General features: G+C 66.2%; 96 protein-coding genes and 1 pseudogene (2 of these 97 cut by a window edge). 49 read left to right on the plus strand and 48 right to left on the minus strand.

Annotation, left to right across the window (positions count from 1 at the left end; genetic code table 11):
- The 7 genes and pseudogenes from N0B28_RS11265 to N0B28_RS11295 all read left to right on the plus strand — a co-directional run.
- A protein-coding gene (locus N0B28_RS11265) for a 5-guanidino-2-oxopentanoate decarboxylase (RefSeq protein WP_275731828.1) crosses the window boundary here: on the plus strand, positions 1-1549 show its 3' portion. Its footprint begins 53 nt before the window's first position; only the last 1549 of its 1602 coding nucleotides appear in the window; its start codon lies beyond the left edge, outside the window; its stop codon occupies positions 1547-1549.
- Positions 1550-1637: 88 nt separating this feature from the next.
- Positions 1638-2402, plus strand: a pseudogene (locus N0B28_RS11270) (ATP-binding cassette domain-containing protein); the annotation flags it as partial.
- A gap of 80 nt (positions 2403-2482) precedes the next feature.
- On the plus strand, positions 2483-3259 hold the full coding sequence (locus tag N0B28_RS11275) for a transporter substrate-binding domain-containing protein (protein WP_054914377.1): 777 nt from the start codon (positions 2483-2485) through the stop codon (positions 3257-3259).
- Between the two features lie 36 nt (positions 3260-3295).
- Positions 3296-4009 (plus strand): ABC transporter permease subunit, encoded by a 714-nt coding sequence (locus N0B28_RS11280; RefSeq protein WP_043864005.1) that lies wholly within the window; start codon positions 3296-3298, stop codon positions 4007-4009.
- Positions 4010-4019: 10 nt separating this feature from the next.
- Entirely contained in the window at positions 4020-4709 is a 690-nt protein-coding gene (locus N0B28_RS11285) for an ABC transporter permease subunit (RefSeq protein ID WP_043864004.1), read from the plus strand.
- 44 nt (positions 4710-4753) lie between these two features.
- Positions 4754-5935: an aminotransferase class I/II-fold pyridoxal phosphate-dependent enzyme gene (locus N0B28_RS11290; RefSeq protein ID WP_043864003.1), complete on the plus strand. Its 1182-nt coding sequence runs from the start codon at positions 4754-4756 to the stop codon at positions 5933-5935.
- Positions 5936-5956: 21 nt separating this feature from the next.
- Positions 5957-7417 (plus strand): aldehyde dehydrogenase family protein, encoded by a 1461-nt coding sequence (locus N0B28_RS11295; RefSeq protein ID WP_275731832.1) that lies wholly within the window; start codon positions 5957-5959, stop codon positions 7415-7417.
- A gap of 45 nt (positions 7418-7462) precedes the next feature.
- Here the strand turns inward: N0B28_RS11295 and N0B28_RS11300 are convergent, their stop codons facing one another.
- From N0B28_RS11300 to N0B28_RS11335, 8 genes are all read right to left on the minus strand, one after another.
- The gene (locus N0B28_RS11300) at positions 7463-8485 is read right to left on the minus strand and encodes a radical SAM protein (RefSeq protein ID WP_275731834.1); all 1023 of its coding nucleotides are present in this window, start codon (positions 8483-8485) and stop codon (positions 7463-7465) included.
- Entirely contained in the window at positions 8482-9372 is an 891-nt protein-coding gene (locus N0B28_RS11305) for a cupin domain-containing protein (RefSeq protein ID WP_043864000.1), read from the minus strand. The genes N0B28_RS11300 and N0B28_RS11305 overlap by 4 nt, the downstream gene beginning before the upstream one ends.
- An 11-nt stretch (positions 9373-9383) precedes the next feature.
- Positions 9384-10604 (minus strand): hypothetical protein, encoded by a 1221-nt coding sequence (locus N0B28_RS11310; RefSeq protein ID WP_157811394.1) that lies wholly within the window; start codon positions 10602-10604, stop codon positions 9384-9386.
- Between the two features lie 20 nt (positions 10605-10624).
- Positions 10625-10795: a hypothetical protein gene (locus tag N0B28_RS11315; RefSeq protein ID WP_157811395.1), complete on the minus strand. Its 171-nt coding sequence runs from the start codon at positions 10793-10795 to the stop codon at positions 10625-10627.
- A gap of 169 nt (positions 10796-10964) precedes the next feature.
- On the minus strand, positions 10965-15284 hold the full coding sequence (locus N0B28_RS11320) for an AAA family ATPase (protein WP_275731837.1): 4320 nt from the start codon (positions 15282-15284) through the stop codon (positions 10965-10967).
- Between the two features lie 5 nt (positions 15285-15289).
- Positions 15290-16870 carry a hypothetical protein gene (locus N0B28_RS11325; protein ID WP_100632663.1) on the minus strand — a complete coding sequence of 527 codons (1581 nt, stop codon included), beginning with the start codon at positions 16868-16870 and terminating at the stop codon, positions 15290-15292.
- A gap of 17 nt (positions 16871-16887) precedes the next feature.
- Entirely contained in the window at positions 16888-17760 is an 873-nt protein-coding gene (locus tag N0B28_RS11330) for a transcriptional regulator (RefSeq protein WP_043863996.1), read from the minus strand.
- Positions 17761-17927: 167 nt separating this feature from the next.
- Entirely contained in the window at positions 17928-18842 is a 915-nt protein-coding gene (locus N0B28_RS11335) for a LysR family transcriptional regulator (protein ID WP_043863986.1), read from the minus strand.
- Between the two features lie 198 nt (positions 18843-19040).
- On the opposite strand from N0B28_RS11335, the gene N0B28_RS11340 reads away from it, so the two are divergent.
- The 5 genes from N0B28_RS11340 to pgm all read left to right on the plus strand — a co-directional run bounded on the left by N0B28_RS11340 (position 19041) and on the right by pgm (position 27737).
- Complete coding sequence (locus tag N0B28_RS11340; protein ID WP_275731840.1) at positions 19041-20063, plus strand: zinc-dependent alcohol dehydrogenase family protein; 1023 nt, start codon at positions 19041-19043, stop codon at positions 20061-20063.
- A 546-nt stretch (positions 20064-20609) separates the two neighbouring features.
- Positions 20610-22019 carry a hypothetical protein gene (locus tag N0B28_RS11345; protein WP_143516651.1) on the plus strand — a complete coding sequence of 470 codons (1410 nt, stop codon included), beginning with the start codon at positions 20610-20612 and terminating at the stop codon, positions 22017-22019.
- A gap of 71 nt (positions 22020-22090) precedes the next feature.
- Positions 22091-23743, plus strand: coding sequence for a VRR-NUC domain-containing protein (locus tag N0B28_RS11350; RefSeq protein WP_058540292.1), 1653 nt, complete (start codon positions 22091-22093; stop codon positions 23741-23743).
- Positions 23740-26001 carry an ATP-dependent DNA helicase gene (locus N0B28_RS11355; RefSeq protein ID WP_253086942.1) on the plus strand — a complete coding sequence of 754 codons (2262 nt, stop codon included), beginning with the start codon at positions 23740-23742 and terminating at the stop codon, positions 25999-26001. The genes N0B28_RS11350 and N0B28_RS11355 overlap by 4 nt, the downstream gene beginning before the upstream one ends.
- Positions 26002-26096: 95 nt before the next feature.
- Complete coding sequence (pgm, locus tag N0B28_RS11360) at positions 26097-27737, plus strand: phosphoglucomutase (alpha-D-glucose-1,6-bisphosphate-dependent) (protein ID WP_275731843.1); 1641 nt, start codon at positions 26097-26099, stop codon at positions 27735-27737.
- A gap of 89 nt (positions 27738-27826) precedes the next feature.
- Here pgm and N0B28_RS11365 read toward each other — a convergent pair whose 3' ends face one another.
- The gene (locus N0B28_RS11365) at positions 27827-28525 is read right to left on the minus strand and encodes a pirin family protein (RefSeq protein WP_043864092.1); all 699 of its coding nucleotides are present in this window, start codon (positions 28523-28525) and stop codon (positions 27827-27829) included.
- 222 nt (positions 28526-28747) lie between these two features.
- On the opposite strand from N0B28_RS11365, the gene N0B28_RS11370 reads away from it, so the two are divergent.
- Positions 28748-31237 carry a UvrD-helicase domain-containing protein gene (locus tag N0B28_RS11370; protein ID WP_081315098.1) on the plus strand — a complete coding sequence of 830 codons (2490 nt, stop codon included), beginning with the start codon at positions 28748-28750 and terminating at the stop codon, positions 31235-31237.
- On the opposite strand, the gene preA is transcribed toward N0B28_RS11370, so the two are convergent.
- The 3 genes from preA to hydA form a co-directional block, all read right to left on the minus strand.
- Positions 31219-32493 (minus strand): NAD-dependent dihydropyrimidine dehydrogenase subunit PreA, encoded by a 1275-nt coding sequence (gene preA / locus N0B28_RS11375; protein ID WP_043863980.1) that lies wholly within the window; start codon positions 32491-32493, stop codon positions 31219-31221. The genes N0B28_RS11370 and preA overlap by 19 nt on opposite strands.
- The gene (locus tag N0B28_RS11380; protein WP_275731846.1) at positions 32494-33861 is read right to left on the minus strand and encodes an NAD(P)-dependent oxidoreductase; all 1368 of its coding nucleotides are present in this window, start codon (positions 33859-33861) and stop codon (positions 32494-32496) included.
- A gap of 126 nt (positions 33862-33987) precedes the next feature.
- Positions 33988-35427: a dihydropyrimidinase gene (gene hydA, locus N0B28_RS11385; protein ID WP_054914390.1), complete on the minus strand. Its 1440-nt coding sequence runs from the start codon at positions 35425-35427 to the stop codon at positions 33988-33990.
- A gap of 347 nt (positions 35428-35774) precedes the next feature.
- On the opposite strand from hydA, the gene N0B28_RS11390 reads away from it, so the two are divergent.
- From N0B28_RS11390 to N0B28_RS11400, 3 genes are all read left to right on the plus strand, one after another.
- The gene (locus N0B28_RS11390; protein WP_043863977.1) at positions 35775-37262 is read left to right on the plus strand and encodes an NCS1 family nucleobase:cation symporter-1; all 1488 of its coding nucleotides are present in this window, start codon (positions 35775-35777) and stop codon (positions 37260-37262) included.
- Between the two features lie 39 nt (positions 37263-37301).
- Entirely contained in the window at positions 37302-38582 is a 1281-nt protein-coding gene (locus tag N0B28_RS11395; protein ID WP_275731848.1) for a Zn-dependent hydrolase, read from the plus strand.
- 265 nt (positions 38583-38847) lie between these two features.
- On the plus strand, positions 38848-39555 hold the full coding sequence (locus tag N0B28_RS11400) for a YebC/PmpR family DNA-binding transcriptional regulator (protein WP_043863975.1): 708 nt from the start codon (positions 38848-38850) through the stop codon (positions 39553-39555).
- A 28-nt stretch (positions 39556-39583) separates the two neighbouring features.
- Here N0B28_RS11400 and N0B28_RS11405 read toward each other — a convergent pair whose 3' ends face one another.
- Positions 39584-40891 carry a leucine-rich repeat-containing protein kinase family protein gene (locus N0B28_RS11405; RefSeq protein WP_275731851.1) on the minus strand — a complete coding sequence of 436 codons (1308 nt, stop codon included), beginning with the start codon at positions 40889-40891 and terminating at the stop codon, positions 39584-39586.
- 129 nt (positions 40892-41020) lie between these two features.
- Between N0B28_RS11405 and N0B28_RS11410 the strand changes: the two genes are divergently transcribed.
- Complete coding sequence (locus N0B28_RS11410) at positions 41021-42910, plus strand: propionyl-CoA synthetase (protein WP_078481714.1); 1890 nt, start codon at positions 41021-41023, stop codon at positions 42908-42910.
- Between the two features lie 3 nt (positions 42911-42913).
- Here the strand turns inward: N0B28_RS11410 and zapE are convergent, their stop codons facing one another.
- Positions 42914-43987, minus strand: a complete 1074-nt coding sequence (gene zapE, locus N0B28_RS11415) for a cell division protein ZapE (RefSeq protein WP_253086962.1) — start codon at positions 43985-43987, stop codon at positions 42914-42916.
- A 260-nt stretch (positions 43988-44247) separates the two neighbouring features.
- Between zapE and N0B28_RS11420 the strand changes: the two genes are divergently transcribed.
- The 7 genes from N0B28_RS11420 (at position 44248) to N0B28_RS11450 (ending at position 50614) form a co-directional block, all read left to right on the plus strand.
- Positions 44248-44775, plus strand: coding sequence for a spore coat U domain-containing protein (locus N0B28_RS11420; RefSeq protein WP_275731854.1), 528 nt, complete (start codon positions 44248-44250; stop codon positions 44773-44775).
- 28 nt (positions 44776-44803) lie between these two features.
- The gene (locus N0B28_RS11425) at positions 44804-45337 is read left to right on the plus strand and encodes a spore coat U domain-containing protein (protein ID WP_043863971.1); all 534 of its coding nucleotides are present in this window, start codon (positions 44804-44806) and stop codon (positions 45335-45337) included.
- A gap of 16 nt (positions 45338-45353) precedes the next feature.
- On the plus strand, positions 45354-45887 hold the full coding sequence (locus N0B28_RS11430; RefSeq protein WP_043863970.1) for a spore coat U domain-containing protein: 534 nt from the start codon (positions 45354-45356) through the stop codon (positions 45885-45887).
- A gap of 3 nt (positions 45888-45890) precedes the next feature.
- Positions 45891-46388 carry a spore coat U domain-containing protein gene (locus N0B28_RS11435; RefSeq protein WP_043863969.1) on the plus strand — a complete coding sequence of 166 codons (498 nt, stop codon included), beginning with the start codon at positions 45891-45893 and terminating at the stop codon, positions 46386-46388.
- 75 nt (positions 46389-46463) lie between these two features.
- A complete protein-coding gene (locus N0B28_RS11440) occupies positions 46464-47219 on the plus strand; it encodes a molecular chaperone (protein ID WP_043864089.1) in 756 nt (251 codons plus the stop codon).
- A 168-nt stretch (positions 47220-47387) separates the two neighbouring features.
- Positions 47388-49628, plus strand: coding sequence for a fimbria/pilus outer membrane usher protein (locus tag N0B28_RS11445; protein WP_116055334.1), 2241 nt, complete (start codon positions 47388-47390; stop codon positions 49626-49628).
- Positions 49629-49675: 47 nt separating this feature from the next.
- Positions 49676-50614 (plus strand): spore coat U domain-containing protein, encoded by a 939-nt coding sequence (locus N0B28_RS11450; RefSeq protein WP_058540526.1) that lies wholly within the window; start codon positions 49676-49678, stop codon positions 50612-50614.
- Here the strand turns inward: N0B28_RS11450 and N0B28_RS11455 are convergent.
- A complete protein-coding gene (locus tag N0B28_RS11455) occupies positions 50578-51792 on the minus strand; it encodes an MFS transporter (protein ID WP_043863968.1) in 1215 nt (404 codons plus the stop codon). The genes N0B28_RS11450 and N0B28_RS11455 overlap by 37 nt on opposite strands.
- A gap of 96 nt (positions 51793-51888) precedes the next feature.
- Here N0B28_RS11455 and N0B28_RS11460 point away from each other — a divergent pair, with 96 nt between their 5' ends.
- A complete protein-coding gene (locus tag N0B28_RS11460; RefSeq protein ID WP_043863967.1) occupies positions 51889-52344 on the plus strand; it encodes a helix-turn-helix domain-containing protein in 456 nt (151 codons plus the stop codon).
- Positions 52345-52449: 105 nt separating this feature from the next.
- On the opposite strand, the gene N0B28_RS11465 is transcribed toward N0B28_RS11460, so the two are convergent.
- The 3 genes from N0B28_RS11465 to N0B28_RS11475 form a co-directional block, all read right to left on the minus strand.
- On the minus strand, positions 52450-53598 hold the full coding sequence (locus tag N0B28_RS11465) for a M14-type cytosolic carboxypeptidase (RefSeq protein ID WP_043863966.1): 1149 nt from the start codon (positions 53596-53598) through the stop codon (positions 52450-52452).
- A gap of 48 nt (positions 53599-53646) precedes the next feature.
- Positions 53647-54159: a DUF4880 domain-containing protein gene (locus N0B28_RS11470; protein ID WP_043863965.1), complete on the minus strand. Its 513-nt coding sequence runs from the start codon at positions 54157-54159 to the stop codon at positions 53647-53649.
- 435 nt (positions 54160-54594) lie between these two features.
- Positions 54595-54927 carry a DUF3077 domain-containing protein gene (locus N0B28_RS11475; RefSeq protein ID WP_054914395.1) on the minus strand — a complete coding sequence of 111 codons (333 nt, stop codon included), beginning with the start codon at positions 54925-54927 and terminating at the stop codon, positions 54595-54597.
- A gap of 132 nt (positions 54928-55059) precedes the next feature.
- On the opposite strand from N0B28_RS11475, the gene N0B28_RS11480 reads away from it, so the two are divergent.
- The gene (locus tag N0B28_RS11480) at positions 55060-55677 is read left to right on the plus strand and encodes a S24 family peptidase (protein ID WP_078481708.1); all 618 of its coding nucleotides are present in this window, start codon (positions 55060-55062) and stop codon (positions 55675-55677) included.
- Positions 55678-55749: 72 nt separating this feature from the next.
- Here N0B28_RS11480 and N0B28_RS11485 read toward each other — a convergent pair whose 3' ends face one another.
- The 4 genes from N0B28_RS11485 to N0B28_RS11500 all read right to left on the minus strand — a co-directional run bounded on the left by N0B28_RS11485 (position 55750) and on the right by N0B28_RS11500 (position 61378).
- Positions 55750-57708 carry an acetyl/propionyl/methylcrotonyl-CoA carboxylase subunit alpha gene (locus tag N0B28_RS11485; RefSeq protein WP_275731857.1) on the minus strand — a complete coding sequence of 653 codons (1959 nt, stop codon included), beginning with the start codon at positions 57706-57708 and terminating at the stop codon, positions 55750-55752.
- Positions 57705-58523, minus strand: coding sequence for a gamma-carboxygeranoyl-CoA hydratase (locus tag N0B28_RS11490; RefSeq protein ID WP_254999835.1), 819 nt, complete (start codon positions 58521-58523; stop codon positions 57705-57707). Before N0B28_RS11490 ends, N0B28_RS11485 begins: the two co-directional genes overlap by 4 nt.
- 3 nt (positions 58524-58526) lie before the next feature.
- Complete coding sequence (locus N0B28_RS11495) at positions 58527-60131, minus strand: carboxyl transferase domain-containing protein (protein ID WP_043863960.1); 1605 nt, start codon at positions 60129-60131, stop codon at positions 58527-58529.
- 83 nt (positions 60132-60214) lie between these two features.
- A complete protein-coding gene (locus N0B28_RS11500; RefSeq protein ID WP_043863959.1) occupies positions 60215-61378 on the minus strand; it encodes an isovaleryl-CoA dehydrogenase in 1164 nt (387 codons plus the stop codon).
- A gap of 204 nt (positions 61379-61582) precedes the next feature.
- Between N0B28_RS11500 and N0B28_RS11505 the strand changes: the two genes are divergently transcribed.
- Positions 61583-63256 (plus strand): AMP-binding protein, encoded by a 1674-nt coding sequence (locus N0B28_RS11505; RefSeq protein ID WP_043863958.1) that lies wholly within the window; start codon positions 61583-61585, stop codon positions 63254-63256.
- Positions 63257-63351: 95 nt separating this feature from the next.
- Here N0B28_RS11505 and N0B28_RS11510 read toward each other — a convergent pair whose 3' ends face one another.
- Positions 63352-63507 carry a hypothetical protein gene (locus N0B28_RS11510; RefSeq protein WP_178083066.1) on the minus strand — a complete coding sequence of 52 codons (156 nt, stop codon included), beginning with the start codon at positions 63505-63507 and terminating at the stop codon, positions 63352-63354.
- Positions 63508-63649: 142 nt separating this feature from the next.
- Here N0B28_RS11510 and N0B28_RS11515 point away from each other — a divergent pair, with 142 nt between their 5' ends.
- The 3 genes from N0B28_RS11515 to glgB are packed head-to-tail and all read left to right on the plus strand — an operon-like array spanning position 63650 to position 71206.
- Positions 63650-65656, plus strand: coding sequence for an alpha-1,4-glucan--maltose-1-phosphate maltosyltransferase (locus tag N0B28_RS11515; RefSeq protein WP_058540282.1), 2007 nt, complete (start codon positions 63650-63652; stop codon positions 65654-65656).
- A 27-nt stretch (positions 65657-65683) separates the two neighbouring features.
- Positions 65684-68992: a maltose alpha-D-glucosyltransferase gene (gene treS / locus N0B28_RS11520; RefSeq protein ID WP_258662631.1), complete on the plus strand. Its 3309-nt coding sequence runs from the start codon at positions 65684-65686 to the stop codon at positions 68990-68992.
- Complete coding sequence (glgB, locus tag N0B28_RS11525; RefSeq protein WP_100632682.1) at positions 68993-71206, plus strand: 1,4-alpha-glucan branching protein GlgB; 2214 nt, start codon at positions 68993-68995, stop codon at positions 71204-71206. It abuts the gene before it with no gap.
- 114 nt (positions 71207-71320) lie between these two features.
- Here the strand turns inward: glgB and N0B28_RS11530 are convergent, their stop codons facing one another.
- The 5 genes from N0B28_RS11530 to N0B28_RS11550 form a co-directional block, all read right to left on the minus strand.
- Positions 71321-72292 (minus strand): PDR/VanB family oxidoreductase, encoded by a 972-nt coding sequence (locus N0B28_RS11530; protein WP_275731863.1) that lies wholly within the window; start codon positions 72290-72292, stop codon positions 71321-71323.
- Positions 72293-72315: 23 nt separating this feature from the next.
- The gene (locus N0B28_RS11535; RefSeq protein WP_275731864.1) at positions 72316-73764 is read right to left on the minus strand and encodes an NAD-dependent succinate-semialdehyde dehydrogenase; all 1449 of its coding nucleotides are present in this window, start codon (positions 73762-73764) and stop codon (positions 72316-72318) included.
- Positions 73765-73809: 45 nt separating this feature from the next.
- The gene (locus N0B28_RS11540; RefSeq protein WP_043863952.1) at positions 73810-74931 is read right to left on the minus strand and encodes a ring-hydroxylating oxygenase subunit alpha; all 1122 of its coding nucleotides are present in this window, start codon (positions 74929-74931) and stop codon (positions 73810-73812) included.
- Between the two features lie 153 nt (positions 74932-75084).
- The gene (locus tag N0B28_RS11545) at positions 75085-76707 is read right to left on the minus strand and encodes a BCCT family transporter (protein ID WP_043863951.1); all 1623 of its coding nucleotides are present in this window, start codon (positions 76705-76707) and stop codon (positions 75085-75087) included.
- Between the two features lie 195 nt (positions 76708-76902).
- The gene (locus N0B28_RS11550) at positions 76903-77994 is read right to left on the minus strand and encodes a tartrate dehydrogenase (protein ID WP_254999829.1); all 1092 of its coding nucleotides are present in this window, start codon (positions 77992-77994) and stop codon (positions 76903-76905) included.
- Between the two features lie 99 nt (positions 77995-78093).
- Between N0B28_RS11550 and N0B28_RS11555 the strand changes: the two genes are divergently transcribed.
- Positions 78094-79011 carry a LysR substrate-binding domain-containing protein gene (locus tag N0B28_RS11555; RefSeq protein ID WP_054914402.1) on the plus strand — a complete coding sequence of 306 codons (918 nt, stop codon included), beginning with the start codon at positions 78094-78096 and terminating at the stop codon, positions 79009-79011.
- On the opposite strand, the gene N0B28_RS11560 is transcribed toward N0B28_RS11555, so the two are convergent.
- Positions 79008-79307: an RcnB family protein gene (locus N0B28_RS11560; RefSeq protein WP_043863948.1), complete on the minus strand. Its 300-nt coding sequence runs from the start codon at positions 79305-79307 to the stop codon at positions 79008-79010. The two genes, N0B28_RS11555 and N0B28_RS11560, sit on opposite strands and share 4 nt — an antisense overlap.
- A gap of 249 nt (positions 79308-79556) precedes the next feature.
- Between N0B28_RS11560 and N0B28_RS11565 the strand changes: the two genes are divergently transcribed.
- Positions 79557-80309 (plus strand): outer membrane beta-barrel protein, encoded by a 753-nt coding sequence (locus tag N0B28_RS11565; RefSeq protein WP_043863947.1) that lies wholly within the window; start codon positions 79557-79559, stop codon positions 80307-80309.
- A gap of 3 nt (positions 80310-80312) precedes the next feature.
- On the opposite strand, the gene N0B28_RS11570 is transcribed toward N0B28_RS11565, so the two are convergent.
- A complete protein-coding gene (locus N0B28_RS11570) occupies positions 80313-80879 on the minus strand; it encodes an N-acetyltransferase (RefSeq protein WP_043863946.1) in 567 nt (188 codons plus the stop codon).
- Positions 80880-81010: 131 nt separating this feature from the next.
- On the opposite strand from N0B28_RS11570, the gene N0B28_RS11575 reads away from it, so the two are divergent.
- Both N0B28_RS11575 and N0B28_RS11580 read left to right on the plus strand, forming a co-directional pair.
- Positions 81011-81547: a hypothetical protein gene (locus tag N0B28_RS11575; RefSeq protein WP_043860251.1), complete on the plus strand. Its 537-nt coding sequence runs from the start codon at positions 81011-81013 to the stop codon at positions 81545-81547.
- A 58-nt stretch (positions 81548-81605) separates the two neighbouring features.
- On the plus strand, positions 81606-82082 hold the full coding sequence (locus N0B28_RS11580) for a GNAT family N-acetyltransferase (protein WP_043860250.1): 477 nt from the start codon (positions 81606-81608) through the stop codon (positions 82080-82082).
- A gap of 19 nt (positions 82083-82101) precedes the next feature.
- On the opposite strand, the gene N0B28_RS11585 is transcribed toward N0B28_RS11580, so the two are convergent.
- The 3 genes from N0B28_RS11585 to N0B28_RS11595 all read right to left on the minus strand — a co-directional run bounded on the left by N0B28_RS11585 (position 82102) and on the right by N0B28_RS11595 (position 84916).
- Positions 82102-82446 carry a carboxymuconolactone decarboxylase family protein gene (locus N0B28_RS11585; protein ID WP_078481264.1) on the minus strand — a complete coding sequence of 115 codons (345 nt, stop codon included), beginning with the start codon at positions 82444-82446 and terminating at the stop codon, positions 82102-82104.
- A gap of 183 nt (positions 82447-82629) precedes the next feature.
- Positions 82630-83529: a lipid A hydroxylase LpxO gene (gene lpxO / locus N0B28_RS11590; protein ID WP_043860248.1), complete on the minus strand. Its 900-nt coding sequence runs from the start codon at positions 83527-83529 to the stop codon at positions 82630-82632.
- A gap of 136 nt (positions 83530-83665) precedes the next feature.
- On the minus strand, positions 83666-84916 hold the full coding sequence (locus tag N0B28_RS11595; protein ID WP_058540276.1) for a DUF1835 domain-containing protein: 1251 nt from the start codon (positions 84914-84916) through the stop codon (positions 83666-83668).
- A gap of 258 nt (positions 84917-85174) precedes the next feature.
- On the opposite strand from N0B28_RS11595, the gene N0B28_RS11600 reads away from it, so the two are divergent.
- The 6 genes from N0B28_RS11600 to mnmH all read left to right on the plus strand — a co-directional run bounded on the left by N0B28_RS11600 (position 85175) and on the right by mnmH (position 92484).
- Complete coding sequence (locus N0B28_RS11600) at positions 85175-85618, plus strand: bifunctional diaminohydroxyphosphoribosylaminopyrimidine deaminase/5-amino-6-(5-phosphoribosylamino)uracil reductase RibD (RefSeq protein WP_043860246.1); 444 nt, start codon at positions 85175-85177, stop codon at positions 85616-85618.
- A gap of 123 nt (positions 85619-85741) precedes the next feature.
- Complete coding sequence (locus N0B28_RS11605) at positions 85742-86380, plus strand: TetR/AcrR family transcriptional regulator (protein WP_254999813.1); 639 nt, start codon at positions 85742-85744, stop codon at positions 86378-86380.
- A 141-nt stretch (positions 86381-86521) separates the two neighbouring features.
- Complete coding sequence (locus tag N0B28_RS11610) at positions 86522-88462, plus strand: methyl-accepting chemotaxis protein (protein ID WP_100632686.1); 1941 nt, start codon at positions 86522-86524, stop codon at positions 88460-88462.
- 188 nt (positions 88463-88650) lie between these two features.
- Complete coding sequence (locus tag N0B28_RS11615) at positions 88651-90279, plus strand: methyl-accepting chemotaxis protein (RefSeq protein WP_275731870.1); 1629 nt, start codon at positions 88651-88653, stop codon at positions 90277-90279.
- Between the two features lie 73 nt (positions 90280-90352).
- On the plus strand, positions 90353-91387 hold the full coding sequence (gene selD / locus N0B28_RS11620) for a selenide, water dikinase SelD (RefSeq protein ID WP_043860242.1): 1035 nt from the start codon (positions 90353-90355) through the stop codon (positions 91385-91387).
- Positions 91387-92484 (plus strand): tRNA 2-selenouridine(34) synthase MnmH, encoded by a 1098-nt coding sequence (gene mnmH / locus N0B28_RS11625; RefSeq protein ID WP_054914408.1) that lies wholly within the window; start codon positions 91387-91389, stop codon positions 92482-92484. Before selD ends, mnmH begins: the two co-directional genes overlap by 1 nt.
- Before the next feature lie 39 nt (positions 92485-92523).
- Here the strand turns inward: mnmH and N0B28_RS11630 are convergent, their stop codons facing one another.
- From N0B28_RS11630 to N0B28_RS11670, 9 genes are all read right to left on the minus strand, one after another.
- Positions 92524-93576, minus strand: coding sequence for a permease (locus tag N0B28_RS11630; RefSeq protein WP_054914409.1), 1053 nt, complete (start codon positions 93574-93576; stop codon positions 92524-92526).
- A 57-nt stretch (positions 93577-93633) separates the two neighbouring features.
- Positions 93634-94713, minus strand: coding sequence for a lipocalin-like domain-containing protein (locus N0B28_RS11635; RefSeq protein ID WP_275731873.1), 1080 nt, complete (start codon positions 94711-94713; stop codon positions 93634-93636).
- Positions 94703-97159: an FtsX-like permease family protein gene (locus tag N0B28_RS11640; RefSeq protein WP_275731875.1), complete on the minus strand. Its 2457-nt coding sequence runs from the start codon at positions 97157-97159 to the stop codon at positions 94703-94705. Before N0B28_RS11640 ends, N0B28_RS11635 begins: the two co-directional genes overlap by 11 nt.
- On the minus strand, positions 97156-97812 hold the full coding sequence (locus tag N0B28_RS11645) for an ABC transporter ATP-binding protein (protein ID WP_043860253.1): 657 nt from the start codon (positions 97810-97812) through the stop codon (positions 97156-97158). The genes N0B28_RS11640 and N0B28_RS11645 overlap by 4 nt, the downstream gene beginning before the upstream one ends.
- 189 nt (positions 97813-98001) lie before the next feature.
- Positions 98002-99048 (minus strand): class I SAM-dependent methyltransferase, encoded by a 1047-nt coding sequence (locus tag N0B28_RS11650; RefSeq protein WP_275731877.1) that lies wholly within the window; start codon positions 99046-99048, stop codon positions 98002-98004.
- Between the two features lie 143 nt (positions 99049-99191).
- Entirely contained in the window at positions 99192-100526 is a 1335-nt protein-coding gene (locus N0B28_RS11655; RefSeq protein ID WP_043860236.1) for a cation:proton antiporter, read from the minus strand.
- A gap of 87 nt (positions 100527-100613) precedes the next feature.
- On the minus strand, positions 100614-101276 hold the full coding sequence (locus N0B28_RS11660; protein ID WP_275731879.1) for a hypothetical protein: 663 nt from the start codon (positions 101274-101276) through the stop codon (positions 100614-100616).
- Between the two features lie 2 nt (positions 101277-101278).
- Entirely contained in the window at positions 101279-102433 is a 1155-nt protein-coding gene (ampC, locus tag N0B28_RS11665; protein ID WP_063611988.1) for a class C beta-lactamase, read from the minus strand.
- A 2-nt stretch (positions 102434-102435) separates the two neighbouring features.
- Complete coding sequence (locus tag N0B28_RS11670; RefSeq protein ID WP_054914413.1) at positions 102436-103242, minus strand: helix-turn-helix transcriptional regulator; 807 nt, start codon at positions 103240-103242, stop codon at positions 102436-102438.
- Between the two features lie 79 nt (positions 103243-103321).
- On the opposite strand from N0B28_RS11670, the gene N0B28_RS11675 reads away from it, so the two are divergent.
- Positions 103322-104296: a bile acid:sodium symporter family protein gene (locus tag N0B28_RS11675; protein ID WP_043860233.1), complete on the plus strand. Its 975-nt coding sequence runs from the start codon at positions 103322-103324 to the stop codon at positions 104294-104296.
- A gap of 80 nt (positions 104297-104376) precedes the next feature.
- Here the strand turns inward: N0B28_RS11675 and N0B28_RS11680 are convergent, their stop codons facing one another.
- Together N0B28_RS11680 and N0B28_RS11685 are read right to left on the minus strand one after the other, a co-directional pair.
- A complete protein-coding gene (locus N0B28_RS11680; protein ID WP_275731883.1) occupies positions 104377-104751 on the minus strand; it encodes a DUF2784 domain-containing protein in 375 nt (124 codons plus the stop codon).
- A gap of 9 nt (positions 104752-104760) precedes the next feature.
- Positions 104761-105240, minus strand: a complete 480-nt coding sequence (locus tag N0B28_RS11685; RefSeq protein WP_275731885.1) for a GNAT family N-acetyltransferase — start codon at positions 105238-105240, stop codon at positions 104761-104763.
- A gap of 188 nt (positions 105241-105428) precedes the next feature.
- On the opposite strand from N0B28_RS11685, the gene N0B28_RS11690 reads away from it, so the two are divergent.
- The 4 genes from N0B28_RS11690 to N0B28_RS11705 all read left to right on the plus strand — a co-directional run bounded on the left by N0B28_RS11690 (position 105429) and on the right by N0B28_RS11705 (position 109685).
- Entirely contained in the window at positions 105429-106049 is a 621-nt protein-coding gene (locus N0B28_RS11690) for a LysE family translocator (RefSeq protein WP_088515103.1), read from the plus strand.
- 18 nt (positions 106050-106067) lie between these two features.
- The gene (locus N0B28_RS11695; RefSeq protein WP_275731886.1) at positions 106068-106940 is read left to right on the plus strand and encodes an alpha/beta hydrolase; all 873 of its coding nucleotides are present in this window, start codon (positions 106068-106070) and stop codon (positions 106938-106940) included.
- Between the two features lie 164 nt (positions 106941-107104).
- Entirely contained in the window at positions 107105-108181 is a 1077-nt protein-coding gene (locus N0B28_RS11700; RefSeq protein ID WP_229590267.1) for an HlyD family secretion protein, read from the plus strand.
- On the plus strand, positions 108171-109685 hold the full coding sequence (locus N0B28_RS11705) for an MDR family MFS transporter (protein WP_043860227.1): 1515 nt from the start codon (positions 108171-108173) through the stop codon (positions 109683-109685). Before N0B28_RS11700 ends, N0B28_RS11705 begins: the two co-directional genes overlap by 11 nt.
- Here the strand turns inward: N0B28_RS11705 and N0B28_RS11710 are convergent, their stop codons facing one another.
- Both N0B28_RS11710 and N0B28_RS11715 read right to left on the minus strand, forming a co-directional pair.
- Positions 109686-110447, minus strand: coding sequence for a helix-turn-helix transcriptional regulator (locus tag N0B28_RS11710; protein ID WP_054914418.1), 762 nt, complete (start codon positions 110445-110447; stop codon positions 109686-109688).
- 197 nt (positions 110448-110644) lie between these two features.
- Entirely contained in the window at positions 110645-111553 is a 909-nt protein-coding gene (locus N0B28_RS11715; protein WP_173925050.1) for a LysR family transcriptional regulator, read from the minus strand.
- A gap of 96 nt (positions 111554-111649) precedes the next feature.
- Between N0B28_RS11715 and N0B28_RS11720 the strand changes: the two genes are divergently transcribed.
- Positions 111650-112543, plus strand: coding sequence for a pirin family protein (locus N0B28_RS11720; RefSeq protein ID WP_088515100.1), 894 nt, complete (start codon positions 111650-111652; stop codon positions 112541-112543).
- A 73-nt stretch (positions 112544-112616) separates the two neighbouring features.
- A complete protein-coding gene (gene ycaC, locus N0B28_RS11725; protein ID WP_043860055.1) occupies positions 112617-113246 on the plus strand; it encodes an isochorismate family cysteine hydrolase YcaC in 630 nt (209 codons plus the stop codon).
- Between the two features lie 6 nt (positions 113247-113252).
- Here ycaC and N0B28_RS11730 read toward each other — a convergent pair whose 3' ends face one another.
- Positions 113253-113654, minus strand: a complete 402-nt coding sequence (locus N0B28_RS11730; protein WP_043860056.1) for a low affinity iron permease family protein — start codon at positions 113652-113654, stop codon at positions 113253-113255.
- Between the two features lie 79 nt (positions 113655-113733).
- Between N0B28_RS11730 and N0B28_RS11735 the strand changes: the two genes are divergently transcribed.
- Positions 113734-114318 carry a hypothetical protein gene (locus tag N0B28_RS11735; RefSeq protein ID WP_100632695.1) on the plus strand — a complete coding sequence of 195 codons (585 nt, stop codon included), beginning with the start codon at positions 113734-113736 and terminating at the stop codon, positions 114316-114318.
- A 2-nt stretch (positions 114319-114320) separates the two neighbouring features.
- Here N0B28_RS11735 and N0B28_RS11740 read toward each other — a convergent pair whose 3' ends face one another.
- Positions 114321-114833, minus strand: coding sequence for a DUF2938 domain-containing protein (locus N0B28_RS11740; RefSeq protein ID WP_054914421.1), 513 nt, complete (start codon positions 114831-114833; stop codon positions 114321-114323).
- Positions 114834-114900: 67 nt separating this feature from the next.
- Between N0B28_RS11740 and N0B28_RS11745 the strand changes: the two genes are divergently transcribed.
- Positions 114901-115343, plus strand: partial view of a metalloregulator ArsR/SmtB family transcription factor gene (locus N0B28_RS11745; protein ID WP_043860058.1) — the 5' portion only. Its footprint extends 211 nt past the window's final position; the window shows 443 of its 654 coding nt (coding positions 1-443); its start codon is at positions 114901-114903; its stop codon lies beyond the right edge, outside the window.

Raw genomic sequence — 115343 nt, forward strand, 5'->3', positions numbered from 1 at the left:
CACCGTGTTCGGTATTCCGGGCGTGCACACTGTTGAGTTGTATCGCGGATTGCACGGTAGCCGGCTTCGCCATGTCAGCCCTCGCCACGAGCAGGGCGCAGGGTTCATGGCGGACGGCTATGCCCGAGCCAGTGGCAAGCCGGGGGTGTGCTTCATCATCACAGGCCCCGGCATGACCAACATTCTGACCGCCATGGGCCAGGCCTACGCCGACTCGGTGCCGATGCTGGTGATTTCCACCACCAGCCGTCGCGAGCACCAGCGGCTGGGGCACGGTTACCTGCACGAACTGCCTGACCAGCGCGCGATGGTGGCCGGTGTGTGCGCCTTCAGCCATACCCTGCAGCGCCCGCAGGAACTGCCGGAGGTGATTGCCCGTGCCTTCGCGCTGTTCGGTTGCGCCCGGCCGCGCCCGGTTCATATCGAGATCCCGCTGGATGTGCTGGAAATGCCGGCCGATGGCCTGGACCTGAGCCCTCGCGCATTGCCGCTGGCCAGCGCGCCTGCCGAGGCGGCCGTACAGCAGGCCGCCGCCCTGCTGGGCGCGGCACGGCGGCCGCTGATTCTCGCCGGCGGCGGCGCGCGCGGTGCCAGTGATGCACTGCGGGCACTGGCCGAGCGTCTCCAGGCCCCCGTTGCGCTGACCACCAATGCACGCGGCATCCTGCCGCCTGCGCACCCGCTGCTGCTCGATGGCGTGCAATCGTCCGCCCATGGCCGTGCACTCTTTGCCCAGGCGGATGTGGTGCTGGCGGTGGGCACCGAGCTGGGCGAAACCGACTACGACTTCTTCGGCCTCGGGCCACTGGCCCTGCAGGTGCCGGTGATTCGCCTGGACATCGACCCGATGCAGATCCTGGGCGTGCAACGCGCAGCCGTCGGGCTGCTTGGCGACGCACGGTTGGGGCTGCAGGCCCTGATCGCAGCGCTGCCCGGGGCGGCCGCAGACAGTGACTGGGCCGCGTTGAACGTGCCGCGGGTCAATGCCGCCGAGCGCGGCAGCTGGACCGGCAGGCAGCAGGCCATGCAGGCGCTGCTGGATACGCTGCGCGACAGCCTGCCGGCGCCGATCCTGGTTGGCGATTCGACGCAGCCGGTGTACCAGGGCGCGCTGGGCTATCGCGCACCGGCCCCGTGCACCTGGTTCAACGCCGGTACCGGGTACGGAACGCTGGGCTACGGCCTGCCGGCGGCCATCGGTGCCAAGGTTGCCCTGCCTGAACGTGCCGTGGTGGCGCTGGTGGGCGATGGTGGTTTGCAGTTCTCGAGCGCCGAACTGATCGCGGCGCGCGAGCACGGCATCGGGGTCATCCTGGTGCTGTGGAACAACCAGTGCTACGGCGAAATTCGCGACTACATGACGGCGCGCGACATTGCGCCCCTGGGCGTGGACATCCTCACGCCGGACTTCGCGGCCTTCGCACGCTCCTGTCATGTGCAGTGCCACACCGCCGGCAGCCTGGACGGGTTGCGCGATCTGCTGCAAGGCCTGGAGAGCGGCGAGCCGCACGTCATCGAACTGAACGCCTCGGACTTTCTGCCTGCCTGACGGGGCTGTCCGGTCGGGTTGATCAACAACAATGGGACATCGAAGCATGATCCACGAAAAAGGGCTGCCAAGCATGCAGTCGACCCCCGTCGTCGCCATCGATGACCTGCACAAGAGCTACGGCGACCATCACGTCCTCAAAGGGATCTCCCTGCGTGCCCATGAGGGGGACGTGGTGTCCCTGATCGGTTCCAGCGGCTCGGGCAAGAGCACCTTGCTGCGCTGCATCAACCTGCTGGAGATTCCCAACGCCGGCAGCCTGCGCGTGAACGACGAGGAAGTCAGGTTCAGGCAGGGGCGTGGCGGGGTGCGCGAGATCGCCGACCTGCGCCAGGTCGAGCGGCTGCGTGCGACCCTGAGCATGGTGTTCCAGAACTTCAACCTGTGGCCGCATCGCACCGTGCTGGAGAACGTGATCGAGGCCCCGGTGCATGTACTGGGTGAGAAGCGCCAGGACGCGATCGCGCATGCCGAGCAGTTGCTGGAGAAGGTCGGGCTGGCCCACAAGCGCCACGACTACCCCTCGTTTCTGTCCGGTGGCCAGCAGCAACGGGTCGCCATCGCGCGGGCACTGGCGGTACGGCCCAAGGTGATGCTGTTCGACGAACCTACCTCGGCGCTGGACCCGGAGCTGGTGGGCGACGTGTTGAAGGTGATCCGCGACATCGCGCAGGAGGGCCGCACGATGATCCTGGTGACCCACGAGATGGCGTTCGCGCGCGATGTCTCCACCCAGGTCGTGTACCTGCACCAGGGCCAGATCGAAGAGCAGGGCCCACCGCAACAGGTAATGCTCGACCCGCACAGCGAGCGGTGCCGCCAGTTCGTGATGGCGCAGAACAATCGCTCATAACAACACTATTCATCCGCGGGGGCGTGCCCCTGCATTGTCCGCTGCCAAAAACCAAACAATAGCTGCATAAGGACTGTTAAATGAAAAAGACACTCGTTGCTGTCGTGCACTCGCTCCTGCTGGCCGGGGCGATCAATGTCGCTCACGCCCAGGACAAGGTGGTGTTCGCGATTTCCCAGGAACCCTACCCGCCGTTTTCCTTCAGAAACAGCAATGGTGCGTGGAGCGGTTTCGAGCCTGACCTGATCAGCGAAGTGTGCAAGCGCATGCAGGCCGAGTGCTCGCTCAAGGGAATGGCCTGGGACGGCCTGATTCCGGCGCTGCGCTCCAAGCAGGTGGACGTCATCATGAACTCGATGTCCATCACCCCCGAACGCGAGCAGGTGGTGGACTTCAGCGACCCGTACATCGAGACGCCGGCGCTGTGGGTCGGGGATGCCGCCCTGGAACTGACGCCCACCCCGGAAGGGCTCAAGGGCAAGATCATCGGCGTGCAGGGCTCGACCAGCCATTCGGCCTACGTCAAGGAGTACTTCGGCAAAGGCTCGACCATCCGCTACTACAACGACCAGGACGACCTGCTGGCCGACCTGCGCAGCGGCCGCATCGACATCATGCTGGCCGACAAGATCTCGGTGGAGCCGATGCTGGCACTGCCCGACAACGCGATGCTGGCCGGCAAGGGCATTGCGCCGGCCGACCCGCTGTTCGGCAAGGGCATCGGCGCGGCGGTGCGCAAGGGCGACGATGCCCTGCGCGAGAAGCTGAACCAGGCGCTCAAGGCCGTGCGTGAAGACGGCACCTACGACGCCATTGGTGCGCGCTACTTCAAATCCAGTGTCACAGCCGCCCAATGAGGCGGTTGAAACCTGCGCGGGTGATCGGGTGCCTGTATGACCATTTCTGAAATGTCCAATCTGCTGTTCGCCGAGGGCTGGATTCAAACCCTGGCCCAGGGCGCGGTGAAAACCCTGGGTATCTCCCTGGGGGCCTTCGCGCTGGGCCTGTGCATCGGCCTGCTCGTCGCGTTGATCAAGCTCAGGGGGCCACGCTGGATGGTCGCCTGTGCCAACTGCTACACCACGCTGTACCGCGCCGTGCCGGAACTGCTGCTGATCCTGCTGCTGTACTACGCAGGCACCGACCTGCTGAACCTGGCGATGGCCGCGATGGGCCGGCCCAGTGTCGAGATCAACGGTTTTCTGGCTGCGGTCGTGGTGCTGGGGATTGTCCAGGGCGCCTACTCGGGTGAGGTGATTCGCGGCGCCGTCGAGGCCATTCCTGCGGGGCTGGTGGAGGCCGGCAGGGCCTACGGCATGTCGCGGGCAAAGCTGTTGAGCCGGATCATCCTGCCGTGCATGTTGCCGTTCGCCATCGCGGGCCTGTCGAACCTGTGGCTGGTGCTGGTCAAGGAAAGTGCGCTGATCAGCGTGGTGGGCTACAGCGAACTGCTGACCGCCGGGCGTCAGGCGGCGGCCAGCACCAAGCACTACCTGCTGTTCTACCTGGTGGTCGCGGCGTTCTATTACGTCATCACCCTGGTTTCCAGCATGGTGTTCCGCAAGTTCGAGGCCGGCTTCGAACGCTGGATGCCCAGGAACGTATAAGGGGACGATCATGGATTTGACTTGGCTGAATGATTTTTCCAGTGAACTGCTGCGCGGTGCCGGCCTGACCGTGCAGTTGCTGCTCATCTCGGCAGGCTTCGGGTTTGTACTGGCTATCGCGATGGCCCTGGGGCGCCTGTCCAACAGCGTTGTGCTGGCCAACGCCTGCAGGTTTGTCAGCAGCGTGATTCGCGGTACGCCGCTGCTGGTGCAGATCTACATCCTGTATTACGGCGTCGGCAGCGTGCTGGCCAGCTACCCGCTGATCAGGGGCGGGGTGTTGTGGCCCTACCTGCGCGAAGGGTTCTGGTATGTGGCCCTTGCACTGACCTTGAGCGTGGGGGCGTATGTGGGCGAAGTGCTGCGCAGTGGCCTGCGCGCCGTACCCAGGGGCGAGCTTGAAGCGGCACGCGCCTATGGCATGCGCCGCGGGCAGATCCTGCGCAGGGTCTGGTTGCCGCGGGCATTGCAGATGGTCAGGCCGACCCTGGCGGGGGAGAGCGTGATGCTGCTCAAATCCACGGCGCTGGCCTCCACCGTCGCGGTTACCGACCTGCTCGGCGCCGCCAACATCGTGCGTTCGCAGACCCTGCGGGTCTATGAGCCGCTGCTGTTGGTGGCGATCACCTACATCGTCCTGGCCCTGATCATCGAAAAGAGCTTCAAGTTGATGGGCACCACCTCGCAGCGTCGAGTCTAGTGGCTAACGTATTGGCGTCGGTCTGCACGCCACAAGGAATTCAAATGAAGTATTCATCTCTGGTTCAACGCATCAGCGGCGAGAGCGTAGCCGCATGGGACATTCACTATGCTGCCTGCCAGGCGCAGGAGAGGGGCGAGAACGCGATCATCCTCAGCATCGGCGACCCCGATTTCGCGACGGACGATGCGATCTGCGAGGCCGCGATCCAGGCCCTGAAGGCCGGCGATACCCACTACACCCCGGTAGTGGGCCGGGAAAAGCTGCGCGAAGCCATCGCGGCCAAGCAGCGCAAGCTGCTGGGCATACCGGTGGCCGCCGAGAACGTCGCGCTGGTGGCCGGTGCGCAGAACGGCCTGTACGCCGCAGCCATGTGTCTGTTCGAAAGCGGCGATGACGTGCTGGTGCCCGAGCCGATGTACCTGACCTACGCTGCCAGCGTGCAGGCATCCGGTGCGCGGCTGGTGTGCATCGAGCAGCCTGCCGAGAAGGATTTTCGCCTCACGGCCCAGGCGCTTGAAGCCGCACTGACCCCCAACACCCGTGGCATCGCCCTGGCCACGCCGAACAACCCCACCGGCAACGTCTACACCCGCGAGGAGCTGGAGGCGGTGGCGCAGGTGGCCCGGCGTCACGACCTGTGGGTGATCTCGGACGAGGTCTACTGCCAGCTGACCTACGACGCGCCGCACATCAGCATCGCCAGCCTGGAGGGCATGGCCGAGCGCACGGTGGTGCTCAACAGCCTGTCCAAATCCCACGCGATGACCGGCTGGCGGGTCGGCTGGGTGGTGGCGCCCACGAGCCTTGTCCAGCACCTGGACAACCTGCTGCTGTGCATGCTCTACGGTCTGCCGGGCTTTGTTCAGGAAGCCGCGCTCAAGGCCATCGAGCTGGACGATGAGATCGTCGCCTCGGCCCGCGAACTCTACACCCGCCGCCGTGACCTGATCGCCCGGGAGCTGGACGGGGTGCCGCTGATCAAGGGCAAGGTGCCCGAGGCGGGCATGTTCATGCTGCTGGACATTCGTGCCACGGGCCTGTCGGGCGTCGATTTTGCCTGGGCGCTGTTCCGCGAGACCGGCGTCTCGGTGCTCGATGCCCAGGCCTTTGGCGCCAGTTGCGCGGGCTTCGTGCGGGTGTCGTTCACCGTCGCCGACAAGGACCTGCTGGACGCCTGCCAGCGGATCCGCCAGTTCATCGAGAAGCTGCAGGCCGGCCTCTGAGCCGCTTGCGAAGGAATGACGATGCTCCCTCCTGAATGTTCATCCGAAGTGCTCGCCGGCGTGCTGATCGGCGAGCAATGGCTCGCCGACGGCCCGCTGCTCGAGGTCATCAACCCCTCCACCGAGGCGCTGATCGCCACAGTAGGCGGGGGCAACGCTGAAACCGTCGAGCTTGCCGTGCAAAGCGCCGCTGCTGCATTCGCGCAGTGGTCAACCAGCACTGGCGCGTTGCGTGCCCGGGTGTTGCGCCGCATTGCCCGGGGCATACAGCAGAACCGCCAAGCCCTGATGACGCTGCAATCGCGCAACAACGGCAAGCCATTGGCCGAAGCGGGGCTGGACGTGGACGACGTGATAGCCACCTTTGACTATTACGCCGACCTGGCCCAGGGCCTTGACGCTGCACAGGACCGCGATGTGGAGCTGCCTGTCAGCGACTATGCCGCGCGCTTGCGCCGCGAGCCGTGTGGCGTGGTTGCGCTGATCGTGCCGTGGAACTTCCCCATGGTCACCACGGCCTGGAAACTGGCGCCGGCCCTGGCTGCGGGGTGCACGGTGGTGCTCAAGCCATCGGAGGTCACGCCGTTGCCGGAGCTTGCACTGGCGCGGATCATTCTCGAGGCGGGCCTGCCGGCGGGCGTGTTGAACATCGTGTGCGGTACCGGCCTGGCCGTGGGCGCACCCTTGTCGGCGCACTCGCAGGTGGCCAAGATCTCTTTCACCGGCAGCAACGCGGTGGGGGTTCAGGTGATGCAGCGTGCGGCAGAGACGGTGAAGGGTGTCAGCCTGGAGCTGGGCGGCAAGTCCTCGCTCATCGTGCTGGAGGACGCCGACCTGGAACTGGCGGTCGAGCTGACCTGTGGCGGCGGCTTCTACAACGCTGGCCAGATGTGCTCGGCCACCAGCCGGGTGCTGGTCGCCGAGCACCTGGCGGACGCCTTCGTGGCAAAGGTCAGGGCCCGCGCCCAGGCGATCACCGTTGGCGACCCCTTTGTCGACGGGGTGCAGATGGGTGCGCTGGTCAACCGTGCCCAGTACGAGCGTGTGCTGGCGCACATCGCGCGCGGGCTGGCTTCGGGCGCCCGGCTCGAGTGCGGCGGTGGGCGCCCGCAGGGCTTGGCGCAGGGGTTCTACGTTGCGCCGACGGTGTTCACCGACGTGGCGCTGGACAGCAGCTTGTGGAACGAGGAGATCTTCGGCCCGGTGATCTGCATCCGCCGTTTCGGCACCGAAGCCGAGGCCATTGCGCTGGCCAACCAGGGTGATTTTGGCCTGGTGGCCACGGTGGTCGGCCGCGACCGAGTTGCGGCCAACCGGGTAGCGGATGCCTTGCAGGCCGGCATGGTCTGGATCAATGCGCCTCAGGTGATCTTCCCGCAGACCGCCTGGGGTGGGTACAAGCAGAGCAGCATCGGGCGCGAGCTCGGCCCCTGGGGGCTGGCAGCGTTTCAGGAGTTGAAGCATGTGGTGAGTGCTGGTTGATTGGCGCTGGCCGCAACACACCCAGCGCAAGCATCACCTCTGGCATCAGATGTTGAATGCCGGTATTGCACCACGTGCTGCCTGGATCTGCGGACACCGGGGGTCGGGCTCTCCCAGCTCGCCGGTATGCTGGTAGCCGCTACCCAGGCAGCCACCGTTGCATACGGCAAAGTAGCGGCAGCCCTGACAGGTGGGATGCTCCACCTTGATCTGCAGTGGCTGGGCAAGAATGGCCGATAGCGGTTGTTGGTACAGGTTGCCCATGGGGTGGGCCTTGAAGCAGGTGCAGGAGCACACGTCGCCATTGGGGTAGATATAGACCTTCGCCGTCGCAGCACCGCAGTTTTTTGTGGTGATGGTTCGGCCAAGTTCGGCGATGGCGTCGTCACCCAGCGCTTGCAGCCGACTGAAGTCGTACATTGGAAACGCCAGGATGCGCGTTTTGTAGGGCTGCTTGCGCAGCGCATAGACATGCTGGTTCCAGGCCTGGCTGCAGACCTCCATGCCTGATGAGGCGCGCCCTGCGTAAGTTGCCCGCTTGATTGCGATATGGGTCAGTTCAAGGTCATCCAGCGGTTGAATGAACTGTTCGATGCGCGCGAAAAAATCGAGGTCGATGACGGTCGCCGACACACTGCACGAAATGCCTTGTGCCCGCAGCCTGGCGAGTGTGCGCAGCGCGCGCCTGTAGGTGCCGGCCCCACGCACCAGGTCATGTTCGGCTTCTGTGCCATCCAGGGATATCTGTACCGAGAGTGACGGCTGCCCGGCCCATTGCTCCAGGATGTTCTGCTTGTAGAACGACGTCACGCCGTTGCTGTTGATCTTGGTCTGCAGTCCGAGCGCAAGGCTGTGCCGCAGAATGCTGTCGAAATGGCGATGCAGCGTGGGCTCTCCGCCCGTGAGCAGCACCAGGCTATGCGCATGGTCCTGGCGGATCTGCGACAGCGTGTCGAGGATCATCGCCTTCTCGGCGGTTTCGTCGCGATAAGGCGAAGAGTCGCGGATACAGTGGCTGCAGGCCAGGTTGCAGCGTTCGGTCAGTACGAAATAGAACTGTTCCATCATTCAAGCTCGAGATAGGGCCGTGCGTGCAGGTCGAGGTCGAAGTCTGCCTGCGAGGTGGCGCTCAGGTGATCGACCAGGGCCTGCACCGGCACCTGTTGGATGGGCGAGGTCGAAGGTTGGAACGGTTGGCGCACGTAGGTTTCCAGCAGTGTGGCGAAGTTCTCATCCTGCTCCTGGCGCACCAGCCACTCCCTCAAGGTCAGTGGGTACAGCCCCACAGCCAGGTGCGCCGAGTGCCGGGCTTCGGTACGAGTGAAGTGCCAGAGGCCGCGAGGGCAATAGAAGACATCGCCCTGTTCGAGCAGCACCGAAGACCAGCCGGTGGCAGCCGCATCGATTGCAGGAACGCGCTGATGACGGATGGCCTTTGACAACACATGCTGTTCGTCGCGGTAGTACCAGCGTTTGCTGCCGTGGATCTGCAGCACCAGTACATCGTGCCTGTCGAAGTGAGGATTGACGCCTCGCTGGTTGGCGGCGGTGTAGTAGCCGTTCATGCCGATGCGCGTATTGAGTTCCGAGGCGAGCGTATCGGTGAAATTCTCCAGTCGCGCACTGTGTTGCTGGATGTTGTCGAAAACCAGCGTGCCGCCGCGGGCAATCGCGTGCAGCATCTTTTTCTTGTTCAGCGTGTTGTTCTGGTTGTTTGCATAGCGATCCACATCATCGATCAGATCGTATTTGTGAATGGTGTTGTTGTGGTTGGTGATGCGCACCTTCGGGTACAGCAAGGTGTTGCTGTTGAGAATCTGGTTGAAGGCCTGCATATCCAACAGGCTGGAAAATTTCTGCGGGCTGCCCTTGATGTGCAACGCAGCGCGATCGAAGTATTCATCCAGAAACTGCTGCTGGCTGATGTGTTCGAAGATGAAGTTGAATAGGGTCATGGGGCAGGGCTCTACCTGGGCTTGTTTATGAGCGTGATACCTGAATCGATCAACTTGCCAAGTTGCGCGGGCGGCAATTGGTCTTCGATATGACTGATATCGATTTCCACCAGCGCGGGCAGCTCGAACAGCCAGTCCGGCAGGCGGCGTATGTGAGTGCGGGCAATGCCCAGACAGCGCAGATGACGGGCCTGGGCCAACTGCTCGGGCAGTGCCTCGACAGGGTTGGCTCCCAGGTTGAGCCGCTCGATGTCCAGCTGATCGACCGGCCAGTCGATATGTCGAAACCTGTTGCGATAGAGGCTCAGGTGCTTGAGGCGACACCCAGCAGTGGCGGGCCATCGCAGCTCCCGCAGACTGTTCTTGTACACCAGCAGGGTATCGAGCCCGGGGGGTGCAGCGGTGAGGTCCAGAGTCTGCAAGCTGTTCGCCCCCAGGCCGAGCCATTTGCAGCCGGGAAACACCGTGGACGCGCTCTGCAGGCTCATGCAGTTGCTGCCCAGCTCTGCCGCCAGCACGCTGGGGATGGCAGGCAGCCGGGTCATATCGCTGTCGCACAACCGTGCCCGATTGAGCTTGAGTGTGCGGGGGGTCAATGCCCGGATGGCGTGAAAGATATCGTTCAACCGCGCTCGGGGAGTCTCGAGTAGCAGGCTCGACCCATTCTCTTCGTCATCGAAGTCGAGCAGCTTGCGGTCGGGGGCCCACATGGGGGGCCTGCCGGTGAGCTGCGCCAGATGGTCCCACGCTTTGCAGGGGGCTGTGCTGCCTGCTTGCAGTTCTGCGGCGATGAGCGATGCAATGCGTGCCGGCGTGTCGCTGTCCAGCTTGATGGGCAGAATCTTCAACCCACCGAGAAAATAGAACAGCTTGCGCAACTTGATGTGGATGGGGTGGTGTGGGGATACGAATTCATCCGATACATGACGATCGCCCTTGAGGGTGACAAAAATGCGTCGGCCCGCCAAGCTCCGGGTATCGCGCCAGTGCCGCAGGCTCAGCAGGTGTTCGTCCGACAGGTCGTTATCGCCCAGGATGGGAAGCACCAGCACGATGGCTGCAGTAGAGGGTGTGTCCGGGTGCCTTGCACATCCAGCAGCGCCGGTATCGAGTGTATCGATACGCTGGTGCACAGGATGTCCAAGGGCTTCAAGATGCGCCCCGAGGACGCCGGGCAAAGCGGCGGCCGACGACAAGCCTGAAACGATCTGCAAATCAACTGACATTGTCATTGCCGCCACCGCCCTTGGCGTCAGTCGCGCAGTTCCTTGTCGCAGTGATCCGCTTCTTTCCACAGGCCGAACATGGCCTCGAAGTCACTGAGGGTACCAGGATCCAGCTCGCTCAATTTCAGTGCCGGGCGCTTGATTTCGGTCATCGAGTCCAGTGCCGGGGATTGAAGTTCAACTGTTTTCGATTGCATCACGAGTGTCCTTTATCGGATTGGGCGGGGTTTAACCGCACGATGCTAGGGGTAATACTTTCCGTTGGCAACAGAGGGGCCTGTCGAGCGGAAAGTTCGTTTGCGCAGGTTGCAACATAGCGGCAACCTGCGCGAATAGGTTGCTCGGAAGATGCCACTCGGGGAGGGCTCAATCTTCCTCGCAGCTGTCGAGCATCTCTTCCACGGTCTGGCGGGTGTCGTGGTCCAGCCCTTCGATCAACCGCGCCCTGACTGCATCGCTTACGCGGGTGCTGTTGTAGCGCAGGGAAACCAGGATCGCCAGCCTGACCTCTGTGTCCGGGTCGCTGGCCAGGGTCAACTGCACGTCTTCTTCACTGGGCATGGCCAGCAGGCCAAACAGCCTGTTTGCCAGTTCCTGGCGGACCTTGCTGTCCTTGTCCCTGGCCAGGATCCGCTGCGCCTCTGGGGTGAGCTGATTCATGTAGCTGGATGACTCCACCAGTTTGAGCCTCACGCTTGCCAGCGCGTTCTGGGCCAGCAGCGCCTGGGTTGCGGGAGACAGCCGGCGGTTTTCAGCCAGCGCCAGATGCACGCTGCTTTCCTCGTCGCGCAACAGCTGCAGTTGTGCTTCCTCGCACAGGTCACCTCCATTCCAGTCCTTGTTGCCCCTGGCCAGTGCGATGCGCACGCAGATCTCGTCGTCCTTGGCCAACACCAGTTGCGCCGATGGTTTGAGCTTGGGGTAGGTAGCCAGCGATTCGCGGATGTCCTGTTCGACGTCTTGTGCCAGGATCTCCTGGGCCCGCGAATGCAGGGTGAACATGAAGTGGCTGTCACGTTCTATCAGGCGCGCACGCACGGACTCGTCCGGGTCGTTGGCCAGCAGCAGTTGTGCGGCTGTGCCGACGTGTTGATTGGCGGCCACGGCGAAGCGCACGTTGACATTCTTGTCCTGTGCCAGCTCCAGTTCCATGTCGCGATCCATCCACCAGTCGCGCAGCAGTGCGATGCGCACGTCGGGTTCGGGGTCGCGCAGCAACTGACGCAGAATGTCGCTGTCGACGGCCTTGTTGGCGGCCAGTCGAGCTCTGACCTTGGCGCTCTTGTGCGCCGCCAGGGCCTCTTGCACGGGCCTGGTCAGCGTCGAGTTATCGGCCAGCGCTTCGAGCAGGGGTTGCGCCTGTGCGCCTTCGGCCAACAGGTCGGCCTGCAGATGAGCAGGCAGCTTGCCTTGCGCAGCCAGCACCAGCTTTTCCTTGCCTGGAGGCTGCTCCTGCCCGCTCACGGGCGATTGTTGCGCGCCCATGTAACCAGAGAAGATCATGCCGATGGCCCTTCCTACCGAATCACTGGCCTCGGTTGGCGCTGCTGTTTTCGTCTGGCAGATCAGGGTCATCAGGGTTTCACCGATGGCCGTGTTTGCTGCCAGGGTTTGGCGGACGTGCTCGCTGCCGATCTTGTACAGACGCAGACACTGTGCCTCGCTCAGGTGGCGGTTGCCGGCCAGGGCGCGTTGCACCGCTTCCACGTCGCCGATCAGCTTGTCGGCGACCGGCCCGGCCAGCGCCGGGTTGCTTGCCAGGCGGGTTCGTACATCGATGTTGCTGTCATCGGCCAGCCGGGCTTGCAGCGGTGCTGTCACGGCCTGATTGCCCGCCAGCGCACACAGGGTCTGCGCATCGCCTCGTTCCAGCAGGCGCTGCTGGATGTCAGTGCCGAGGGCGGCGTTTTCCGCCAGTTCCTGCTGGATCTCGGGCAGGTCACCGGCCAGTTGCTGCTGCACGTCATCCAGCAGGTCTGCTACGCGTGCCAGGCATCTGCGGACGTCGGTGCTTGGGTCTGCTGCCAGATGGCGCTGCACGCTTGGCTGTACCGTGTCGCGCCAGCGCACCAGACGCTCGCGCACATCGTCCTGCTCATCGTACATCAGTGCCTCGAGGATCTGCTCGGCCAGGTGGTCGTTGCCTGCCAGCGCCTCGCGCACGTTGGGCTCGGGGTCCTTCAGCAGCCGCGCCTGCACCTCGACATTGAGCGCGCTGTTGCCTGCCAGAGCGCGACGCACGTCCTCCGATTCATGCTGGCTCAGGCCCATCTGCAACAAGGCGGACCCCAGGTTGGTGTTGCCAGCCAGGCTGGCCTGTACCTCTTCTACGTCTGTGGTCAGGCATTGCAGGGCGGCGCTGGTGAGGTTCGGGTGGTCGGCAAGAATGCGCCGTACCTGCAGGCTTGGGTCCCGAGCCAGCAGCAACTGGGCAGGGGCACCCAGGTTGTCGTTGCGTGCCAGGGCCTCGCGCACATCAGGGTCGCATTTGACCAGCTCCAGTTGTACCGCGTCGGGGAGGGCGGTCGCGCCTGCGCGGCGGGCCAGCGCTTCGAGTACATCCTGGTCTTCATCGCGGGTCAGCAGCAGCTGCACGGTTTCGCTCAGTTCGTCACGCCGAGCCAGGCGCTCGCGTACCTCGAAGGAAGGATCGCGGGCCAGTTGTTCCTGTACCTCGGGATGCAGGTTGTCGTTGCCGATCAGGTGCTCGCGCACGGTAACGGCTGTGTCCTTGGCCAACTGTTGTTGCACGACCTTGCTCACGGCCTTGTTGGTCGCCAGTGCCCTGCGAACCAGCGGCTCCTGATCCGCCAGCAGACGTTGCTGCAACGATTCGTCGTCGGTTCTTTTCGCCAACTGACGGCGTTGCTCGGCGTCCAGCTCGAGGCGTTCGAACTGCGCCGCTATCAGGTCATGCGGCGCGTGGGCATGCAGGCAGGCGAGGTGCAGCAGGGCGCGATCGAAGCCGGGTTGGCCTTCTTCGATGTTGATCCGCAGCGTCAGCAGCTTTTCCGGGCAGTTGGGGTTGCCGTAGGCCGCGGTGCGAACCTTGGCGTCGGTGTCGCCGACCAGCCTCTCCAGCAGGTCGTCAGGGCAGTCCTCATGCCGGGCGACTTCCTCGCGGCGCAGCGCATTGTGGTTTTCGGCCATCTGAATCATCTGCGCCACGCTCAGGCCGTCGCTGGCTGAAGCTGGCTTGAGCTTGAACTTCTCGAACAGCTCTTCGTACTTGGCCACCTGATCGCGCAGGGTTTCACGCAGCGGCACGGTCAGGTCGATGGCGGCTTCGAGGTCTTCGAATTTCAGCGGGCGACCGTCCAGAAAGGCGGTTTCGCGTGCTTCGTTGATGGCGTTCTGGATGTCCGCCCCGGCGTAGTCGCGGCACTGGGTCACCAGCTTGCTGCGCTGCGCGGGTTCGAGCTGCACCGTCTCACCCTTGAGGTGGATATCGAGAATCGCGCCGCGTTCGACCGCATTCGGAAAGCCCACATAGAACACTTCGTCGAAGCGGCCCTTGCGCAACAGTTCCGGCGGCAGGGTAGCGATGTTGTTGGCGGTGGCGATGACGAACACTGCGCCGGTCTTCTCCTGCATCCAGGTCAGGAAGTAGCCGAACAGCCGCGACGAGACTTCGGAGCCGCTGCCGCTGGTCAGGCCGACGAAGGCTTTCTCCAGCTCGTCGATCCACAGGATGCACGGGCTGACCGACTCGGCCATGCTCAGGGCTCGGCGCATGTTGTGCTCACTTTCCCCGACGTACTTGCCCAGCAGCGAGCCGATGTCCAGGCGCAGCAGCGGCAACTGGAACAGGCCGGCGGCGGCCTTGGCCGTTAGCGACTTGCCGCAGCCGGGCATGCCGGCGATAAGCACGCCCTTGGGCGCCTGCACCCGCGCGTCACGTGCTTCGCCGAGGCGACGGAAGATCTGTGCGCGGCGGCCCAGCCAGGTCTTGAGGTTTTCCAGGCCGCCGATGTCGGTGGCGTTCTCGTTGACCCGCAGCATTTCCAGCACGCCGCTTTTGGCGATGATCTGCTCTTTTTCATGCTGGATCAGTACCAGGGCGGCATCGTTGATCTGCTCGTGGTGCTGGCGGACCATCGCCAGTGCCGAGCGGATCTCTTCCTGGTTCAGGCCGCTGCACGCTGCGTGCAGGCGCTGACGCAGGCCCTCGGGTACCAGCAGGTCAAGCTGCTGGCACACCGCCTCGAGCTGGCTGGTGATTTCCTCGCCCCGGGGCAGCGGCAGGGGCAGCAGGGTGATCTGCGCTTCGATCTGCGACGGAATGTGCAGGGTCTCCGAGACCAGTACCACCGCCGACGTGCCGCGATGATGGCGCTGGATACGGTTGAGCAACTGCTTGAGCCGAGCCACCGCCAGCGGCTGGTTTTCCAGCGCGCTGCGGGCGTCCTTGATGATGAACAGCTTGTGGTCCAGGTCGTCGTCCAGCAGTGATGGCAGGCTTTCGGCCAGGTCTGTCCTAGGCCCCTGGCTGCCCCGTGGCTGCTTGTTGACGAAGTCCACCCAGCCATAACCCAGGTTCCATTCCTTGGGGTGCAGGCCCAACTGGCTCGCGACATCCTGCAGCATGGTATCGACCCTGGCTTCTTCGCCGGAGTGGATGTACAGCCCGGGATAGCCGGCGACCAGATGGGATTTGATCTTGTCCTTGAGTTCGAGCAGGTTCATGGCAGTCACCACAGGGACAAGAGGCTGGAGGCGAGGTTACGCAGACCGCTGCCCACCGATTCGAGTGCACGGCCTGTGCCTTCGAGCACCACGGCCGCGACCCGGGTAGCCGTCCTGGCGACCGACTTGCCGGCTTCGTACACCACTTCGCCGATCTGCCCGCCGGCGATACCACCGGCCACGCCACCGACAAAACCCCCAATGGCGGTACCTGCCGGGCCGAACACCGTACCCAGCGCTGCACCCAGCGCTGCGCCCTTGGTTGCACCAGCGATGGCCATGGTGGTGGTTACCGTGGTGTTGCCGATGGCGTCGATGGCCTCTTCGCCGGTCAGCTCGCCCTTGCCGAACTTGTAGAGGACCTTGGCGTTCTGCAGACCGACGCACGCGATGTTGGTGATCAGCCCGGCCGGGGTGTTGCGCAGCGCCGCGCCGAGCCAGCCGTTTTTCACTGCCACCACCACGGCACCGGAAACCGCCACTTGCGCAGCGGTGTTGGTGCCGGCGCGCAGCGAGCTCTCGAAGAATTCCTTGAGGTCGTCCTGGCTGCTGGGGTTTTCCCGGCCGTTCAACCGGTTCCAGAAGCGCCGCGCCAGAATCCGCGTGCCCTGCATGCCCACTGCGATGCATGCGCCCATGACTGCCTGCTTGCCGATCTGGCGGGCGATGGTGGCGCGGTTGGTGTCGTTCCAGTCGTACTGGCGCGACTCGGCTTCCTGCTGGGCCTTTTCCTGCAGCTTGCGGGCTTCTTCCTTTGACAGCGGGCGGGATTTCACGCCATCGGCTTCGATCACCTCCGCGCTGTCGGGCACGTCCGCACCTTGGCCTTCGGGTACCAGCGGTTTCTGCCCTTCGTAGTCGCCGCGGTTGAGCAGCTCTTTGGTGGCGTCGGCATCGGCGCCGTACTTGGCCTGGTACTTGCCGACCACATTGCCGTTGCCGTCGACGATCTCGATGTCCACCGAGTTCGCTTCCTGGGAGCCCACCACGCGGGCGCGGTAAGGGCTGCCCTTGCTGACGGCGTCGATGTTGAACGTGTCGACGTGGTGCTGCTCGGCAATCAGGCCGTTGAGGTGCGGGCTGCGGTTGATGTCACCCTTGAGCGTGGTGACCATGTCCCGTGCGTTGGTCGTGGCATCGGCCAGCGCCTTGTCGATGTGTCCGGCGTACTGACCCACGTGTACCGAGCCGGAGAGGCCCGCGTTCTTCTCGATTTCGCCGGCCAGCCACGAGGCCTTGCTGCGGCCCTTGTCCATGTGCGCGTGCAGCGATTCGCGGGACTGGTTGAAGGCCACGGTGGAGGCGATCACCTGCTGGCTGGTGCTCAGCAGTTCCTCTTCGTTGCTCCACAGATGCGGGTACTTGCGAAACTCGTCGCTCAGCCATTGGTCCAGCGGCTTTTCACCCCGCGCGTTGCACGAGTCGACGAAGGAGGCGACCACCGCCGTGGTCTTCTCGCCGTTGCTGCTGTCGCCGTCGAACAGCTCGGCCTCGAGGTAGCGGGCCTGATCCTGATTGACCTGCTCGAAGTCGATGCTGTCGTCCCGGTTGTAGTCGTCGCCCAGGGGCTTTTCCATTTCGGTCATGTCAGTCGTCCTGCTGTTCAGTGCAAGTAGTCGGTGAGCTCGTCGCGCAGTTGCTGCTGCAACCAGGCGGGCTCGAGAATGCGTACATGGGGGATCCAGTAGCGGATGATCGGCAGCAGCTGGTTCGGGTGATTGACCCGGCAGCGCAGCAGCAGGCGACCGTCGGCCTGCTGCTCGATCAGTTGCTGGTGCGGCAGCACGTTGCGCCGAAGAAAGTAGTAGGCGTTGCTGGCGGCGACCTGGACGGTGACCTCGAGGCGGTCTTCGCCGAACCAGATGTCATCGTCGCTCTCGATCTGCGCCTGGGTGGCCGGGTCGGCAACAAAGGATTCGTCCAGCACCTGCAAGGCATCGATACGGGCGAAGGCGAAGCTCTTGAGGCGACCGTCTTCGGTGGCGGCCAGGTACCAGATGCCCTTGTTGTGGATCAGCCTGTAGGGCTCGATTCGGCGTTGCTTGCCGGTGTAGTTCAGCTGGCAGCGGCGCTGTTGCTCGATCGCCCGTCCCAGCTCGCGGAAGTCGCAGCTGTCCGGGCGTTGGGCGGCGAAATGCCCGTCGCGTACCAGGAAGCTGGTGGGGCCGGGTTTTAGCAGGTCCAGCCAGGAGCGTCGGTCGTTGGCCGGGAACAGTTGCTCGACACCGCTGATGCGGGCGAAGGTCTGCAGGTCGGCGGGGGACAGGCTGCTGCGGTGATGGCGGGCCAGTTGGTAGACCCCGTTGGCGCCGGGCTCGATCACATCGCCCAGACGGTTGAGGTCACGGTAGATGGTGCGCTCGCTGACCCCGAAGCGCTCGGCCAGTTGCAGGCGGGTAGGGCGCTCGCCGCTTTGCAGCAACCGCAGGGTATCGGCCAGGCGCAGGGCCAGGGTGTCGTGATCGGTGGCCGCCATGGCGGGTCCTTGTCGATGGGCTTGGCGGCGACTCTAGCGAGGACGACTGACAGGCTGTGTCAGTGGCACTGACACGATTAGAGCGCCTCTGCCGGGAAAAATGTCGACAATAACCTGAATGGTGGCTTGGGGCCATGTTTTGCGGGGTGTGCTGGGAGGCTGGTCTGTCAGAGGCTGTCAGGGTCGCCGAAGAACATCTGAATCCGCGACCGCAACCACCGCTCCCCCGGATCATTGTCCTGCGACCCGCGCCACGCCATATGCAGCTCGAAGCTCTGCACCTCCAGCGGCGGGTCTTCGGCGCGCAGGCCGCCGGCGGCGGTCAACTGCTCGGCGGTGTAGTCCGGCACCGTGGCGAGGATGTCGGTGCCAGTCAGCAGGCTGCCCAGGCCGTTGAACTGCGGCACGGCCAGCACCACATGGCGCTTGCGCCCCAGCTTCTCGAGGATCTCGTCCATGAACCCGCTCAGGTCGCCGGCAAACGACACCAGGGCATGCGGGCGTGCGCAGAATTCATCCAGGCTGAGGCTGCCCGGCTTGCTGTCGGCACGCAGCACCTTGGGCCTGCTGCGGCGCAGCACCTTGCGCTTGGCGTTGGCCGGCAGGTCGCTGGTCCAGCTCACGCCCACCGAGATTTCACCCGACGCCAGCAGCGAGGGCATCAGCAGGTAGTTGACCCGGCGCACCACCAGCACGATGCCCGGCGCCTCGGCGCGCACACGTTTGAGCAGTTGCGGCAGCAAGGCGAACTCGGCGTCGTCGGAGAGGCCGATGCGAAACACCGCCGTGCTGGTGGCCGGGTCGAAGTCGGCAGCGCGGCTTACCGCCGTGGAGATGGAGTCCAGCGCGGGGGAGAGCAGGGCGAAGATCTCCACCGCCCGCGCCGAGGGCTCCATGCTGCGCCCGGTACGCACGAACAGCGGGTCGTCGAACAGGCTGCGCAGGCGCGACAGCGCCGCACTGATGGCCGGCTGGCCGAGGAACAGTTTTTCCGCGGCGCGGGTGACGCTGCGCTCGTGCATCAAGGTCTCGAACACGATCAGCAGGTTCAGGTCGACGCGACGCAAGTCGTTACGGTTCATCGGCTTCGCTTCATAGGTCTGGTCGGGGCAGGGGTGAATCTTAAGGGCAAAGACGGTACCCTGCACCGCATAAATTGCGCAGCAGGCGCTATCACCAATCAATGACAGGCATGTTGACTATTAATGGCCACTGATGGTCTAACCGCTATAGCCCCGATAGAGTTGCGGGTATTAGAGGTTCACTAGGCGAGGTTTGCGATGTCCCGCATGATCCGTTTTCACAAATTCGGCCAGGCCGAGGTGCTCAAGTGCGAGGACGTGGCCACGCCGCAACCGGCTGCCGGTGAAGTACAGGTGCGGGTGCAGGCTATCGGCATCAGCTGGTACGACGTGCTGTGGCGGCAGAACCTGGCGCCGTCCCATGCGCGCCTGCCAGCCGGCATCGGCCACGAAATGGCCGGTGTGGTGACCGCCCTCGGCGCCGGCGTCGACGACCTGGCCATCGGCGACAAGGTCGCCAGCTTTCCGGCCACCAGCCCCAACGAGCACCCGGTGTATGGCGAGGTCATCGTGCTGCCGCGCAACGCACTGACCCGCTACCCCGATATCCTCAGCCCGATCGAGGCCAGCGTGCACTACACGCCGCTGCTGATCGCCTATTTCGCCTATGTCGACCTGGCGCGGGCCAAGGCCGGGCAGACCGCCCTGGTCACCGACGCCAGCCACTGTGCCGGGCCGGCCTTCGTGCAGCTGGGCAAGGCCCTGGGCCTGAAGGTGATCGCCGCCACCAAGGACAGCGCCGAGCGCGACAACCTGCTCAAGCTGGGGGCAGAGAAGGTCATCGTGACCGAAGAGCAGGACCTGCTCATGCAGATCAACAAGTACACCGACAACCGCGGCGTGGACATGGTGCTCGATGGCCTGGGTGGCCCGCAGATGTCGTTGCTGGGCGATGTGCTGGCGCCACGCGGCAGCCTGGTGCTGTACGGCCTGCAGGGCGGCAACCAGACGCCGTTCCCGGCCTGTGCGGCGTTCCAGAAGAACATCCAGTTCTTCGTGCACTGCGTGAGCAACTTCACCGGCAAGCCGGAGCTGGGCATCACCCAGGACCAGTTGGCGCTGCAGCGCGCACTGCGCGATATCAACCAGTTCACCGCCGACCGCCAGGTATTGCCACACATCATCAAGGCCTACCCGTTCGACGAGGTCGTCGCCGCACACCGCCACATGGACGAGTGCCCGTGTGGAGGCCGCGTGGTACTGGTGCTGCCTGACGCCTGACAGGCTGCGCGACACGCCAAGCCCGAGCCGAGTCTCGGGCTTTTTTGTGGAAATTTCTTATTAAAGTTTCAGATGTTTCCTATTTAACTTGTGCGGACTAAGTACGGCGCTTGCGTTATGTTGTGGGCGTGGGAATAAAGACTTTCCGGTGTCCGTAAAATTACATCTTCGCGTGGAAGGGCTGCTGTTTCCTATGGGCGTCGGGCACTGTCGTGCCTAAGGCGGCGCTGTTCATCCAACCATCAATCATCTCAAGGAGCGAGATATGGTGTGCCAGCTGTACTGTTCATGGAGGTGGGGCCCTCGCACGCAACGCGCCGGGGGGCGCTGTCCGGGGCAAGGGTGGTCATCGGGCGATGCTGTTTCGACCTGAGTCGGAATAATCGTAGGAAGTTGTAAGAAACATCCTAAGACCATCATTCTTTTTTTAATTCACTTTGCCGTTGTTACGCAACGATGTCCTGTTACCCGCATCGGGTAACTTCCGGCTGACGGCAGTCGTTATCGAATCAGGTATACACCATGAGTACCCTCCACGATCAAGCCATGACTCACATTTACCAGCAGGTCCTGCAGCGACTGCTCGAGTGCCTTACCCAGGGCCAGCGCGCGTCGCTGCAATTGCTTATCCAGCGCATGCTGGTGGCCGCCGGCGGGATCGAGCGCATAGGCGACTTCAAGGTGATGCTGGCCCATGGCGGCGGCAAGGACAGCTCCTTCGCCCTGGCGTTTCTGCGCGCCGCGCAGTTGAGCATTGCGGCGCGTGCGCCGGCCACCTTCGAGCTGCGCGTGGTCACCGCCCGCCATGTGGGCATGTCGACGGCGGTGATCGAGAACATCGAGCGTGGCTATTCGGCGCTGGTGCTGCATGACGACCTGCGGGTCGAGCTGCTGGTGCTGGACGACGGCGGCCTCCAGCACTTCGATGCACTCAAGCCGCTGTCGCCGCGTCAGCAGCAGGTCGAGCGCTTCGACACCCTGGTTGCCGGGCACCTGACCGCCGGCCAGGTGCGGCCGATGTTCTGCAATCGCTTCTACCTGGCGCTGGCCGAACTCTACCGCCAGGGCATGGGCTGGGAGGGCGGGGTGGACGCATTGATCAACGCCGACCCGATGCCCGAGCGCAAACGCTACCTGGCGTGGGGCCGCCGCATGATGCGCGAGGCCGGGTTGAGCAGTGCAAGGCCGGCCCACTCACACCCTGGCGCCCTGTTGCAGGGCCTTGGCCAACTGCGCCGCATCTACCTCAACGAGGTGCTGGGCCTGCCAGCCGAGCCCCTTCGGCAGGTCCCGGGCCCCCGCCGTATCCCGCGCTTCATCGACATCGCCGACCTGCTGCAGGACAGCCAGCAGGGGCAGAGCGTGCTGCTGCTCGAATTTCTCAGGTTTCGCTATGACGAGCTGGCCCTGGGTTTCAGCCAGTCGGCCTGTGCCAACCCGTTGCTGATGGCACACCTTGCCGGGCTGCGCGCGCAGTGGGTGCAGGGGCAGGACTATGCGCTGGGCATTGCCGAGCACCTGCAGCAGGTCAAGGCCCAGCTGCGGCGCAAACCGGTGCCGGCGGCGCTGCAGGCACTGGCCATGGAAACCTGGCAAGACCGCGAGCGCCACGGCCAGCGCCGCCGCCTGGCGGACAACTTCGCCCTGCAGGGCTACAACCTGAACGAAGAACAGCTGGCCTGCCTGCTGTTCGCGCCCTTCGTCGACCGCGGGCGCAACCTGGAGCGCTTCGTACAGGCGCGGCACCCCGGCATGCAGGCGGCGCTGCCCTACCTGCACAAGGCACTCAAGGGCGTACCCTCGCCACAGCCCATGGTGCAATGGCTGGAGGAGATCAGCGGCTTGTCCCTGAGCACGCTGCAGATGCTCTACCAGCGCGAAAGTGAAGCGGCCGCCGGTGGACGTTCGCTGCTGGCGCGGGCCCGGGATAGCGATCCGGGCCGGTTGCGCCATTGATCCGCTGAGGTTGCCAAGCCCGCCTGTCTGTATGTATAACCAGTGGATTCCTTCTGCTGGTTACCCGCTCCGTGATCGCCCATTCCGTCGCCGACCCGTTCTATTACCTGTGCAACTTTCAGCAGGTACTGGCCTGGGTGCAACTGCGCTACGCCGACCTGCTCGATGAACACGAACACGCCTTCATTCAACAGTTCGCGACGCTGGGCCAGGCCTCCCAGGCCCTGCTGGTACGCATGGTGATGCGCAAGGGCGTGATGTTTCGCGCCAGCAAGCTGACCTACCTAGAAATCGGCGCAATCGAGCCTGCCGCCGCGCCGCTGGTGGCGCTGGGCTGGCTCGACGACCAGCCGAGCCTGGGCCTGGACCACCTGTTCCAGTTGCTGCGCAAGGACGAAATCGCCCGCTGTTTCGCCGACGTGCTGGAGCGCCCGCGGGCTGCCAAGGGCGAACTGCTCGAACAGTTGTCGGCGCTGTATGCCGAGGCCAGGCCCCTGCGTCAGTGGTGGCCCGAATTCGACGAACCGGTGTACGTGCTGCACCTGCAGGCGCTGTGCGATCGTCTGCGCCTGCTGTTTTTCGGCAACCTGCACCAGGACTGGTCGGAGTTCGTGCTCGCCGACCTTGGCCTGCTGCGCTACGAGCAGGTCGCGTTCGGCGAGGATTCCCGGGCGCTGCGCGAGCGCGCCGATATCGACCTGTGCCTGGCCCTGCACACCTGTGCCGAGCAGCTCGAGGCCGGGCAGCCGGTCGAGCAGGTGCTGGCACTGCTGGACGGCCTGCAGCCGAGCAACCCGTGGCTGGAACGGCGCCGCGCCAGGTTGCTGTTCCAGCTTGGCCAGCATTGCGAGCGCAGCGGCGACTGGGCCCAGGCCCTGAACATCTACCCCCGCAGCAACCACCCCCAGGCACGTATCCGGCATATCCGCGTGCTGGAGCGCAGCGCCGATCATGCCGCCGCCCTGGAGCTTGCCAGCGTAGTGGGCGCCAAACCGGCCAACGCGCTGGAGGTCCAGGCGCTGGCGCGCATCGTGCCCCGCCTGCAGCGCAAGCTGGGCGGCCCGCCACAGCGTCGGCGCGCCCCGGCAGCGATCAGCCGGCTGGACCTGTGCCTGCCTGTCGATCTGTCGACGCTTGGCGTGGAGCAGGCGGTGCAGGTGCACCTGGCGGCCGATGACGGGCCGGTGCACTACGTCGAGAACACCCTGTTCAACAGCCTGTTCGGGCTGCTGTGCTGGGAAGCCATCTTCGCGCCCGTGCCCGGCGCGTTCTTCCACCCGTTCCAGAGCGGCCCGCTGGACCTGCACGACGCCGGCTTCCAGGCGCGCCGCGCCGAGCATTTTGCCGCCTGCCTGGGGCAGCTGGACGATGAGCGCTACCGCCACACCATCCTGGCCAACTACCAGGCCAAGCACGGCCTGCAATCACCCTTCGTGTACTGGGAGCTGCTGGATGCCACGCTGTTGCAGCAGGCCCTGGACTGCCTGCCGGCGGCGCACCTCAAGCGCTGCTTCGAGCGCCTGCTGGAGGATATCCAGGCCAACCGCGCCGGCATGCCCGACCTGATCCAGTTCTGGCCCGGGCAACGGCGCTACCGCATGATCGAAGTGAAGGGCCCGGGCGATCGCCTGCAGGACAACCAGCTGCGCTGGATCGCCTTCTGCACCGAGCACGGCCTGCCCGTCGAGGTGTGCCACGTGCAGTGGGCACAGCCGGCAGCATGAGCTACAAGGTAGCGGTGCGTGCGCTGTGCGAGTTCACCGCCAAGGTCGGTGACCTGGACCTGCGCTTCACCCCGTCGCCCTCGGCCCAGGAGGGCATCACCGGCCACCGCACGGTGGTTACGCGCCGGGGTCGGGGCTATGAGTCGGAGGTGGCGCTGGAGGGGCAGTTCGAGCAGTTGCAGGTACGCGGGCGCGCCGACGGCTACAACCCGGCGCTCAACCGCCTGGAAGAGATCAAGACCTACCGCGGCGACCTGGCCAGCCAGCCCGACAACCACCGCCAACTGCACTGGGCACAGGCCAGGGTGTATGGCTGGCTGCTGTGCCAGCAGCGAGAACTGGCCGAGGTGAACCTGGCGCTGGTGTACCTGGACGTGGACAGCGACCGCGAAACCCTGGTGGAGGCCCGCCATACCGCCGCCGAACTCGAGCAGTTCTTCATCGCCCAGTGCACGCTGTTCCTGCGCTGGGCCCAGCAGCAGATGCAACGCCAGGCCTTGCGCAACAGCGGCCTGCAGGCGCTCGCGTTCCCCCACGCCAGCTTTCGTACCGGGCAGCGCGAGCTGGCCGAGACCGTGTACAAGGCGGTAAGCACCGGCCGCTGCCTGATGGCCCAGGCCACCACCGGCATCGGCAAGACGCTGGGCACGCTGTTCCCGTTGCTCAAGGCGATGGTGCCGCAGCAACTGGACAAGGTGCTGTTCCTGACCGCCAAGACGCCGGGGCGGGCGCTGGCGCTGGAGGCCGTGCAGCGGGTCATGCACGCCAGCCCCGAGCTGGCCCTGCGTAGCCTGGAACTGGTGGCACGGGAAAAGGCCTGCGAGTTTCCCGGCACCGCCTGCCACGGCGAAGCCTGCCCTTTGGCCAAGGGCTTCTACGATCGCTTGCCCGCCGCCCGCCAGGCCGCCGCGCAGCAGCCGGTGCTGGACCAGGCCCGCCTGCGCGAGGTAGCCCTGGCGCACCAGGTGTGCCCGTACTACCTGGGGCAGGAGATGGCGCGCTGGGTGGATGTGCTGGTGGGCGACTACAACTACTACTTCGACCAGAGCGCCTTGCTGTTCGGCCTGGCCCAGCTCGACCAGTGGCGGGTGGCGGTGCTGGTGGACGAGGCGCACAACCTGGTGGAGCGTGCACGCCAGATGTACAGCGTGAGCCTCGATCAATGGCAATTGAAGGCCCTGCGGCGTGATCCCCCGGCAGGCATGGCCAACGCCTTGCAGCGCCTTGACCGGGCCTGGAACGCCGTGCACAAGGACCAGGACGTTCCCTACCGCGCCACCGGCCAGTTGCCCGAGGCCTTTCTCAAGGCGCTGCAGCGTTTTGTCAGCCATGTGCAGGACAGCATGAACCAGCAGCCTGCCGGCGTCGAAGGGCCGCTGTTGCAGCTCTTCTTTCAGGCTTCGCAGTTCCTGCGCCTGTGTGAGGTGTTCGACGAGCATTTCGTGTTCGATATCAGCAAGCGCGACGGCCCGGGCCGGCGCAGCCTGTCCACCCTGTGCCTGCGCAACGTGGTGCCCGCGCCGCTGATCGGCCCGCGCATGGCCGCTGCGCGCAGCGTCACGCTGTTTTCCGCCACCCTCAGCCCACGCCACTACTACGCCGACCTGCTCGGCCTGCCGGCCGACACCGCGTGGCTGGATGTGGCCTCGCCGTTTGCCGCCGAGCAGTTGCAGGTGCGCGTGATCAGCAGCGTGTCGACGCGTTTCCAGCACCGGCAGGCGTCACTGGCGCCGATCGTGGAACTGATCGCCGAGCAGTACCGCCTCCAGCCGGGCAACTACCTGGCGTTCTTCAGCAGCTTCGACTACCAGCAGCAGGTGGCGCGGCTGCTGGCCGAGCGCTACCCGCACATCGTGCAATGGTCGCAGTCGCCCGGCATGGACGAGGCGCAGCGCAAGGGCTTTCTCGAACGCTTTGTCGAAGACGGGCAGGGCGTGGGCTTCGCCGTGCTGGGCGGGGCGTTCGGCGAAGGGGTCGACCTGCCGGGCACCCGGCTGATCGGCGCCTTCGTTGCCACCCTGGGGCTGCCCCAGGTCAACCCGGTGAACGAACAGCTCAAGCTGCGCATGGGCGCTCTGTTCGACGCGGGCTTCGACTACACCTACCTGTACCCCGGCGTGCAGAAGGTGATCCAGGCGGCCGGGCGGGTGATACGTGGCACTGAAGATCGCGGTGTGGTCATGCTGATCGACGACCGTTTTGCCGAGCCCCGGGTGCAGCGGATGTTTCCCGGCTGGTGGGCACCGCAGTACAAATAGTCGCGGCGGGCGGGATCGCCGCCGTCGCGTTGTGGTCGAAGTGCCAGTAAACTGCGTATTTTCATCACCCTGTACATCTTTACTTGAGGTTTTGCATGAAGCTCAGTCCCTTGGCGGGTAAACCGGCGCCAGCCTCCGTGCTGGTCGATATCCCCCAGCTGCTGACCGCGTACTACACCGGCCAGCCCGATGCAGGCGTCGCCACCCAGCGCGTTGCCTTTGGCACGTCGGGGCACCGCGGCAGCTCCGTGGACCTGGGCTTCAACGAAGCGCACGTGCTCGCCATCAGCCAGGCCATCTGCCTGTACCGCAAGGCGCAGGGCATCGACGGGCCGCTGTTCATCGGCATCGACACCCATGCGCTGTCGACCCCGGCGGCAGCTACCGCACTGGAGGTGCTGGCAGCCAACGGCGTCGAGGTGATGCTGGCCAAGGATGACGAGTACACCCCGACCCCGGCCATCTCCCACGCCATCATCTGCTACAACCGTGGCCGCAGCCGTGGCCTGGCCGACGGCATCGTGATCACCCCGTCGCACAACCCGCCGCAAAGTGGCGGCTTCAAGTACAACCCGCCCAATGGCGGCCCGGCCGACAGCGACGTGACCAAGTGGATCGAGGCCAAGGCCAACGAGCTGCTGGCCGACGGCCTCAAGGGCGTACAGCGCATGGGCCATGCACAGGCCCTCAAGGCCAGCACCACGCACCGTCACGACTACCTGGGCAGTTACGTCAGCGACCTGGTCGATGTGATTGATTTCGATGTGATTCGTGGTGCGGGCCTGCGCCTGGGTGTCGACCCGCTGGGCGGCGCCGGGGTGCGTTACTGGTCGGCGATTGCCGAGCACTACAAGCTCGACCTGGACGTGGTCAACACCGAGGTCGACCCCACGTTCCGCTTCATGTGCGTGGACTGGGACGGCCAGATCCGCATGGACCCGTCCTCGCCTTACGCCATGCAGGGCCTGATCGGCCTGCGCGATCGGTTCGACGTGGCGTTCGGCTGCGACCCCGACCATGACCGCCACGGCATCGTCACCCCGTCAGGCGGCCTGCTGGCGCCGAACAACTACCTGGCGGTGTCCATCGACTACCTGTTCCAGAACCGCCCGCAATGGCGCGCCGATGCGGCCGTGGGCAAGACCGTGGTCAGCAGCGGCATGATCGACCGCGTGGCGGCACGCCTGGGGCGTCGCCTGTACGAAGTGCCGGTGGGCTTCAAGTATTTCGCCGATGGCCTGTTCGACGGTTCGCTGGGCTTTGGTGGGGAGGAGAGCGCCGGCGCCTCGTTCCTGCGCAAGGACGGCACGGTGTGGAGCACCGACAAGGACGGCCTGATCCCGTCGCTGCTGGCGGCAGAGATGACCGCCCGTACCGGGCGCGACCCAAGCCAGGCATACGAGGCGCTGACCGAGGCGCTGGGCAGGCCGTTCTCCACCCGGGTGGATGCCAAGGCCACGCCGCAGCAGAAGGCCCAGTTGGGCAAGCTGTCGCCGCAGCAGGTCAAGTCGACCACGCTGGCAGGCGAGCCGATCGAGCAGATCCTCAGCCATGCGCCGGGCAACGACCAGGCGATTGGCGGGTTGAAGGTGATGACGGCCAACGGCTGGTTCGCGGCGCGGCCGTCGGGCACCGAAGACATCTACAAGATCTATGCGGAGAGCTTCGTCGACGACGCGCACCTGCAGCGCCTGGTGGGTGAGGCGCAGGAGCTGGTGGACGCTGCCATCGCCTAAAAGCATCGCGGGTCAAGCCCGCTCCCACAAGGTTTTGCGGCGTTCGCAAACCCTGTGGGAGCGGGCTTGACCCGCGATGACGTCGGTACCTACGCCACATCCACCAGCACAATCTCGCTGTCTTGCAGCGCCACCACCCTGAGCACCTGCTCATCCTCCACCGCCACCCCGTCGCGGGCCTCGGCGCGCAGGCCATTGACCTCGATCACGCCCTTGGCCGGCACCAGGTAGGCCCGGCGACCCGCATCGATGCGGTACTCGGCGCTTTCCCCGGCCTTCAGCGTCGCCGCCACCAGCCGCGCATCGGCGCGGATCCCCAGGCTGCCTTCATCCCCCTCGCGCCCGCTGGCCAGGGTCACGAACCCTTCGCCGCGCTCGCCCTTGGGAAACGGCCGCACGCCCCACGACGGTGCCTGGCCCACACGCTGGGGCACAATCCAGATCTGGAAGATCCGCGTGTCCACGGCCTCCACGTTGTACTCGCTGTGGGTGATGCCGGTACCGGCGCTCATCACCTGCACGTCACCGGCTTCGGTACGGCCCTTGTTGCCCAGGCTGTCCTGGTGGGTGATCGCGCCTTCACGCACATAGGTGATGATCTCCATGTCGCGGTGCGGGTGCGGCGGGAACCCGCTGCCGGCGGCGATCAGGTCGTCGTTCCATACCCGCAGCGTGCCCCAGTTCATGCGGCGCGGATCGTGGTATTCGGCAAAGGAGAAGTGATGGTGGGCATCCAGCCAGCCATGGTTGGCGTGGCCAAGGGTGTCGAAGGGGCGCAGTTGCAGCATGCTCGTGTCCTCGGTAATCAGGTGGATGGCGCTGATGATCCTCTCGATAAACATCGAAAAAAAGCGTAAATATCGGCTAAATATGATCGTTATATTCGATGTATAACCTGCGGTAGTTTCGCCGCTTCGTCGCCTAATCCACTGATCTGAAAGCATTCGGCTGGTGATTTGGTCGTGATAAAGCGAACATGGCCGCTGATTGAATTGATTGCCGGAGTCGGTGTGTCACACGAGCGTCCCAAGCTACCCACGGATCTAACCCCACCCGCGCAACTGCCCTGGGTCAGACGTCTGGCCGCACGCCTGCTGGGCCGTGGCCTGAGCCGGTTGCAGGCACAGCACCGCGATTCGTGGTTCCAGGGCCATGCCAACGGCCAGCGCACCGGGCATGCCGACGGGCTGCGTGAAGGCTATGAAGAAGGGCGCGTGGACGGTTTCGAGGCCGGGCGCCAGGTGCTGGTGATCCGCGATACGCGCCCGGATGCCCACGGCGTGCCGGGGCTGGACGATGCCCTGTTCGACGACTGGCGCCTGCCGCTGACCCCCGAGCTGAAGAAGCGCTTCAAGGCCGACGTCGCCGCGCGCCTGCCGGCCCACGCCCAACCCAGCGCAGCGCAGTGGAAGATGATCTTCAGCGACACGCCGTCCACCTGCGTGATCGCCGGCGCCGGCGCTGGCAAGTCCACCTCGCTGGTGCTGCGTATCCTGTTGCTGCGCCATTACCTGGGCTTCGAGCTGGAGGCCATGACCGTGGTCACCTTCACCCGCGAGTCGCGCAAGGACTTCATTGCCCGCCTGGTGCAGGTGTTCGGCCTGTGGCAACTGGCCCTGAGCCCGGTGCAGGCGCGTGAGCTGGTGCGCACCTTCCATTCGCGCATCCTGCCGCTGGTGCGCAGCCTGCCGGGCTTCAGCCAGGTGCGGGCGTTCGAGACCCTGGGCAGCGAGCAGCCCGGGGGCAGCGAGGCGGGCGTGGACAGCAACCCGTTCGACCTGCGCATCAACGATGCCCAGCGCCAGCAACTCAACCTGTGCTACCGCGACCTGCTGCACACCAGCCCGCGGTTCGCCGAGCTGATTGCCGGGCTGCGCCGCGAAGCCTTGCAGCTCAAGGCCCTGGACCGCGACCACCCCGACGTGCAGAAGCGCGTGGCGGTGACCCAGCTGTCGTCCGGGCGCGACGAAGAGCTGTGCGACGTGATCGAAGACCTGTGGTTCCAGGCGGGTGCCTGGCCGATCAAGGGCATCGAGCCCAGCCGCGAAACCGTCGAAATCAACGGCAGCCGCTTTCATTTCCACGGCCATATCGCCGAGCTGGACGCCTGGGTGGTGCTGGGTTTCGACCCCAAGGAGAATCAGCAGTACAAGCGCCCCGGCGCCAAGCTGCCGGTGTGGGCCGAATGGGTGATCAAGCGCACGCTGTTCCAGGCGTTCTGCGACAAGCCGGTGATCTGGCTGGAAAACTACGCGGCGGCCAAACGCCTCACCGCCTCGCTGGCCGGCGATGCGGTGGCCGGGCCGGGCTTTGACTACAAGGTAAAGGGCGAGCTGGGCGCGGCGCCCTTGCTGGATGCGTTCGTCGGCGCTGCCGGGTTCATCGAGAACCTGGGGTTGGATGTGAGCGTGGCGGTGGGCGGCATGAGCTTCCCGCAGGGCGACACCGACGCGCTGTTCTTCGAGGCCCTGAGCCTGTACTGGAAGGCGCTGGAGGCGCACCTGCTGGCACAGTCGCCGCCGATCATGAGCTACAACCGCATGTTCGCCCTGTTCGGCGAGAACAACCCGGAAAACCTGCGCCTGCTGCCCGACCCGATGCTGCGCCCGTTGTCGCACCTGATGATCGACGAGTTCCAGGACGTGTCGCCGCAGATCGTCTCGTGGCTGCGCGCCTGCCTGCGCGAGATCCGCCGGCGCGGCCCGGCCATGCACGTGGGGCAGGTGGCGCAGCATTCCTCGCTGCTGTGCGTGGGGGACGACTGGCAGTCGATCTATGGCTGGCGCGGCAGCTCGCCCAAGTACTTCATGGAGTTCGCCAAGCAGTTCGTCGCCCCCAGCACCACCCGCGTGATGCTGGCCGACAACTACCGCAGCCACCAGCACATCATCGATGCAGCCGAGCATATCGTTAAGTCGGCCCCGGCAATTGCCGGCAAGAAGGCCCGTGCCTGCGGCCCGGCGGCCGAGCAGCCGGTGCCGGTGATGGTGATGGAGCGCGACGAAGCCACACTGGCCCGGCAGTTGATGGACCACTACCGCGATGGCGAGTCGGTGATGCTGCTGTACCGCAAGAGCGTCGACAAGTCGGTGATTGCCGAGCACCTGCAGCCCTTGCTCAACCACGAGGCCAGCCTGCCGGCGGCGCAGCGGCGGTTCCGCCAGCTCACCTACCACAGCGCCAAGGGCCTGCAGGCCGATGCGGTGTTCATGCTCGGTGACTGCCAGCACCTGACGCGCTCGCCGTACAAGAACCAGGTGTACCGCCAGGCCGGGCTGGGCCGGGCGGGCGACCCCGAAGGCTACGACAACGCCCAGAAGGACGAGATCCTGCGCCTGGCCTACGTGGCCATCACCCGCGCGATCAAGCACTGCTACTGGCATGTGGAGACGCCGACCGGGGAGGCGGCGAACCTGCCCCGGGCGTCTGTTCAGGTGGACGGGAACAAGGCCTGCTTCGAAGACCTGCGCGGGGCGCAGCCTCAGGACGCCTCGCGGTAGGGGTTGCGTGGGTCGTGCAGCCAGTCCAGGAACGGCTTGCCGGTGTCCTGGGGCACCATCTCGATGCAGCCCTCCACCGGGCAGGTGATCTGGCACAGGTTGCACCCCACGCACTCGGCGTCGATCACCTCGTAGCGGTGCCCGCCCTCGGCCTTGACCAGGCTGGCGATGGCCTGGTGCGAGGTGTCTTCGCAGGCAATGTGGCAGCGCCCGCAGCCGATGCAGGCCTGCTGGTCGATCCTGGCGATCACCTGGTAGTTGATGTCCAGGTATTTCCAGTCGGTGGTGTGGCCCACCGCGCGCCCGCGAAAGTCCTGCAGGCTGTGGTAGCCCTGACTGTCCATCCAGCGCGAGAGGCCGTCCTTCATTTCATCGACGATGCGAAAGCCATGCAGCATCGCCGCGGTGCACACCTGCACCGAGCCGCAACCCAATGCAATGAACTCGGCGGCATCCCGCCAGCTGCCGATGCCGCCGATGCCACTGATGGGCAGCCCGTGGGTGGCCGGGTCGCGGGCGATCTCGGCCACCATGTTCAGCGCGATCGGCTTCACTGCCGAACCGCAGTAGCCACCGTGGGTACTGGCCTCGCCGACGATCGGCAGGGCGATCATGCGCTCAAGGTCGACGCTGGTGATCGAGTTGATGGTGTTGATCAGCGACACTGCGTCGGCGCCGCCGCGGTGCGCGGCGCGGGCCGACTGGCGGATGTCGGTGATGTTGGGGGTGAGCTTGACGATCACCGGCAGCGAGCAGTAGGTCTTGCACCAGCGTGTCACCTGCTCGACGTACTCCGGCACCTGGCCCACCGCCGCGCCCATGCCGCGCTCGGGCATGCCGTGGGGGCAGCCGAAGTTCAGCTCGATGCCGTCCGCCCCGGTGGCCTCCACCAGCGGCAGGATGGTTTTCCACGCGTCCTCCACGCACGGCACCATCAGCGATACGATCAGCGCGCGGTCGGGCCAGGCCTTTTTCACCTGGGTGATCTCGCGCAGGTTGATCTCCAGCGAGCGGTCGGTAATCAGCTCGATGTTGTTGATGCCCAGCACCTCGCGGTTGGGCCCGAAGTGCGCCGAGTAGCGTGACGACACGTTGACGGCGGCGGGGTCTTCGCCCAGGGTTTTCCAGACCACGCCACCCCAGCCGGCCTCGAACGCACGTATCACGTTGTAGGCCTTGTCGGTGGGCGGTGCGGAGGCCAGCCAGAACGGGTTGGGCGCCTTGATGCCAGCGAATTCGATCGACAGGTCTGCCATTTATGCGGCCTCCACGTTGTGGGTCAGTTGGGCATGGATGGCCTCGGCGGCCCGCTTGCCGTGCTGCACGGCCTGTACGGTGAGGTCCTGGCCCAGGTGCGTGCAGTCGCCGCCGGCGTACACGCCCGGCAGGCTGGTGCGCAGGTTGTCGTCCACGCGGATACGCTCGCCATCACGCTCCAGTTGCAGGGCCTGCGGGTCGCTCAGGGCCTGGCCGTCGAAGGCCTGGCCGATGGCCTTGAAGATCGCATCCGCCGCCAGTTCGAAGGTTTGCCCAGTGGTTTGCAGACGCCCGTCCACCAGGTGCGTGCGGGCAAAGCGCATGCCGCGCACCCGGCCCTGGTCGTCGAGCAGCACCTGCTCGGGCTGGGCCCAGGTCAGCAGCCGTACCTGGTTGGCCTTGGCGATGTCCTGTTCATGCTGGGTGGCGCCCATGTCCTGCAGGCCACGGCGGTACACCAGGTTGACGTCATGGGCGCCCAGGCGGGCCATCTGTACTGCCATGTCGATGGCGGTGTTGCCGGCGCCGAGCACGATGCAGCGTTCGGCCAGGGGCAGGGTGCTCAGGTCGTCGGCCTGGCGCAGCTCGCGGATGTACTCGGTGGCGCTGAGCAGGCCGGGGGCGCCTTCGTCGGGCAGGCCCAACTGGCGGCTGGCGGCCAGGCCCAGGCCGAGGAACACCGCGTCGAACTGCTGTTGCAGCTCGCCCAGGCTGAGGTTGTCGCCCAGCACCTGGCCGTGGCGGATCTCGATACCGCCCACCTGCAGCACGAAGTCCAGCTCGCGCTGGGCGAAGTCGTCCACCAGCTTGTACTTGGCGATGCCGTATTCGTTGAGGCCGCCGGCCTTTTCCCGTGCTTCGAAAATCACCACCTCATGCCCGTGCCAGGCCAGCCGGTGGGCGCAGGCCAGGCCTGCGGGGCCGGCGCCGACCACGGCGATGCGCTTGCCGGTGCTGGGCGCACGCTGGAACGGGTGCTCGGCGAACTCGGCATGATCGACCGCGTAGCGTTGCAGCAGGCCGATCAGCACCGGGGCGCATTCCTGGGCGTTGTTGCGCACGCAGGCCTGCTGGCAGAGGATCTCGGTGGGGCACACCCGGGCGCAGCTGCCACCGAGGATGTTGGCCGAGAGAATCTTGATGGCCGCGCCCTGCACGTTGTCCTGCTGGATGTTGCGGATGAAGGAGGGGATGTCGATGTCGCTGGGGCAGGCGTCGACGCAGGGGGCGTCGTAGCAGTACAGGCAGCGCGCGCTTTCCACGGCGGCCTGGCGCGGGGTGAGGGGTGGAGCCAGGTCGCTGAAATGCGTGGCGAGGGTGGCGTTGTCGTCTTGCGGGTGCGGGAGATGGTTCAAGGCGTTGATCACGGTAGTGGCCTCTTTGTTTTTTTATAGAAACCGGGGCGCTGGCGCGCCCATCGCGGATCAAGCCCGCTCCCACCGGGATCGCACGACACCTGTGGGAGCGGGCTTGACCCGCGATGCTTTAAAGGCTCAGCGCTTGACCGCGCCGGGCCTGCACTGCTGCGCACGCTTGCTCAGCAGGTCGAACACCGCCGGGTATGCCGGCCGTTCGACATAGCGCCCGGCGCCGCGCTCGGCGCGCAGGTCGCCGTCGGCCCACACCAGCTTGCCCTGGCTGATGGTATGGCTGGGCACCCCGCGCACCGTCTTGCCTTCGAAGATGTTGAAGTCGACATTCTGGTGGTGGGTCTTGGCCGAGATGGTGCGCGTGCCATGCGGGTCCCACAGCACCAGGTCGGCATCGGCGCCGACCCGCAGCGCACCCTTGCGTGGGTACAGGTTGAAGATCTTGGCGGTGTTGGTGGAGGTGAGGGCGACGAAGTCCTGCATCGACAGCCGGCCGGTGTTCACGCCTTCGTCCCACAGCACCGCCATGCGGTCCTCGATGCCCGCCGTGCCGTTGGGGATACGGCTGAAATCGTCACGCCCCGCGGCCTTCTGCTCGGCGCAGAAGCAGCAATGGTCGGTGGCGGTGGTATGCAGGTTGCCCGATTGCAGCCCGTGCCACAGGGCCTCCTGGTGCCCGCGCGGGCGAAACGGCGGGCTCATCACATAGCCGGCCGCCGTCTGCCAGTCGGGGTGCTGGTACACGCTGTCGTCCAGCAACAGGTGCCCGGCCAGCACTTCGCCGTACACCGGCTGGCCCTTGGCGCGGGCATAGGTGATCTCGTCCAGCGCCTCGCGGGTGGACACGTGCACCAGGTACAGCGGGGTGCCGAGGGTTTCGGCAATGCGGATGGCACGGCTGGCCGCTTCGCCTTCCACCTGCGAAGGGCGCGACAGCGGGTGCGCTTCGGGGCCGGTGATGCCCTGGGCCAGCAGCTTGCGCTGCAGGTGGTACACCAGCTCGCCGTTCTCGGCATGTACCGTGGGCACCGCGCCCAGCTCCAGGCAGCGCTCGAAGCTGCCGACCAGGGTGTCGTCGGCGGCCATGATCGCGTTCTTGTAGGCCATGAAGTGCTTGAAGCTGTTCACCCCGTGGTGGTTGACCAGTTCGGCCATTTCCTCGCGCACCTGCTCGCTCCACCAGGTGATGGCCACGTGAAAGCCGTAGTCGGCCGCCGATTTCTCGGCCCAGCCGCGCCACTGGTGAAAGGCTTCGAGCAGCGATTGCTGCGGGTTGGGGATCACAAAGTCGATAATCGAAGTGGTGCCGCCGGCCAGGCCGGCGGCCGTGCCGGTGTAGAAGTCCTCGCTGGCCACCGTGCCCATGAAGGGCAGCTGCATGTGGGTGTGGGGGTCGATGCCGCCGGGCATCAGGTACTGCCCGCTGCCATCGAGCACGGTACAGCCGGCGGGGACGTCGAGGTTGTGGCCGATGGCCTGGATCAGGCCGTCTGCGCAGTACACGTCGGCCGGGTAACTCTCGTCATGGGTAATCAGGGTGGCGCCACGAATCAAAAGCGTCATCACGAAGCTCCTCGCAGGCTTGACCGGTTGCTACCGGCTCTAGATTTTTGTCGTGATCGGCGCCGGAGTAATCCTGTCATCGCCGTCAAGAATTGAATCTAGTTGGCGATCCGGGATTGGGCAAGATTATTTTTTATATGCTTATTCTGTTTTCAACTTATTGAAAAATAAGAATAAAACTTCTTTTTACGGGTTAGGAGAGGTTTCTGGCGAGTCCTGTCTTGCTTGACAGGATGCGTAAATGGTCAAGATTTCTCAGATCACCTGACCGTGATTGCCTTACCTGCACGCGCAAGACTCCGGCGCCTCATCGCGAGGTGCACATAACCAGAAAAGTGGAGCGGCCAATGCACCAGACCCGATCGCAAGTGAGCGAGCGTGACGGCTTGTTCGAGCTCGACGCCGGCACCGACGTCCTCGACAGCCCTCGCTACAACCATGACATCGCCCCGACCAAGGTGGGGCAGCGCACCTGGAACAAATGGCACATCACCGCACTGTGGGTCGGCATGTCGATCTGCGTGCCCACCTACACCCTGGGCGGGGTGCTCACGGCGTACTTCGGCCTTACGGTGGGCGAGGCGCTGCTGGCGATCCTGCTGGCCAACACCATCGTGCTCATCCCGCTGACGCTCAATGCCTTCCCCGGCACCAAGTACGGCATCCCGTTCCCGGTGCTGCTGCGCTCCTCGTTCGGCATCATCGGCTCCAACGTGCCGTGCCTGATCCGCGCGCTGGTGGCGTGCGGCTGGTTCGGTATCCAGACGATGTTCGGCGGGCTGGCCATCCACCTCTTCCTGGGCTCGTTCTGGCCGGAATGGAAGGCGCTGGGCGGCACCGGCGAGGTCATCGGCTTCATGCTGTTCTGGTGCCTTAACCTGTGGGTGGTGCTGCGCGGCGCCGAGTCGATCAAGTGGCTCGAAACCCTGTCGGCACCGCTGCTGGTGCTGGTGGGTGCCGGGCTGCTGGTGTGGGCGCTGCCCAACGTGTCGTTCAGCGAACTGCTGGCGCAGCCGCCCAAACGCCCCGAAGGCGCCAGCGTGACCGGCTACTTCTTCGCCGGGCTGACCGCCATGGTGGGTTTCTGGGCCACGCTGTCGCTGAACATCCCGGACTTCAGCCGCTACGCCCGAAGCCAGAAGGACCAGATCCTGGGGCAGATCTTCGGCCTGCCGCTGACCATGTTCCTGTTTGCCGCGCTGGGGGTGGTGCTGACCGCTGCCTCGGCCTCGCTGGTGGGCGAGACGGTGTCCGACCCGGTGAGCCTGATCGGGCATATCCAGAGCCCGCTGTGGGTGGCGCTGGCCATGGCGCTGATCATCATCGCCACACTGTCGACCAACACCGCGGCCAACATCGTTTCGCCCACCAACGACTTCCAGAACCTGGCGCCCAAGTGGATCGGGCGTACCACCGCCGTGCTGCTGACCGGGCTGGTGGGCCTGCTGCTGATGGCCCATGAGCTGCTCAAGAAACTCGGCCTGATCGTCTCGGACGTGAGCCTGGAGTCGGTGTATTCCAACTGGCTGCTGGGCTATTCCAGCCTGCTGGGGCCGATTGCCGGGATCATGGTGGTGGACTACTTCCTGCTGCGCAAGCAGACCCTCGACCTTGCCGGGCTGTACCGCGACGACGTGTACCCGGCCTGGAACGCGACCGGCTTCATCGCCTTCGGCGTGCCGGTGGTGCTGACCCTGTTGTCGCTGCACAGCCCGGCGTTCAGCTGGTTCTACGACTTCGGCTGGTTCACCGGCTCGGCGCTGGGCGGGGTTATCTACTACGCCCTGGGCAGCCTGAAGGGCGCGCGTGCCACCAGCCTCAAACCCACCGTGTAACCCCACGGCCCGCAGAGGCCGGCCAAGCAGGAGATGCTCATGCAAACCGCTAAGGACGTTCTGCAAAGTACCCAGGCCCACATCGATGGCCAGCGCCTGTGGCAGTCGCTGATGGAGCTGGCGCAACTGGGTGCCACCGCCAAAGGCGGCGTATGCCGCCTGGCCCTGACCGACCTGGACCGCCAGGCCCGCGACCTGTTCGTGCAATGGACCGAGGCTGCCGGCTGCACCGTCAGCGTGGACGGGGTGGGCAACATCTTTGCCCGCCGGCCCGGGCGCAACCCGCAACTGCCGCCGGTGATGACCGGCAGCCATATCGACACCCAGCCCACCGGCGGCAAGTTCGATGGCTGCTTCGGGGTGCTGGCCGGGCTGGAAGTTCTTCGTACACTCAATGACTTGCAAATAGAAACTGAGGCGCCACTTGAGGTTGTGGTGTGGACCAACGAGGAGGGCTCGCGGTTCGCGCCGTGCATGATGGGCTCGGGCGTGTTCGCCGAGAAGTTCACCCTTCAGGAGACGCTGGCCAAGCGCGATGCCCAGGGCGTGAGCGTGGGCGAGGCGCTGAATGCGATCGGCTACGCCGGCACCCGCGCGGTCAGTGGGCACCCGGTGGGCGCCTATTTCGAGGCGCATATCGAGCAGGGGCCGATCCTGGAGGACCAGCGCAAGACCATCGGCGTGGTGCTCGGCGCGCTGGGGCAGAAATGGTTCGACCTCGCCCTGCGCGGTGTCGAGGCCCACGCCGGGCCGACCCCGATGCACCTGCGCAAGGACGCCCTGGTAGGCGCCAGTGCGGTGGTGGCGGCGGTCAACCGCGTGGCTCTGGAGCATCAGCCCCATGCGTGCGGCACGGTGGGCTGCCTGCAGGCGTACCCGGGCTCGCGCAACGTGATCCCCGGCGAGGTGCGCATGACCCTGGATTTTCGTCACCTGGAGCCGGCGCGGCTGGACTCGATGATCGCCCAGGTGCAGGAGGTGATCGCCGCGACCGCGCAGCAGCATGGGCTGACCTACACGCTGACGCCCACCGCGGACTTCCCGCCGCTGTACTTCGACAAGGGCTGCGTGGAGGCGGTGCGCAGCGCGGCGCAGGGGCTGGGCATGTCGCACATGGACATCGTCAGCGGGGCCGGGCACGACGCGATCTTCCTGGCCGAACTGGGCCCGGCCGGGATGATCTTCGTGCCGTGCGAGGGCGGCATCAGCCATAACGAAATCGAGAATGCCGACCCCAAGGACCTGGCGGCCGGGTGCGCAGTGCTGCTCAGGGCGATGCTGGCGGCGGCGCAGGCAGTGGCGCAGCGTGAAGCTGCTTAACTACATGAGGTTGTTGGATTATCTGATTGATATATATGAAATAAAAATCACAACTTAAAGTGGTTTCTAGGTTGTGGATGCTGGTCTCTTCGCCGGCAAGGCCGGCTCCTGCAACGCCAGTAGGAGCCGGCGTTGCCGGCGAAGGGTTCACCAGGCCCGGCAACAGCCCAGCGTTTTTTTGTCGATTGCCCGGCGCAGCCTGTATAAACTGCACGCCACCTTGCTGGTCGCTACCTGAACCGGCAGCTGAAACAAGAGAGTCGAGATGGGCGCACAGTGGAAAGCCAAGCATAGAGAAGTAGCAGCCAACGCCAAGGGCAAGATCATGGGCAAGCTGTCCAAGGAGATCCAGATCGCGGCCAAGGCCGGTGCCGACCCGGACATGAACCCGCGCCTGCGCCTGGCCGTGGAACAGGCCAAGAAGGCCTCGATGACCAAAGAGACCCTGGAACGCGCCATCCGCAAGGGCGCGGGCCTGGATGGCGACGCGGTGCAGTACCACCACGTTACCTACGAAGGCTTCGCCCCGCATCAGGTGCCGCTGATCGTCGAATGCCTGACCGACAACGTCAACCGCACCGTGGCGCAGATTCGCGTGCTGTTCCGCAAGGGCCAGCTGGGCGCTTCGGGTTCGGTGGCCTGGGACTTCAACCATGTCGGCCTGATCGAAGCCAGCCCTGAAACCCCTGATGCCGACCCGGAAATGGCCGCCATCGAAGCCGGTGCACAGGACTTCGCGGAAGGTGAAGAAGAGGGCTCGACCCTGTTCATCACCGACACCACCGACCTGGACGCGGTACAGAAGGCCTTGCCGCAACAGGGCTTCAAGGTGATCTCGGCCAAGATCGGCTACACCCCCAAGAACCCGGTCAGCGGGCTCAGCGACGAGCACATGGCTGAAGTCGAGGCATTCCTGGAAGCCATCGACGACAACGACGACGTGCAGAACGTGTACGTCGGCCTGGCGGGCTGATAACCCACTTCGCCGACAAGGCCTGCTCCTACGCCTCTTGCAGGAGCCGGCCTTGCCGGCGAAGCACCCGTTCAACCTGCGCAAAATCCGGCCTTGCCAGCACCTGCGGCTGAACACAGCTCGCCTGCAGGTCCGCCAGTTCCTCTGACGCCTCCTCGCAACACGCCAGCAGTTCCCCCAGCAACACCCCGAACGCCCGCACCTCGATACGCTGCAATGCGTCTGCTGCAACACTGCCATCCTGCGCAAAGAACGATGCCGCGCCAAAGTCCCCGAGCACCGCGTTGCCCTGTGCATCGCACAGGATGTTGTGCGCGTACAGGTCGCCGTGGGTGATGCCGCGCTGGTGCAGGTGCGCTGCGACCGACGCGATGGCCGTCGCCAGCCGGGTTGCGGCTTGCAGGCCAAGGCACAGGTCAGGCGGGTAGACGTCTCGGGTGCAGGTTTGCAGGCTGGGCGGCCCGGCCAGGGCAGACAGGTGGGTGCCCACCAGCGCCATCAGCAACCCCGGCACCTGGTGCGGGTGGTTGGCTACCTGCCCCAGCAGCGGGATCAGGTTCGGGTGGGCGCCAGCTGCCACGCACGCCTGCATTTCGTTGAGCGGCGAGCCATCGCTGGTCATCTGGCCCTTGTACAGCTTGAGCGCCGCCTTTCGGCCCGCCACCTGCACGCGGTGAATCACCCCGGAGGCGCCCTGGCCCAGCACCTCGCCCAGCTCTAGGGCGTGCCAGTCGATGGCGTCGCACCGGCCCGGCGCCTGCGGCGCCGCAAGGCCCTGGGGCAAGGGGTTGCCGGCATACGCCAGCCACGCCAGGCGGGGCATCGTCAGCAGCCACTGGGGCAGTTCGCTCAACCGGTTGGCCGACACCCGCAGCAGTTCGAGCCGCTGGCACCGCGCAAGGCTGGCCGGCAGGGCGCGCAGGCGGTTGCCCGCCAGCATCAGCTTTTGCAGCTGCTGGCAGTCGCCCAGTGCGTCGGGCAACTGTTCAAGGCAATTCTCGGTCAGCACCAGTGCCCGCAGGTTGGGGCCCAATGCGGCGGCCGGCAGGTGCGTGATGCGGTTGTTGCGCAACCCGACCATTTCCAGGCGCAGGCACTGGCCTACGCTGGCCGGCACCTCGGTGAACCGGTTGTGGGAGCAGAACAGCACCTTGAGCTGGTGCAGCCGGCCCAGGTCATGGGGCAGGCTGCTCAACGCATTGCCGCTCAGGTTGAGCACTTCGAGGCTGTCGGCCAGTTCGAAGATCTCATCCGGGAACTGCGTGAGCCCGCAGCTCAGGTCGAGGCGGGTGGCACCTGCCAGGCGGCCGCGCCTGAGGTCGTCGAGGGTGTGCATGAAGGGGCTGCAAGGGCAATGAAGACGGCGGCGATGATACCCGACTTAAGTACCATGGCAGGCGCGCAATTGGCGTCCATACTCGATATTCGCCCTTTTAATAACAACAAAGTTCAGGGTTACCGATCGATGACTTACCAGCACAGCTACGACCGCTCCATTGCCGACCCCGCCGCGTTCTGGGCCGAACAGGCTGACCACCTGGCCTGGTACCGCAAGCCTGCGCAGACCCTTGTGGCCAACCCCGACGGCACCCACCAGTGGTTTGCCGACGGGCAACTCAACAGCTGCTACCTGGCCCTCGACCACCAGATCGAGCAGGGCCGTGGCGAGCAGACCGCGCTGATCTACGACTCGCCCGTCACCGACACCCGCCAGACCTTCACCTTCGTGCAACTGCGCGACGAGGTGGCGCGCCTGGCCGGCCTGCTGCGCGAGCTGGGGGTGAAGCAGGGCGATGGGGTGATCATCTACATGCCGATGGTGCCGCAGGCGGCCATGGCAATGCTGGCCTGCGCCCGTATCGGCGCGGTGCATTCGGTGGTGTTCGGTGGCTTTGCCGCCAACGAACTGGCCCTGCGCATCGACGATGCGCGGCCTGCGCTGCTGCTCACCGCCTCCTGCGGGCTGGAGTTCGACCGCGTCATCGAATACAAGCCGTTGGTGGACAAGGCCTTGCAACTGGCCACCCACCAGCCCCGCCAGGTGCTGGTGCTGCAGCGCCCGCAGGCCCGCGCCGAGCTGCGCGAAGGCCGCGACCTGGACTGGCAGGCGGCAGTGGCTGCGGCCAGCCCGGTGCCACCGGTGGCCTTGGCCGCAGGCGACCCGCTGTACATCATGTACACCTCCGGCACCACCGGCAAACCCAAGGGCATCGTGCGTGAGAACGGCGGCAACGCCGTGGCACTGCGCTTTGCCCTGCGCCATATCTACGGCATGCAGCCGGGGGATGTGTGGTGGGGCATCTCTGACGTGGGCTGGGTGGTGGGGCACTCGCTGATCGTCTACGGGCCGCTGATGAACGGCTGCACCACGGTGTTCTACGAGGGCAAGCCGATCCGCACCCCGGACGCTGCCGCCTACTGGCGCGTGGTGGAGCAGTACCGGGTCAACGGGCTGTTCTGCGCACCCACGGCCATGCGCGCAATCCGCAAGGAAGACCCGCAGGGCGAGCTGTTCAAGCGCCATGACCTGAGCTCGCTGCGCCAGATCTTCCTGGCCGGGGAAAAACTCGACTCCAGCACCCATCAATGGCTGGAGGCGGCCAGCGGCAAGGCCGTGCACGACCACTGGTGGCAGACCGAAACCGGCTGGCCGGTGACCGCGCCCTGCGTCGGGCTGGAGGGTTGCGGAGTGCGTCCGGGTTCGAGCAACCGCGCCGTGCCGGGTTACCACGTGCGCGTGCTGGACGACGACGGGCACCTTCTGGGCCCCAACGAGCAGGGTGCCATCGTGATCGCACTGCCGCTGCCGCCCGGCTGCAGCCAGACGCTGTGGGGCGACCATGCGCGCTACCTGCAGGCCTACCTGCACAGCCACCCCGGCTATTACCACACCGGCGATGGCGGCTACCTCGACGAGGACGGTTTCGTCTACATCATGGGGCGCACCGATGACGTGATCAACGTGTCCGGGCACCGGCTGTCCACCGGCGAGATGGAGGACCTGGTGGCGCGCCACCCGGCGATTGCCGAGTGCGCGGTAGTGGGGGTGCGCGACGAAATCAAGGGCCAGGTGCCGTTGGGCCTGGTGGTGCTCAAGGACGGGGTCAGCCTGAGCGAGCAGCAGTTGCAGGCCGAACTGGTGGCCAGCGTGCGCGAGCAGATCGGCGCGCTGGCCTGCTTCAACCAGGTGCGGGTGGTCAAGCGCCTGCCCAAGACCCGCTCGGGCAAGATTTTGCGGGCGGTGCTGCGCAAGATCGCCGACCACCAGCCCTACACCCCGCCCTCGACCCTGGACGACCCGGCCGTGCTGGCCGAGATCGAAGGGGTGCTGGCCAGCCTGGCGCGGGCCAGCTGAGGGTCAACCCGGGCAGGCCACCGGGCCCAGCACATTGAGCTGGCCCAGCCGGCTGCGGGTGCGGGCCAGGTCGATGGCGCTGCCGCCCAGGCTTTCGCACAGCGAGGCCTGGCCGACCAGCACCAGATGCTTGTCCTGGTCATACAGCACGTCCACCAGGTTGATGAAGCGCTGCTGCGCCGCCATCGAGCACTGCGCCAGGTCCGGCAGGTGCTCGATCACCCAGTGGTCGTAGCGGCGCGCCAGCTCCAGGTAGTCCATCACCGCCGTGGGTTGCTCGCAGATCGCCTCGAAGCTGAAGCCTACCGCGCGCTCCTGGCTGAACAGGGCGTGCAGCGAGCGCTTGCCCACCTGCAGCCTTACCGGCGCGCCGGCGTGATCCAGGCCGGCGGCATGGCGCTGCGCCGGGCTGCCGGGCCAGAGGTAGTGACCCTGGGTGAAGCGCTGCTGGCTGCCGGAGGCCGGGTGGCTGCGGTAGTCCTGCTCGCCGCCCACTTCAAGCACCTGCATGTGCGCCTCGATCAGGCGGATCACCGGTTCGAAGCGCTGGTGGTAGAGCGGGTTGGGCAGCAGCCCGGCAGGCGGGTAGTTGGAGGTCAGCAGCACGAACACGCGGCGCTCGAACAGCGCCTTGAACAGGCCGGTGATGAGCATCGCGTCGCCGATGTCGTGCACGTGGAACTCGTCGAAGCACAGCACCTGGCAGCCTTGCAGCAGCTCGTCCAGGGTCGCGCCCAGCGCATCGTCCTGCTGGCGATGGCGGAACATGCCCTCGTGCAACTGGGCGAAGAAATCGTGAAAGTGCAGGCGGCGCTTGTGCGGATGCTCCAGCGACTGGAAGAAGCCGTCCAGCAGCCAGCTCTTGCCCCGTCCCACCGCCCCGTACAGGTACAGGCTGCGCGCCGTGCCGTCAGCCAGGTGCGCGGCCTGCTCGGCCATGCAGGCGATCACCCGCTGCTGGCCGTGGCTCAAGGTATAGCCCTGCTCATCGGCCTTTCGTCGGAAGAATTCATCGACTTCAACAGCCGCCAGGCGCTTGGCCGGCGGGTGTGCACGGGCAGCCAGGCGCTGGCGCAGGGCGCGCAGCGGCGAACGGATCCAGGACGGCGGTAAGGCGGTCAATCTCAGGCTCCTTGGGGGTACCGGGCACAGGGGCCGGCTGAGTGGGCGGCGCTAATGTACCGAATAGGGGGTTGGGCTGCCAGTCATGTCGTGCCTGGCAGGTCATGTAGGAAGGTTCTTGTACGCGGCCTATACATTTCCGAGCTTGCTGGCAGGTTTTTCTTCGGCTGCTACCCTCTGGAACAGATGGATCCTGTATTGCAAGGAGGGTAACGGTGAAGGGACGCTCTCTGGCTGCGCTGCTCGGGCTGGTTGTTGCAGACGCTGCCGCCGCCGCAGATTTTCTGGTGGAAGTTCGCGTGGATGTACAGCGTGGTTGCCAGCTGGTGCACCAGACCCGCGATGCCGGCGCCCAGGCCCAGGGCCTGCTCGACTTCGGCCGTACCGCGCGCCTGGACGATCCGCAAGGCCCGCTGACCGGCGCCTTGCTGCAACAACGCCCCCCACGTCTGGAATGCAACCCCGACACGCTGTACCAGGTAAAGGTCGATGGCGGCCAGCATGGCGGCGTCGGCGAGGTGCGCTACCTGGCCAGCGACACGCCAAAGGCCCGTCCCATCCCGTACCGCCTCTACCAGGACCCGGCCTGGCGCACTCCGCTGGCGGTGAACATCGCCCAGCACGCACGCGTACCCGACTCAGGGTCGGTGGAACTGCCGCTGTACGCCCGCATCGACACCCTGGCCCAGGTGCCCCGTGTCGGCCATTACTCGGACTTGCTCAAGGTGACCGTCACCTGGTGACCCTGTGCGTGCTAAAGGAACTGGCAGCATGAAGACATCGCAGATTCTGTTGATCAGCCTCGGGCCCTTGCTGTTGTGTCCGATGGCCAATGCCGCCCTCAGCGGGCATATCCAGGCACGCCTGGTAATCAGCGCAGCCTGCCAGATCAGCAATGTGCCGGACGACAGCCCGGCCGGTGGCGGCCTGGGCCTGCTGGACTTCGGCACCCAGGGGCCAAGCTGGGCCCGCCCGCTGAGCGCCAACCTCGACCAGACCGGCGGCAGCGGCACCCTGCAGGTCAGCTGCAACCCCTCGGTGCGGGCCTTCACGGTGAGCATCAATGGCGGCAGCAACGATGCCAACGGCGTGCGCCGCCTGCGCAACGGCAGCGAGCTCATCCCCTACCAGCTGGCGGCCGATCCAAGCGGTGCAGTGCGCTACGGCATCGGCCAGCAGCGCAACTTCTCGATCAGCAGCGCTGCGCAAATCCCCATACCGATCTACGGCGCCGTGGTGGCACACCCCAGGGCGCTGCCAGCCGGCATCTACCGTGACACCCTGATGGTGACCCTGGACTGGTAACAACAAGGAGTGACTCATGCATCCCAACGTCTCACGCATACTCTTCGCCGGGCTTGGCCTGGCCCTTGCCAGCCAGGCCCAGGCGGCCACGGTCACGGGCAATATCAACGCCACCCTGACCCTGACCGCGGCCTGTCAGGTGAACGGTTCGACCGCCACCACCGGGGTCAACTTCGGTAACCTGGATTTCGGCTCGCAGATTGCCCTGTTCACCGAGGCCAGCGCCCAGGTGATCGGCACCGGTGGTGGCGGCGCCATCAGCGTGCTGTGTTCGCCCGGCGCCACGCCGGTGGTGAAGGTGGGCGCAGGCGCGCATGACGCGGCCACCACCGGTGGCAGCCGCGCGCTGGCCATGGGCACCAACTACGTGCCCTATGACTTCTATACCGATGCCGGGCACACCAATCTGCTGGCAATCAACGGCACCATCACCCTCGCCACCAGCACCGGGGTGGCGCAGACCGTCAACCTGTACGGCCGCGCCGTGGGCAAGCCGTCGCTGCCGCCAGGGGTGTACACCGACACGGTGGCGGTCGAGCTGAGCTTCTAGGTCATGCGCCGGTTGCTCGGTGGCCTTGCGGTGCTGGCCTGGGCAGTGCCCATGCCGCTGGATGCCGCGCTCACCAGCACGCTTCAGGTCAGCGCAACGATTGCGGCAGGTTGCCTGGTGGTGGGCGGCGCCAGCAACTACGGCACCCTGGACTTCGGCACCCGTCCGGCGCTCGGCGCTGCCAGCGTGAACACCCAGCTGGCCGGCACCACGGTGACCCTGCAATGCACGCCCGGGGTGGCCCTGAAGATGAGCGTCGACGGTGGCCTGAACAACAACGGGGTACGCAACCTCAAGCGCACCAGCGGTACCTCGCTGGTGGCCTATCAGTTGTACCGCGACGCGGCCTTGTCCCAGGTGCTGGGCATCGGTCAGCTCGTGGCGGTCAGTTACAGCGATCCGACGGCGATCAAGCTGCCGGTGTATGCGCAAGCCCAGTTACCCGGCGTGTTGCCGGCGGGCACCTACACCGACGTGGTGCAAGTGGTGTTGTCCTGGTGAGTGCGCTCCCGGGGTTGTATCGGAACAAGCCAAAGGAGAGGGTGCATGGCGCTGTACGCACGTGGATGGCAAGGGATGGGCAAGTGGCTGCTGGTGGGCGCCTTGCTCGGCGCAGGGGGCGCCCAGGCGGCCACATCGGTGTTGATCTGGCCGATCGACCCGGTGCTGGAGGCCGACCAGAAGGCCGGGGCGTTGTGGTTGGAAAACCGTGGCACCACCCCGGCTAACCTGCAGGTCAGGGTGTTCGCCTGGCGCCAGGACGGGTATGACGACCAGTTCCAGCCCCAGCGCGAGATCATCGGCAGCCCGCCGGTGGCGACCATCAAGCCGGGCGAGAAACAGCTGATTCGCCTGACCCGCACCGGCCAGTCGCCGGCCGGCCAGGAACAGGCCTACCGCATCATCATCGACGAAATCCCACCCGCCCTGCCGGCCAGCGATGCGCAGACGTCCCAGGCACAGATCCGCTTCCAGATGCGCTACTCGGTGCCATTGTTCGTCTACGGCCAGGGGCTGTGGAGCAAGCCGGACGCCGAGGGCAAGCGTGATGCAGCGGGCGTGGGCACGCCGTTGCTGAGCTGGCGACAGGTATCGCAGCAGGGCAAGCCCTTCGTCGAGATCCGCAACGTGGGGCCGGTGCATGCGCGCCTCACCGATGTGGTGATGCAGCAGGGCGCCCAGAGCAAGCCGCTGGTCGACGGCTTGCTGGGTTATGTACTGCCCGGCGCGAGCATGCGCTGGCCGGCACCTGCAGCAGCCTCGGCGGCCAGTGTGCTCAAAGGGCGCGTCAACGGGGCCGAGCCGCCCCAGACCATCAACCAGGGCCACTGAGCCCGGCGCCTCAAGGGCGCATGAAGATGGAGCAGGGGCCAGGGAGGACCCGGACATGGTGGGACGGCGTGCGTGAGTACTTCTCTGGCCTGCACCCGCAGTGTGACGCTGGCGGTGCTGCTGGCGGGCAGCGCGGTCGCAGGCGAACTGCCGCCACCCCCTGCGAGTATGGAGGCTGTCGCCGATGCGCCGTTGTACCTGGAACTGGTGGTCAACCAGATGAGCAGCGCTAGCGTGGTGCTGGTGCACCAGCGGGCCGGGCGCCTGTACATGGCCACCGCCGACCTGCAGGCGGCGGGCGTGCAACTGCCTGGGCAGCCCGGCCCGGAACTTGCGCTGGACGCCATCGATGGCTTGCACAGCGAGTACGACAGCCAGAACCAGCGGCTGCTGGTGCAGGTGCCGGCGGCGTGGCTGCCCAACCAGCGTATCGGCGAGCGCTCGCTGGGGCCGGCCGGCGAGGCGTTGAGCAGTTTCGGCGCCTTGCTCAACTACGACGCCTACTTCAACGACACCGATGAGGGGGGCACCTACCTGGCAGCCTGGAACGAACTGCGGGTGTTCGACAGCTGGGGCACCTTCTCCACCACCGGGCAGTGGCGCCAGCGCCTCGGCGGGGCAGGCTACGAAGGCGCCCAGGAAGGTTTTCGGCGGTACGACACCACCTGGCGCTACACCGACGAGGCGCGCCTGCTGACCTTCGAGGCCGGCGATGTGCTGACCGGCGCCTTGCCCTGGACCAGCTCGGTGCGGGTGGGCGGGGTGCAGCTGTCGCGGGACTTTGCCGTGCGCCCGGACCTGGTGACCTACCCCTTGCCGGCCTTCGCCGGTGAAGCCGCGGTGCCCTCGTCGGTGGACCTGTTCATCAATGGCTACAAGAGCGCCAGTGCCGACCTGCAGCCAGGCCCCTATACCCTGACCAACGTGCCGTTCATCAACGGTGCCGGCGAGGCGGTGGTGGTGACCACCGACGCCCTTGGCCGGCAGGTCTCGACCACGTTGCCGTTCTACGTCACCAGCAGCCTGCTGCAACAGGGGCTGGCGGACTTCTCGGTGGCGGCCGGCGCCCTGCGCCGCGACTATGCCGTGCGCGACTTTGCCTACGGCCCCGGTGTTGCGGCGGGCAGCCTGCGCTATGGCCTGACCGACTACTTCACGCTGGAAAGCCATGCCGAGGCGGCCGGGTCCCTGGGCCTGGGCGGGCTGGGCGGCAACCTGCGGGTGGGCAACTTCGGCGTGCTCAACACGGCGCTGAGCCAGAGCCGCTTCGAAGGCCGCAGTGGCCAGCAGTTGAGCCTGGGCTACCAGTACAACAACCGCTGGCTGGGCTTCAACTACCAGCGCCTGGAGCGTCATGGCGACTACGCCGACCTGTCGCTGGTCGACAGCCCGTATATCCGCCTCAGCCAGCGCAGCGAGCAGGTCACCCTGAGCCTCAACCTGCAACGCTATGGCAGCCTGGGGGCGGGCTACTTCGATGTGCGCGCCGCCGACAACTCGCGCACGCGCCTGCTCAACCTCAGCTGGAGCAAGCCGCTGTGGGGCAACAGCAGCCTGTACCTGTCGGCCAACCGCGACCTGGACGACAGCCAGTGGGCGGTGCAGGCGCAGGTGGTGGTGCCCTTCGACCTGCACGGCACGCTGGCCCTGAGCCTGGAGCGCAACCAGCAGGGCGAGAACCTGCAGCGGGTCAACTACAGCCGCGCCGTACCCGCCCAGGGCGGCGTGGGGTTCAACCTGGGCTATGCCGGCGGCGACCGTGAAACCTACCGTCAGGCCGACCTGACCTGGCGCCTGCAATCGGTGCAGTTGCAGGCCGGGGTGTACGGCAGCAGCGACAACATGACCCGCTGGGCCGACGCCAGCGGCTCGGTGGTGCTGATGGACGCCGGGGTGTTCGCGGCCAATCGCATCGACGACGCCTTCGTGCTGGTCAGCACCGAAGGCTTTGCCGATGTGCCGGTGCGCTACGAGAACCAGGTGGTGGGGCACACCGACAGCCAGGGGCACCTGCTGGTGCCCTACGGCAGCGGCTACTACCGCGGCAAGTACGAGATCGACCCGCTGGAACTGCCCCCCGATGTGCGCTCGCCGAATGTGGAGCAGCGCGTGGCGGTAAGGCGCGGCGCCGGCTACCTGCTGGAATTTCCGTTGCGCCGGGTACTGGCCGCCAGCGTGGTGCTGGTGGATGCCGGCAACAACGAACTGGCCGTGGGCAGCCAGGTACGCCACGAGCAGAGCGGCGCGCTGGCGGTGGTGGGCTGGGATGGCCTGGTGTACCTGGAGGACCTGAGCGAACACAACAGCCTGGTGGTGCAACTGGCCGGAGGCGGCAGTTGCCGGGTGCAGTTCGAGCTCAAGGCGCAGGCCGACCAGGTGCCGCTGATCGGCCCGCTGGTGTGCCAGTGAAGCGCCGGCTGACGGGGCTGCTTGCGCTGCTGGCACTGCTGGCCGGCATGCGCGCCCACGCGCTGTGCCAGGTGCTGGCAACCACGCCGGCCACTTTCGGCCTGGTCAACTCCACCCTGATACGCACCACGGTGCAGACCACCACGGCGCCCAGTGCCGGCTTGAGCTGCACCGGTTCGCTGCTGACCCTGCTGCGTTCGGATGACTCCTTCAAGGCCACCTTCACCGCCAACAACGGCACCACCGGGCTGGTGGGCCCCACCGGCGACGTCATCCTCTACACGCTGTACGCCAACAACAGCACCAGCTACCCGATCACCCGGGGCCAGCCCTACGATTTTGCGCGCAACGGCATCATCGATGCCCTGGGCCTGCTCGGCGGCACCTCGCCCAAGACCGTGCCCATCTACCTGCGCACGCAAATGACCAGCAACGTGGCGGCCGGCCTGTACCAGGAGACGTTCACCGTGGCCTGGAGCATCGACTATTGCTGGGGGCTGGGTCTGGGCAGCGCCTGTCTGGGGCGGCAGGTGTTCAACGCCACTACCACCCTGACCATCAACCTGACCGTCACCAACGACTGCCAGATCAGCTCACCCAACATCGTGTTCGGCAGCGCGCCGGTGGTCAGCGGGTTCGCCACGGTGAGCCAGAACGTCAACCTGGCCTGTACCAAGGGCAGTGCCTACACGGTGGGGCTGGATGACGGGCAGAACGTGGCAGGCGGGCGTCGGCGCATGAAGTCCAGCGCCGGCAACTACCTGGCCTATGACATCTTCAAGAGTGGCGGGGGCGTGCGCTGGGGCAGCCTGAGCAGTGCGCGGCGCGCCAGCAGCGACGCCGACATCAACCCGGGCAACGGCAATGGCAGTGGCAGCGCGGCCGGCAGCCAGGTGTTCAACTACAACGCCAGGGTCTACACCGACCAGGCCACGCCGCCGGCCGGCGACTACCTGGACAGCGTGATACTCGACGTGCAGTTCTGAGCCGGCTGGCGCACGGTGCGCCACCAGTACCCCAGTGCCAGCACATTCAACCCCGCGCCCAGCGCGCATACCAGCAGCCAGCCGCCCCAGGCGTAGGCCAGCGTCGAGGCCAGCGAGCCCAGTGCACTGCCGATGGAGTAGAACAGCATGTAGGCGGCGGTGAGCCGGCTGTGGGTATCGGCCGGCAGGCGGTAGATCAGGCTCTGGCTGGCCACGTGCAGCGCCTGCAGGCCCAGGTCGAACACCACCACCCCCAGCAGCAGTGCCCACAGCGATTGCTGGGTGAGGGCGATGGCGCCCCATGAACCGATCATCAGCAGCAGCGAGAGGCCGCTGACCCGTTGCCCCAGGCCACGGTCGGCCAGCCCGCCGGCACGCGCGGCGGCCAGCGCCCCGGCTGCGCCGGCCAGGCCGAACAGGCCCACCTCGGTTGCCGACAACGACAGCGGCGGGGCGCTCAGGGGCAGTACCAGCGGGGTCCACAGCACCATGGCCGAAGCGAAGCTGAGCATCGCCAGCAGGGCCCGCTGGCGCAGCACCGGCTGCTCGCGCACCAGTTGCCACAACGACACCAGCAGCGCGCCGTAGCCAGTGTTGGGGCGCGCAGCCGTGTGTGCGGGCAGCACGCGCCACAGCAGCAAGGTCATCAGCAGGGTCAGCGCTGCCGACAGGGCGTAGATCGAGCGCCAGCCGGCCAGATCGGCCATCGCCCCGGACAGGGTGCGGGCCAGCAGGATGCCGATCACGATACCGCTGGTGACCATGCCCACCACATGCCCGCGTTCGGTGTCGGCCGATACGCTGGCGGCATGCGCCACCAGCAGTTGCGCCACCACCGCCAACAGGCCGGTCAGGGCCATGCCGACAAACAGCCAGGCGCTGCTGGTGGCCAGCGCGATCATCAGCAGGGCCAGCACCGACAGCAGCGACTGCAGCACGATCAGCCGGCGCCGCTCGAACAGGTCGCCCAGAGGCACCAGCAGTATCAGGCCCAGGCCGTAGCCCACCTGGGTCAGGGTCACCACCAGCCCCACCAGCGCCGGGTCGATGGCGAAGTCGCGGGCCATCGCGTCCAGCAGTGGCTGGGCGTAATACACGTTGGCCACCGCCAGTGCGCAGGCGACGGAGAACAGCAGGGCGAGCCACGGCGAAAGCCGGGGCGCAGGGGAGGCGGGCATGGCGATATCCTATGTGGTTGCATAATGAAACTGGTTGTATGCTGAGAGGACCGGTTTTATATTGCAACTACTTTTTTCAGCCTGCCGAGAGCGATCATGGTTCAACGTACCCGCCTGCAAGATGCCGAATGCCCGGTGGCCCGGTCACTGGACGCGATCGGTGACTGGTGGTCGCTGTTGATCGTGCGTGATGCGTTTGATGGCTTGCGCCGCTTTGGCGAGTTCCAGCGCAACCTGGGCATGGCCAAGAACATTTTGGCCTCGCGCTTGCGCCAGTTGGTGGAGCACCGGATTCTGGAGCTGGTGCCGGCGTCGGATGGCAGCGCGTACCAGGAGTACGTGCTGACCGAGAAGGGGCGCGGGTTGTTTCCCTTGATCGTGGGGCTGCGCCAGTGGGGCGAGGCGTTTTTCTACCAGCCTGGCGAGGCGCATTCGGTGCTGGTGGACCGCCAGAGCGGGGCGCCGGTGGGCCCGCTGCAGCTGCGAGCGGCGGATGGGCGGGTGCTGGGGCCGGATGATTGCGTGCGGGTGGCGGGGCCGCCGCCGGCCTGACCTGCCTCATCGCGGGTCAGGCCGCTCCCACAGGGCACTGCAAGCCTTGTGGGAGCGGGCTTGAACCGCGATGGGGAGCGCTGCGGGGTGACGGTGCGCCAGCCCCTAGCGCAGCGCTGCGACCAGCTTCGCCAAGGTGTCGATCACCGCGCTGCCCAGCGCCTTGGAGCGTTCACCCGACCAGCCGGTCACCGCATCGGGCGCGTCGTCGTGGTCCTTGAACGGCATCTCCAGGGTCAGCGACAGGCAGTCATGCGCCTGGCCCACCGCATTGCACGCCAGGGTCATGTTGGCCTGCCCAGGCTTGCTGCGCGGGTAGCCGTGGGTGGTCTGGAAGTCCCGGGTCACGCTGCACAGGGTGCTGCGAAAACGCTCCTCCAGCGCCGCGATCCGATCCGTGTAGCCCGGGTTGCCTTCGCACCCGGCCGTGAACACATGGGGTATTTCCTCATCGCCATGGGCATCCAGGAACAGGTCCACGCCATACAGCTTCATCTGCTGCTGGGCGAACAGCACCTCAGGGGTGTGTTCGATGTTCGCATCCTGCCAGGCGCGGTTGAGGTCCTTGCCCCTGGCATTGGTGCGCAGGTGCCCGGCAGCGGCACCGTCCGGGTTCATGTTGGGGATCAGGTACAGGTCGGCGACCGCCAGCAGGGCCTGCACGGTGGCATCGTTACCCTGTATGCGGTCGATCACGCCCTCCATGAACCACTCGGCCATGTGCTCGCCGGGGTGCTGCTGGGCGATGATCCACAGCTTGCGCTTGCCCGCGCCCCCGTCGCCCGCCCGCAGCAACGGGATATCGCGCCCTTCGACGCTGCGCCCGGTGGCCAGCAGTTCGACGCCCGGCAAGGCGCTGGCGCGTTCGATCAGCTGATTGTGCCGCGCGCGCGGGTAGGGCTCGAAATAGGCGAACCAGGCCTGTGTTTCGCGGGGCTCAAGGCTGAAGTGCAGGGCCTTGCCGTCGTAGCGGGTCGGCACGCGAAACCAGTTCTGCTGGTCGTAGGACGCTACCGCCTGGTAGCCCTCCCATGCGGCGCTATAGGACGACTGGCTGGCGTTGTCCAGGCTGAAGGCGTGGGTATGCCCGGGCGTCAGCCCGCTGGCCTTGAAGTGAAACCACTGGAAATGCCCGCTGTGGGTGTCGGGGCGGATGTTCAGGTGAATCCGGGACGGGTTGCCGGCATCGACGAGCAGGATGTTGCCGGCATCGAATGCGCAATCGATGCTAACGGGGGACAGCGTCACGGTCATGGCCAGGCTCCGGTAGAGTTGTTGTGCCAACCACTCTACACCCCTGGATCACGACCAGAAACCGATCGCCAGCGCCGCTGCCAACCCCAGGCCGAGCGCCACCGAGCAGCCTCCCAGCGAAACACCGGCCCAGGCCTGGCGATACCAGTGCCCATCGCCCAGTTGCCGGGCCGGTGCCAGCAGGTTGCGCCAGCGCAGTTCGGTGGCATGGAACGCATGCAGGTGTTCGGGGGCGGCATCCAGCCAGCGGCGAAAGTCGATGCGCTCGCTGGCGGTGATGTCCGGGCTCTGCAGGCGCACATACCATTGCGCCGCCGCAGTGCTGGAGGCGCTGCGCACCGGCAGGGCGGCCTGCAGTACCTGGCCCATGTGCCGTTCCACGGTAGGTGCGCCGATGTCCAGGCGCTGGGCGATGGCGGCGAACGACAGTTGATCGAGGCGATTGAGCAGGAACACCTGCTGTACCCGGCGTGGCAGCTTTTTCAGGCGCACGAGCAGGGCATCTTCGCCGAGGTCGGCGCTATCGTGATGGTGTTCAAGGGGCAGCAACAGACGGGTCATGTACGAGCTCCTTGCAGAAAGAAACGACTGAAGAGAAGGGGGCGTCTTCCCTGACGCTGCGACAGCTTAATCTACATGAGATTGATTCTCAAGTGCTGAATCAGCAAAGGCTTGTCTCGGGGTTACATATCGAGACATACATTTGCTATCATCGCTGCCATTCAAGCACCACCCGCCTTCATTAGCCTGAAGAGCCAAAAAAAAAGACCCGGCAAAAAGCCGGGTCAAAAACCGTGATTAGCCTGATGAGGAGATAATCTGAGAGTCCGACCTAAGGGCTTTCAGTTATCCAACCAGTCTCGCGACCAGTTGTTTGCAATAATAATCGTTCTCATTTTCAAGTCAAATGAATTTTCTGTTATCCAGCAAAAAATTCCGCATCGCTGTGCCTGGTCGTTGAACCACGGCCTGCCCCACCGCCGTTCCCGTTGCCCATCATCCCTCCCTTGATTGAAGCTCCTGCCGCCTGGCCTGTTCCGCGAGGCTGCGGTCCAGCAGCGCCCTGGCCATGTTGATCATGTGCATCACCGAGAAGGCCATGTCCCGTGAGTTGCCCTTGAGGTTGTCGGCCGACTCATAGGCGCTGGCTGCGGCGCAGCGCAGCATGCTCGAGGCGTGTTCGGTGGCCGCTTCGGCCGAGAGGTCCTGGCGGGCGATGAACAGCTGGTCGTCCGTGTGGCTGACCGTAGATGGGGTAGGGTTGAGGTAATAGTCCAGTGCGCGGCGTGCCGCTTCGCTGTCGAGGTCGTTGAAAGGGGGTGGGGTCATGGGGCTGCCTTCCTTGTGGTGAGTAGGAAAAGATTACCCTTCAATCCTAAGTACATGTTGTATTGTATTCCATCGCTTAAATACTACAGATTATGTATTGAGTCGCTGCTGTCAGTCCGTATCGTGCCAGCGATGAAAAAATGGAATGAACTGGCGAAAGCCAGAATGCGCGAGCTGGGCCTCACGCAGGAGAAACTGGCCGAACGCCTCGGGGTGACCCAAGGTGGCGTTGGCCATTGGATTCGGGGAAGGAACAACCCACCGCTGGCCACCATCGACGAGATCCTGCGCATACTGGGCATGGGGCGCATGGGCGTGGTCTGCGACGACGCCGTCGCGGAGCCGTCCGGGGTCTATGCCACACCGGCGCTGGGTGCATTCCGCTACCCGCTGTCGGACTGGGAGCACCTGGCCGAGCCTGTCGAAGGCGCGCCGACCGTGCTCAGCGACCACCTGGCCGATGGCCCGTGCTACTGGCTGACGGTGGAAGGTGACGCGATGAATTCGCCCATGGGCCTGAGCGTGCCGGCGGGCATGATGGTGCTGGTGGACAGCGGTCGAACCGCCGAGATCGGCGCGCTGGTGATCGCGCGCCTGCCCGGCAATCCTGTCGCGGTGTTTCGCCAGCTGGTCGAGGAGGGTGGTCAGCGGTACTTGCAGCCGCTCAATCCCACCTGGCCCAAACTGACGTGGGAGGAGGGCACCGAGGTGCTCGGTGTGGTGGTGCAGGCGTCTATCCGGCTGGGCTGAAAAGCGTCGCTGGCAAGCCGGCCCACGCAGGGTTTCGTGGCGCCCACAAAACCCTGTGCAGGTGCAGCGCCGTCAGCCTTCCTGAACCTCCAGCTCCACCAGCGCGGCCCCTTCGCTGACCATCTCACCTTCCTGGCAATACAGCGCCTTGACCGTCCCGGCCTGGGGTGCGCGGATGCTGTGCTCCATCTTCATGGCCTCCAGCACCACCAGTTGCGTGCCGGCCTCGACCACCTGACCGACCTCCACCAGTACCCGCACGATGCTGCCGTTCATGGGCGCACTCATGCCGCCCTGGTGCGCATGGCCGGCGTCCGCCTCGGCAATCGGGTCGAAAGCGCTTACCCCGTGCAGCTCGCCATCCCACTCCAGATACAGCGTTTGCCCACGGCGCACGGCCAGGTGCCTGCGCCGCACGCCTTCGTGCTCGATCACCAGGTGCTCGCCGTCCATGCGCGCGGACACCGACCCGGGGTTCAGGCTCAGTGCCCGGTCTTCGCCATTGCAGCGCAGGTGCAGGGCGGTCTGCGCCGGTACGCCCGGCCTGAAACCGGTGGCGGCTGCCCACGGCGAGTGCCGGTCATCAGCGCGCACGCAGGCGGGGCGCGATTGCTGGAAGGCCTGCCCGGCGGCCTGCCAGAACGCTGTCGGCAACGCGACGGGGGCGGGCAGCAGTTGATCCTGATAGCGCGGGATGAACCCGGTATCCAGTTCGGCCTCGGCAAAGGCGCGGTGGGCCAGGATGCGGCGCAGGAAGGCGATGTTGGTCTTAAGGCCGCCAATGGCGAAGCTGTCGAGCATCGCCAGCAGGCGCAGGCGTGCCTGTTCCCGGTTCTCGCCCCAGGCAATCAGCTTGCCCAGCATCGGGTCGTAGAACGGCGAGATGCTGTCACCTTCGCACACGCCGCTGTCGACCCGGCGCCCTTCGCCCGGCGCCGACTCGCGGTACAGCGCCAGGTGCCCGGTGGCCGGCAGAAAGTCGTTGGCCGGGTCCTCGGCGTACAGGCGTACCTCGATGGCATGTCCGTGCAGCGGCACCTGATCCTGCGTCAGCGGCAGCGCCTCGCCGCATGCCACGCGGATCTGCCAGGCCACCAGGTCCAGGCCGGTGATCGCCTCGGTCACCGGGTGCTCCACCTGCAGGCGGGTGTTCATTTCCATGAAGAAGAATTCGCCGCGGGCATCGAGCAGGAACTCGACCGTGCCTGCGCCCACATAGCCGATGGCCTTGGCCGCACGTACCGCCGCCTCGCCCATGGCCTGGCGCTGCGCCGGGCTCAGGCCGGGGGCCGGGGCTTCCTCGACCACCTTCTGGTGACGACGCTGGATCGAGCAGTCGCGCTCGTTCAGGTACAGGCAGTTGCCATGCTGGTCGGCGAACACCTGGATCTCGACGTGACGCGGCTTGAGCACGTACTTTTCGACCAGCATGCGTGCGTCGCCGAACGACGACAGCGCTTCACGCTGGGCCGAGGCCAGGGCTTCACCCAGCTGGCTTTCCTGCTCGACCACCTTCATGCCCTTGCCACCGCCACCGGCGGTGGCCTTGAGCAGTACGGGGTAGCCGATGCGCTGGGCGGCCGCGCGGAAGGTCTCCAGGTCCTGGGCTTCGCCGTGGTAGCCAGGCACCAGCGGTACCCCGGCCACTTCCATCAGCGCCTTGGCCGCCGACTTGCTGCCCATTGCGTCGATGGCACTGGCCGGCGGGCCGAGGAAGATCAGCCCGGCCTCTTCGATGGCCCGGGCAAAGCCTGCGTTCTCAGACAGAAAGCCGTAGCCCGGGTGTATCGCCTGGGCGCCGCTGGCCTTGGCCGCGGCAATCAGCCTGGGGATGTCCAGGTAGCTCTCGGCCGCCTTGGCGCCACCCAGGTCAACCCGGATATCCGCTTCGCGGCTGTGCCGCGCATCGCGGTCGATGGCGCTGTGCACGGCCACGGTGGTCAGGCCCATGGCCTTGGCGGTGCGCATCACGCGGCAGGCGATCTCGCCACGGTTGGCGACCAGCAGGGTGGTCAGCAGAGGGCGGCTCATGGGCGTGGCTCCTTGTCCGAAGCGGGGGTTTGCCAGGCTGGCGTGCGTTTTTCGAGGAAGGCGCGCAGGCCCTCCTGGCCTTCGGCGCTCACGCGGATACGCGCAATGGCGCCTTCACAGTAGCGGCGCAGGGCAGGGGTGAGCTCACCATTGCCCACTTCGCGCAGCAGCTCCTTGCTGGCGCACATGGCCTGCGGGCTGTTGAGCAGCAGGTTGTCGACCCAGCGCTCGACCTCGGCATCCAGGTGCGCGGCCGGGCAGGTTTCGGCCAGCAGGCCCAGTTCGCGGGCCCGCTCGCCGCTGAAGCGTTCGGCGGTCAGGGCATAGCGGCGGGTGGCGCGCTCGCCCATGGCCTGCACCACGAACGGGCTGATCACCGCCGGCGCCAGGCCGATGCGCACTTCAGACAGGCACAGCTGCGCGTCGTCGGCACCGATGGCCATGTCGCAGCAACTGATCAGCCCCACGGCACCGCCGAAGGCTGCGCCCTGGACCACCGCCAGGGTCGGCACCTTGAGCCGCGCCAGGTTGTACATCAGCTCGGCCAGCTCGCGGGCGTCGTCCAGGTTGGTGTTGTAGTCCAACTGCGCCGACTGCTGCATCCAGGCAAGGTCGGCGCCGGCACTGAAGTGCCGGCCGCGCCCGCGCAGCACCATGAAGCGCAGGCTGGCGTCGTTGCCGATCTGGTCGATGGCGATGATCAGTTCGCGGATCATCTGCGCGTTGAAGGCGTTGTTCTTGGCCTCGCGGCTCAGCCACAGGGTGGCGAAGCCGCGCGGGTCGCGAATCAGTTCAAGGGTAGAGAAGTCGCTCATCGGTCACATCCGGAAAATGCCGAAACGGCTCGGTTCGATCGGGGCATTGAGGGCTGCCGAGAGGGCCAGGCCGAGAATCTCGCGGGTTTGCGCAGGGTCGATGACGCCGTCGTCCCACAGCCTTGCGCTGGAATAGTAGGGGTGGCCCTGGTGTTCGTACTGGTCCAGGATCGGCTGCTTGAGCTGCGCCTCGTCCTGCGGGCTGAAAACCTGGCCGCTGCGCTCGCTCTGTTCGCGCTTGACCTGGGCCAGCACGCCTGCGGCCTGTTCGGCGCCCATCACGCCGATGCGCGCGTTGGGCCACATCCACAGAAAGCGCGGGTCGTAGGCACGCCCGCACATGCCATAGTTGCCGGCACCGAAGCTGCCGCCGATGATCACGGTGAACTTGGGCACCTGGGCGCAGGCCACTGCGGTCACCAGCTTGGCGCCATGCTTGGCGATGCCGCCGGCCTCGTACTTCTGGCCCACCATGAAGCCGGTGATGTTCTGCAGGAACAGCAGCGGGATGCCGCGCTGGCAGGCCAGCTCGATGAAGTGCGCGCCTTTCTGCGCGGCCTCGGCGAACAGGATGCCGTTGTTGGCCAGAATCGCCACCGGGTAGCCGTGCAGGTGGGCAAAGCCGCACACCAGCGTGGTACCGAACAGCGCCTTGAACTCGTCGAACAGCGAGCCGTCCACCAGGCGCGCGATCACCTCGCGCACATCGAACGGCTGCTTGGCATCGGCCGGCACCACGCCGTACAGCTCGTCGGCTGCGTACAGCGGGGCGATCGGGGTGCGCACCTGCAGCTGGCCCAGCTTGCGCCAGTTGAGGTTGGCCACGCAGCGCCGGGCGATGGCCAGGGCGTGTTCGTCGTTGTCGGCATAGTGGTCGGCCACGCCGCTGACCTTGCAGTGCACGTCGGCACCGCCCAGGTCTTCGGCGCTGACCACCTCGCCGGTGGCGGCTTTGACCAGCGGCGGGCCGGCCAGGAAGATGGTGGCCTGCTGGCGCACCATGATCGCCTCGTCGGCCATGGCCGGCACGTAGGCACCGCCGGCGGTGCACGAGCCCATCACCACGGCGATCTGCGGGATGCCCTGGGCGCTCATGGTGGCCTGGTTGAAGAAGATGCGGCCGAAGTGCTCGCGGTCGGGGAACACCTCGTCCTGGCGCGGCAGGTTGGCGCCGCCGGAGTCCACCAGGTACACGCAGGGCAGGCGGTTCTGCTGGGCGATGGTCTGGGCGCGCAGGTGCTTCTTGACGGTCAGCGGGTAGTACGAGCCGCCTTTGACGGTGGCGTCGTTGGCCACGATCATGCACTCCACGCCCTCGATGCGGCCGATGCCGGCGATCACGCCGGCGGCAGGCACGTCTTCGCCGTACACCTCGTGGGCGGCCAGCTGGCCGATCTCCAGAAACGGCGAACCGGGGTCGAGCAGGCGGTCGATGCGGTCGCGCGGCAGCAACTTGCCGCGTGAGGTGTGGCGCTCCTGGGCCTTGGGCCCGCCGCCCTGGTGCACGCTGGCGAGCAGGTCACGCAGGCCTTGCACCTGTTCGAGCATGGCCGCGCTGTTGAGCGCGAATTCGGGCGCGCGGGGGTTCAACTGAGACTTCAGAATCATCGTGGCTCCTGGCGCAGCTTCAAGCGGCAAGCTCCAAGCTGCAAGAGTGGGTCTGCGTTATGGCGGCGTTGCCGCTGAGCGCCTCAGCGCGTCTCGTTGAACAGCTCGCGACCGATCAGCATGCGCCGGATCTCGCTGGTGCCGGCGCCGATCTCGTACAGCTTGGCGTCGCGCAGCAGGCGGCCTGCGGGGAATTCGTTGATGTAGCCGTTGCCGCCCAGAATCTGGATTGCCTCGAGGGCCATCTGGGTGGCGCGCTCGGCGGTATAGAGGATCACCCCGGCGGCGTCCTTGCGGGTGGTCTCGGCGCGATCACAGGCCTGGGCCACGGCATACAGGTAGGCGCGGCTGGCATTGAGCTGGGTGTACATGTCGGCGATCTTGCCCTGGATCAGCTGGAACTCGCCGATGCTCTGGCCGAACTGCTTGCGGTCGTGGATGTAGGGCACCACCAGGTCCATGCACGCCTGCATGATCCCGGTAGGGCCGCCGGAGAGCACCACACGCTCGTAGTCCAGGCCGCTCATCAGCACCTTCACGCCACCGTTGAGCTGGCCGAGGATGTTCTCCTGGGGCACCTCGACGTTGTCGAAGAACAGCTCGCAGGTGTTGGAACCGCGCATGCCCAGCTTGTCGAACTTGTTGCTGCGGCTGAAGCCGGCCCAGTCGCGCTCGACGATGAACGCGGTGATGCCATGGGGGCCCTTTTCCAAGTCGGTCTTGGCGTAGATCACGTAGGTGTTGGCGTCGGGGCCGTTGGTGATCCAGGTCTTGCTGCCGTTGAGCACGAAGCGGTCGCCGCGCTGTTCGGCACGCAGTTTCATCGACACCACGTCGGAGCCGGCGTTGGGCTCGCTCATGGCCAGGGCGCCGATGTGCTCGCCGCTGATCAGCTTGGGCAGGTATTTGGCTTTCTGTTCGGCGGTGCCGTTGCGGTTGATCTGGTTGACGCAGAGGTTGGAGTGGGCGCCGTAGGAGAGCGCGACCGAGGCCGAGCCGCGGCTGATTTCTTCCATGGCCACCACGTGGGCCAGGTAGCCCAGGCCCGCGCCGCCGTATTCTTCGCTGACGGTGATGCCCAGCAGGCCCATGTCGCCGAACTTGCGCCACATGTCGGCGGGGAACAGGTTGTCCTGGTCGATCTGCGCCGCACGCGGGGCCAGCTCGGCTGCGACGAACGCCTGCACCTGGTCGCGGAGCATGTCGATGGTTTCGCCCAGGGCGAAGTTCAGGGTCGGATAACGCATGCTGGCACCTTTCTTGTCGATTGTTCTTTGAGTGGCGTGGTGGTTGACCCGCGATCAAGGCGCTGCGATCTGTCACCTTTACGTTAACGTAAACCCCGCACCGAACACTGTCAATCTCCCCATGACCTTTACGTTAACGTTAATTTGCGCCACATTAGGTCTCGCGTGAATCAGCACCCACAACAATCACAATACGGGGTCGTCATGAATCAACCGAGCTACACCCAGGGTCGCCAGGACAAACCGCTGCTGGCCATGACCATCGGCCAGGCCCTGGACAACACCGTGGCGCGCTTTGCCGAGCGCGAGGCACTGGTGGTACGCCACCAGCAACTGCGCTACAGCTGGCGCGAACTGGCCGACAGCATCGACCTGCATGCCCGCGCCCTGATGGCGCTGGGCCTGAAGACCGGCGACCGCCTGGGTATCTGGGCGCCCAACTGCGCGCAGTGGTGCATCGCCCAGTTCGCCACCGCCAAAATCGGCGTGATCCTGGTCAACATCAACCCGGCCTACCGCACCAGCGAACTGGAATACGTGCTGCGCCAGTCTGCCTGCCAGTGGCTGATCTGCGCCGGCACCTTCAAGACCTCCGACTACCATGCCATGCTCGGCGAACTGCTGCCGGAGCTGGCGCACCAGGCGCCAGGCCAGCTCAATGGCGAGCGCCTGCCCGACCTGCGCGGGCTGATCAGCCTCGACGACGCGCCGCCGGGCGGCTTCCTGCCGTGGGCGGCGCTGGCCGGCATGGCCGAGCAGGTCGCCCCGGCCGAGTACCAGCAGCGCCAGCAGAGCCTGCAGTTCGACCAGCCGGTGAACATCCAGTACACCTCCGGCACCACGGGCTTCCCCAAGGGCGCGACCCTGAGCCACTACAACATCCTCAACAACGGCTACATGGTCGGCGAGAGCCTGGGCCTGACCGAGCATGACCGCATGGTGATTCCGGTGCCGCTGTACCACTGCTTCGGCATGGTCATGGGCAACCTGGGCTGCATCACCCACGGCACCACCATGATCTACCCCAACGACGCCTTCGACCCGCTGCTGACCCTCGAAGGCGTGGCCCGCGAGCGCGCCACCGTGCTGTACGGGGTGCCGACCATGTTCATCGCGCTGCTCGACCAGCCGCGGCGCGGCGACTACGACCTGAGCAGCCTGCGCACCGGCATCATGGCCGGTGCTACCTGCCCGATCGAAGTGATGCGTCGGGTGATCGACCAGTTGCACATGGGCGAGGTGCAGATCGCCTACGGCATGACCGAGACCAGCCCGGTGTCGCTGCAGACCGGCCCGGACGACGAGCTGGAGTTGCGCGTGACCACGGTAGGGCGCACCCAGCCGCAGCTGGAGAGCAAGATCGTCGACGAACACGGCTGCATCGTGCCGCGTGGCACCATCGGCGAGCTGTGTACGCGTGGCTACAGCGTGATGCTGGGCTACTGGGGTAACCCGGCGGCCACCAGCGAGGCGATCGACCCGGCGGGCTGGATGCACACCGGCGACCTGGCGAGCATGGACGAGCAGGGCTACGTGTGCATTGCCGGGCGCAACAAGGACATGATCATTCGCGGTGGCGAGAACATCTACCCGCGCGAGCTGGAGGAGTTCTTCTTCACCCACCCGTCGGTGGCGGACGTGCAGGTGATCGGCATTCCGGATGAGCGTTACGGCGAGGAGATCGTGGCGTGGATCAAGCTGCACCCTGGGCACAGCGCCACCGATGGGGAGCTGCAGGCCTGGTGCAAGAGCCGCATCGCGCACTTCAAGACGCCGCGACATTTTCGTTTCGTCGAGGAGTTTCCGATGACGGTGACCGGCAAGATCCAGAAGTTTCGCATGCGCGAGATCAGCATCGAGGAGTTGTGCAACCGCTGACATCGCATCGCCGGCAACGCCGGCTCCTACAGGTCGGCGCGTTTACTGTAGGAGCCGGCGTTGCCGGCGAAAGCAGCACCACCGTGCAACCCCGTCTACGCTTGCACCTTCACCGGCGGCTCTTCACTGGGCGGGTCGCCCACGGGCTCCTGCTCCTTGGGCGGCTCAGGCTCCTTCTCCGGCGCCGGTGGTGGCAGATTGGGGTCATCGATATTCGGATCGGGCGTTTCAGCAGGAATAGGAATATTCATGGGCCGAACCTCACATAAAGGGCTGTTCAAAGGCTGACCCATTCTTCGACCGTGGCCGCGCCGCATCGCTCATTTTTTATTGAACCCCCACGCCTGCCATTGCTCTGAACCTTACCGTCACAGCGTAACGGAGCGATGTTCGATGACCCGCGATGAGCCTTTCAGCACCGATGAAACCAGCGAGCACACCCTGACTCTGGCCAGGGCGCTGCTGCTGCCGCGCATAGTGATCGAGAACACCGAACCTGTGCTCGACGCCGGCCAGCACGCGGTCAAGGGTACCGTGGGCGAACAGGTCACCGTTACCAGCAAGGTCTTCGCCGACGGCCACGACGTGCTGGCCGTGCGCCTGAGCTGGCGCCGCCTGCAGCACCCCAACTGGCACGAAGTGCCCATGACGCTGCTGGGCAACGACAGCTGGGAGGGGCGCTTCACGGTCAGCGAGGTGGGCCGCCACCTGTTCATGATCGAGGCCTGGATCGACCAGTACGCCAGCTACTGCTACGAGCTGGAGAAGAAATTCGCCGCCGGCGTCGACGTAGGCCTGGAGCTGGAGGAGGGCCGCCGCCACCTGATGCAGAGCGCCGAGCGCAGCAGCGAGCCGCTGCGTGCGCAACTGGAGGCGGTGGCCCTGCAACTGGCCAGCCTGCCTGCCCAGGCCGGCGTCGAGCTGCTGCTGCACGGCGACACCCGCGCCCTGATGGGCCGCGCCGACCACCGTGCCTACCTCAGCCGCAGCGCCGAGTTCCCCCTTGAGGTGGAGCGCGAGCGCGCACGCTTTGCCAGCTGGTACGAGCTGTTCCCGCGTTCGGTCACCGACGACCCGGCCCGCCACGGCACCTTCAACGACGTGCATCAGCGCCTGCCGATGATCCGCGACATGGGCTTTGACGTGCTGTACTTCCCGCCCATCCACCCCATCGGCACCCAGCACCGCAAGGGCCGCAACAATGCCTTGCAGGCCGGCCCCGACGACCCCGGCAGCCCCTACGCCATCGGCAGCGCCGACGGCGGGCACGAGGCCATCCACCCGCAGCTGGGCAGCCGCGAAGACTTCCGCCGGCTGGTGGCCGCCGCCGCCGAGCATGGCCTGGAAATCGCCCTGGACTTCGCCATCCAGTGCTCCCAGGACCACCCCTGGCTCACCGAGCACCCGGGCTGGTTCAGTTGGCGCCCCGACGGCACCATCCGCTATGCCGAGAACCCGCCGAAAAAATACCAGGACATCGTCAACGTCGACTTCTATGCCGCCGACGCGGTGCCCGCCCTGTGGCTGGCCCTGCGCGACGTGGTGCTGGGCTGGGTGCAGGAGGGCGTGACCCAGTTTCGCGTGGACAACCCGCACACCAAGCCGCTGCCGTTCTGGGAGTGGCTGATCGCCAACGTGCGCAGCCAGCACCCGCAGGTGATCTTCCTCGCCGAGGCCTTCACCAAGCCGGCGATGATGGCGCGCCTGGGCAAGGTAGGCTATTCGCAGAGCTATACCTACTTCACCTGGCGCAACACCAAGGCCGAGCTGCAACAGTACTTCAGCGAACTCAACCAGCCGCCGTGGTCGTACTGCTACCGCCCCAACTTCTTCGTCAACACGCCGGACATCAACCCGTTCTTCCTGCACGACTCCGGCCGCCCGGGCTTTCTGATTCGCGCAGCGCTGGCCACCATGGGCTCGGGCCTGTGGGGCATGTATTCGGGGTTCGAGCTGTGCGAGGCGGCGGCGATACCGGGCAAGGAGGAATACCTGGACTCGGAGAAGTACGAGATCCGCCCGCGCGACTACACCCAGCCCGGCAACATCATTGCCGAGATCGCCCAGCTCAACCGCATCCGCCGCCAGCACCCGGCCCTGCAGACCCACCTGGGCATCCGCTTCTACAACGCCTGGAACGACAACATCCTGTACTTCGCCAAGGGCGATCCGGCCAGCGGCAGCCTGATCCTGGTGGCCGTCAGCCTCGACCCGCACAACGCCCAGGAGGCGCACTTCGAGTTGCCGCTGTGGGAGCTGGGCCTGGAGGACGACGCCGAAACCTTCGGCGAAGACCTGATGAGCGGCCATCGCTGGAGCTGGTACGGCAAGACCCAGTGGATGCGCATCGAACCCTGGCACCAGCCGTTCGGCATCTGGCGCATCACCCCGGCCCGCTAGCCCCCCGCCAACCAGAAGGAGTCGTACATGGCGAAGAAAGCCCGCCCAGCCACGTTCATCAACGACCCGCTGTGGTACAAGGACGCGATCATCTACCAGGTGCACGTCAAGTCGTTCTTCGACTCCAACGGCGACGGCATCGGTGATTTTCCCGGCCTGATCGCCAAGCTCGACTACATCGCCGAGCTTGGGGTCAACACCCTGTGGCTGCTGCCGTTCTACCCCTCGCCACGGCGCGACGACGGCTACGACATCGCCGCCTACAAGGCCGTGCACAGCGACTACGGCACCCTGGCCGACGTGCGACGCTTCATCGCCGAGGCGCACAAGCGCAACCTGCGGGTGATAACCGAGCTTGTCATCAACCACACCTCCGACCAGCACCCGTGGTTCCAGAAGGCCCGGCGCGCCAAGCCCGGCTCCAGGGCGCGGGACTTTTATGTGTGGTCCGACACCGATACCAGGTACGACGGCACGCGCATCATCTTCCTCGACACCGAGCACTCCAACTGGACCTGGGACCCGGTTGCCGGCCAGTACTTCTGGCACCGCTTCTATTCGCACCAGCCCGACCTCAACTTCGACAACCCGCAGGTGCTCAAGGCGGTGATCGGGGTGATGCGCTACTGGCTCGACCTGGGCGTGGATGGCCTGCGCCTGGATGCCATCCCGTACCTGATCGAGCGCGATGGCACCAACAACGAGAACCTGCCCGAAACCCACCAGGTGCTGAAGAAGATCCGCGCCGAAATCGACGCCAACTACCCCGACCGCATGCTGCTGGCCGAGGCCAACCAGTGGCCCGAGGACACCCAGCTGTACTTCGGCGAAGGGCAGGGCGACGAGTGCCACATGGCCTTTCACTTTCCGCTGATGCCGCGCATGTACATGGCGCTGGCCCAGGAAGACCGCTTTCCGGTCACCGACATCCTGCGCCAGACCCCGGAGATCCCGGCCAACTGCCAATGGGCGATCTTCCTGCGCAACCACGACGAGCTGACCCTGGAGATGGTCACCGACCGCGAGCGCGACTACCTGTGGAACTACTACGCCCAGGATCGTCGCGCGCGCATCAACCTGGGCATCCGCCGGCGCCTGGCACCGTTGCTGCAACGCGACCGGCGCCGGGTCGAGCTGCTGACCAGCCTGCTGCTGTCGATGCCGGGCACCCCGACCCTGTATTACGGTGACGAGATCGGCATGGGCGACAACATCTACCTGGGCGACCGCGACGGCGTGCGCACGCCGATGCAATGGTCCATCGACCGCAACGGCGGCTTCTCCCGCGCCGACCCGGCACGCTTGGTGCTGCCGCCGATCATGGACCCGCTGTACGGCTACCAGTCGGTGAACGTCGAGGCCCAGGCCAGCGACCCGCATTCGCTGCTCAACTTCAACCGTCGCCTGCTGGCGGTGCGCAAGCAGCAAAAGGCCTTTGGCCGCGGCAGCCTGACCATGCTCTCGCCCAGCAACCGCCGCATCCTGGCGTATGTCCGCGAATTCACCGGCAGCGACGGCAAGGGCGAAACCATTCTGTGCGTGGCCAACGTGTCCCGCGCCGCCCAGGCGGCAGAGCTGGACCTCTCGGCCTATGTCGACCAGGTGCCGGTGGAGATGCTCGGCGGCAGCGCGTTCCCGCCGATCGGCCAACTGCCGTTTCTGCTGACCTTGCCGCCCTATGGCTTCTACTGGTTCCTGCTCGCGCCCAGGGACCAGATGCCCAGCTGGCATGTGCAGCCCGCGCAGCCGCTACCGGAGTTCACCACCGTGGTGCTCAAGAAACGCATGGAAGAGCTGCTCGAATCGCCGTCGCGCGACACCCTGCAAGACGCCATCCTGCCGCAGTACCTGCCCAAGCGCCGCTGGTTCGCGGGCAAGGGCGCCGCGCTGGAAAAGGTGCGCATCGCCTATGGCGTGCGCTTCGGTGCGGCCACCAGCCCCGTGCTGCTCAGTGAAATCGAGGTCGACAGCGGCGGGCAGACCAGCCGCTATCAGTTGCCGTTCGGCCTGATCGGCGAAGACCAACTGACCAGCGCATTGCCCCAGCAACTGGCCCTGTCACGGGTACGCCGGGGGCGCCAGGTGGGCCTGATCACCGATGGTTTCGTGCTCGAAAGCTTCATTCGCGCGGTGCTGGCCGGCTTTGCCGATGGCACGCGCCTGAGCTGCAGCGACGGCGAGTTGCAGTTCCAGGCCACCGAACAGCTGGCCGCCCTGGAGCTGGGCGACGAGCCGGCGGTGCGCTACCTGTCGGCCGAGCAGTCCAACAGCTCGGTGGTAGTAGGGGGCAGCCTGGTGCTCAAGCTGATCCGCCGGGTCAATGGCGGCATCCACCCCGAGCTCGAGATGAGCGCCTACCTCACTGCCGCCCGCTACCCGAACATATCACCGCTACTGGGCTGGCTGAGCCGGGTGGACGCCACCGGGCAGCCGCACCTGCTGATGATCGCCCAGGGCTACCTGAGCAACCAGGGCGACGCCTGGGACTGGACCCAGAACACCCTGGAACGCGCGATTCGCGACGAAATGGAACCCGGCACGCAGGCCCCGCAGGCCCATGCCGATGCCTTGCAGGAGCTGCAGGCCTTTGCCGCGCAGCTGGGCCAGCGCCTGGGCCAGATGCACCAGGTGCTGGCCGCGCCCACCCAGGACCCGGCGTTCAAGCCGCGGGTGAGTAGCGCGCGCGATGGCAAGGCCTGGGGCAAGCAGGTCAGCGCCCAGCTCAACCAGGCGTTCGACCTGCTGGAGCAGCACCGCGATGAGCTGGATGCCGACAGCCAGGCGCTGGTCGACGACCTGGGCAAGCAGCGCAAGGGCCTGCTCGAACAGGTCAGCGAACTGGCCATGCAGGCGGTCGGTGGCGTGCTGATACGGGTACACGGCGACCTGCACCTGGGCCAGGTGCTGGTGGTGCAGGGCGATGCCTATCTGATCGACTTCGAAGGCGAGCCGGCGCGCCCGCTGGAGGAGCGACGCGGCAAGCACAGCCCGTACAAGGACGTCAGCGGCGTGCTGCGTTCGTTCGACTATGCTGCTGCGATGGTGTTGCGCAGCGCGTCGGGGGTGGACGTCTCGCCGCCGGCCCGCCAGGCCCGTCAGCGCGTGGCGCGGCGCTACCTGCACCAGGCCCGGCATGCCTTTGTTCAGGCCTACGATCTGGCCACCGCCGACCTGCCGCACGCCTGGGAACAGCCCGGCGGGGCACGCGCGGCGCTGGATCTGTTCAGCCTGGAAAAGGCTGCCTACGAAATTATGTATGAAGCCGAGAATCGCCCGAGCTGGTTGGCCGTGCCCTTGCATGGCCTCCATGGGCTTGTCAGTACGTGGGGAGAATGAATGAGCGCGCACAAGCGGGAACAGGCTGGGTTGGGCACAAGGGATATCGATGACCTGGTCAATGCCAGGCACGGCGACCCGTTCGCGGTGCTCGGGCCGCACCCGGATGGCGCGGGCGGGCAGTGGATACGCGCCTACCTGCCCGATGCCCTGAGTGCCCGGGCGGTGGCCCGCGACAGCGGGCAGGTGCTGCTGGAGTTGGAGCAGGGCAGTGTGCCCGGGCTGTTCAGCGGGCGGTTGCAGCAACCGCAGGCGTACGACCTGCACATCAACTGGGCAGGGGGCGAGCAGGTCACCGAAGACCCCTACAGTTTTACCCAGTTGCTGCTGGGCGAGATGGACCTGTACCTGTTCGCCGAAGGCAATCATCGCGACCTGGCCAAGGTATTCGGCGCGCAGCCCGCGCAGGTGGACGGCATCGACGGGGTGCGCTTTGCGGTGTGGGCGCCGAATGCGCGGCGGGTGTCGGTGGTCGGTCACTTCAACAACTGGGACGGGCGCCGCCACCCGATGCGCAAGCGCGTGCCCAGCGGTGTGTGGGAGCTGTTCATCCCGCGCCTGCAGGCCGGCGAGACGTACAAGTACGAACTGCTCGGGCCCGACGGCATCCTGCCGCTCAAGGCCGACCCGCTGGCACTGGCCACCGAGCTGCCGCCCAGCACCGCCTCGAAGGTGGCCGCCGCGCTGGGCCATGTGTGGCAGGACCAGGGCTGGATGCGCGTGCGTGCGGCGCACCAGGCCACCAACGCGCCGCTGTCGATCTACGAACTGCACGCCGGTTCCTGGCAATGCGAGCTGGATGAAAGCGGTGAAGTGGCCCGCTACTACAACTGGCGCGAACTGGCCGAGCGGCTGGTGCCCTACATCCAGGAGCTGGGCTTCACCCATATCGAGCTGATGCCGATCATGGAGCATCCGTTTGGCGGCTCGTGGGGCTACCAGCCGTTGTCGATGTTCGCGCCCACCGCGCGCTATGGCACGGCCGAGGATTTCGCCGCGTTCATCGACGCCTGCCACCAGGCCCACATCGGCGTGATCCTCGACTGGGTGCCGGCGCATTTTCCCACCGACGAACATGGGCTGGCGCAGTTCGACGGCACCGCACTGTATGAGTACGCCAACCCGCTGGAGGGCTTCCACCAGGACTGGGACACGCTGATCTACAACCTGGGGCGCAACGAGGTGCACGGCTTCATGCTGGCTTCGGCATTGCACTGGCTCAAGCATTTTCACATCGACGGGCTGCGGGTGGATGCGGTGGCCTCGATGCTGTACCGCGACTACTCGCGCAAGGCCGGCGAATGGGTGCCCAACCGCCACGGCGGGCGCGAGAACCTGGAGGCCATCGATTTTCTGCGCCACCTCAACGACGTGGTGGCCCAGGAGGCGCCGGGGGCGCTGGTGATCGCCGAGGAATCCACTGCCTGGCCGGGTGTCAGCCAGCCGACCCAGCAGGGCGGCCTGGGTTTCAACTACAAGTGGAACATGGGCTGGATGCACGACACCCTGCATTACATCCAGAACGACCCGATCCACCGTGCGCATCATCACAACGAGATGAGCTTCGGCCTGATCTACGCGTATTCCGAGCATTTCATCCTGCCGATTTCCCATGACGAGGTGGTGCACGGCAAGCACTCGCTGATCGACAAGATGCCGGGCGACCGCTGGCAGAAGTTCGCCAACCTGCGCGCGTACCTGGCCTTCATGTGGTGCCATCCGGGCAAGAAGCTGCTGTTCATGGGCTGCGAATTCGGCCAGTGGCGCGAGTGGAACCATGACGCGGAACTGGACTGGTACCTGTTGCAGTACCCCGAGCACAAGGGTGTGCAGTCGCTGGTGGCCGACCTGAACCGGCTGTACCGCGACGAGAAGGCGCTGCATCAGCAGGACTGCGTGCCGCAAGGGTTCCAGTGGCTGATCGGCGACGATGCGCGCAACAGCGTGTATGCGTGGCTGCGCTGGAGCGCCGAGGGCGAGCCGTTGCTGGTGGTGGCCAACTTCACGCCGGTGCCGAGGGAGGGTTATCGCATCGGGGTGCCGTTTGGCGAACAGTGGGTGGAGGTGCTCAACAGCGATGCCCAGGTGTATGCCGGGTCCAACTACGGCAACCTCGGGGCGGTGAACAGCGAGGCGTTGCCCAGCCATGGGCAGCCGCTGTCGCTGGCGGTGAACCTGCCGCCACTGGCGGTGTTGGTGCTGCGCCCGGCTTGAGACCTTGGGCCTGCTGCGCAGGCCATTCGCGGGTCAAGCCCGCTCCCACAGGGATTGCAGTGTTTTCAGGAACTGCACTGCACCTGTGGGAGCGGGCTTGACCCGCGATTCGATCTACAGGTCCAGCACCAGCCGGGCCGTGCGCGCCCGCGACACGCACAGCATCATGCTCTGCTGCGAAGCCTTCTCTTCATCGCTCAGGTACTGGTCGAAATGCTCGGCCTCACCCTCCAGAATCATGGTCTCGCAGGTGCCGCACACACCCTCGCGGCACAGGCATTCCACCTTGGCCGCCTTGGATTTCTCGATGGCCTGCAAGATGGTCATGCCTTCCTCCACCTGCAACTCCTGCCCCGAGCGCGCCAGCACCACGGTAAACGCCGCACCGGTCACCGGCGCCGCGGCAAACTGCTCCCAGTGCACGCGCTGCTCGGCAATGCCCAGCGATGCTGCGGTAGCGATCACCGCATCGATCAGCGGCTTGGGCCCGCACACATACACATGCGCCGCGTCATCCAGGCCCGCAAACAGCGTGGCCAGGTCCAGCTTGCGCTCCAGGCTGTCGATGTAGAACTGCGTGTTGGCCGCATGCGGCCCGCTGCTCAGTTCGGCCTGGAACGCGCCATGCTCGGGGCTGCGAAAGGCATAGTGCAGCTCGTAGGCGGTGCTGCCGGCCTCCAGTTCATGCAACTGCGCCAGAAACGGCGTGATGCCGATGCCGCCGGCGATCAGTACGTGCCGGCCCGCGCTCGGGTCCAGCGCGAACAGGTTGTTGGGGCTGGAGATGGTCAGCACGCTGCCCACCTCGACCTGCTGGTGCATGAACGCCGAGCCACCCTTGGACTGCTCTTCAAGGCGCACGCCGATCTGGTAGCTGCGGGTGTCGCGCGGGTCGCTCATCAGCGAGTAGGCGTTGCTGAACTGGCGCCCGTCGGCGCCCTGCATCTGCACGATCACGTGGCTGCCACCGGTAAATGCCGGCATCTGCGCGCCGTCCTCACGGGCCAGGGTGAAGCGCTTGATCAGCGGCGTCGCCTGCTCGACGGCGGTTACCTGCACACTGAACATCTCGTATTTGTTGGCCATGATTCACCTCGACTGCCACTGGCTCACACGGCCAGGCACAGGTACTTGATTTGCAGATAGTCTTCGATGCCGTAGCGCGAGCCTTCGCGGCCCAGGCCCGACTGCTTGACGCCGCCAAACGGCGCCACTTCATTGGAGATCAGCCCGGTATTGATACCGACCATGCCGTACTCCAGTGCCTCGGCCACCTTGAACACCCGGGCGATGTCGCGGCTGTAGAAGTACGCCGCCAGGCCGTACAGGGTGTCGTTGGCCTGGGCGATCACCTCTTCGTCGCTGCGAAAGCGCACGATGGCCGCCACCGGGCCGAAGATCTCGTCCTGCAGCAGCTGGGTGCCCGGCGCAATGTTGGCCAGCACCGTGGGTGCGAAGAAGTTGCCGCCCAGCGCATGGGGTTCGCCGCCCAGCAGCAGGTCGGCGCCCTTGGCCACGGCGTCGTCGATCAGGCTGCGTACCTTGGCCACGGCCTTGTCGCTGATCAGCGGGCCGACCTGGCTCGCGGCGCTGGTGCCGTGGCCCACGCCCAGGGCGCGCACACGCTCCACGAAGAGTTCGGTGAACTGCGCATACACGCTGTCATGCACGTAGAAACGGTTGACGCATACGCAGGTCTGGCCGGCGTTGCGGTACTTGGCTGCCAGCGCGCCTTCGACGGCGGCGTCGATGTCGGCATCGTCGAACACGATGAACGGCGCGTTGCCGCCCAGTTCCAGCGACACCTTCTTGATGCTCTGGGCACACTGGCCCATCAGCAGCCGGCCGATCGGGGTGGAGCCGGTAAAGCTCAGCTTGCGCACGGCCGGGTGCCCGGTGAACTGGGCGCCAATGGCCACCGCATCACCGGTGACCACGCTGAACACCCCGGCCGGGATGCCTGCACGTTCGGCCAGCTCCACCAGCGCCAGGGCGCAGAAGGGGGTTTCGTTGGCCGGCTTGACCACGATGGTGCAGCCGGCGGCCAGGGCCGGGGCCACCTTGCGCGTGATCATCGCCGCCGGGAAGTTCCACGGGGTGATGGCGGTGCACACGCCGATGCCCTGCTTGATCACCAGCAGGCGCTTGTCGTTGGAAGGGCTGGGGATGACATCGCCGTAGACGCGCTTGCCTTCCTCGGCAAACCATTCGATGAACGAGGCCGCGTAGCGGATCTCGCCCAGTGCCTCGTGCAGCGGCTTGCCCTGCTCGAAGGTCATCAGCCGGGCCAGGTCGTCTTCGTGTTGCAGCAGCAGTTCGAACCAGCGGCGCAGCACCTGCGCGCGGTCCTTGGCGGTGCGCTCGCGCCAGCCTTGCAGCGCGGCCTCGGCGGCTTCGATGGCGCGTACCGTCTCGGCGCCGCCCATCAGCGGCACGCTGCCCAGGCGCTCGCCGTTGGCCGGGTCGCAGACCTCGACCTGACGACCGTCGTCGGCATCGCACCAGTGGCCGTTGATGTACGCCTGTTGGCGCAGCAGTGTGGGATCGTTGAGTTTCACGCAAGGCACTCCATGCCGCCCCCGGCGTACCGGGGGCGGGCGTTGTCAGTCGTTGAGGTGGGCGACGGCGATCAGGTTGTGGAAGTGGGCGATGCCGTGCTCGCTCATGCCGCTGCGCTCACGGTCGGCCATGATCCGGCCCTGGCCACGGTAGCCGCGGGACTTGAGGCCCTTCTGCACGCTTTCGACCAGGCGCAGGTCCTCGGGGCGGAACACCTCGCGGTACCAGTCGATGAGTTTCTGCTGCTCTTCGGTGATGTCCTTGTTCAGGAAGTACACGTCGTAGTGCTGCAGGGTGGTTTCGGCGTCGACCGGGAACTCGTAGATCACGGTCATGAAGTTCGCGCCTGGCGGCACGTTGAACATGGTGCACGGCCATGCCCAGAAGCCGGCGAAGGAGGGGTCCTTGACGCTTTCGTCGAACTTGAACGACTGCTCCGACGGCTTGGCCAGGCCATATTGCAGGGTCCAGTTGCCGTAGGTGGTGTGGCTGTACTGGCCGACGTCCACCGAGTCGGAGAAGCCCGGGTGCGCCGGGGCGCAGTGGTAGCACTCCAGGTAGTTGTCGACGATGGACTTCCAGTTGGCCGGGGTATCGCTGACGAAACGTGCTGCCAGGTGCAGGTCGTCGATCACCGCGCAGGCCTGGCGCATGCGTGCCTGCAGGCCGGGCAGCTGGTCTTCGACGCTGCCGGCGTCCATGTCCATGTTGATGAAGATGAAGCCTGCGTACTCTTCCACGCGCAGCTGCACCAGGGTGGAGTTCTGCTTGTCGAAGTTGACCACGTTCTCGCAGTTGCGTGCGTGGGCCAGTTCGCCGTCGAGCTTGAAGGTCCAGGCGTGGTACGGGCAGGTGATCACGTTCTTGGCCTTGCCGCTGCCGCTGAGCAACTGGTGGCCACGGTGCGGGCACACGTTGTAGAAGGCGCGCAGCACGCTGTCGCGACCACGCACCACGATGATGCTCTCGCCGATGATCTCGCGGGTGATGTAGGCGTTGTTCTCGGCCACTTCGCTGCGATGACCCACGCAGATCCAGCTGCGCGCGAAGATGTTCTCTTTCTCGTGCTCGAACACCGCAGGCTGGGTGTAGAACTTGGCCGGAATGGTGAAGGCCTCGTCTGCGCTGGCGCAGAAATCGGCGGGCAGGCGTTTGAAGTCGTTCATTGCTATCTCCTCACGGGGGCGTCCAGCCAGGCCGGCGCACCGTTGTTCAATTGGCTTTTACTTATTGGTTTACGTGTATCTATTGGTTAACAGAGCAGGCAAAAAAAAGGACCGTCAGGCCTGCATCCGTGCAGGTGGGTCGGGGTCAGCGACTCAGCGGGCCGTCGCGGTTACCGGGGCCGCTGCGGGTTGTTCAACGGGTTCAGGCTGTTCGGGCTGCTCGCCGGCCAGGCGCGCGGCCTCTTCCTCGATGCGGTGGGCCGGCACGTGGCCGTAGTCCTGCAGCATCCACTTGAAGAAGCCGTAGATCTTGATCAGCAGAATCACCATGAACGGGATCGCGGTCAGCACCACGGCGGTCTTCATGGTCGACAGCGAGGCCTTGGCGAACAGCATGGCCAGCGGTACCAGGGTCAGCACCACGCACCAGAACAGACGGTGGGTGGGGGTGGGGTCGTCGCCTTCGCGCAGGTTGCGGGTACTGGTGGCCGCCACGGCATAGGCGGCAGCGTCCATGTGCGAGGCGCAGAACACCGCCATGATGAACAGGTACACGCCCAGGAACACCTTGCCCATCGGCAGTGCTGTCAGCAGGGCACTGACCGCCGATTCGCCGCCTTGCTCGCTGAGGATCTTCGGTACGTCGATGGCGCCGTTGATGAACTGGTGCATGCTGTAGCTTTCCAGCGCGCCAAAGAAGAACCAGCAGCCCACGCTGCCACCGGCGAGCAGGGCGAACACCACTTCCTTGAGCTGGCGCCCACGGGACACACGGGTCACGAACATGGCCACGCCCGGGGCATAGGACACCCACCACAGCCAGTAGAACACCGTCCAGTTGCGGGTGAACGCGCCGTCGCCGGCCGGGTCGGTGAACAGGCTCATGCGCACATAGTTCTGCACCATCAGGCCGATGGAGTTGGCGGTGTTGTTGATGGTGAACTGGGTCGGGCCCACCAGCAGCACCACGCCGGCGAACACCAGCGCGCCGATGCACACCATCTTGCTCAGGCGCTGCAGGCCGCCATCGATGCCGATGTAGGAACTGAGCGAGAACAGGATGGCCACTGCACCGATCACCATCAGTTGCACGGTGAAGGTGTCGGGGGTGCCGGCCAGGTCATGCAGGCCGCGGGTCAGGGTCGAGGCGGTGAGCGCCAGCGACACGGTCAGCGCGCCCATCATGGTCAGCAGGAAGATCAGGTCCACGGTGCGACCGATCGGGCCGGTGGCCTTGAAGCCGGTCACCGCCTCGACGATCGAGGCCAGGTTCAGGCCGCTCTTCTTGCGCACGTGGAAGTGATAGGCCATGGCCAGCGAGGCCAGGGCATAGATCGACCAGGCGCTGATGCCCCAGTGGAAGAACGAGTAGCTGACGCTGTATTCCAGCGCCTGGCTCGATTGCGCGGCAATGTTCAGACCAGGGGTCTGGTAGTAGTAGGCCCATTCCATCACGCCCCAGTACAAGGTCGAGGACCCCATGCCGGCACAGATGAACATGAACACCCAGGTGGGGGTGGAGTACTCGGGCTTGCCGCTGCCGAAGCGGATGTTGCCGTACTTGCTGAACGCCAGATACAGCACGGCCAGCGAACTGCCGAATACCAGCACCTGGACACTGGTGCCGAAGGTACGGGTGGCAATCTCGAACAACTGGTTGGCGGCCTGTTCGGCCTGGGAGGGAAACACGGCGAGGCCGATCACGGTGAGCAGCACGGCAATCAGGCTCACGGTAATCAGGAACACATCTATCTGTTTTTTATTCTTGTGCGACATCATCGTCTCCTGGACGTTGGCGTTCTTATCTGTACCCGGCAGGCAATCCGGGGGGTAGTGCGGTAAAGCGTCCTCCTTCTGTTAACTATAAGTTAACGACTATCTTTTGGTTAACAGATTCTGCCTAGAATCTTGTGGGCTCGCAAGAGGTGACGGGCCGGATTGTCTGGCAATTCAGACAACCGGCCCGTTGTTTCACCCTTCGATCAGCGCGGTGATGGCCTGGCCGACCTGTTGGGTGGACTTCTGCCCGCCCATGTCGCGGGTGGTGTCGCCGGCGGCGATCACGTGCTCGATGGCGCCGAGGATGTCGTCGTGGGCGGCGCGGTAGCGCGGGTCGGCGCCGTCATTGCCGAGGAACTCCAGCATCAGCGCCCCGGACCAGATCATCGCGATCGGGTTGGCGATGTTCTGGCCGAAGATATCCGGCGCCGAGCCGTGGACCGGTTCGAACAGCGACGGGAACCTGCGCTCGGGGTTGAGGTTGGCCGACGGTGCGATGCCGATGGTGCCGGCGCAGGCCGGGCCCAGGTCGGAGAGGATGTCGCCGAACAGGTTGGAAGCCACCACCACGTCGAAGCGGTCCGGCTGCAGCACGAAGCGTGCGCAGAGGATGTCGATGTGCTGCTTGTCCCAGCTGATCTCGGGGTAGTTGGCGGCCATCGCGGCGGTGCGCTCGTCCCAGTACGGCATGCTCACGGCCATGCCGTTGGACTTGGTGGCCGAGGTCACGTGCTTGCGCTCGCGGGTCTGCGCCACGTCGAAGGCATACTTGAGAATGCGGTCGACGCCGCGGCGGGTGAACACCGACTCCTGCAGCACGAACTCGTTTTCGGTGCCTTCGAACATGCGACCGCCCAGCGAGGAGTACTCGCCCTCGGTGTTCTCGCGGATCACCACGAAGTCGATGTCGCCCGGCTCGCGACCGGCCAGCGGGCAGGGTACGCCGGGGAACAGGCGCACCGGACGGATGTTCACGTACTGGTCGAAGTCGCGGCGGAACTTGAGCAGCGAGCCCCACAGCGAGATGTGGTCCGGCACCTTGTCGGGCCAGCCGACCGCACCGAAGTACAGCGCATCGAAGCCCTTGAGCTGCTCGAACCAGTCATCGGGCATCATCTTGCCGTGGGCCAGGTAATAGTCGCAGCTGGCCCACTCGAAGAATTCGAACTGGATGTCCAGGCCGTGCTTGCGCGCGGCGGCTTCGACCACGCGGATGCCCTCGGGCAGCACTTCGTTTCCGATACCGTCGCCGGGAATGGCGGCAATCTTGAAGGTCTTGGTCATGGCGGCTCACTCGTTGTTGTTTGGGAACAGGTGAGCGCATGCTATAAGCCTTTGGGTCAGAGATAATCTCGCCCAACATGAATTCTTTGTGCACATATCGTGAATAGTCTGCCCAACCTCGAAGACCTCAACATTTTTGTCCAGGTGGCCAAGCGCGCCAGCTTTGCCGCGGTGGCCGAGCAACTGGGCATGTCGGCCGCGTTCATCAGCAAGCGTGTGCGCCTGCTCGAGCAGCAGATGGGCGTGCGCCTGCTGCACCGCACCACGCGGCGGGTGTCGCTGAGCGAGGAGGGCGAGCGGGTCTACCAGTGGGCCTTGCAGATCTTCGAGACGGTGCAGCGCATGGGCGACGACATCAGCACCCAGCACCGCGTGCCGGTGGGCCAGTTGCGTATCGCCAGCAGCCTGGGCCTGGGCCGGCGCTTCGTGGCGCCGGCGCTGTCGGAGCTGGCCGAGCGCTACCCGCAGCTGGATATCCGCCTGGACGTGCACGACCGCCTGGTGGACCTGATCGAGGAGGGGGTAGACCTGGATATCCGCGTGGGCAACGTGATTGCCCCGCACCTGATCGCCAAGCCGCTGGCCCACAACCGGCGCGTGCTGTGCGCCGCACCGGGCTACCTGCAACGGCGCGGCACGCCGCGCCAACTGGCCGAGTTGAGCAGCCATGACTGTTTGGTGATCAAGGAGCGTGACCACCCGTTCGGCGTCTGGCAACTACAGGGGCCGCAGGGCGAGCAGAGCGTGCGGGTGACCGGCGGGCTGTCGACCAACCACGGCGAGGTGGCGCACCAATGGTGCCTGGACGGGCGGGGGATACTGCTGCGTTCGTACTGGGATGTGCACGACAGCCTGGCCGATGGCCGGCTGGTGCCGGTGCTGGAGGACTATCACCAGGCGGCGGACATCTGGGCGGTATACACCTCGCCCCTGGCCAGCTCGGCGAAAGTACGCGTGGCGGTCGAGTTCCTGCGCCAGTACTTCGCCGAGCGCTACAGCCTGCCGGTGCTGGGCTAGCCCTTGGCGGGCACGATCTTCTTGATGGTGCCGTTGGTGATTTCGATCAACACGTAGTTGTCCTGGATCTTGACCCACTGGCTGTCTTCGTCGGGCTGGCTCAAGCCCTTTTCCTTCCAGCCGCGCAGGGCCATGTCGTCGCGCTTGTAGAGGTCGGGGGCCTTGTCGTGCACCTTCAGCTCGCGGGTCGGGGACTCGGGGGCGACCACGCTGGGCTCGGCGGCCTGGGCCGGGAGCTGGACCAGGGCGACACTGCCGAGCAGGGCAAGGGTGGTGAACAGTTTGCGTGCAGTCATGCGGTACTCCTGATGGCTGGGGCTTGAAGAATCGGACTGCGCGCTGCTGCAAACATTCAATCGGCTGTACATCTGCGGCGTTGCCTTCGCTGGCAATGCCAGCTCCCACAGGGTTTTGTGAACGCCTGACACGGTTTCTGTGACACAACCCGCACCCCAGAGCCTTCGTCTGAACTTTTTGAAACGCCCGGGGTTCGAAAGGTCGCATTCGACCCCGAGTGCCTTTCACATAAATGGAGACTGAAAGTGATGTCCAAGCGATTCGGCAACCTGCTGCTCAAGACCTCGGCCCTGGCGGTACTGGCCGCCCCCCTGAGTGCACTGGCCGCAGCCCCCACCGACCCGATTGCAACCTTTGGTGTTCTCGGCGCCTACAACAAGTTCAAGCTCGAAGGCGGCAGCGAGTCCGATACCGACCGCATGGGTGAAGGCGGCCTGTTCTTCAACTTCGGCAACAAGCTCACCGCTGAATCCGGCTTCATCTACCAGGCCGGTGTCGACCTCAAGTACGGCGACCACAACGACACCAAGCTCAAGGAAGGCCAGGCCGACGTGGACCTGGGCTGGCGCGCCGCGATCGATGCGCGCAACTCGGTCGACCTGATCGTGGGCGGCGGCTACAACTGGTCGCGCTACGAGCTGGAATCCAACGGCTACGACATGAAGCTGACCGGTCGCACCCCCTTCGCCAAGGCCGCGCTGGGCTACAACCACCAGTTCGACGACATGACCCTGCGCCTGGAAGCCGGTGCACGCCGTTCGCTGGACAGCAAGGCCAAGCTGCATGTCGAAGACGTGGGCAACGACACCGTCGACCTCAAGGACCGTACCAACCCCTATGCCGAAGTCAGCCTGCTGATGAACCAGAAGGGCTCGATGCCGGTGATGGCCGGCCTGTACTACACCCGCACCGAGTACAAGCTGGACGAAGACTCGGAAGTGGCCGACAACATCAAGCTCAAGCGTGACGAGTTCGGCATCAAGGTCGGCCTTGCGTTCTAAGGGCTAGCGCCCGCGCTTGCGCGACACCACCGCCTCGATGTTCTTGCGCCCGATCAGCCTTGGCTGTTCGGGCGCAGTCATTTCACCCAGCCACTTGTACATCACCAGGCAGTCGACCAGGCCCAGGCGGGCATGCTGGTAGGCCCTGGGCAGGCGCCCGACGGTCTCGAAGCCCAGCGCGTGCCACAGCGCCACGGCCACCTCGTTGCTGGCCACCACCGAGTTGAACTGCATGGCCAGAAAGCCCTCGTTGCGTGCCAGGCGCTGGGAGTGCTCGCACATCAGCCGCGCCACGCCGCGCCCGCGGGCGGCCTCGGCGACCATGTAGCCGCAGTTGCTCACATGGCTGCCGGGGCCTGCGGCATTGGCCTTGAGGTAGTACGCGCCCAGCAACTGGCCCTCGTCCTCGACCACCAGCGTGTGCAGCGGCACCTCAAGCCACAGGTGCCGGGCCTGCTCCAGGCTCAGGTTCGGGTCGTAGGCGTAGGTCTCCCGCGCTGCGATCACGGCCTGGAAGGTGGGCCAGAAACGGTCGAAATCGGCGGCGGTCATCGGGCGGATCTGCAGCATGGGAATCCTTGGCGGGCGAAGGGGGCGGGTGGGGCGCCATTCTAAGGGATTGCGCCCCGACCGGCGCAATCAACTGAACGCTGGCGCCGGGGCGGGCTCCAAATTCGACCACTGGTTGCGGATACCCACACATGTCGAAAATCATCACCCAGCCCTTGCCCGTGCAATCGAGCGACGAAGACGACCCGTTGCTGTTCGGCTCGCCCAAGGAGCGCCTGGACTTCTACCGGCGCGAGATCCAGTACGAAACCAGCCTGCTGTCCAACCGGACCAACGCCTACCTCACGGCGCAGTCGTTCCTGGTGATCGCCTTTGCCTCGTCGATGGCCAACCTCAACCCCGAATGGGGCAAGCTGTTCACCCTGGTGGTGCCGTGCCTGATGGCGCTGCTTGGCATCGTCAGCTCGCTCAACGCCTGGCCGGGCATACGCGCGGCCTACCTGATCATCGATCACTGGCACTTCAAGCAGAGCAACCTGCTGCACAGCAAGCCGGCCATGGGCCTGGCCTACGACGAATCGCCGCTGTTCAACGAGCTGGAATCGAGCCACAAGGGCTTTTGCAAGTCGCTGCTGTTCTCCATGCGCACGCCCTGGCTGTTCATCGGCTTCTGGCTGCTGCTGGGCAGCTTCTGCCTGTACATCCAGTTCACCAACCCGGGTGGTTGAGGCCACCGTACAGGCCGGCTAGAGTGGCGGCTCATGCATTCACAGGGGAAGGGAACCCATGGAGTCGATCACCTTGCGCGCGGCCCGGGCCGGCGATGGGGCAGCGGTATTTGCGGTGACGCACCAGTCGATCACGCAATTGGCGGGTGGGCGCTATTCGGATGAGCAGTTGCGCGGCTGGATGGGCCAGCGAACCCATGAGGATTACGAGCGTTCCATTGCCAAGGGCTCGATGGTGGTGGCATGTCAGGGTGAGACGGTGGTCGGTTTTGTCGATGCTGAACCTGGCGAAGTCACGCGCCTGTTCGTGCTGCAGCAGGCGGCCGGCCAGCAACTGGGCAGCCGCCTGCTGGAGGCGGGCCTGGCCAAGGCCCGGGCGCCGGGTGTGGAGGTGATCAAGGTCGAGTCCACGCTCAATGCCGAGGGCTTCTATCAGCGTCACGGGTTTGTCGCCAAGGGGCGCGACTTCTTCTCCCACGGGGTGGGCGGCGACCCGATCGAGGTGGTGCTGATGGAGCGGCCTGCGCAGCCCTGAGCGCAGGCCCCGGGCCGGGTTACTCCCCGGCCTTGCCCACCGCATCCAGTGCGCGCGCCGAGTACACCAGGGCGGCGCCGGCGTTCATCGCCACGGCCACGCCCAGGGCCTCGGCGATTTCCTCACGGGTGGCGCCTTGCTTGACCGCCTGCGCCGAGTGCACGGCAATGCAGCCGTCGCAGCGGGTGGTCACCGCCACGGCCAGGGAGATCAGCTCGCGGGTTTTTGCGTCCAGGTGGTTGGTCTTGGCCCCGGCGCCGCTGGCGGTCATGTAGCCGTCGACCGTGCCGGGCGAGAGTTGCTTGAGGTCGCCGATACCGGCCATCAGCTGTTTGCGGTAGCCATCCCAGTCCATCATGCTCATCGTCTTCACCTTTTTGTGTTGCGACAAAATGAACAGTGAAGCTAGTTTTTTCGGCACTGGGGCGCCGTTGGTCGATGGTCGGGGTGGGGGCGTACTTTGGTAGGGGCCGTTTTGCCGCAAGGCCGGCCCCCACAGGCTCACGCGCCGCCTGCAGGAGCCGGCCTTGCCGGCGAAAGGGCCACCTCAGATATAGATGAACACCAGCAGCAACAGCGCCACCACTGCCCACTTCTCCAGGTAGTAGCGCAGCCGGTTGCGCTTCTTCAGCGCCTTGCCGCGCTCGCGGATCTTGTAGATGCGCGTGAACAGCCGGTTGATCCCGCCGGTCTTGTCGCCCGCATCGTTCGGCGCCGCAGCGGCGGCCATCACCTTGCGGCTGAACCAGCGGTTGAACGCCGTCGCCCAGCGGTACTTCAGCGGTCGCTCCACATCACAGAACAGGATGATGCGGTTGTGCTCGGTGTGGTTGGCCGCGTAGTGGATGTAGGTTTCGTCGAACATCACCGCCTCGCCGTCGCGCCAGTGGTAGTTCTCGCCGTCGACGCAGATATAGCAGGCCTCGTCGTTGGGCGTGTCCAGCCCCAGGTGGTAGCGGTAGGAGCCGGCATACGGGTCACGATGGCGCACAAGTTTGGAGCCCGGCGGCAGGGTGGCGAACATCGCCGCCTTGACCGTGCCGATGCCCTGCAGCAGTTCGGTGGTGCGTGGGCACAGCTTCATGGCCGACGGGTGGCTTTCGCCGTACCACTTCAGGTAGAAGCGCTTCCAGCCGCTCTTGAAGAACGAGTTGAAGCCGACGTCGTCATGGCTCTGCGAACTCTTGATTTCGCCCACGTGCAGCAGTTGCTGGGCTTCGGCACGAATTTCCTGCCAGTTGTCCTGCAACGGCTTGAGCTCGGGGAAGGCCTCCACCGGCAGGTAAGGCTTGGCCGGCAGCCGGGAGAACAGGTAGAGGAACACGTTGATCGGGGCCAGGAAGCTGGAGTGATCGCCCAGCTGGCGGGTGAGCTTGTGCCGCACGCGCCCGCGCAGGTGCACGTAGGCGATGGAGAAGACAAACAGTAGAACGAGAAAGATTTTCATGGTCGATTAACAGGTCGATGTGGCTATGCGCCATGGCATGAGCAGGCCAGCATAAACAATCAACCGCGTGCTTTGTACATATTGTTACGTTTTGGGGTGCCGACCTTTGGCTAGGTCGGCGGTCGTTCGGCAGGCATCAGGACGGTTGGTGGCGCCACACCGGCTGGCCATGGGCATCCAGTGCCCAGTGCGCCAGCCCGGCCTGCAGGCGTACACCGCCTACCCAGCGTTCGGGGGCCGCCTGGTCCAGCCAGTAGGCGTCGCCTGCCAGTACCCGCTGGCCCAGGGCCGTGAGGGTCAGGCTGCGTTGCGGCCAGGGCAGGTGAACGTCCGCTTCGATCAGCAACGGCGTGGGCGCATCGATCAGCGGGCGCATCAGCGCATGGAACATCTGGTCGCCCAGGTACGGCAGTGGCTCGCGCCTGCCCATGAGCTCTGCGAACACCCGGCCGAACGCCAGGCTGCCGGCCTCGGCGACGATGCCCAGGGCCAGGCGCTCGGTCAGCGACAGGCCGTCGGCCAGCCCCGGCAGTTCCTGCAACTGGCGCAGCAATGCCGGCGCCAGCAAGGGCAGTGCCGGGCTTGGCGCATGGGCCAGCTGCGCCCAGGCCAGTGGCGAGGGCGCGCAGTACGCCGCCCAGGCACGCCGGGCCAGCGCCAGCGCTGCCTCGTCCAGCCGCCGACGCTGGGGCCACAGCCAGGCCAGCAGGTCCGGCGCGAGCTGGCCGATGCCGATGAAACGCTGCACCCCCGGCACCTGGCTGATCTCGATCAGTTCCAGGCACTCGGGCAACTGCTCGATGCCCGCCAGCACGCGGATCAGGAACAGCTGGTCATAGGCATCCGCCTCGCACCACAGCACGGCATGCGGGCACCCGTCGAGCTGCGCCAGGGCGGCGTACTCCTCGGCACTGCGCCGCGCCACGTCGGCTTCTGGCATGCCGAACACGCGGCTGATGTAGTCGTTGCGCAGGGCGAGCAACGGTTGCGCCGGCAGTGCCGGTACCGGGCCCATGCACAGCGGGTCGATGAAGGTATGGAAGGCTCCCTTGAAACCGGCCAGGCGCAGGGTATGGGCGATGTCGTTGCCGCACCGCCAATGCACGCTGCGGGCTTCGTCGTCGGCTTCGAAGCCGGGGTTGCGTGCGGCAAAGTCGATGGCGTCGACATGCGCCTTGAGCCTTGGCCAGCTGGCAAAGCCCAGCTCCTGCGCGATCAGCCACTGCGCATCGGCCAGGCGTGGGGCGCGGCTGTGGGGCAGGGGCTTGAAGTGCGCCGGCGCAGTGCCGGCCAGCAGGTGCCTGAGCAGGGTCTTGGCGCGTTTGCGCTGGTGTTCGAGGTTGATTCTGCCGTCATGGCAGATGTGCGGGGGCAGGGCGGCGAGCATACGATCTCCTGGGTCGGGCCTTGTCCGCTTGCAGGCCGGGAGTCGTATCGACGAATGAGGCTGTTCTGTACCGGGGCGTGGCCCTTTGCGCGGACGGCAGGCGCGGAGAACGCCAGGGCGTGACTATAGCGAAGCCCGCCGGCAGCGACAACGGGCAACCGGCGTGAGCGCACGATGCGGGAGAAATCGTGCCCTCGCCGTGCAGCAGGAGTACCCTGTCGCCTTCGCTCATTCTGGAACCCACTGGGCAAGGACCTTATGCCGATACTCCCTTCCAACAGCGATTTCATGCAACTGGCCCTGATCGAGGGGCGCCGTGCCTTGCCGGCGTGCCGGCCCAACCCGCCGGTGGGCTGCGTGATGGTCCGCGATCACCAGGTGATCAGCCAGGGCCACACCCAACCGCCGGGGCAGCCCCATGCCGAGGCCATGGCGTTGGCGAAATTGCCGGAAGGGGGCCGGGGTGTGACAGCGTATGTGACCCTGGAGCCCTGTTCGTTCCAGGGGCGCACCCCGTCGTGTGCCCTGGCGTTGATCGACAAGGGGGTGGAGCGGGTGTTCGTCGGCATGCTCGACCCGGACCCGCGCAATGCCGGGGCCGGGGTTCGCCTGTTGCGCCAGGCCGGTGTCGAGGTGATCGTCGGGCTGCTGGCCGAAGAGGTCTCCAGGGACCTGCGCACCTACCTGCTGGCCGAGGCCTGAGGCGCCCCACCCACTCCAGCCGCCGGCCTTGCCGGCGAAGGCGCGCCCGCAACCTGGCATGCATAGCCTCATCGCTATGTATTTTTGTATATTGCGAGGGTCTTTCCCCGAAGTGCCATCGCCATGTCCAGCATTCGTCAACGCAACCAGCAGATGATTCTCGAGGCCGCCAGCGAGGAATTCGCCAGCAAGGGCTACAACGCCGCCCAGACCCGCGACATCGCGGCCCGCGCCGGCGTGCCCAAGGCCAACCTGTACTACTACTTCCAGACCAAGGAAAACCTCTACACCCGGGTGCTGATGGCCTTTCTGGAACCCTTGCTCGCGGCCTCCGCCGTGTTGCGCGCCAGCGATGACCCGCAGGTGGCGCTGCCGGCCTACATCCAGGCGCGCATCCGCATCGTGCGTGACCACCCGTACACCTCCAACGTGTTCAGCAGCGAGCTGCTGCATGGGGCCAAGCAACTGCCCGGGGTGTGCCGCGACCTGCTGCGCGCCGAGGCGCAGCTCAACGTGCACTGCCTGAACAGCTGGATCAAACGCGGCCTGATCGCCCCGGTCGACCCGCAACACCTGATGCTGTTCATCTGGTCGGCCACCCGCACCTACACCAATTTCGGCTGGCGCATGGCCCAGCTCACGGGCGTGCATGCGCCCCAGGGCGACGACTACGCGCTGGCGGCCGCCACCATCACCCGCCTGGTGCTGCAGGGCGCCACGCCTGGCATGCCGGCGCCGCGCCCCATGCGGCCGACCAACTAGAAACAATCCTGCATTTTTTTGTACACGAAACTGTATTAAAGATTTTCACCTCCCCAGCCGAAACAGCGGTGATAGCAAATTGCCAGAACTCACGCTGCACGGGTGACTGGCGCCTCATGCCCGGGGAGGGTGAAGCGCGCGATGAATATAAAAAACAAGCTGGTCCTTGCGTTTGTACTGGTGGCTTTCATCCCGGTGACGGTGGTCGCGGTGGTCAGCGTGATGAACATCCGCACCCAGGCGGTTGAACAGTTCATCGATGGCAGTACCCGGGAAATACGCCAGATCGACGGCAACATGCGCCAGTTCTTCGACGGGATGCAGCAGAACGTCGATCAGATGTCGGCCGATCCTGTATACAGCGCTGTGCAGACGCTCAAGGACTACCGCGCTGCCGACGCCGCCAGCCAGCCCCTGCCAGCGCCGGCCCAGGGGGTGATCGATGCCTTTGCACGCTTTGGCGCCACCCACCCGGCGGCGGCCATCCTGTCCATCGGCCTGGAAGACGGCACCTACGCCAAGTGGCCGGATGACCCGCAACTGGCCAACTACGACCCGCGCCAGCGCCCCTGGTACAAGGCCGCAATGGCCAGCCCCGGCAAGACCGTGCGCACCCCGGCCTATTACTACGACAAGGACGACGTGGCCCTGGTGGGCACCGCCCGGGCCATGCTCGACAGCGCCGGCAAGCCCCGCGGCGTGTTCGTGGTCAGCGTCTCGCTGAAGAACCTCACCGAACTGGTCAAGAGCATCAAGCTGGGTCAAAGCGGCTACGTGATGCTGATCGAGGACGGTGTGGTGCTGGTCGACCCGCGCGACGACGGGCACAGCTTCAAGCCGCTCAAGGACCTGGGCGAGCCCTACGCCAGGCTCGCGGCCACCGAACAGGGGGCTGCCGACGTCGAGATCGACGGGGTTCGCTACATGGCCAACGTATGGACCTCCCCAGGCCTGGGCTGGCGCTTCGTGGGCCTGATCGAGCAGCGCGAAGTGATGGGCGCCGCCACGCGCATGACCTACCTGGCCGGGATCATCGTGGTGGTGCTGGCGATCTTCTTCGCGCTGATCGGCGCCGCGTTCGCCCGGGTGATCGTCAAGCCCATCGGCCAGGTCAGCACGGGCCTGCAGTCGATCGCCGAGGGCGAGGGCGACCTGCGCCGCGACCTGGTTGTGCAGGGCAAGGACGAAACCGCCGAGCTGGCCGGCTGGTTCAACCGGTTTCTGGCGGCCATCCGCCAGTTGATCCAGCGCATCGGCGCAGCCTCCACCAACCTGCACGACGCCTCGCAGGTCAACAGCGAAGTGGCCACCAACATGAACCAGGCGGCCGGGCGCCAGCGTGAAGCGGTGGAGCTGGTTTCCACCGCATTCAACGAAATGGTCGCCACCGCCAACGAGGTGGCCCGCTCGTGCAGCAACGCCGCCGATTCCGCCGAAAGCGGGCATCGCCGGGTGGCCGAAGGCAAGCAGCAGATCGAGCTGACCACCGAGAACGTCAACCGCCTGGGCAACCGCCTGAGCGAGTCGTCCCAGGCCATGGTCGAGCTGGAGGAGGGCAGCCGCAGCATCAACCAGATCCTGGGCACCATTCGCGCCATCGCCGAGCAGACCAACCTGCTGGCGCTCAATGCCGCCATCGAGGCCGCCCGCGCCGGCGACCAGGGCCGCGGCTTTGCCGTGGTGGCGGACGAGGTGCGCGCGCTGGCCAAGCGCACCGCCGACTCCACCGGCGAAATCGACCAGTTGCTCGGTACCCTCGCCAGCAAGACCCAGGAGGTATCGCAGAAGATGCAAAGCTGCCAGGACCTGTCCCGGGCCAGTGTCACCTCCATCGAAAGCGCGCGCGACAGCTTCGAGGGCATCCAGCTGTCGGTCAACGAGATCCGCGACCAGAACCTGCAGATCTCGGCCGCCGCCGAGGAGCAGCACAGCGTGGCCGAGGAGATCAACCGGCATATCCAGCAGATCTACGACGAAGCGCGCCTGGTCGAAAGCCTGGCCAGCTCGGCGCAGGAGGACTCCGGACGGCTGTCCACGCTGTCGGCCGAATTGAACGCACTGGTGGGCCGCTTCAAGTCCTGACCACCGACAACGTTACAATTAATGTCAATGTGATATCATGGCTTCACTGCCGCCGAGTGATCCCGCCGGCAGTGGAGCAAGCACTCATAAAGAACACTGCCCTCCCGCTTCACCGCCTTGCCTGCAGAACCTGACCGCGCCGCCTGTCCCGGCGCGGGTTGTACTTTTGCAGCCACAAGGAACACCCCATGCTTCTGCGCTCCCTCAACATTTCCCTGCGCGCCGGCCTCAGCTTCGCGCTGATTGCCCTGCTGGCGATGGCCCTTGGCGGCCTGTCGCTGCTGGAAATGCGTCGAATGAACGAACAGTCCAACCAGGTCGACCAGAACTGGCGGCCCTCGATTGTCGCGGCCAATGGCGTAGCGCTGACCAGCACCCAGATCCGCACCCTGACCCTGCGCCTGCTGGTACTGCGCGACGGCGACGACCTGCAGGACCTGATCACGCGTCTGCACCAGCTCGAAGCGCAGCTGGACACCCAGGAGGCGACCTATGCCGGGCTGATCACCCTGGCGCAGGAACAGGCCGCGTTCGCCCGCTACCAGCAGGCCAAGACGCGCTACCTTGCCGATCAGCACAAGGTCGTCCAATTACTGCAGCAGGGGCGCAAGGACGACGCCATCGCGCTGGTGGACGCCGGCCCGTACCTGACCAATGCCGACGGCATGCTCACCGACCTGCTCGAAATCATTGCGCTCAACGACAAGGGCGGGGAGCAGGCGGCCCGACGCAGCACCGAGGTATTCCATGGCGCCATCAGCCTGGTGCTGGCGATTCTGGCCGTGGTGCTGGCTTTGACCGTGGCGCTTGCAGTGCTGCTCACGCGCAGCATCGTGCGCCCGCTGGGCGAAGCCGTGGGCATTGCCCAGACCATCGCCGGTGGCGACCTGTGCGACGAGATCAGCATCAGCGGCAAGGATGAGCCGGCGCGTCTGCTGCTGGCGCTGCGCGACATGCAGGGCAGCCTGCGCGGCACGCTGCAGAAAATTGCCAGTTCCTCCAGCCAGCTGGCCTCGGCCGCCGAAGAGCTGCAGGCTGCCACCGACGACTCCAATCGCGCGCTGCAGCAGCAGAACGACGAAGTGGAGCAGGCGGCCACGGCGGTGAACGAGATGACGGCGGCCGTGGAGGAGGTGGCCCGCAACGCCGTGAGCACCTCCGAGGCTTCGCGCCAGACCGACGAGACCGCCCACCACGGCCGCGAGCAGGTGCAGCGCACCGTCGACTCCATCGGCCAGCTCACAGACGACGTGACCCACACCTGCGAGCAGGTCGAGCACCTGGCGGGCGATGTACGCAACATCGGCCAGGTGCTGGAAGTGATCCGCGCGATTGCCGAACAGACCAACCTGCTGGCCCTCAACGCCGCCATCGAGGCGGCCCGGGCCGGGGATGCCGGGCGCGGCTTCGCCGTGGTGGCCGACGAGGTTCGGGCGCTGGCGCACCGCACCCAGCAGTCCACCCAGGAGATCGAGACCATGATCGGGACCATCGAGCAGGGCACCGGCACGGCGGTCACGGCAATGCGCAACAGCAACCAGCGCGCCCACGCCACCCTGGAAGTGGCGCAGCTGTGCGGTCACGCCCTGGACGAGATCACCCAGGCCATTACCGGCATCAACGAGCGCAACCTGGTGATCGCCAGCGCCAGTGAGGAGCAGGCCCAGGTGGCCCGCGAGGTGGACCGCAACCTGGTCAACATCCGTGACCTGTCGATCCAGACCGCGGCCGGTGCACGCCAGAGCAATGCCGCCAGCCAGGCGCTGGCAGGCCTTGCGGTCGACCTCAACCTGCTGGTGACCCAGTTCAAGGTCTAGCAGTAGCCACCATCACGTAGCGCCCCCGGGTCCCCTGCCTTAGACTCAGGGGCTTGAACCCGGGGGACAACCGATGAACGAACCAGTACGCCTTACCCAGTACAGCCACGGCGCCGGCTGTGGCTGCAAGATTTCACCCAAGGTGCTCGAGGTGATCCTCGCCGGCAGCGGCGCGCAGAACCTCGACCCGCGCCTGTGGGTGGGCAACGCCTCGCGCGACGATGCGGCGGTGTATGCCATCGATGACGAGCGCGGCGTGGTCTCGACCACCGACTTCTTCATGCCCATCGTCGACGACCCCTTCGATTTCGGCCGCATTGCGGCCACCAACGCCATCAGCGACATCTACGCCATGGGCGGCGACCCGCTGATGGCCATCGCCATCCTGGGCTGGCCGGTCAACGTACTGGCCCCGGAGATCGCCCGCGAGGTGATCCGCGGCGGGCGCGCGGTGTGCGATGCGGCCGGCATTCCCCTGGCCGGCGGGCATTCGATCGACGCCCCCGAGCCGATCTTCGGCCTGGCGGTCACCGGCATCGTCGACAAGCGCCACATCAAGCGCAACGACACCGCCACCGTCGGCTGCCAGCTGTACCTGACCAAGCCGCTGGGCATCGGCGTGCTCACCACGGCGGAGAAGAAGGGCCTGCTGCGCGCCGAAGACGTGGGCCTGGCACGTGACCAGATGTGCACCCTCAACCGTATCGGCAGCCAGATCGCGCGCCTGGAGGGGGTCAAGGCCATGACCGACGTCACCGGCTTCGGCCTGCTCGGGCACCTGGTGGAAATGGCCGATGGCAGCGGCGTGACCGCGCGCCTGGAAGCGGCGCAGGTACCGCGCCTGGCCAGTGTCGAGCACTACATCGAGCAGGGTTGCGTACCCGGTGGCACGCTGCGCAACTTCGACAGCTATGGCGAGCGCATCGGCCCGTTGAGCGAGGCGCACAAGCTGTTGTTGTGCGACCCGCAGACCAGTGGCGGGCTGCTGGTGGCGGTGGCGCCCGAAGGGCAGGCGGCGTTTCTCGAGCTGACGCAGGCACAGGGCCTGGCGCTGACGCCGATCGGCACGCTGGTGGCGCGCGGCACCCATGCGGTCGAGGTGTGTTGATGCACGACGACTGCACCGACTACCGTTCGATCTTTCTCGACGATGTGCCCCTGATGGATGTGCGCGCACCGGTCGAGTTCGACAAGGGCGCGTTCACCCACGCCAGCAATCTGCCGTTGATGAACGACGACGAGCGCCAGCAGGTGGGCACCTGCTACAAGCAGCATGGCCAGCAGGCGGCAATGGTGCTCGGGCACCAGCTGGTGTCCGGGGCGCTGCGCCAGGCCCGTATCCAGGCCTGGGCGCAGTTCGCCCGGGCCAACCCCGATGGCCTGCTGTACTGCTTTCGCGGTGGCCTGCGTTCGCAGATCACCCAGCAGTGGCTGCGCGATGAGGCCGGTATCCGCTACCGGCGCGTAGGCGGGGGCTACAAGGCCTTGCGCACGTTTCTGCTGGAGGTTGGCGACCAGGCCGTGGCGCAGTGCGATTTCGTGCTGCTGGGCGGCATGACCGGCACCGGCAAGACCGAGGCGCTGGCGCAACTGGACAATGCGCTGGACCTGGAGCGGCACGCCAACCACCGTGGCTCCAGCTTCGGCCGGCATGCCACTGCGCAGCCGGCGCAGATCGGTTTTGAAAACACCCTTGCGGTGGACCTGCTGAAAAAGCGCAACGCCGGCATCGAGCAGTTCGTGCTCGAGGACGAGGGGCGCATGATCGGCAGCCGCGCGGTGCCGCTGGGCCTGTACCGGCGCATGCAGCAGGCGCCGCTGGTGTGGCTCGAAGACAGCCTGGAATGCCGCGTGCAGCGAATCCTGCAGGACTATGTGATCGACCTGTGCGCCGAGTTCGTGCTGGCCCACGGGCCGGAGCAGGGCTTCGAACACTTTGCCGGGCGGTTGCGCGAGAGCCTGTCGGGCATTGTCCGGCGTCTGGGTGGCGAGCGTTACCAGCGCCTGGCGGCGGCGATGGACGCGGCATTGCAGGTGCAGCGTGCGAGCGGCGCGGTGGAGCTGCACCGTGCGTGGATCGAGGGCCTGCTGAGCGAGTACTACGACCCGATGTACGCCTACCAGCGCGATGCCAAGGCGGCGCGCATCGAGTTCGCCGGCGATCGGGCCGCGGTGCTGGCCTACCTGCGCGAAAGGCGGCTGTAGGCACCTGTGCCGGTGCTGTGGGGGCGGTGCACGCCGGCCCTAGAGCACCAGCAGCGCAACCAGCCCGCTGAGCACCCCCACCAGCATCGTCAGCAGCGCAACCCACACCAGTACCCGCGTATCGAAGGAGGTGCGCAGCATCAGCAGTGACGGCAGGCTCACGCTGGGCAAGGTCATCAGCAATGCCACCGCCGGCGCGGTGCCCAGCCCCAGGGCCATCAGCGTCTGCACGATCGGGATTTCCGCCGCCGTCGGGATCACGAACAGCGTGCCGACCACCGCCAGCGGTACCAGCCACACCAGCCCTGAACCCATGCCGCCCTCGACATGCGGAAACAGCCATACCCGCGCCGCGCCCAGTACCAGCACGGCCAGCACATAGATCGGGATGGTGGTCCAGAACAGCTGCCACAGGGTTTTCATCCAGCGTGCCAGCAGGCTGCCGGGCACCGGGGTACTGGCCACATTGGCCGCGTCCACCGCGGGTTCGGGCAGTACGTCCGGGCGTGAGATGCGCTGGGCGAACAGCGACACCCCCACCACCAGCACCACACCCGCCACCAGGCGCAGGGCACTGAACTCCCAGCCCAGCACGAAGCCCATGAACACCAGCGTGGCCGGGTTGAGCACCGGGTTGGCGATCCAGAACGCCAGCGCCGCGCCTACCGACACATTCTGCCGACGCAGCCCGGCAGCCACCGGTGCCGCGCAGCAACTGCACATCATGCCCGGCAGGGCGAACAGGCCGCCACGCAGGGTCGAGCCCAGCCCGGCCTTGCCGAACAGGCGCAGCAGCCAGTCGCGCGGTATCAGCACCTGAACCAGCGAGCCGAGGATCACCGCCAGCAGCGCCGCCTTCCAGATGGCCAGGAAGTACACCTGGGCATACGCCAGCGCTGCCGTCAGCGGTGCGTACTGGTGATCGTCCAGGATCGAGGCGCCGATGCTGTGGCTGTCGGCGGCAACAAACGACTTGGCGTAGTAGGGCGACCATTTCACGTAGTACAGGCCGATGGCGGCCACCAGCAGGAACGCCAGCGGTTTGCACCACTGCGTCCAGCCACGGGGGGCGGAAGTAGACAGGCCAGGCATGGTGCAACTCCAGGCAAGGGGGCGTTCAGGCAAGAATAGCCGCTGCGTCGGTGGCGCTCAGCGCGAATAGCCGGTCATTTCCAGGTAGCCACGCCCGGCCGTGCTGCCCTGTACCTTCACCGGGCCTTCCCAGTAGGGAAAGCGGGTGCCCATCCAGGCCTGCGGCACCAGGGCGTCGACCTCGATGTCCAGCTGCCGGTCGGGCACCTGCACCCGCCAGCGCGTGGGCACCTGCGGGCCGTCGACCAGTTGGGTGCGGGCCAGCGGCTCAAGCACGATCTGCGCACCGTTGAGCGCGGTGCTGCTGCCGTCGGCGGCAATCCAGGTGCCTGCCCGGTACGGTTGTGCATCGGCCTGACGGACCTGGAACAGCATCAGCCGCGTGCCGTTGTCCAGGTGCAGCGAAAACCAGTCCCAACCATGCTGGTCGGGGGCCAGCGGCTGGCTGCTCCATTCGCGGTCGAGCCAGGCGTTGCCGGTCACCTCGACGCGCCGGCCCTCGTGCTGTACTTCACCGCGCACTGTATAGAACGGCTGGCTGTAGTAATACGACGCCTGGCCCTGGCCGGACTTCTCGCTGTAGCCCTGATCGCCCTGCAGCACCAGGGGCTGCTGGCTGCTCAGTTGCAGGTCGTAGCTGAAGCCCTTGCCGCCTGCGCGCATCTGCAACTGCTCGATGCCTTGGCCGCCCACCGCCTGCAGCGACCAGTCGTCGATCCAGGCCTTGAACGGTTGCGCCTGCACGTCCGCCTGGCCGACACCGCCACGCGCCAGCGTTTCACTGAACTGATGGCCAAACGGCCCGCTCAACGCCGCGTGCCCCAGCCATACGGCGGGGCTGGCCCAGCCCGGCTGTTCGGCGCCGGGGCGCAGCGCCGAACGGAACAGCGTCCATTGCGCACCCCAGTCGCGGCCCTGTGCATCGCGCAGGTTGGCGGTCACGTACCACCATTCGATGCGATACCCCGCATGGGCGCCGTGGTCACGCGGGAACTGCAACGGTTGGCCGCGCACCACGGTGGCAAAGGCTGCGGCGTCCTGGCCCAGGCCGGCAAAACCGGCGGGTGGCGGTGGCGAGGGGTCGCAGGCGCCCAGCAGCAGGCACAGCAGCAGGACGCCCCACTGTCTAGGTTCCATCGGCATAGTGCCTCAGCAGTTCGGCGGGCTGGCGGCGGGCCAGTTGCCACAGGGGGCCGGCGGCGGCGAGCAGGGCGGTGAACAGGCCCAGCAGCGCCAGTTGCAGCAGCTGGCCAGGGAACACCTGCAACGGCAGGCGCCAGCCGAACGCCTGCACGTTGACCACCGCCACCAGGCACCAGGCCAGCAGCAGGCCCAGGGGAATTGCCAGCAGCACGGTCAGGCTGGCCAGCAGCAGCGTCTGCCCCAGCGACAGCCAGGCCAGGTGCTGGCGCCTGACGCCCAGTGCCCATAGCGGCGCCAACTGGCCGAGCCGGCTCTGGCCCAGGGTCAAAAGGCTGATCAACAGGGCCACGCCGGCCACGCCCAGGGTCAGGCTGTTGAGTGCGGCGGTGGCGGCGAAGGTGCGCTCGAACACCTCCACTGACCAGCGCCTTAGGGTGCGCTGGTCCACCAGCCGGGTGCCGTCCAGCGCATAGCGTTGCTGCAGCGCGGCCTTGAGCGTCGCCACCTGCTCGCCCGCCACGCGCAGGTTGAGGGTGTTGAGCGTGGCCTCGGGCCAGGTGCGCCGCAGCCAGTCGGCGTTCACCAGCACCTGCCCGCGCGGGTTGCCGTAGTCGGCGTATACGGCCACCACGTCAAGGGGTGCAGCGCCGGGCAAGCTCAGGCGATCGCCCAGGCCCAGCGCCAGGCGCCGCGCCAACTGTTCGCTGAGCATCGCCCCGGCGCCGCTGGCCAACTGGTGCCACGCTTCGCTGCGCTGTTCGAGCAACGGCCAGTGCTGCGCGTAGGCCGGGTGGTCGATCACCCCCTGCACCTGCACCGGGGCGCCGCCTACGCGCACTTCGGTGCGCCACTGCGCGAGCACGGCGCGCACCCCTGGCTGGGTGGGTAGCCAGGCCGCGATGGCCAGGCCCTGGGCGGTGTCATGCGGGGTCACGTACAGCTCGGCCGACAGCCGTTGATCGAGCCAGCCCAGAAAGGTCTGGCGGAACCCGGACGTCATGCTGCCCACCCCGACGCTGGCGGCCAGCGCCAGCAGCAACGCCATCAGCGCCAGTGCCAGGGCCGGCAGTTGCTGGCGGCTGTCGGCCACGAACCACTGCGCCAGCGGCCGGTGGCACAGCCGCTGCAACAGCGCCAGGGCGCCATCGAGCAGCAGCGGCAGCATCAGCGCGGCGCCCAGCAGCAAGGCGGCCAGCAGGGTGAAGGCCGCCGGCAGGCTCGCCCCCCAGCGCCAGCACCCCAGGGCCACGGCCAGCAGCAGTAGCGCCAGCAGTGCCTGGCGCCGCAGCCAGCGCACCTGCGCCTGGCGCCAGGCCTGGGGCTGTGCCAGCGCCAGCAGCGGCAGGCGCGCGGCGCGCAGCAGGCTGCCGGCACCGGCCAGTGCTGCCCCGAGCAGGCTGATGGCCAGCCCGCTCAGCCACCAGTGCAGCGGCAGGCTCAGGTGCCCGGCCACCTGGGCGCCATACAGGCCGCGCAGGCTGGCGGCCACGTCACCCAGCAGCAGGCTGGCCAGCAGGTAACCGCAGGCCACCCCGGCCAGCCCGGCCAGCAGCGCGAACAGCCCCAGTTCGATGGCCAGGGCAGTCACCAGCGCACGCACACTCACGCCGCAGGCACGCAGGGTGCGCAACAGGCTGCGGCGCTGCTCCAGGGCCAGGCCGATGGCCGCATGCACGATGAACAGCCCTACCAGGAAGGCTAGCAGGCCCAGCGCAGTGAGGTTGAGGTGAAAGCTTTCGGTCAGCCGTTGCAGGTCGTCGGTGTCGCTGGCGGCCTGCACCACCAGTAGCTCGTTCAGGCCCTCGGGCAGCGCGGGCGGGGTGTAGCCGGCGGGTATCAGCAGTCGCGAGAGCTGTTGCGGTGCCTGCAGCAGGCGTTGGGCCTGGCCGATGTCGACCACCATCACCCCCGGGGCCAGCTGCGCCTGTACCTGCAACGGCGGCAGACGCTGGCCGTCGCCGCTCAGCGGTTCGGCACCGGGCGTCAGGCCAAGGCGCTGCAGGGTGTCGGGTGCGATCCATGCCTGGCCCGGGGGGCCGATGAAGGCGGCGGGGTCGATGCGTTGGGCGGCCTGGCCGGCGATGGCGCTGCCGGGTGGCAGGCTCAGCGGCTCGATGCCCAGCAGTTTCACGCTGACCGGTTCGGCGCCGGCAAAGCGCAGGCGGCCTTCGAGCACCGGCGACACCGGCCAGCCGGCCCGGCGCAGTTGAATGTAGGCGTGCTGGTCGAAGCGTTCGCCGTGGCGCGGGCTCACCTGCGCCTGCGCTGCGCCGGTCAGCAGCGCGTTGGCCCGCGCGTAGTCGGCGCGGGCCTGCTGGTTGAGCGCCTGGACCCCGGCCCACAGGGTGGTGGCCAGCCACAGCCCGGTGAGGATGCTGGCGCATTGCAGGGGGTGGCGCCGCCAGTGGCTGAGCAGCGCCTGCAGGCACAGGCCGATCATGCGCGTACCCGGCCCAGGTGCAGGGTCAGGCGCTGGTGCAGGCGGGTGGCCAGGTGGGCGCTGTGGGTGACCATCAGCAGGCTGCTGTTGCTTGCCCCGACCAGCTCCAGCAGCAGGTCGAGCACGTTTTCGCTGCTGGCTTCGTCGAGGCTGCCGGTGGGTTCGTCGGCCAGCACCAGCGCGGGGCGCGAGGCCAGTGCGCGGCCGATTGCCAGGCGTTGCTGCTGCCCGCCGGAGAGTTGCTCGGGGTAGCGTTGCAGCAGCGGCGCCAGGCCCAGGCGCTCGGCCAGGTGGGTGACCCAGGCCGGGTCATGGCGGCCGGCCAGGCGCGCCTGGAAGGCCAGGTTGGCGGCCACGTCCAGGCTGCTGATCAGGTTGTATTGCTGGAATACCAGGCCGATGCCTTGTCGGCGCCAGTGGGCGAGCCCGGCTTCGGTGCGGGTGTGTAGCGGTTGGCCGTCGAACAGAATGCGCCCGCTGTCGGGGCGTTCGAGGCCGGCTATCAGGTGCAGCAGCGTGCTCTTGCCGCTGCCGGACTCGCCCATCAGCGCCAGGCTGGTGGCGGCGGGCAGGTGCAGATCGACACCGCGCAGCACCGGCAGGGTGCCTTGGGCGGTGGTGAAGGTCTTGTGCAGGTTTTCGACGATGAGCATGGGTGAAGGGTAGGCCAGGTTGGGGCAGGTGGGTACATCGGGTTGTGCCATGGCGATTCTGCGGGCCAGGGTGGTTTTAAAAATGCAGGAGCCGGCCTTGCCGGCTCCCACATTGGTTGCAACGCACCCTGGCCTGCAGGATCGCAGTTGTCAGCCCTGGTGGCTCGACACCCGATTGCCGCGTCGCCTCTACTTGCGCGCCTCCAGTATCAGGTTGAACGGCGTCTCGCACGCCCGGCGCATGTGGCTGAACCCCGCCTCTTCAAGCACACCCCGAATGCGCGCCTCACCCGCCTGCGCGCCAAGCCCCAAACCCACCTCCTGCGACAGTGAATTGGGCGTGCACAGAAACGTCGAGACCGCATAGAACAAACGCCCCACCGGGTTGAGGTTGTCGTCCAGCCGATCATTCGAAAACGGCTCCACCAGCAACAGCGTGCCCCCCGGCTTGAGTGCCTGCCAGGCATGTCGGGCCGCACCCACCGGGTCGCCCAGGTCATGCAGGCAGTCGAAGAAGCACACCAGGTCATAATCGCGGCCAGGGTAGTCCTTGGCGCTGGCCTGGGTGAAGCGCACCCGTTCGGTCAGGCCGCTGTCCCTGTCCCGTTGACCGGCAGTGGCCACCGAGGGCGCGTGGTAGTCGATGCCGTCGAAATGCGAAGCCGCAAAGGCCTCGGCCATGAGCAGCGTCGAGGTGCCAAGACCACACCCGATGTCTGCCACCAGGGCCCCGGCGTGCAACTTGTCCACCACACCCTCCAGTGCCGGCAGCCAGCTGCCGACCAGATGGTTGCGGTAGCCAGGCCGGAACAGGCGCTCGACGCCACCGAACATGCACGCATGATGGTCGCCCCATGCCAGGCCACCGTCGCCGCGCATCGCCGCCACCAGCTTGTCCTTGTCGAGCACCATCGAGGCGATGGCCTGGGTGCCGCCAGCAATGTAGGTGGCGGAGTCCTCATGGGCCAGGGCCTGGGCCTGCTGCTCGTCAAGGCTGAAATGTTCGTCGTTGTGCTGCATGTAGCCAGAGGCGGCATGGGCGTTGAGCCATTCGCGAAGCAGGCGGGCATTGCAGCCAGTGCGTGTGGCCAGGGTCTGGGCGGTCACCGGCTGGCCGTCGGCCATGGCCCGGTACAGGCCCAGTTCTTCGCCGAGCATGATGTTGGGCAACATCGCGGCAGCGCCGAGGTCGTTGATAAGGGTATGGATGAAAGGGGTCGATGCGGGTTTGCTCATTGCCACCACTCCATTAGTTGGCATCCTTGAACGCGCAGATAACGTCGCCTATCTGCAGCCATCTGTCCTTGATGGGCAGCCTTTGACTCTAGTTCAGGTGGGCAGCAGGTCAAGTGCGAAGCGTACGTCGCCAGCAGGGGCGGTCAGCCGCGCCGCCCGTAGTAGTTCAGCATCGGTTGCGTGCTCAGGCCATGCACCACGATGCTCAACGCCACCACCGACAGCGTGATGTTCAGGCACTGCGCCGAAAGCGTGCCGCCAAGGCCGTGGCTCAGGGCGTAGAACAGGTAGAACAGGCTGCCGATGCCACGAATGCCGAACCAGCCGACCATCAGCCGCTGGCGCAGGTCGAGCAGGCTGCCCCAAGGCATCAGCAACACACTCAACGGGCGCACCACGCAGAACAACGCCAGGCCAAAGCCCAGTGCGCGCCAGTCCCAGTGGCTGGCCAGCGCCACGCCGAGCACGGTCACCAGGAACACTTCCATCACCCGCTCCACCAGGCTGCCGAAGGCAAGCATGTCGCCCATCATTACCCCGGCCGCCACCTGGGTGTCTTCGAGGTTGTCCAGGTCGCCATGCACCGCATTCTCCGGCGCGGCTTCCAGGTGCCCGGCCACCGGTTGCGCCAGGTGCTCGGACGGGGTCTGCGAACCGCCGGTGAAGCTCACCTCGGCCTGGCGCAGCCCCAGCCCGGCGGCAAACACCGCCAGAAACCCATAGGCGTGCAGGGTGTCGGCCACCACATACGCCAGTGCAATCAGCGCCAGTGCCAGGTAGTCGTTGGGGGTGAGCGTGCTGTCGGCATGGCTGATGCGCAGGGTCAGGGTCAGGCGCCCCAGCAACTTGCCCATCCAGTAGCCCACCAGCAACCCCACCGGCATCGCCCACAGCAGGTCGCGCCACAACCAGGTGAACAGCGCCGAGCCGTCGACGGCCTGGCCCTGCACCAGCAGCAAGCCCAGCAGCACGAAGGGAAAGGCCACGCCGTCGTTGAGCCCGGCCTCGCCCGACAGGCCGAAGCGCAGCGGGTCGTGGTCCTGCGCATCGTTGACCTGCACCAGCGCTGCCAGCACCGGGTCGGTGGGCGCAAGGATGGCGCCGATCAGCAGGGCCGGCGCCCACGCCATGTCACCCAGGTAGTGCAGCACCACGCTGAAGCCACCGATGCTCAGCAGCATCACCGGGCCGGCCAGGCCGAATGCCACCCGCCAGACACGGCTGCGCAGCGGCAGGCGCAACTTCAGGCCACTGATGAACAGCGAGAACAGCAACGCGACTTCGGTCAGGTGCTTGAGCCAGCCGGCGGCGTGGTCCAGGTCCAGGTGCAACAGGCCCAGCCCCAGCGGGCCGATGCCGATGCCCAGCAGCAGGCACACCGCCGAGGTGGTCACCGGCATCCAGCGCAGGTACGACGAGGTCAGGGCCAGGATCAGCAACACGGCGCCGAACACGGCGATCCACAGGGTAAAACTCATCGAAGGCACCGTCGCATGGGGTCGGGCCAACGCTGGCCCCTGAGCATTCGAGGGGCGGGGTGCGGCAGAGGTTCACTGCACGCAGCATCAGGGCGCCGGGCTGTCGACCTGCTGCAGGCTGAAGGTGCCGGTGAACGGGTTGCCCTGCAGCCTGTAGCACTGGCTGTGGTTCTTGCGCAGCCATGCAGTGCCCGCATCGACCGGGCCGCAGTTGGAGGCGGGCATGGCATCTACGATCAGGGCGTACTCCAGGCCCTCGTCAAGCTGCTGCAGGGCAAACCCCGCACAACAGACCAGGGCCGCGGCAAAGAAGGGTTCGAACGTCGGCACTTTCTGCGCCGGGGCCGGGGCGGCGCCGGGGCGTAGTCTGCCAGCCGCCCTGCGCAGCCACTGGGGCAACAGCAGGTAGACCCCCAGCAGCATCAGCGAGAACGGGATGGAATAGAGCGCCCCATATACCACCGCCGCGTTGTCCAGGTAGTCCACCTCGATGCCAAAGCGCGCATTGAGCGCCCGTTGCGCAGACAGCTTGCACAGGTACACCACGACCACGCTGTACAGCAACGACCCTGGCCAGTAGCTGAGAAAGGCGAAGAGGCGCGACAGGTTCAGCAGCGCATAGATGCCGCCGGCCGCCAGCCCGCCGACCAGTATCAGGTTCGCGCCGAGGCTCGGCGGCAGGCGCGCGAAGCCCCACAGCCCGGCCAGCAGCAACAGCAGCTTGAGGGTGTCGCGTACCGGTTTGCTCACGGTCAGTGGCTACCTTCGTTCAAGGCGCCGAGGATCTGGTAGGCCAGCTTCACCCGCGCTTCGTTGGGGTAGTTCTTGTTGGCCAGGATCACGATGCCGATCCGCTGCGAGGGCACGAACGCTACGTAGCTGCCAAAGCCGTTGGTGGAGCCGGTCTTGTTGATCCACACCGCCTGCTGCGGGGCCAGCGGGGGTTGCAGCGGCGTGACGTCGAGGGTTTCAAGGGCCATGCGGCTGGCATTGCCGTCGAGCAGGGTCTGCAATGCGACCGGGTAGGGGTACTGTTCCCAGATCAGGTCCTGGGTCATGGGGCCCACCTGGTAGTAGCCGGTATGGGTGGCGGCAATGGCCTGCTTGAGGGGCGTATCGAGTTTCTCCAGGCCCATGTTCGCCTCGACAAAGCGCAGCATGTCGTCACTGCTGGACTTCACCCCGTAGGCTTCGTCGGCCAGCACCGCAGGGCTCAGCCGGGCGGGGACGTTGTCGCGGGTATAGCCCTGGGCGTACATACGCTGCCAGTTGGCAGGTACCTGCAGATGGGTGTTGTTCAGGCCCAGCGCCGGAAACAGCAGGTCCTGCAGGGCGGACCGGTAGCTCATGTCCAGTTGGCGGGCGCTGATCACCCCGAGCAGGCCGATGCTCGGGTTGGCATAGGTACGCCGGGTGCCTGCCGGGTAGCTCGGGGTCCAGTGCTTGAAGTAGCGCATCAGTTGCCCGTTGTCGTGCACGCTGTCTGGCAACTGCAGCGGGAAGCCGCCGGCGGTGTGGGTCGCCAGGTTCAGCAGGCTGGTGTTTTCCAGGGCACGGCCGCGCAGTTCGGGCAGGTAGCTGGCCGGGCTGTCGGTCAGCTTCAGCTTGCCGGTGGCCTGTGCATAGGCCGCCAGGGTGACGTTGAAGGTCTTGCTGATCGAGCCCAGTTCGAACAGGGTGTCGCGGTCGACGGCCTGGCCGCTGTCGCGCGAGGCCACACCGAAGTCGTAGTAGTGGTGCTGGCCATTGACTGTCAGGGCCACGGCCATGCCGGGTATCGCGTGCTCCTGCATCACGGCCTGGCTGGCGGCCTCTACCAGGTTGTCGAGGTTGTCAGGCACGGTGGCGGCCCAGGCGGCAGGGCTGGCCAGCAGCAGGCCGCTCAGCAGGTGGTGCGGTTTGAACAGGTTCACGTAATGGGTTTCCGGTGGGTCTGGAGGAATTCGCCCGGTGACAGGCCGAACTGTTTGCCAAAGGCGGCGATAAAGGCCGACAGCGATTCGTAGCCGCAGGCCAGGGCCACGTCGGTGACGCGCTCGCCGCGGCTGAGTGCTGGCAGCGCACTGAGCAGGCGCATGCGCTGGCGCCAGGTGCGAAAGGTCATGCCGGTGTCACGCAGAAACAACCGGCTCAGGGTCTTTTCCGAAACGCCGTACTTCAGGCTCCAGGCTGCCAGCCCGGTGCTGTCCTCGGGGTGTGCCTGCAGGCGCCGGCACAGTGCACGCAGGCGGGTGTCCTGGGGCAGCGGCAGAATCAGGTCTTCCTGCGGGGCGCTGGCCAGCTGGTCGAGCAGCACGGCGACCAGGCGCCCGTCTGCGCCCTCGGTGTCGTAGGCCACCGGCAGGCCGCTGAAGGTGCGGATCAGCTCGCGCAGCAAGGCATTCACGCCGATCACCCGGCACTGGGTGCCCGGCCACACGCTGTGCTCGATGTACAGGCTGCGGATGCAGGTGTCGTCGGCGCAGCTGACCTGGTGGGGGGTATGCGCCGGGATCCACACCGCGCGCTGCGGCGGCACCACGTAGCGTCCGGCGCCGGTGTGCACATGCAGCACGCCCTGGGCCGCATACGACAGTTGCCCCCAGGCATGCTTGTGACGAAAGCCCAGGGCGATGTTGGCCAGCGACTGCGCCTGCCCGTACAGCGGGCGCGGCAGTACCTTGAGCTCGCTCAGGGGCGGGATGCGCGGGGCGTGGGGTTGTCCTTTGGGCGACACTCTTGGGGTTCTGTCGTTAGTCGGAAAAGAAAAGAAACCTTACCGTCTGCGCCATCCCAATAACAAGACAGGACGTGACATGAAACACCTGCGGTTGCTGTTCGACAATTTCACCCTGGCCCTGCTCGGCGTGATTGCACTGGCCACCCTGCTGCCCTGCGAGGGCCAGGGCGCGGTGGTGTTTGGCTGGCTGACCAACCTGGCCATCGGGCTGCTGTTCTTTCTGCACGGCGCCAAGCTGTCGCGCGAGGCGGTGGCGGCCGGGGCAGGGCACTGGCGCCTGCACCTGCTGGTTTTTGGCTGCACCTTCGTGATGTTTCCGCTGCTGGGCATGCTGTTCAAGCCGCTGTTCCTGCCGCTGGTGGGCGACGAGCTGTACCTGGGCGTGCTGTACCTGTGCGCGTTGCCGGCCACCGTGCAGTCGGCGATTGCCTTCACCTCGCTGGCGCGGGGCAACATCCCGGCGGCGATCTGCAGCGCGGCGGCCTCCAGCCTGCTGGGCATCGTGCTGACGCCGTTGCTGGTGATGGTGCTGATGGGCGTGCAGGGCGATACCGGGTCCAACCTCGATGCTGTGTTGAAGATCGTGCTGCAACTGCTGGTGCCGTTCGTGGCCGGGCAACTGGCGCGGCGCTGGATCGGCGCCTGGGTGGCGCGCAATGCACGCTGGCTGAAGACCGTCGACCAGGGCTCGATCCTGCTGGTGGTGTATACCGCGTTCAGCGACGCGGTGATCAGCGGGTTGTGGCAGTCGGTGCCGCTGGTGCGGCTGCTGGGGCTGGCGCTGGTGTGCTGCGTGTTGCTGGCGGTGGTGCTGTGGTGCACGCAGTTGCTGGGCAAGCGGCTGGGGTTCAACGTGGAAGACCGCATCACCATCCTGTTTGCCGGCTCCAAGAAAAGCATGGCCACCGGTGTGCCGATGGCCCAGGTGCTGTTTGCCGGGGGGGCGATTGGCGCGATGATTTTGCCGCTGATGCTGTTCCACCAGATCCAGCTGATGGTGTGTGCGGTGCTGGCGCAGCGCTATGCGGCGCGGGAGGAGGTGAGCGCCTGATTCAGGTGCTGTGGTGACCGCTTCGCCGGCAAGGCAGGCTCCCGTAGGAGCCGGCCTTGCCGGCGAAGCGGCCTGAGCACTCACCGCAAGGCACGGCGCCTGCGCGAGTAGCACAACCACGCATAGACCCCCGCATTCACCGCGAACACCAACGCCCCCAGCCACAGCTGGATGCCTGCCGTCAGCTTGGCCGGGTAGATCAGCGGTATCAGGTAATGCTCCACAAAGCTGTCGGGGTAGCCGGTGTCACCCGCCGCTGCACGCAGGCGGTTTTCCCACTCGGTCAGCGGGCAGGGCAGGTGCAGCACCTCCACCAGCACGCCCCAGGTCACGGCCGGCAGGTGCAGCCAGCACAGCCGCGGCCACCTGAGCACCAGCAACCCGCCCAGCATCACGAACACGATGAACGTCAGATGAAACAGTACCAGCCCGTCGGCAGCCAATCGAAAGAACATGGCGTGGTCTCAACCCTGGGCGAAGCTGCGCAGCGTTTCACCTTCCATGCGATAACGCACCCACTCGTCCTGCGGCTGCGCGCCGATGGACTTGTAGAACTGGATGGCCGGTTCGTTCCAGTCCAGCACGCTCCACTCCAGGCGCCCGCAGCCCTTGGCGCAGGCCTCTTGCGCCAGGTGGCGCAGCAACGCCTTGCCCGCACCCGTGCCGCGGGCCTGGGGCGTGACGTACAGGTCTTCGAGGTAGATGCCCTGGGTGCCGAGCCAGGTCGAATAACTGAGGAAGTAAACCGCAAAGCCGATGGCCTGGCTGTCACGCTCGCAGATCAGCGCCTGGGTGCTGCTGCCTTCGCCGAACAGCGTGCGCTCGATATCGGCGACCGTGGCGATCACCTCGTGGCGGGCACGCTCGTACTCGGCAAGCTCGGTGATGAAGGTGAGGATCTGGCTGGCGTCTTCGACGCGCGCGGGGCGGATATGTACGGGCATGGCGGGGCTTCTGTTCCGGAAATCGAGGAGGGTTATCCTAAGGCAATTGCCCCTCGAGGGCACGGGAAGCCTGGAGGGTAGTGAAGGCTCGCCAAGTGTAGTGCCACAATTGCCCCCAACTGTATCGCAGCGCTGCGCACCGACTTGGTTAGTGTCACTTCACAACAACACACCGCCGGACACCCGCCATGCTCACCTCGCTCAACCTGCTGATGGCCTTCGTGCTGTTCGCCTTCGTCTCCTCAATCACCCCCGGCCCCAACAACACCATGTTGCTGGCCTCCGGCGTGAACTTCGGTGTGCGTCGCACCATTCCCCACGCGCTGGGCATCAGTATCGGCTTCATGGTGCTGGTACTGGCGGTGGGCCTTGGCCTGGGCGAGGTGTTCAAGGCCTATCCGCTGGCCTACGGCGTGCTGCGCTACGTGGGCGCCAGCTACCTGCTGTACCTGGCCTGGAAGATCGCCAATTCAGGCCCGCTGACCAGCGCCGAGCCCGGCACGCGCAAGCCCCTGGGTTTCTGGGGCGCGGCAGCCTTCCAGTGGGTCAACCCCAAGGCCTGGGTCATGGCCGTGGGCGCCATCACCACCTATGCACCCAGCCAGGGCTACCTGACCAACGTGATCGTGATCGCCGCGGTGTTCGCCGTGGTCAACCTGCCCAGCGTGTGCGTGTGGGTGATGTTCGGCAGCGCGCTGCGCACCGTGCTGCAGGACCCACGCTGGCTCAAGCTGTTCAATTGGCTGATGGCCGCACTGCTGGTGCTATCGCTGTATCCACTGCTGTTTGTAGAATCCGGTTTTGTGTAACCCCCACAGCGAGTCCCGATGGAACTGATCCCCTGGTCGCATGACTGCGCCGAACATTTCACCCTGCGCGGCTGGCGCTCACCCGCCAGCGGCAAGCCGCTGCTGCATTTCATCCACGGCACCGGGTTCTGCTGCCTGGCCTACCAGCCGTTGCTGGAGCGCCTGGCCGAGCATTTCGACCTGTGGCTGTGCGATGTGCAGGGCCATGGCGACAGCGATCATGGCGGCGCCTTCGTGGGCTGGAACCGCAGCGCCGCGCTGGCGATCGAGGCCTTCCAGGCAGGCCGTGGCGAATACGGGCAGGTGGCGTGCTTTGCCATCGGCCACAGTTTCGGCGGGGTGCTGACCGGCTTGATGCTGGCGCTGGAACCGGGCCTGTTTCAGCGGGCGGTATTGCTTGACCCTGTGGTGTTCAGCCGCTCGATGCTGGGGGTGATGAGCGTGGCCACGCTGTTCGGCATGCACCGTCGCCACGGCCTGGCACGCAAGGCCGCCACCCGGCGCAGCCACTGGCCCGACCGCGAGGCGGCCTACGCCGCGCTGCACGGGCGCGGCATTTTCAAGGGCTGGCACGACGAGGCGCTGCAGGCCTATGTGGACCACGCCATCGGCGACTGCGGCGAAGGGGTAGTGCTCAAGTGCCGGCCTGCGCGCGAAGTGGACGTGTTCAGTTCGTTCCCGCGCGGGCTGTGGGCTGCCCTGGCCCAGGTGCAGACACCCGCACGGGTGCTGCATGGCATCACCACCTATCCCTTCGTACCCGTGTCGCTGGCGCGCTGGGCCCGTCTGAACCCAAGGGTCGAGCTGCGCGAGGTGCCCGGCGGGCACTGCTTCATGCAGGAAGATCCGCAGGCCTGTGCGCACGAGGTGCAAACCTACCTGCTGGGCTGATGGCAGGTTGTCCATTTCGCGACGAATACTGGCCTGTACGCTAGCGAACGCCAACCGCTGACCCCCTTAGAGTGCATCCTTGAACAACAACAGGGAGCACGAACATGAACCAGGCGGTCAGCCCCGAACCACCGGTTACCCAAGCCACCGAGCGCGTGCGCGTGATGACGCTGCGCCGCGCCCTGGGCGCAGCCGGCACGCTGGCGGTACTAGGGGTTGCCTTGTATGTGTGGCACAGCGGGCGCTTCAACGAACAGACCGACGATGCCTACGTGCGCGCCGACTGGGCGCCGATCAGTGCGCGGGTGGGCGGCTATGTGGCCCAGGTCAGCGTGGCCGACAATGCCGTGGTCAAGGCCGGCGACCTGCTGGTGCAGCTGGACGACCGCGACTATCGCCAGCAGGTGCGCCAGGCCCGTGCGGCGCTGGCCGCCAGTACCGCTTCGGTGCAGGCGCAGCAGGCCGTGCTGGTGACCCTGGCGGCGCAGCTGGAGGGGCAAGGGCAGGCGATTGCCCGTGCCGCCGCCGAGCGCGAGGCGGGCGGTGCCGAGGCGCGGCGCGCCGAACTCGACTGGCAGCGTTACCGCCAGTTGATCGGCATGAACGCGGTGAGTGCCCAGCGTGCCGAACGCGCCAGCACCACACGCACCCAGGCGCAGGCCACGCTCAAGGGCGCGGACGCCGGCTGGGCCATGCAGCGGGCCCGGCACCAGGTGCTGGCCAGCCAGCAGCGCGAGGCCCGGGCCGAACTGGTGCGCCGCGAGGCCGAGCTGGAACAGGCCGAGGCGGCCCTGGCCCTGGCCGAGAACGCCCTGGCCGACACCCAGGTACGGGCGCCCTTCGACGGCGTGGTGGGGCAGCGCAAGGTGCGTGTGCAGCAGTACGTCAGCCCCGGCCTGCCACTGCTGGCAGTGGTGCCGGTGGAGCAGGCCTACGTGGTGGCCAACTTCAAGGAAACCCAGCTCGAACACATGCGCCCGGGGCAGCGCGCGACCCTGGAGGTGGACACCTTCGGCCGGCACTGGCAGGGCACGGTCGACAGCGTCTCGCCCGGCTCGGGGGCGGTGTTCGCGCTGTTGCCGCCCGACAACGCCACCGGCAACTTCACCAAGATCGTGCAGCGCTTTGCAGTGCGTATTCACCTCGACCCGGTGGAACCCGGCACGCCGCGGCTGCTGCCGGGCATGTCGGTGATCGCCACCATCGATACGCGCACGGCGCAGGTGCGCGATGAGCACTGAAGACAAGGTATCGCTGCGCGCGTGGGTGGCGGTGATCGGTGGCTTGTTCGGCTGCTTCATGGCGGGCATGAACGTGCACGTCACCAGTGCCGCGCTGCCGGAAATCGAGGGCGCGCTGGGGGCGACGTTCGAGGAAGGCTCGTGGATCTCCACCGCCTACCTGGTGGCGGAAATCACCATGATTCCGCTCACCGCCTGGCTGGTGCAGGTGTTCTCGCTGCGCCGGGTGATGCTGGTGGGCTCGCTGGTGTTCCTGATCAGCTCGGTCAGTTGCGCGCTGGCGCCGAACCTGCAGGCGATGATCGCCATCCGCGTGATCCAGGGCGCTTCGGGGGCGGTGCTGATCCCGCTGTCGATGCAATTGATCATCACCGAGCTGCCGCCGAGCAAGATCGCCCTGGGCATGGCCTTGTTCAGCCTCTCCAACAGCGTGGCCCAGGCCGCCGGGCCGTCGATCGGCGGCTGGCTGACCGACGCCTATTCATGGCGCTGGATCTTCCTGCTGCAACTGCTGCCCGGGGTGGCGCTGCTGGCGGCGGTGGCGTGGTCGATCCCGGCGCAGGCCGGCGACCGCGCCCAGTTGCGCGGCGCCGACTGGCTGGGCATCGCGGCCATGGCGCTGGGGCTGGGCGCGCTGCAGATCGTGCTGGAGGAGGGCGGGCGCGAGGACTGGTTCGATTCGGCGTTCATCGTCACCTTCAGCGTGATTGCCGTGGTGGCGCTGGCGCTGTTCGTGCAGCGCCAGCTGTGGGGCGCGCGGCCCTTCATCAACCTGCGCCTGCTGGCCAGCTACAACTTCGGTGTGGCCAGCCTGGCCATGGCGGTGTTCGGGGCGGCGACCTTCGGGCTGGTGTTTCTGGTGCCCAACTACCTGTCCCAGGTGCAGGGCTACAACGCCCGCGAAATCGGCATCAGCCTGATCGCCTACGGCATGGTGCAGTTGCTGCTGGCACCACTGCTGCCGCGCCTGATGCGCTGGCTCAACGCCAAGGTGCTGGTGGCCAGCGGCTTCGCGATCATGGCGCTGGGCTGCTGGCTGGGGGCGCACCTGTCGGCGGACGCGGCGAAGAACGTGATCATCCCCTCCACGGTGGTGCGCGGGCTGGGCCAGCCGCTGATCATGGTGGCGCTGTCGGTGCTGGCGGTGAAGGGGCTGGACAAGGCCCAGGCCGGCTCGGCCTCGGCGCTGATCTCGATGCTGCGCAACCTGGGCGGTGCGGTGGGCACGGCGCTGCTGACGCAGCTGGTGTCGTTGCGCGAACGGTTTCACGGGCAGCGCATCAATGAGAGCCTGACGCTGTTCGATGCACCCGTGCAGCAGCGTCTGCCCGGCGGGGTGCTCGATGCACAGGCCCCGGCGCACCTGCAGGTGCTGGCGCAGCTGGACCAGACGGTGCATCAGCAGGCCTACCTGATGGCGTATTCGGATGCGTTCTATGTGTCGTGCGTGGCGTTGGCGGTGTGTGCGCTGGCGTCGCTGCTGCTGCGCCAGCATGCACGCTGACTAGTCGGCGTCGGGCTGGCCGTAGGCCGGGGTCTTGCCGAAGTAGGCACTGGGCGAGACCCCCAGGGTGCGGCGGAACATGGCGCTGAAGGCGCTGGGGCTGTCGTAGCCCAGGTCCAGCGCCACGTTCAGGATCGAGTGCCCGGCGGCCAGCGCGTCGAGGCTGGCCAGCAGGCGCAGGCGGCGCAGCCACTGGATGAAGCTCAGGCCGGTTTCGCGCTGGAAGGCGCGGGTCAGGGTGCGTGCGTTGAGGCCGCTGTGGGCGGCGGCGCGCTGCAGGCTCCAGGGGCTGGCCGGGTCGTCGCGCAGGGCCTGGCACAGCGCGGCCAGTTGCGGGTCGACCGGCAGCGGCACGTACAGGGCCAGAATCGGCAGCACGCGGATCTCGTCCAGAATCAACTGCATCACCCGCTCGTCACGCCCGCCGGGCGGGTAGTCGGCGGGGATGAGCATGGCGCTGATGATCAGTTGACGCAGCAACGGCGGGATGTCCACCACGCGGCAGGTCAGCGGCAGGTCGGGGCGCGCGTCGGAGGCGACGAACAGGGTGCGCATGCGGACCTGGCCGGCCATCTTCAGGTCGTGTTCGACGGCGGCGGGCACCCATACGCCGCGCCCTGGCGGAACCACCCAGCAGCCCTGGCTGGAGTTGACCGTGATCACCCCGCTCAGGGCATGGATCAGCTGGGCGCGGTTGTGGCAGTGCGGGGCGATGCGCTCGCCGTGGGGGTAGTTTTCTGCCAGGGGGACAATCGGCTGCATGGCGGTGCGTTGGGATTGAGGGTGGGGGGGGCAGTATGCCTGATGATCGGTGGGTGCAGGTTCAGCGAATGCTGTGCATTCGATCGCGGGTCAAGCCCGCTCCCACAGGTACAGCGCCTATTCAAAGAGTGCCGCAATCCCCGTGGGAGCGGGCTTGACCCGCGATCTGGCGCATAGCGCCAGCAAACCCTGGCACATCAATCGATCCCGCTCTGGGCAAACTCCTGGGCCAGAAAATCCAGCAGGTGCCGCACCGAAGGCAGCAGCCCGCGCCGTGAGGCAAACACCGCGTGCACCAGCCCGCATTGCGGTGCCCAGTGCGGGGTGGGCTGCACCAGCTCGCCACGGGCCAGCTCGTCGCGGATCACCACCAGTGGCAGGTGCACCACCCCCACGCCCGCCAGCGCCGCCTGGCGCAATACCACCAGGTCGTCGGTCACCAGCCGCGGCGTGTGCCGCAAGCTGGCCGTGGCGCCGTCCGGGCCATTGAGCTGCCATTGATAATCGCGCTGCGGGTTGCCCCAGTGCAGGCTCGGCAAGGCGGCCAGGTCGGCGGGCACGATGGGCCTGGGCAACGACGCCAGCAAGCCGGGCGCGGCCACCAGCAACTGCGTGCTGTTGGCCAGCACCTTCATCACCAGGTCGCTGCTCTCCAGCGGCGGCACCCGCACCCGCAGCGCAATGTCGATGCCTTCCTGGATCAGGTCCACATGGCGGTTGGTGCTCTCGATATGCAGCTGCACCAGCGGGCACTGCACCATGAAGCGCGACAGCATCGGCCCCACCCAGAAATCCAGCAGCGCCGTGGGGCAGCTCAGGCGCACGATGCCCTGGGGCTCGGCACGGTGGCGCTCGATCAGCTCGGCCGCACCCTCGGCCTCCACCAGCATGGCCACGCAATGGCGGTGGTAGGCCTGCCCGATGTCGGTTACCGAAAAATGCCGGGTGGAACGCTGGATCAGGCGCACCCCGAGGCGCTCCTCGAGCCCGGCCACCCGCCGGCTGAGTTTGGACTTGGGCATGTCCAGGGCACGGCCGGCGGCGGCAAAGCCACCGTGCTCGACCACCTGGGCGAAGTAGTACAGGTCGTTGAGGTCTTCCACCACTGTTCTCCAAATGGAACGCTGAGGGCACTTTACGCTATCTACCGCCTTCAGCGTTGCGCCCTTATCGTTGGCTTCATGCACGAGAGGAGGTAGCTCATGAAAAAGATCCAAGGCGTCTACAGCAGCCCGCACCCGCATTGGGTGGGTGACGGCTTCCCGGTACGCAGCCTGTTCACCTACGACAACCTGGCCCAGCACATCAGCCCGTTCCTGCTGCTCGACTACGCCGGGCCCCATGCCTTCACCCCCACCAGCGCCCGTCGCGGCGTCGGCCAGCACCCGCACCGCGGTTTCGAAACGGTGACCATCGTCTACCAGGGCGAACTGGAGCACCGCGACTCCACCGGTGCCGGCGGCCTGATCGGCCCGGGCGATGTGCAGTGGATGACGGCCGCGGGCGGCATCCTGCATGAAGAGTTCCATGCGCCGTCGTTCGCCCGCAGTGGCGGCACCCTGGAGATGGTGCAGTTGTGGGTCAACCTGCCGGCCCGGCACAAGTCTGCCCCTGCCGGCTACCAGACCCTACTGGCCGCCGACATCCCCAGCGTGGCGCTGCCCGGCGGTGCCGGCAGCCTGCGGGTGATTGCCGGTGACTACCACGGCCATCGCGGCCCGGCGCGCACCTTCACGCCGATGCAGGTGTGGGACATGCAGCTCAAGCCCGGCAAGCCCGTGCGGTTGCCTGCCCAGGCCGGTCACAGCAGCGCCCTGGTGGTGCTGCGCGGCCAGGTCACGGTCAATGGCGAGCGTTCGGTGGGCCCGGCACAACTGGTGCTGCTGGAGCGTGCCGGCGACGAAGTGCTGCTGCAGGCCGACAGCGAGGCGGCGGTGCTGTGGCTCAGCGGCGAGCCGCTGGATGAACCCATCGTCGGCTACGGCCCGTTCGTGATGAACAGCGATGCCGAGATCGAGGCGGCGTTCGCCGATTTTCGCGCCGGGCGCTTCGGCCAGATGACCAATGGCGGCGGCACTGTCACACGCGCCGACTAGGGTCTGTATGCAACTGACGTTTGTCCCAACTCCGGCGCCACGGCGCCGGACCACCCCTGCAAGGAGTATGACCATGAGTGTTCCCTACACCCGTCTGGACAAGAACAACGCCGCCGTGCTGCTGGTCGACCATCAGGCCGGGCTGCTCTCGCTGGTGCGTGACATCGAGCCGGACAAGTTCAAGAACAACGTGCTGGCGCTGGCCGACCTGGCCGAGTACTTCAAGTTGCCCACCATCCTCACCACCAGCTTCGAAAGCGGCCCCAACGGCCCGCTGGTGCCCGAGCTCAAGGCGCAGTTCCCTGACGCGCCGTACATCGCGCGCCCCGGCCAGATCAACGCCTGGGACAACGAGGACTTCGTCAAGGCGGTCAAGGCCACCGGCAAGAAGCAGCTGATCATCGCCGGTGTGGTTACCGAGGTGTGCGTGGCGTTCCCGGCGCTGTCGGCGATTGCCGAAGGCTTCGAGGTGTTCGTGATCACCGACGCCTCCGGCACCTTCAACCCGATCACCCGCGACGCGGCCTGGGACCGCATGTCGTCGGCCGGTGCGCAACTGATGACCTGGTTCGGCGCAGCCTGCGAACTGCACCGCGACTGGCGCAACGATGTCGAGGGGCTGGGCGCGCTGTTCTCCAACCACATCCCCGACTACCGCAACCTGATCACCAGCTACAACACCCTCACCGGCGCCAACCAGTAGCCCGCCTCACTGCGCGTCGCCGCGCCTGCCCCCGGTTTCATCGGCGGGCAGGTCGGTGGCGCGGTCTTCGCCGATCTCCCGGTACTCCTTGAGCAACTGCTTGAGCTGGCTGTTGTCCAGCTGGTCGAGGTTCATCAGCGCGTTGTGCGCCGCCTTGGTCGAGCGCAGCAGTTCGTCGAGCTTGATGTGCAGCACGTCGTTGTCGCGGTTCTGGGTGTTCTGGATGACGAACACCATCAGGAAGGTGACGATGGTGGTCGAGGTGTTGATGATCAGCTGCCAGGTGTCGTTGTAGTCGAACCACGGCCCGGTGACGGCCCAGACCACGATCAGTACCAGTGCGATGAGGAAGGTGCGCGAGCGACCGGCCTGTTTGGCCAGGCCCTGGGCGAAGCGTTCGAATTTCATGGCAGACTCTTGTGTGGGGATCTACTGGGTAGACCCTGCGGCGTTGCCGAAATTCTTTGTAACATCAGGGGAAGACGACATGGGGCAGGACCACGGGGCACCGACGCACCTGGTGCGGGTGATACCCACCGATTACGGCCAGTTCGTGCTGGAGCTGAACAATGGCGAGCACCGCTTGCTCAAGGGCCTGGTGCTGACCCGCGAGCTGGGCTGGAGCGAGCTTGCCAACCCACGCAAGGCGCGCCAGCGAACCTTCAGTGCCACCCAGCTCGGTTGGCCGGGTGGGCGTACGCTGGGGCTCGACTACCTGCTCGCGCAGGCACAGCCGATGAACGAGCGCGAGCTGGGCTGGCAGTCGGTGGACTTCTCCCAGTGCAACCGCGCGCCCACCCCGGAGCACGACACCCACCACGTGTACTACGTGAGCCTCAAGCCCTTCGACCCGCAGCCATTCGGCCTGGGCGAGTCGATTCACGGCGGCCATGGCGAGCGGGGCGGCATGTTTTCCTTCGACCTGGCCGGGCTTGTGGCGTGGCCCAACTGGCGCGAACACTTCGAGCTGGCCGGCTGTGGCTGGGCCATTGCCCTGGTCGACGGCAACACCACGGATGCGCAGGCATTGCTGGACGTACTGATAGACGCCTGGTGCCAGCGTGAGGCCTGAGCTCAGCCCCGGGGCATCAGGCCCAGGCCATTGAGCAGCAGCGCCGCGACGAACAGGCTGACCCCGAACGCCGTGTGCGCCGCCAGGCTGCGCAGGCGTGCCACCTTGGGGTTGGGGGTGCGACGGGCCAGTACGCCAGCGCCCATGCCCGGCTGCAGAATGAAGAACGGCGCCACCAGTGTGCCGATACCGATCGCCAGCGCCGGCAGCAGGGTAGGGCTGTGGGCCCAGCCGATGCCGAAGATCGCCAGCAGCAGCCCGGCGTACAGCACCCCGATCACATAGTGCGTCGCCCAGCCCAGCAGGGCTTCGCCCGGAACGGGCGGCGCCTTGGCGATGCTGTCATGAATGAACTGACCATGGCGCAGGTGCGCCACCCAGCGCCCGACCATCGGCCAGCTGGGCGTGGGCACCTTCAGCAGCCGCTTCTGTGTTTCGGCCCACAGGTCGGCCAGCGCCGTGCCCAGCAGCCCGATCAGGCTGGCACTGGCGATGAAGTGAAGCAGAGGGGACATGGCGTTGCTCCTGAATAAAACATTCAATGAATTGATTGAATGATTGGCGAATGATAGCTTCCTGTCAATGACCGACCTTCCTCAGCAACACTTCATCGATATCGCCGAGCTGGCCCGCACCCTGGGCCATGCGCATCGGCTGCACCTGCTCGAACACATCGCCCAGGGCGAGCGTGCGGTCGAGCGCCTGGCCGAACTGTGCGGGTTGTCCGTGGCCAACACCTCCCAGCACCTGCAGCACCTGCGACGCGCGGGCGTGGTACAGACCCGCCGCGACGGCAAGCGCGTGCTGTACCGCCTGGGTGGTGGGCCGATCCTGGAGGTGCTGGCGGCACTGGGGCAGTTCGCCGAGCACAACCGCCTGGCGGTGCGCGAGCTGCTGGCCGACAGCATGAGTGCGCAGGAGCGCCTGGAGGCGATGTCGCGCGACGAACTGGTGCAGCGCCTGCACGAGCAGAGCATCACCTTGCTGGATGTGCGCTCCCACGAGGAATACGCCCTGGGGCACTT

It is taken from the genome of Pseudomonas sp. SD17-1 (assembly GCF_029201585.1).
GTDB classification, from domain to species: Bacteria; Pseudomonadota; Gammaproteobacteria; order Pseudomonadales; family Pseudomonadaceae; genus Aquipseudomonas; species Aquipseudomonas palmensis.

Bases quoted from the DNA above. Each gene is read 5' to 3' on its own strand.
- N0B28_RS11275 (WP_054914377.1), top strand. From the start codon at position 2,483: ATGAAAAAGACACTCGTTGCTGTCGTGCACTCGCTCCTGCTGGCCGGG.
- N0B28_RS11280 (WP_043864005.1), top strand. From the start codon at position 3,296: ATGACCATTTCTGAAATGTCCAATCTGCTGTTCGCCGAGGGCTGGATT.
- N0B28_RS11285 (WP_043864004.1), top strand. From the start codon at position 4,020: ATGGATTTGACTTGGCTGAATGATTTTTCCAGTGAACTGCTGCGCGGT.
- N0B28_RS11290 (WP_043864003.1), top strand. From the start codon at position 4,754: ATGAAGTATTCATCTCTGGTTCAACGCATCAGCGGCGAGAGCGTAGCC.
- N0B28_RS11295 (WP_275731832.1), top strand. From the start codon at position 5,957: ATGCTCCCTCCTGAATGTTCATCCGAAGTGCTCGCCGGCGTGCTGATC.
- N0B28_RS11300 (WP_275731834.1), bottom strand. From the start codon at position 8,485: ATGATGGAACAGTTCTATTTCGTACTGACCGAACGCTGCAACCTGGCC.
- N0B28_RS11305 (WP_043864000.1), bottom strand. From the start codon at position 9,372: ATGACCCTATTCAACTTCATCTTCGAACACATCAGCCAGCAGCAGTTT.
- N0B28_RS11310 (WP_157811394.1), bottom strand. From the start codon at position 10,604: ATGACAATGTCAGTTGATTTGCAGATCGTTTCAGGCTTGTCGTCGGCC.
- N0B28_RS11315 (WP_157811395.1), bottom strand. From the start codon at position 10,795: ATGCAATCGAAAACAGTTGAACTTCAATCCCCGGCACTGGACTCGATG.
- N0B28_RS11320 (WP_275731837.1), bottom strand. From the start codon at position 15,284: ATGAACCTGCTCGAACTCAAGGACAAGATCAAATCCCATCTGGTCGCC.
- N0B28_RS11325 (WP_100632663.1), bottom strand. From the start codon at position 16,870: ATGACCGAAATGGAAAAGCCCCTGGGCGACGACTACAACCGGGACGAC.
- N0B28_RS11330 (WP_043863996.1), bottom strand. From the start codon at position 17,760: ATGGCGGCCACCGATCACGACACCCTGGCCCTGCGCCTGGCCGATACC.
- N0B28_RS11335 (WP_043863986.1), bottom strand. From the start codon at position 18,842: ATGAACCGTAACGACTTGCGTCGCGTCGACCTGAACCTGCTGATCGTG.
- N0B28_RS11340 (WP_275731840.1), top strand. From the start codon at position 19,041: ATGTCCCGCATGATCCGTTTTCACAAATTCGGCCAGGCCGAGGTGCTC.
- N0B28_RS11345 (WP_143516651.1), top strand. From the start codon at position 20,610: ATGACTCACATTTACCAGCAGGTCCTGCAGCGACTGCTCGAGTGCCTT.
- N0B28_RS11355 (WP_253086942.1), top strand. From the start codon at position 23,740: ATGAGCTACAAGGTAGCGGTGCGTGCGCTGTGCGAGTTCACCGCCAAG.
- pgm (WP_275731843.1), top strand. From the start codon at position 26,097: ATGAAGCTCAGTCCCTTGGCGGGTAAACCGGCGCCAGCCTCCGTGCTG.
- N0B28_RS11365 (WP_043864092.1), bottom strand. From the start codon at position 28,525: ATGCTGCAACTGCGCCCCTTCGACACCCTTGGCCACGCCAACCATGGC.
- preA (WP_043863980.1), bottom strand. From the start codon at position 32,493: ATGGCAGACCTGTCGATCGAATTCGCTGGCATCAAGGCGCCCAACCCG.
- hydA (WP_054914390.1), bottom strand. From the start codon at position 35,427: ATGACGCTTTTGATTCGTGGCGCCACCCTGATTACCCATGACGAGAGT.
- N0B28_RS11390 (WP_043863977.1), top strand. From the start codon at position 35,775: ATGCACCAGACCCGATCGCAAGTGAGCGAGCGTGACGGCTTGTTCGAG.
- N0B28_RS11395 (WP_275731848.1), top strand. From the start codon at position 37,302: ATGCAAACCGCTAAGGACGTTCTGCAAAGTACCCAGGCCCACATCGAT.
- N0B28_RS11400 (WP_043863975.1), top strand. From the start codon at position 38,848: ATGGGCGCACAGTGGAAAGCCAAGCATAGAGAAGTAGCAGCCAACGCC.
- N0B28_RS11405 (WP_275731851.1), bottom strand. From the start codon at position 40,891: ATGCACACCCTCGACGACCTCAGGCGCGGCCGCCTGGCAGGTGCCACC.
- N0B28_RS11410 (WP_078481714.1), top strand. From the start codon at position 41,021: ATGACTTACCAGCACAGCTACGACCGCTCCATTGCCGACCCCGCCGCG.
- N0B28_RS11425 (WP_043863971.1), top strand. From the start codon at position 44,804: ATGAAGACATCGCAGATTCTGTTGATCAGCCTCGGGCCCTTGCTGTTG.
- N0B28_RS11430 (WP_043863970.1), top strand. From the start codon at position 45,354: ATGCATCCCAACGTCTCACGCATACTCTTCGCCGGGCTTGGCCTGGCC.
- N0B28_RS11435 (WP_043863969.1), top strand. From the start codon at position 45,891: ATGCGCCGGTTGCTCGGTGGCCTTGCGGTGCTGGCCTGGGCAGTGCCC.
- N0B28_RS11440 (WP_043864089.1), top strand. From the start codon at position 46,464: ATGGGCAAGTGGCTGCTGGTGGGCGCCTTGCTCGGCGCAGGGGGCGCC.
- N0B28_RS11445 (WP_116055334.1), top strand. From the start codon at position 47,388: ATGGAGGCTGTCGCCGATGCGCCGTTGTACCTGGAACTGGTGGTCAAC.
- N0B28_RS11450 (WP_058540526.1), top strand. From the start codon at position 49,676: ATGCGCGCCCACGCGCTGTGCCAGGTGCTGGCAACCACGCCGGCCACT.
- N0B28_RS11455 (WP_043863968.1), bottom strand. From the start codon at position 51,792: ATGCCCGCCTCCCCTGCGCCCCGGCTTTCGCCGTGGCTCGCCCTGCTG.
- N0B28_RS11460 (WP_043863967.1), top strand. From the start codon at position 51,889: ATGGTTCAACGTACCCGCCTGCAAGATGCCGAATGCCCGGTGGCCCGG.
- N0B28_RS11465 (WP_043863966.1), bottom strand. From the start codon at position 53,598: ATGACCGTGACGCTGTCCCCCGTTAGCATCGATTGCGCATTCGATGCC.
- N0B28_RS11470 (WP_043863965.1), bottom strand. From the start codon at position 54,159: ATGACCCGTCTGTTGCTGCCCCTTGAACACCATCACGATAGCGCCGAC.
- N0B28_RS11475 (WP_054914395.1), bottom strand. From the start codon at position 54,927: ATGACCCCACCCCCTTTCAACGACCTCGACAGCGAAGCGGCACGCCGC.
- N0B28_RS11480 (WP_078481708.1), top strand. From the start codon at position 55,060: ATGAAAAAATGGAATGAACTGGCGAAAGCCAGAATGCGCGAGCTGGGC.
- N0B28_RS11485 (WP_275731857.1), bottom strand. From the start codon at position 57,708: ATGAGCCGCCCTCTGCTGACCACCCTGCTGGTCGCCAACCGTGGCGAG.
- N0B28_RS11490 (WP_254999835.1), bottom strand. From the start codon at position 58,523: ATGAGCGACTTCTCTACCCTTGAACTGATTCGCGACCCGCGCGGCTTC.
- N0B28_RS11495 (WP_043863960.1), bottom strand. From the start codon at position 60,131: ATGATTCTGAAGTCTCAGTTGAACCCCCGCGCGCCCGAATTCGCGCTC.
- N0B28_RS11500 (WP_043863959.1), bottom strand. From the start codon at position 61,378: ATGCGTTATCCGACCCTGAACTTCGCCCTGGGCGAAACCATCGACATG.
- N0B28_RS11505 (WP_043863958.1), top strand. From the start codon at position 61,583: ATGAATCAACCGAGCTACACCCAGGGTCGCCAGGACAAACCGCTGCTG.
- N0B28_RS11510 (WP_178083066.1), bottom strand. From the start codon at position 63,507: ATGAATATTCCTATTCCTGCTGAAACGCCCGATCCGAATATCGATGAC.
- N0B28_RS11515 (WP_058540282.1), top strand. From the start codon at position 63,650: ATGACCCGCGATGAGCCTTTCAGCACCGATGAAACCAGCGAGCACACC.
- treS (WP_258662631.1), top strand. From the start codon at position 65,684: ATGGCGAAGAAAGCCCGCCCAGCCACGTTCATCAACGACCCGCTGTGG.
- glgB (WP_100632682.1), top strand. From the start codon at position 68,993: ATGAGCGCGCACAAGCGGGAACAGGCTGGGTTGGGCACAAGGGATATC.
- N0B28_RS11530 (WP_275731863.1), bottom strand. From the start codon at position 72,292: ATGGCCAACAAATACGAGATGTTCAGTGTGCAGGTAACCGCCGTCGAG.
- N0B28_RS11540 (WP_043863952.1), bottom strand. From the start codon at position 74,931: ATGAACGACTTCAAACGCCTGCCCGCCGATTTCTGCGCCAGCGCAGAC.
- N0B28_RS11545 (WP_043863951.1), bottom strand. From the start codon at position 76,707: ATGTCGCACAAGAATAAAAAACAGATAGATGTGTTCCTGATTACCGTG.
- N0B28_RS11550 (WP_254999829.1), bottom strand. From the start codon at position 77,994: ATGACCAAGACCTTCAAGATTGCCGCCATTCCCGGCGACGGTATCGGA.
- N0B28_RS11560 (WP_043863948.1), bottom strand. From the start codon at position 79,307: ATGACTGCACGCAAACTGTTCACCACCCTTGCCCTGCTCGGCAGTGTC.
- N0B28_RS11565 (WP_043863947.1), top strand. From the start codon at position 79,557: ATGTCCAAGCGATTCGGCAACCTGCTGCTCAAGACCTCGGCCCTGGCG.
- N0B28_RS11570 (WP_043863946.1), bottom strand. From the start codon at position 80,879: ATGCTGCAGATCCGCCCGATGACCGCCGCCGATTTCGACCGTTTCTGG.
- N0B28_RS11575 (WP_043860251.1), top strand. From the start codon at position 81,011: ATGTCGAAAATCATCACCCAGCCCTTGCCCGTGCAATCGAGCGACGAA.
- N0B28_RS11580 (WP_043860250.1), top strand. From the start codon at position 81,606: ATGGAGTCGATCACCTTGCGCGCGGCCCGGGCCGGCGATGGGGCAGCG.
- N0B28_RS11585 (WP_078481264.1), bottom strand. From the start codon at position 82,446: ATGAGCATGATGGACTGGGATGGCTACCGCAAACAGCTGATGGCCGGT.
- lpxO (WP_043860248.1), bottom strand. From the start codon at position 83,529: ATGAAAATCTTTCTCGTTCTACTGTTTGTCTTCTCCATCGCCTACGTG.
- N0B28_RS11595 (WP_058540276.1), bottom strand. From the start codon at position 84,916: ATGCTCGCCGCCCTGCCCCCGCACATCTGCCATGACGGCAGAATCAAC.
- N0B28_RS11600 (WP_043860246.1), top strand. From the start codon at position 85,175: ATGCCGATACTCCCTTCCAACAGCGATTTCATGCAACTGGCCCTGATC.
- N0B28_RS11605 (WP_254999813.1), top strand. From the start codon at position 85,742: ATGTCCAGCATTCGTCAACGCAACCAGCAGATGATTCTCGAGGCCGCC.
- N0B28_RS11610 (WP_100632686.1), top strand. From the start codon at position 86,522: ATGAATATAAAAAACAAGCTGGTCCTTGCGTTTGTACTGGTGGCTTTC.
- N0B28_RS11615 (WP_275731870.1), top strand. From the start codon at position 88,651: ATGCTTCTGCGCTCCCTCAACATTTCCCTGCGCGCCGGCCTCAGCTTC.
- selD (WP_043860242.1), top strand. From the start codon at position 90,353: ATGAACGAACCAGTACGCCTTACCCAGTACAGCCACGGCGCCGGCTGT.
- mnmH (WP_054914408.1), top strand. From the start codon at position 91,387: ATGCACGACGACTGCACCGACTACCGTTCGATCTTTCTCGACGATGTG.
- N0B28_RS11630 (WP_054914409.1), bottom strand. From the start codon at position 93,576: ATGCCTGGCCTGTCTACTTCCGCCCCCCGTGGCTGGACGCAGTGGTGC.
- N0B28_RS11635 (WP_275731873.1), bottom strand. From the start codon at position 94,713: ATGGAACCTAGACAGTGGGGCGTCCTGCTGCTGTGCCTGCTGCTGGGC.
- N0B28_RS11640 (WP_275731875.1), bottom strand. From the start codon at position 97,159: ATGATCGGCCTGTGCCTGCAGGCGCTGCTCAGCCACTGGCGGCGCCAC.
- N0B28_RS11645 (WP_043860253.1), bottom strand. From the start codon at position 97,812: ATGCTCATCGTCGAAAACCTGCACAAGACCTTCACCACCGCCCAAGGC.
- N0B28_RS11650 (WP_275731877.1), bottom strand. From the start codon at position 99,048: ATGAGCAAACCCGCATCGACCCCTTTCATCCATACCCTTATCAACGAC.
- N0B28_RS11655 (WP_043860236.1), bottom strand. From the start codon at position 100,526: ATGAGTTTTACCCTGTGGATCGCCGTGTTCGGCGCCGTGTTGCTGATC.
- N0B28_RS11675 (WP_043860233.1), top strand. From the start codon at position 103,322: ATGAAACACCTGCGGTTGCTGTTCGACAATTTCACCCTGGCCCTGCTC.
- N0B28_RS11680 (WP_275731883.1), bottom strand. From the start codon at position 104,751: ATGTTCTTTCGATTGGCTGCCGACGGGCTGGTACTGTTTCATCTGACG.
- N0B28_RS11685 (WP_275731885.1), bottom strand. From the start codon at position 105,240: ATGCCCGTACATATCCGCCCCGCGCGCGTCGAAGACGCCAGCCAGATC.
- N0B28_RS11690 (WP_088515103.1), top strand. From the start codon at position 105,429: ATGCTCACCTCGCTCAACCTGCTGATGGCCTTCGTGCTGTTCGCCTTC.
- N0B28_RS11695 (WP_275731886.1), top strand. From the start codon at position 106,068: ATGGAACTGATCCCCTGGTCGCATGACTGCGCCGAACATTTCACCCTG.
- N0B28_RS11700 (WP_229590267.1), top strand. From the start codon at position 107,105: ATGACGCTGCGCCGCGCCCTGGGCGCAGCCGGCACGCTGGCGGTACTA.
- N0B28_RS11705 (WP_043860227.1), top strand. From the start codon at position 108,171: ATGAGCACTGAAGACAAGGTATCGCTGCGCGCGTGGGTGGCGGTGATC.
- N0B28_RS11710 (WP_054914418.1), bottom strand. From the start codon at position 110,447: ATGCAGCCGATTGTCCCCCTGGCAGAAAACTACCCCCACGGCGAGCGC.
- N0B28_RS11720 (WP_088515100.1), top strand. From the start codon at position 111,650: ATGAAAAAGATCCAAGGCGTCTACAGCAGCCCGCACCCGCATTGGGTG.
- ycaC (WP_043860055.1), top strand. From the start codon at position 112,617: ATGAGTGTTCCCTACACCCGTCTGGACAAGAACAACGCCGCCGTGCTG.
- N0B28_RS11730 (WP_043860056.1), bottom strand. From the start codon at position 113,654: ATGAAATTCGAACGCTTCGCCCAGGGCCTGGCCAAACAGGCCGGTCGC.
- N0B28_RS11735 (WP_100632695.1), top strand. From the start codon at position 113,734: ATGGGGCAGGACCACGGGGCACCGACGCACCTGGTGCGGGTGATACCC.
- N0B28_RS11740 (WP_054914421.1), bottom strand. From the start codon at position 114,833: ATGTCCCCTCTGCTTCACTTCATCGCCAGTGCCAGCCTGATCGGGCTG.